Annotated in this window: 112 protein-coding genes (2 of these 112 only partly in view); 40 read left to right on the top strand and 72 right to left on the bottom strand. The window is 53.3% G+C overall.

Going from position 1 to position 113044, the window contains the following annotated elements; genetic code table 11:
• On the bottom strand, positions 1–704 hold the beginning of the coding sequence (gene secA / locus Z948_RS0108140; RefSeq protein WP_025059074.1) for a preprotein translocase subunit SecA. It extends 1987 nt beyond the left edge of the window; only the first 704 of its 2691 coding nucleotides appear in the window; the start codon lies at positions 702–704; its stop codon lies off the left edge, out of view.
• A 176-nt stretch (positions 705–880) separates the two neighbouring features.
• On the opposite strand from secA, the gene Z948_RS0108135 reads away from it, so the two are divergent.
• From Z948_RS0108135 to Z948_RS19265, 4 genes are all read left to right on the top strand, one after another.
• Positions 881–1735, top strand: coding sequence for a peptidylprolyl isomerase (locus Z948_RS0108135; protein ID WP_025059073.1), 855 nt, complete (start codon positions 881–883; stop codon positions 1733–1735).
• Positions 1736–1743: 8 nt separating this feature from the next.
• Complete coding sequence (argJ, locus tag Z948_RS0108130) at positions 1744–2970, top strand: bifunctional glutamate N-acetyltransferase/amino-acid acetyltransferase ArgJ (RefSeq protein WP_025059072.1); 1227 nt, start codon at positions 1744–1746, stop codon at positions 2968–2970.
• Positions 2967–3365: an 8-oxo-dGTP diphosphatase MutT gene (gene mutT / locus Z948_RS0108125; RefSeq protein ID WP_025059071.1), complete on the top strand. Its 399-nt coding sequence runs from the start codon at positions 2967–2969 to the stop codon at positions 3363–3365. Before argJ ends, mutT begins: the two co-directional genes overlap by 4 nt.
• 118 nt (positions 3366–3483) lie before the next feature.
• Positions 3484–3615 (top strand): hypothetical protein, encoded by a 132-nt coding sequence (locus Z948_RS19265; RefSeq protein WP_255209597.1) that lies wholly within the window; start codon positions 3484–3486, stop codon positions 3613–3615.
• A 74-nt stretch (positions 3616–3689) separates the two neighbouring features.
• Here the strand turns inward: Z948_RS19265 and infB are convergent, their stop codons facing one another.
• The 6 genes from infB to pip form a co-directional block, all read right to left on the bottom strand.
• On the bottom strand, positions 3690–6161 hold the full coding sequence (gene infB / locus Z948_RS0108120; RefSeq protein WP_025059070.1) for a translation initiation factor IF-2: 2472 nt from the start codon (positions 6159–6161) through the stop codon (positions 3690–3692).
• A 9-nt stretch (positions 6162–6170) separates the two neighbouring features.
• Positions 6171–6791: an RNA-binding protein gene (locus tag Z948_RS0108115; RefSeq protein ID WP_025059069.1), complete on the bottom strand. Its 621-nt coding sequence runs from the start codon at positions 6789–6791 to the stop codon at positions 6171–6173.
• A gap of 24 nt (positions 6792–6815) precedes the next feature.
• Positions 6816–8438, bottom strand: coding sequence for a transcription termination factor NusA (nusA, locus tag Z948_RS0108110; protein WP_025059068.1), 1623 nt, complete (start codon positions 8436–8438; stop codon positions 6816–6818).
• The gene (rimP, locus tag Z948_RS0108105; RefSeq protein WP_025059067.1) at positions 8438–9016 is read right to left on the bottom strand and encodes a ribosome maturation factor RimP; all 579 of its coding nucleotides are present in this window, start codon (positions 9014–9016) and stop codon (positions 8438–8440) included. Before rimP ends, nusA begins: the two co-directional genes overlap by 1 nt.
• Before the next feature lie 122 nt (positions 9017–9138).
• Positions 9139–9969, bottom strand: coding sequence for an ABC transporter substrate-binding protein (locus Z948_RS0108100; protein ID WP_025059066.1), 831 nt, complete (start codon positions 9967–9969; stop codon positions 9139–9141).
• Complete coding sequence (gene pip, locus Z948_RS0108095) at positions 9966–10937, bottom strand: prolyl aminopeptidase (RefSeq protein ID WP_025059065.1); 972 nt, start codon at positions 10935–10937, stop codon at positions 9966–9968. Before pip ends, Z948_RS0108100 begins: the two co-directional genes overlap by 4 nt.
• A gap of 49 nt (positions 10938–10986) precedes the next feature.
• On the opposite strand from pip, the gene ubiG reads away from it, so the two are divergent.
• Positions 10987–11736, top strand: coding sequence for a bifunctional 2-polyprenyl-6-hydroxyphenol methylase/3-demethylubiquinol 3-O-methyltransferase UbiG (ubiG, locus tag Z948_RS0108090; RefSeq protein WP_025059064.1), 750 nt, complete (start codon positions 10987–10989; stop codon positions 11734–11736).
• Here the strand turns inward: ubiG and Z948_RS0108085 are convergent.
• From Z948_RS0108085 to Z948_RS0108070, 4 genes are read right to left on the bottom strand one after another with little or no spacing between them, the layout of a single operon-like run.
• Complete coding sequence (locus tag Z948_RS0108085; RefSeq protein ID WP_025059063.1) at positions 11733–12167, bottom strand: MarR family winged helix-turn-helix transcriptional regulator; 435 nt, start codon at positions 12165–12167, stop codon at positions 11733–11735. The two genes, ubiG and Z948_RS0108085, sit on opposite strands and share 4 nt — an antisense overlap.
• Positions 12164–12997, bottom strand: a complete 834-nt coding sequence (locus tag Z948_RS0108080; RefSeq protein WP_025059062.1) for a carbon-nitrogen hydrolase family protein — start codon at positions 12995–12997, stop codon at positions 12164–12166. The genes Z948_RS0108085 and Z948_RS0108080 overlap by 4 nt, the downstream gene beginning before the upstream one ends.
• Positions 12994–13251 carry a glutaredoxin 3 gene (gene grxC, locus Z948_RS0108075; protein WP_025059061.1) on the bottom strand — a complete coding sequence of 86 codons (258 nt, stop codon included), beginning with the start codon at positions 13249–13251 and terminating at the stop codon, positions 12994–12996. Before grxC ends, Z948_RS0108080 begins: the two co-directional genes overlap by 4 nt.
• Positions 13252–13286: 35 nt before the next feature.
• Positions 13287–13985 carry a ComF family protein gene (locus Z948_RS0108070; RefSeq protein ID WP_174416573.1) on the bottom strand — a complete coding sequence of 233 codons (699 nt, stop codon included), beginning with the start codon at positions 13983–13985 and terminating at the stop codon, positions 13287–13289.
• 59 nt (positions 13986–14044) lie between these two features.
• On the opposite strand from Z948_RS0108070, the gene Z948_RS0108065 reads away from it, so the two are divergent.
• Together Z948_RS0108065 and hemH are read left to right on the top strand one after the other, a co-directional pair.
• Positions 14045–14845, top strand: a complete 801-nt coding sequence (locus tag Z948_RS0108065) for a methyltransferase domain-containing protein (RefSeq protein ID WP_245604562.1) — start codon at positions 14045–14047, stop codon at positions 14843–14845.
• Positions 14846–14896: 51 nt separating this feature from the next.
• Entirely contained in the window at positions 14897–15940 is a 1044-nt protein-coding gene (gene hemH / locus Z948_RS0108060) for a ferrochelatase (protein WP_025059058.1), read from the top strand.
• A 95-nt stretch (positions 15941–16035) separates the two neighbouring features.
• Here the strand turns inward: hemH and Z948_RS0108055 are convergent, their stop codons facing one another.
• The gene (locus Z948_RS0108055) at positions 16036–16215 is read right to left on the bottom strand and encodes a hypothetical protein (RefSeq protein ID WP_025059057.1); all 180 of its coding nucleotides are present in this window, start codon (positions 16213–16215) and stop codon (positions 16036–16038) included.
• A 146-nt stretch (positions 16216–16361) separates the two neighbouring features.
• Positions 16362–16973, bottom strand: a complete 612-nt coding sequence (locus Z948_RS0108050) for a L,D-transpeptidase (RefSeq protein WP_025059056.1) — start codon at positions 16971–16973, stop codon at positions 16362–16364.
• A gap of 163 nt (positions 16974–17136) precedes the next feature.
• On the opposite strand from Z948_RS0108050, the gene dalA reads away from it, so the two are divergent.
• Positions 17137–17646, top strand: coding sequence for a divisome-associated lipoprotein DalA (gene dalA / locus Z948_RS0108045; protein WP_025059055.1), 510 nt, complete (start codon positions 17137–17139; stop codon positions 17644–17646).
• Positions 17647–17667: 21 nt separating this feature from the next.
• Here dalA and Z948_RS0108040 read toward each other — a convergent pair whose 3' ends face one another.
• The 7 genes from Z948_RS0108040 to hslO all read right to left on the bottom strand — a co-directional run bounded on the left by Z948_RS0108040 (position 17668) and on the right by hslO (position 25999).
• Positions 17668–18165 carry a L,D-transpeptidase family protein gene (locus tag Z948_RS0108040; protein WP_025059054.1) on the bottom strand — a complete coding sequence of 166 codons (498 nt, stop codon included), beginning with the start codon at positions 18163–18165 and terminating at the stop codon, positions 17668–17670.
• Between the two features lie 111 nt (positions 18166–18276).
• Entirely contained in the window at positions 18277–19494 is a 1218-nt protein-coding gene (locus tag Z948_RS0108035) for a class I SAM-dependent RNA methyltransferase (protein ID WP_025059053.1), read from the bottom strand.
• A gap of 39 nt (positions 19495–19533) precedes the next feature.
• Positions 19534–21366, bottom strand: coding sequence for an ABC transporter ATP-binding protein (locus Z948_RS0108030; RefSeq protein ID WP_025059052.1), 1833 nt, complete (start codon positions 21364–21366; stop codon positions 19534–19536).
• Positions 21363–23204: an ABC transporter ATP-binding protein gene (locus Z948_RS0108025; RefSeq protein ID WP_025059051.1), complete on the bottom strand. Its 1842-nt coding sequence runs from the start codon at positions 23202–23204 to the stop codon at positions 21363–21365. The genes Z948_RS0108030 and Z948_RS0108025 overlap by 4 nt, the downstream gene beginning before the upstream one ends.
• A gap of 65 nt (positions 23205–23269) precedes the next feature.
• A complete protein-coding gene (locus Z948_RS0108020) occupies positions 23270–24454 on the bottom strand; it encodes a CCA tRNA nucleotidyltransferase (RefSeq protein WP_025059050.1) in 1185 nt (394 codons plus the stop codon).
• Entirely contained in the window at positions 24430–25026 is a 597-nt protein-coding gene (locus Z948_RS0108015) for a CoA pyrophosphatase (RefSeq protein WP_025059049.1), read from the bottom strand. The genes Z948_RS0108020 and Z948_RS0108015 overlap by 25 nt, the downstream gene beginning before the upstream one ends.
• Positions 25019–25999, bottom strand: coding sequence for an Hsp33 family molecular chaperone HslO (gene hslO / locus Z948_RS0108010; RefSeq protein ID WP_025059048.1), 981 nt, complete (start codon positions 25997–25999; stop codon positions 25019–25021). The genes Z948_RS0108015 and hslO overlap by 8 nt, the downstream gene beginning before the upstream one ends.
• Positions 26000–26079: 80 nt before the next feature.
• Between hslO and Z948_RS0108005 the strand changes: the two genes are divergently transcribed.
• Positions 26080–26526 (top strand): NUDIX domain-containing protein, encoded by a 447-nt coding sequence (locus Z948_RS0108005; RefSeq protein WP_025059047.1) that lies wholly within the window; start codon positions 26080–26082, stop codon positions 26524–26526.
• Here Z948_RS0108005 and Z948_RS0108000 read toward each other — a convergent pair.
• A complete protein-coding gene (locus tag Z948_RS0108000; RefSeq protein ID WP_025059046.1) occupies positions 26505–27716 on the bottom strand; it encodes a PP2C family protein-serine/threonine phosphatase in 1212 nt (403 codons plus the stop codon). The two genes, Z948_RS0108005 and Z948_RS0108000, sit on opposite strands and share 22 nt — an antisense overlap.
• A 202-nt stretch (positions 27717–27918) precedes the next feature.
• On the opposite strand from Z948_RS0108000, the gene Z948_RS0107995 reads away from it, so the two are divergent.
• The gene (locus Z948_RS0107995) at positions 27919–28251 is read left to right on the top strand and encodes an Hpt domain-containing protein (protein WP_025059045.1); all 333 of its coding nucleotides are present in this window, start codon (positions 27919–27921) and stop codon (positions 28249–28251) included.
• On the opposite strand, the gene Z948_RS0107990 is transcribed toward Z948_RS0107995, so the two are convergent.
• A complete protein-coding gene (locus Z948_RS0107990) occupies positions 28248–29054 on the bottom strand; it encodes an SDR family oxidoreductase (protein WP_025059044.1) in 807 nt (268 codons plus the stop codon). The genes Z948_RS0107995 and Z948_RS0107990 overlap by 4 nt on opposite strands.
• Positions 29055–29072: 18 nt before the next feature.
• On the bottom strand, positions 29073–30305 hold the full coding sequence (gene ilvA / locus Z948_RS0107985; RefSeq protein WP_025059043.1) for a threonine ammonia-lyase IlvA: 1233 nt from the start codon (positions 30303–30305) through the stop codon (positions 29073–29075).
• A gap of 131 nt (positions 30306–30436) precedes the next feature.
• Between ilvA and Z948_RS0107980 the strand changes: the two genes are divergently transcribed.
• A complete protein-coding gene (locus tag Z948_RS0107980; protein WP_025059042.1) occupies positions 30437–31654 on the top strand; it encodes an argininosuccinate synthase in 1218 nt (405 codons plus the stop codon).
• Between the two features lie 194 nt (positions 31655–31848).
• On the opposite strand, the gene Z948_RS0107975 is transcribed toward Z948_RS0107980, so the two are convergent.
• Complete coding sequence (locus Z948_RS0107975) at positions 31849–32544, bottom strand: sulfotransferase-like domain-containing protein (protein WP_025059041.1); 696 nt, start codon at positions 32542–32544, stop codon at positions 31849–31851.
• A 147-nt stretch (positions 32545–32691) separates the two neighbouring features.
• Between Z948_RS0107975 and msrA the strand changes: the two genes are divergently transcribed.
• A complete protein-coding gene (gene msrA, locus Z948_RS0107970) occupies positions 32692–33348 on the top strand; it encodes a peptide-methionine (S)-S-oxide reductase MsrA (protein WP_025059040.1) in 657 nt (218 codons plus the stop codon).
• Here msrA and Z948_RS0107965 read toward each other — a convergent pair.
• Genes Z948_RS0107965 through Z948_RS0107955 form a run of 3 tightly spaced genes read right to left on the bottom strand, consistent with a single transcriptional unit; the run spans position 33345 to position 38251 of the window.
• Positions 33345–34211, bottom strand: a complete 867-nt coding sequence (locus tag Z948_RS0107965) for a ribokinase (protein WP_025059039.1) — start codon at positions 34209–34211, stop codon at positions 33345–33347. The genes msrA and Z948_RS0107965 overlap by 4 nt on opposite strands.
• Positions 34208–36466, bottom strand: coding sequence for an NADP-dependent malic enzyme (locus Z948_RS0107960; RefSeq protein ID WP_025059038.1), 2259 nt, complete (start codon positions 36464–36466; stop codon positions 34208–34210). The genes Z948_RS0107965 and Z948_RS0107960 overlap by 4 nt, the downstream gene beginning before the upstream one ends.
• Before the next feature lie 57 nt (positions 36467–36523).
• Positions 36524–38251, bottom strand: coding sequence for a glycosyltransferase family 61 protein (locus Z948_RS0107955; RefSeq protein ID WP_025059037.1), 1728 nt, complete (start codon positions 38249–38251; stop codon positions 36524–36526).
• A gap of 130 nt (positions 38252–38381) precedes the next feature.
• Here Z948_RS0107955 and mutS point away from each other — a divergent pair, with 130 nt between their 5' ends.
• Positions 38382–41024 carry a DNA mismatch repair protein MutS gene (gene mutS, locus Z948_RS0107950; protein WP_245604561.1) on the top strand — a complete coding sequence of 881 codons (2643 nt, stop codon included), beginning with the start codon at positions 38382–38384 and terminating at the stop codon, positions 41022–41024.
• A gap of 43 nt (positions 41025–41067) precedes the next feature.
• Here mutS and Z948_RS0107945 read toward each other — a convergent pair whose 3' ends face one another.
• Both Z948_RS0107945 and hrcA read right to left on the bottom strand, forming a co-directional pair.
• Positions 41068–41622, bottom strand: coding sequence for a nucleotide exchange factor GrpE (locus Z948_RS0107945; protein ID WP_025059035.1), 555 nt, complete (start codon positions 41620–41622; stop codon positions 41068–41070).
• A 9-nt stretch (positions 41623–41631) separates the two neighbouring features.
• Complete coding sequence (hrcA, locus tag Z948_RS0107940; RefSeq protein ID WP_025059034.1) at positions 41632–42696, bottom strand: heat-inducible transcriptional repressor HrcA; 1065 nt, start codon at positions 42694–42696, stop codon at positions 41632–41634.
• An 84-nt stretch (positions 42697–42780) separates the two neighbouring features.
• On the opposite strand from hrcA, the gene rph reads away from it, so the two are divergent.
• The 3 genes from rph to hemW are packed head-to-tail and all read left to right on the top strand — an operon-like array spanning position 42781 to position 45268.
• Positions 42781–43494, top strand: a complete 714-nt coding sequence (gene rph, locus Z948_RS0107935; protein WP_025059033.1) for a ribonuclease PH — start codon at positions 42781–42783, stop codon at positions 43492–43494.
• Positions 43491–44102 carry an RdgB/HAM1 family non-canonical purine NTP pyrophosphatase gene (gene rdgB, locus Z948_RS0107930; protein WP_025059032.1) on the top strand — a complete coding sequence of 204 codons (612 nt, stop codon included), beginning with the start codon at positions 43491–43493 and terminating at the stop codon, positions 44100–44102. Before rph ends, rdgB begins: the two co-directional genes overlap by 4 nt.
• Before the next feature lie 8 nt (positions 44103–44110).
• Complete coding sequence (gene hemW, locus Z948_RS0107925) at positions 44111–45268, top strand: radical SAM family heme chaperone HemW (RefSeq protein ID WP_025059031.1); 1158 nt, start codon at positions 44111–44113, stop codon at positions 45266–45268.
• Here the strand turns inward: hemW and Z948_RS0107920 are convergent.
• From Z948_RS0107920 to Z948_RS0107890, 7 genes are all read right to left on the bottom strand, one after another.
• Positions 45265–46158 carry a ParB/RepB/Spo0J family partition protein gene (locus Z948_RS0107920; RefSeq protein WP_025059030.1) on the bottom strand — a complete coding sequence of 298 codons (894 nt, stop codon included), beginning with the start codon at positions 46156–46158 and terminating at the stop codon, positions 45265–45267. The two genes, hemW and Z948_RS0107920, sit on opposite strands and share 4 nt — an antisense overlap.
• On the bottom strand, positions 46148–46975 hold the full coding sequence (locus tag Z948_RS0107915; protein ID WP_025059029.1) for a ParA family protein: 828 nt from the start codon (positions 46973–46975) through the stop codon (positions 46148–46150). Before Z948_RS0107915 ends, Z948_RS0107920 begins: the two co-directional genes overlap by 11 nt.
• Complete coding sequence (gene rsmG / locus Z948_RS0107910; RefSeq protein WP_025059028.1) at positions 46968–47576, bottom strand: 16S rRNA (guanine(527)-N(7))-methyltransferase RsmG; 609 nt, start codon at positions 47574–47576, stop codon at positions 46968–46970. Before rsmG ends, Z948_RS0107915 begins: the two co-directional genes overlap by 8 nt.
• Complete coding sequence (mnmG, locus tag Z948_RS0107905) at positions 47576–49438, bottom strand: tRNA uridine-5-carboxymethylaminomethyl(34) synthesis enzyme MnmG (RefSeq protein ID WP_025059027.1); 1863 nt, start codon at positions 49436–49438, stop codon at positions 47576–47578. Before mnmG ends, rsmG begins: the two co-directional genes overlap by 1 nt.
• Before the next feature lie 12 nt (positions 49439–49450).
• Complete coding sequence (gene mnmE, locus Z948_RS0107900; protein WP_025059026.1) at positions 49451–50737, bottom strand: tRNA uridine-5-carboxymethylaminomethyl(34) synthesis GTPase MnmE; 1287 nt, start codon at positions 50735–50737, stop codon at positions 49451–49453.
• A gap of 29 nt (positions 50738–50766) precedes the next feature.
• Entirely contained in the window at positions 50767–52038 is a 1272-nt protein-coding gene (gene rho, locus Z948_RS0107895) for a transcription termination factor Rho (protein ID WP_025059025.1), read from the bottom strand.
• Positions 52039–52169: 131 nt separating this feature from the next.
• A complete protein-coding gene (locus Z948_RS0107890) occupies positions 52170–52619 on the bottom strand; it encodes a CopD family protein (RefSeq protein ID WP_025059024.1) in 450 nt (149 codons plus the stop codon).
• Positions 52620–53022: 403 nt separating this feature from the next.
• Here Z948_RS0107890 and Z948_RS0107885 point away from each other — a divergent pair, with 403 nt between their 5' ends.
• From Z948_RS0107885 to dnaQ, 4 genes are read left to right on the top strand one after another with little or no spacing between them, the layout of a single operon-like run.
• Positions 53023–53622 carry a Maf family protein gene (locus Z948_RS0107885; RefSeq protein ID WP_025059023.1) on the top strand — a complete coding sequence of 200 codons (600 nt, stop codon included), beginning with the start codon at positions 53023–53025 and terminating at the stop codon, positions 53620–53622.
• Complete coding sequence (locus tag Z948_RS0107880) at positions 53619–54455, top strand: shikimate dehydrogenase (RefSeq protein ID WP_025059022.1); 837 nt, start codon at positions 53619–53621, stop codon at positions 54453–54455. The genes Z948_RS0107885 and Z948_RS0107880 overlap by 4 nt, the downstream gene beginning before the upstream one ends.
• The gene (gene coaE, locus Z948_RS0107875) at positions 54455–55042 is read left to right on the top strand and encodes a dephospho-CoA kinase (RefSeq protein WP_025059021.1); all 588 of its coding nucleotides are present in this window, start codon (positions 54455–54457) and stop codon (positions 55040–55042) included. The genes Z948_RS0107880 and coaE overlap by 1 nt, the downstream gene beginning before the upstream one ends.
• A complete protein-coding gene (gene dnaQ, locus Z948_RS0107870) occupies positions 55035–55721 on the top strand; it encodes a DNA polymerase III subunit epsilon (protein WP_025059020.1) in 687 nt (228 codons plus the stop codon). The genes coaE and dnaQ overlap by 8 nt, the downstream gene beginning before the upstream one ends.
• Before the next feature lie 4 nt (positions 55722–55725).
• On the opposite strand, the gene secB is transcribed toward dnaQ, so the two are convergent.
• Both secB and Z948_RS0107860 read right to left on the bottom strand, forming a co-directional pair.
• Positions 55726–56205 carry a protein-export chaperone SecB gene (secB, locus tag Z948_RS0107865; RefSeq protein ID WP_025059019.1) on the bottom strand — a complete coding sequence of 160 codons (480 nt, stop codon included), beginning with the start codon at positions 56203–56205 and terminating at the stop codon, positions 55726–55728.
• A 71-nt stretch (positions 56206–56276) separates the two neighbouring features.
• On the bottom strand, positions 56277–56765 hold the full coding sequence (locus Z948_RS0107860; protein ID WP_025059018.1) for an FxsA family protein: 489 nt from the start codon (positions 56763–56765) through the stop codon (positions 56277–56279).
• Positions 56766–56869: 104 nt separating this feature from the next.
• Here Z948_RS0107860 and Z948_RS0107855 point away from each other — a divergent pair, with 104 nt between their 5' ends.
• The 3 genes from Z948_RS0107855 to Z948_RS0107845 are packed head-to-tail and all read left to right on the top strand — an operon-like array spanning position 56870 to position 59150.
• A complete protein-coding gene (locus Z948_RS0107855) occupies positions 56870–57526 on the top strand; it encodes a Tim44/TimA family putative adaptor protein (protein WP_025059017.1) in 657 nt (218 codons plus the stop codon).
• Positions 57527–57552: 26 nt separating this feature from the next.
• Complete coding sequence (gene mltA, locus Z948_RS0107850) at positions 57553–58560, top strand: murein transglycosylase A (RefSeq protein ID WP_037951503.1); 1008 nt, start codon at positions 57553–57555, stop codon at positions 58558–58560.
• Positions 58557–59150, top strand: coding sequence for a Smr/MutS family protein (locus Z948_RS0107845; RefSeq protein WP_025059015.1), 594 nt, complete (start codon positions 58557–58559; stop codon positions 59148–59150). The genes mltA and Z948_RS0107845 overlap by 4 nt, the downstream gene beginning before the upstream one ends.
• On the opposite strand, the gene Z948_RS0107840 is transcribed toward Z948_RS0107845, so the two are convergent.
• Genes Z948_RS0107840 through hslV form a run of 3 tightly spaced genes read right to left on the bottom strand, consistent with a single transcriptional unit; the run spans position 59133 to position 62256 of the window.
• Positions 59133–60356: an MFS transporter gene (locus Z948_RS0107840; protein WP_025059014.1), complete on the bottom strand. Its 1224-nt coding sequence runs from the start codon at positions 60354–60356 to the stop codon at positions 59133–59135. The genes Z948_RS0107845 and Z948_RS0107840 overlap by 18 nt on opposite strands.
• A gap of 38 nt (positions 60357–60394) precedes the next feature.
• A complete protein-coding gene (hslU, locus tag Z948_RS0107835) occupies positions 60395–61702 on the bottom strand; it encodes an ATP-dependent protease ATPase subunit HslU (protein ID WP_025059013.1) in 1308 nt (435 codons plus the stop codon).
• On the bottom strand, positions 61699–62256 hold the full coding sequence (hslV, locus tag Z948_RS0107830) for an ATP-dependent protease subunit HslV (protein ID WP_025059012.1): 558 nt from the start codon (positions 62254–62256) through the stop codon (positions 61699–61701). Before hslV ends, hslU begins: the two co-directional genes overlap by 4 nt.
• Positions 62257–62319: 63 nt before the next feature.
• On the opposite strand from hslV, the gene Z948_RS0107825 reads away from it, so the two are divergent.
• Positions 62320–63258 carry a hypothetical protein gene (locus Z948_RS0107825; RefSeq protein WP_245604560.1) on the top strand — a complete coding sequence of 313 codons (939 nt, stop codon included), beginning with the start codon at positions 62320–62322 and terminating at the stop codon, positions 63256–63258.
• 50 nt (positions 63259–63308) lie between these two features.
• Here Z948_RS0107825 and trxA read toward each other — a convergent pair whose 3' ends face one another.
• The 8 genes from trxA to regB form a co-directional block, all read right to left on the bottom strand.
• The gene (gene trxA / locus Z948_RS0107820) at positions 63309–63629 is read right to left on the bottom strand and encodes a thioredoxin (RefSeq protein WP_025059010.1); all 321 of its coding nucleotides are present in this window, start codon (positions 63627–63629) and stop codon (positions 63309–63311) included.
• 33 nt (positions 63630–63662) lie between these two features.
• Complete coding sequence (addA, locus tag Z948_RS0107815; protein ID WP_025059009.1) at positions 63663–67052, bottom strand: double-strand break repair helicase AddA; 3390 nt, start codon at positions 67050–67052, stop codon at positions 63663–63665.
• Positions 67049–69997: a double-strand break repair protein AddB gene (gene addB / locus Z948_RS0107810; protein WP_025059008.1), complete on the bottom strand. Its 2949-nt coding sequence runs from the start codon at positions 69995–69997 to the stop codon at positions 67049–67051. Before addB ends, addA begins: the two co-directional genes overlap by 4 nt.
• On the bottom strand, positions 69990–70670 hold the full coding sequence (locus tag Z948_RS0107805; RefSeq protein ID WP_025059007.1) for a nucleotidyltransferase family protein: 681 nt from the start codon (positions 70668–70670) through the stop codon (positions 69990–69992). Before Z948_RS0107805 ends, addB begins: the two co-directional genes overlap by 8 nt.
• On the bottom strand, positions 70667–71677 hold the full coding sequence (locus tag Z948_RS0107800; protein WP_025059006.1) for an aminoglycoside phosphotransferase family protein: 1011 nt from the start codon (positions 71675–71677) through the stop codon (positions 70667–70669). The genes Z948_RS0107805 and Z948_RS0107800 overlap by 4 nt, the downstream gene beginning before the upstream one ends.
• Complete coding sequence (gene tsaE, locus Z948_RS0107795; RefSeq protein WP_025059005.1) at positions 71674–72141, bottom strand: tRNA (adenosine(37)-N6)-threonylcarbamoyltransferase complex ATPase subunit type 1 TsaE; 468 nt, start codon at positions 72139–72141, stop codon at positions 71674–71676. Before tsaE ends, Z948_RS0107800 begins: the two co-directional genes overlap by 4 nt.
• A 51-nt stretch (positions 72142–72192) precedes the next feature.
• The gene (locus Z948_RS0107790) at positions 72193–73572 is read right to left on the bottom strand and encodes a PAS-domain containing protein (RefSeq protein WP_156023458.1); all 1380 of its coding nucleotides are present in this window, start codon (positions 73570–73572) and stop codon (positions 72193–72195) included.
• A gap of 196 nt (positions 73573–73768) precedes the next feature.
• Positions 73769–75160 carry a sensor histidine kinase RegB gene (gene regB / locus Z948_RS0107785; protein ID WP_025059003.1) on the bottom strand — a complete coding sequence of 464 codons (1392 nt, stop codon included), beginning with the start codon at positions 75158–75160 and terminating at the stop codon, positions 73769–73771.
• Positions 75161–75263: 103 nt separating this feature from the next.
• On the opposite strand from regB, the gene Z948_RS0107780 reads away from it, so the two are divergent.
• Positions 75264–75872, top strand: coding sequence for an SCO family protein (locus tag Z948_RS0107780; protein WP_025059002.1), 609 nt, complete (start codon positions 75264–75266; stop codon positions 75870–75872).
• A gap of 65 nt (positions 75873–75937) precedes the next feature.
• The gene (locus tag Z948_RS0107775; protein ID WP_025059001.1) at positions 75938–76492 is read left to right on the top strand and encodes an ActR/PrrA/RegA family redox response regulator transcription factor; all 555 of its coding nucleotides are present in this window, start codon (positions 75938–75940) and stop codon (positions 76490–76492) included.
• Here the strand turns inward: Z948_RS0107775 and Z948_RS0107770 are convergent.
• A complete protein-coding gene (locus Z948_RS0107770) occupies positions 76489–76974 on the bottom strand; it encodes a GNAT family N-acetyltransferase (RefSeq protein ID WP_025059000.1) in 486 nt (161 codons plus the stop codon). The two genes, Z948_RS0107775 and Z948_RS0107770, sit on opposite strands and share 4 nt — an antisense overlap.
• Positions 76971–77567: an HD domain-containing protein gene (locus Z948_RS0107765; protein ID WP_025058999.1), complete on the bottom strand. Its 597-nt coding sequence runs from the start codon at positions 77565–77567 to the stop codon at positions 76971–76973. Before Z948_RS0107765 ends, Z948_RS0107770 begins: the two co-directional genes overlap by 4 nt.
• A 171-nt stretch (positions 77568–77738) precedes the next feature.
• Between Z948_RS0107765 and ahcY the strand changes: the two genes are divergently transcribed.
• The 3 genes from ahcY to Z948_RS0107750 all read left to right on the top strand — a co-directional run bounded on the left by ahcY (position 77739) and on the right by Z948_RS0107750 (position 80340).
• Complete coding sequence (gene ahcY, locus Z948_RS0107760) at positions 77739–79130, top strand: adenosylhomocysteinase (protein WP_025058998.1); 1392 nt, start codon at positions 77739–77741, stop codon at positions 79128–79130.
• Positions 79131–79144: 14 nt separating this feature from the next.
• Positions 79145–79885, top strand: coding sequence for an extensin-like domain-containing protein (locus Z948_RS0107755; protein WP_025058997.1), 741 nt, complete (start codon positions 79145–79147; stop codon positions 79883–79885).
• A 113-nt stretch (positions 79886–79998) separates the two neighbouring features.
• Positions 79999–80340 carry a DUF2853 family protein gene (locus tag Z948_RS0107750; RefSeq protein ID WP_025058996.1) on the top strand — a complete coding sequence of 114 codons (342 nt, stop codon included), beginning with the start codon at positions 79999–80001 and terminating at the stop codon, positions 80338–80340.
• Between the two features lie 237 nt (positions 80341–80577).
• Here the strand turns inward: Z948_RS0107750 and Z948_RS0107745 are convergent, their stop codons facing one another.
• The 5 genes from Z948_RS0107745 to tsaD are packed head-to-tail and all read right to left on the bottom strand — an operon-like array spanning position 80578 to position 83745.
• A complete protein-coding gene (locus Z948_RS0107745) occupies positions 80578–80970 on the bottom strand; it encodes a DUF1761 domain-containing protein (RefSeq protein ID WP_025058995.1) in 393 nt (130 codons plus the stop codon).
• Between the two features lie 55 nt (positions 80971–81025).
• On the bottom strand, positions 81026–81445 hold the full coding sequence (locus tag Z948_RS0107740) for an EVE domain-containing protein (RefSeq protein WP_025058994.1): 420 nt from the start codon (positions 81443–81445) through the stop codon (positions 81026–81028).
• Positions 81445–81717, bottom strand: coding sequence for a YciI family protein (locus tag Z948_RS0107735; RefSeq protein ID WP_025058993.1), 273 nt, complete (start codon positions 81715–81717; stop codon positions 81445–81447). Before Z948_RS0107735 ends, Z948_RS0107740 begins: the two co-directional genes overlap by 1 nt.
• Position 81718: 1 nt before the next feature.
• A complete protein-coding gene (locus Z948_RS0107730) occupies positions 81719–82672 on the bottom strand; it encodes an NAD(P)H-dependent glycerol-3-phosphate dehydrogenase (RefSeq protein ID WP_025058992.1) in 954 nt (317 codons plus the stop codon).
• Positions 82669–83745: a tRNA (adenosine(37)-N6)-threonylcarbamoyltransferase complex transferase subunit TsaD gene (gene tsaD, locus Z948_RS0107725; RefSeq protein ID WP_081784091.1), complete on the bottom strand. Its 1077-nt coding sequence runs from the start codon at positions 83743–83745 to the stop codon at positions 82669–82671. The genes Z948_RS0107730 and tsaD overlap by 4 nt, the downstream gene beginning before the upstream one ends.
• Positions 83746–83838: 93 nt before the next feature.
• Between tsaD and Z948_RS17935 the strand changes: the two genes are divergently transcribed.
• The 4 genes from Z948_RS17935 to Z948_RS0107705 all read left to right on the top strand — a co-directional run bounded on the left by Z948_RS17935 (position 83839) and on the right by Z948_RS0107705 (position 89596).
• On the top strand, positions 83839–84540 hold the full coding sequence (locus Z948_RS17935; protein ID WP_052033041.1) for a uroporphyrinogen-III synthase: 702 nt from the start codon (positions 83839–83841) through the stop codon (positions 84538–84540).
• Positions 84541–84613: 73 nt separating this feature from the next.
• The gene (locus Z948_RS17930; RefSeq protein WP_025058989.1) at positions 84614–85816 is read left to right on the top strand and encodes a COG4223 family protein; all 1203 of its coding nucleotides are present in this window, start codon (positions 84614–84616) and stop codon (positions 85814–85816) included.
• Positions 85817–85826: 10 nt separating this feature from the next.
• Complete coding sequence (locus Z948_RS0107710; protein WP_025058988.1) at positions 85827–87323, top strand: heme biosynthesis protein HemY; 1497 nt, start codon at positions 85827–85829, stop codon at positions 87321–87323.
• Positions 87324–87364: 41 nt separating this feature from the next.
• On the top strand, positions 87365–89596 hold the full coding sequence (locus Z948_RS0107705; protein ID WP_025058987.1) for a heavy metal translocating P-type ATPase: 2232 nt from the start codon (positions 87365–87367) through the stop codon (positions 89594–89596).
• Positions 89597–89608: 12 nt separating this feature from the next.
• Here Z948_RS0107705 and Z948_RS0107700 read toward each other — a convergent pair whose 3' ends face one another.
• The 8 genes from Z948_RS0107700 to rpsT all read right to left on the bottom strand — a co-directional run bounded on the left by Z948_RS0107700 (position 89609) and on the right by rpsT (position 98725).
• Positions 89609–90202: a TetR/AcrR family transcriptional regulator gene (locus Z948_RS0107700; RefSeq protein ID WP_025058986.1), complete on the bottom strand. Its 594-nt coding sequence runs from the start codon at positions 90200–90202 to the stop codon at positions 89609–89611.
• 4 nt (positions 90203–90206) lie between these two features.
• Positions 90207–90860, bottom strand: coding sequence for a DsbA family oxidoreductase (locus Z948_RS0107695; protein ID WP_025058985.1), 654 nt, complete (start codon positions 90858–90860; stop codon positions 90207–90209).
• 56 nt (positions 90861–90916) lie between these two features.
• Positions 90917–91468, bottom strand: coding sequence for a carboxymuconolactone decarboxylase family protein (locus tag Z948_RS0107690; protein ID WP_025058984.1), 552 nt, complete (start codon positions 91466–91468; stop codon positions 90917–90919).
• 219 nt (positions 91469–91687) lie between these two features.
• The gene (gyrB, locus tag Z948_RS0107685) at positions 91688–94102 is read right to left on the bottom strand and encodes a DNA topoisomerase (ATP-hydrolyzing) subunit B (protein WP_025058983.1); all 2415 of its coding nucleotides are present in this window, start codon (positions 94100–94102) and stop codon (positions 91688–91690) included.
• 84 nt (positions 94103–94186) lie between these two features.
• Positions 94187–95296 (bottom strand): DNA replication/repair protein RecF, encoded by a 1110-nt coding sequence (gene recF / locus Z948_RS0107680; protein WP_025058982.1) that lies wholly within the window; start codon positions 95294–95296, stop codon positions 94187–94189.
• A 45-nt stretch (positions 95297–95341) separates the two neighbouring features.
• Positions 95342–96460: a DNA polymerase III subunit beta gene (gene dnaN, locus Z948_RS0107675; RefSeq protein ID WP_025058981.1), complete on the bottom strand. Its 1119-nt coding sequence runs from the start codon at positions 96458–96460 to the stop codon at positions 95342–95344.
• Positions 96461–96601: 141 nt separating this feature from the next.
• Positions 96602–97966: a chromosomal replication initiator protein DnaA gene (gene dnaA, locus Z948_RS0107670; protein WP_025058980.1), complete on the bottom strand. Its 1365-nt coding sequence runs from the start codon at positions 97964–97966 to the stop codon at positions 96602–96604.
• 495 nt (positions 97967–98461) lie between these two features.
• Positions 98462–98725: a 30S ribosomal protein S20 gene (rpsT, locus tag Z948_RS0107665; RefSeq protein WP_025058979.1), complete on the bottom strand. Its 264-nt coding sequence runs from the start codon at positions 98723–98725 to the stop codon at positions 98462–98464.
• A 291-nt stretch (positions 98726–99016) separates the two neighbouring features.
• On the opposite strand from rpsT, the gene Z948_RS0107660 reads away from it, so the two are divergent.
• Positions 99017–99199 carry a hypothetical protein gene (locus tag Z948_RS0107660; protein WP_025058978.1) on the top strand — a complete coding sequence of 61 codons (183 nt, stop codon included), beginning with the start codon at positions 99017–99019 and terminating at the stop codon, positions 99197–99199.
• A 27-nt stretch (positions 99200–99226) separates the two neighbouring features.
• On the opposite strand, the gene Z948_RS0107655 is transcribed toward Z948_RS0107660, so the two are convergent.
• A complete protein-coding gene (locus Z948_RS0107655) occupies positions 99227–100003 on the bottom strand; it encodes an enoyl-CoA hydratase (RefSeq protein WP_025058977.1) in 777 nt (258 codons plus the stop codon).
• 63 nt (positions 100004–100066) lie between these two features.
• Entirely contained in the window at positions 100067–100918 is an 852-nt protein-coding gene (gene mutM, locus Z948_RS0107650; RefSeq protein ID WP_025058976.1) for a bifunctional DNA-formamidopyrimidine glycosylase/DNA-(apurinic or apyrimidinic site) lyase, read from the bottom strand.
• Between the two features lie 139 nt (positions 100919–101057).
• On the opposite strand from mutM, the gene ubiE reads away from it, so the two are divergent.
• Positions 101058–101801 carry a bifunctional demethylmenaquinone methyltransferase/2-methoxy-6-polyprenyl-1,4-benzoquinol methylase UbiE gene (ubiE, locus tag Z948_RS0107645; RefSeq protein WP_037951490.1) on the top strand — a complete coding sequence of 248 codons (744 nt, stop codon included), beginning with the start codon at positions 101058–101060 and terminating at the stop codon, positions 101799–101801.
• A complete protein-coding gene (gene ubiB / locus Z948_RS0107640) occupies positions 101802–103334 on the top strand; it encodes a 2-polyprenylphenol 6-hydroxylase (protein WP_025058974.1) in 1533 nt (510 codons plus the stop codon).
• A gap of 45 nt (positions 103335–103379) precedes the next feature.
• Here ubiB and Z948_RS0107635 read toward each other — a convergent pair whose 3' ends face one another.
• The 4 genes from Z948_RS0107635 to Z948_RS0107620 all read right to left on the bottom strand — a co-directional run bounded on the left by Z948_RS0107635 (position 103380) and on the right by Z948_RS0107620 (position 108264).
• Positions 103380–104558: an acetyl-CoA C-acyltransferase family protein gene (locus Z948_RS0107635; RefSeq protein WP_025058973.1), complete on the bottom strand. Its 1179-nt coding sequence runs from the start codon at positions 104556–104558 to the stop codon at positions 103380–103382.
• A gap of 74 nt (positions 104559–104632) precedes the next feature.
• On the bottom strand, positions 104633–105379 hold the full coding sequence (locus Z948_RS0107630; protein WP_025058972.1) for a metallophosphoesterase family protein: 747 nt from the start codon (positions 105377–105379) through the stop codon (positions 104633–104635).
• A 66-nt stretch (positions 105380–105445) separates the two neighbouring features.
• Positions 105446–107041 carry a phosphoglycerate dehydrogenase gene (serA, locus tag Z948_RS0107625; RefSeq protein ID WP_025058971.1) on the bottom strand — a complete coding sequence of 532 codons (1596 nt, stop codon included), beginning with the start codon at positions 107039–107041 and terminating at the stop codon, positions 105446–105448.
• 83 nt (positions 107042–107124) lie between these two features.
• Entirely contained in the window at positions 107125–108264 is a 1140-nt protein-coding gene (locus Z948_RS0107620; RefSeq protein ID WP_025058970.1) for a phosphoserine transaminase, read from the bottom strand.
• Between the two features lie 157 nt (positions 108265–108421).
• Between Z948_RS0107620 and serB the strand changes: the two genes are divergently transcribed.
• A complete protein-coding gene (gene serB / locus Z948_RS0107615) occupies positions 108422–109297 on the top strand; it encodes a phosphoserine phosphatase SerB (protein ID WP_025058969.1) in 876 nt (291 codons plus the stop codon).
• Here the strand turns inward: serB and Z948_RS0107610 are convergent.
• Positions 109294–110280 carry an asparaginase gene (locus tag Z948_RS0107610; RefSeq protein WP_025058968.1) on the bottom strand — a complete coding sequence of 329 codons (987 nt, stop codon included), beginning with the start codon at positions 110278–110280 and terminating at the stop codon, positions 109294–109296. The two genes, serB and Z948_RS0107610, sit on opposite strands and share 4 nt — an antisense overlap.
• A 194-nt stretch (positions 110281–110474) precedes the next feature.
• On the opposite strand from Z948_RS0107610, the gene Z948_RS0107600 reads away from it, so the two are divergent.
• The 3 genes from Z948_RS0107600 to Z948_RS0107580 all read left to right on the top strand — a co-directional run bounded on the left by Z948_RS0107600 (position 110475) and on the right by Z948_RS0107580 (position 112953).
• On the top strand, positions 110475–111005 hold the full coding sequence (locus Z948_RS0107600; RefSeq protein ID WP_037951384.1) for an invasion associated locus B family protein: 531 nt from the start codon (positions 110475–110477) through the stop codon (positions 111003–111005).
• A 106-nt stretch (positions 111006–111111) separates the two neighbouring features.
• Complete coding sequence (rlmN, locus tag Z948_RS0107595; protein WP_025058966.1) at positions 111112–112290, top strand: dual-specificity RNA methyltransferase RlmN; 1179 nt, start codon at positions 111112–111114, stop codon at positions 112288–112290.
• Between the two features lie 447 nt (positions 112291–112737).
• Positions 112738–112953: a hypothetical protein gene (locus Z948_RS0107580; protein ID WP_025058965.1), complete on the top strand. Its 216-nt coding sequence runs from the start codon at positions 112738–112740 to the stop codon at positions 112951–112953.
• Here Z948_RS0107580 and Z948_RS0107575 read toward each other — a convergent pair whose 3' ends face one another.
• Positions 112954–113044, bottom strand: the end of a protein-coding gene (locus Z948_RS0107575; protein WP_025058964.1) for an LOG family protein. Its footprint extends 752 nt past the window's final position; the window shows 91 of its 843 coding nt (coding positions 753–843); its start codon lies off the right edge, out of view; the stop codon is at positions 112954–112956. It lies immediately after the preceding gene.

Genomic DNA, 113044 nt, shown 5'->3' with positions numbered 1-113044 from the left:
GAGCGGTCATCAGATGGACCAGAGATAACCAGAGGTGTGCGCGCCTCATCAATCAGAATGCTGTCAACTTCATCCACGATGGCAAAGTTATGCTCTTTCTGGTAAATCTCGCTTAGCTCGGCCTTCATGTTATCGCGCAGATAGTCAAAGCCCAACTCGTTGTTGGTGGCATAGGTGATATCGCATTCATATGCGTGACGTTTTAGATCGTCGGGCATGTTCGGAACGATATAGCCTGTGGTGAGACCAAGAGAGGCAAACACCTTGCCCATCCATTCCGCGTCACGTTTCACCAGATATTCGTTCACCGTAACGATGTGCACACCCTTATGGGTCAGCGCGTTCAGGTAGGCCGCAAAGGTCGCGGTCAGGGTTTTACCCTCACCTGTTTTTTGCTCGGCTACGTTACCTTGGTGCAGGAAAATCGCGCCCATCAGCTGCGTGTCAAATGCGCGCAGGCCCAACGTGCGGCGCGCACCTTCGCGGCAGTTTGCAAAGGCTTCGGGCAATAGCGCATCAAGGCTCTCGCCTTTCATGGCGCGGGTTGCCAGCTCTTCTGTTTTGTCTTTAATCGCCTCATCGCTGAGTTTTTCAAACTCTGGCTCTAATGCATTAATCTTTTCAACAATTGGACGGACCGCTTTGATCTTGCGATCATTTGGTGTGCCAAAAACCTTTTTGGCGATTTTTCCAAGTCCCAGCATGCGATCTCCAGCCGAAGTTTAAATTGTTCTACGCGTTCGGCTTGCCCCGCAATCCCCCAGTCCATAAATAGAAAGAGAGAATGGTGGCACGAAGCCGCGCCCATTTGCGATGTAAGGGCCACCATGTAGCGTGTCAATGTAACCGGACCAATCGCGCCGGAATGATAGGACGATCCATGCAAAAACCCCTCACTTTTCTCGCCTCTTTGGCATTTGCTGCAACACTTGCCCTGCCCGTAAGCGCGCAAGAGACCGCCGTTGCAGACCCATCTGTTGTGGTGGCAACCGTTGGTGACACTGAAATCACAGTTGGTCACATGATCGTTGCTTGGGCCAGCCTGCCGGACCAATACAAAGGATTGCCCGATGATGTTCTGTTTCAGGGGATCCTTGATCAGCTGATCCAGCAAACCGCTCTTCAGCAAAAATTCACCGGCGAGCTGCCAAAGCGTGTGGAACTACAGCTGGAAAACGAACGCCGTTCTTTGACCGCAGGCGAAGCCATCAACGGCATCATGGAAGCTCCGCTGGACGAAGCCGAAGTGCTTGCAGCCTATGAGGCCGATTATGGCAGCGCTGACAAAGTACCGGAATTCAACGCGTCCCACATCCTTGTCGAAACCGAAGAGGAAGCAATCGCTGTTCAAAAGGAACTCGCTGAAGGTGCAGAATTTGAAGCAGTAGCGCGTGAAAAATCAACGGGCCCTTCTGGCCCGAATGGTGGCCAGCTAGGGTGGTTTGGCAAAGGCGCGATGGTGCCTGAATTTGAAGCCGCTGTAATTGAAATGGACGTTGATGCCATTTCCGACCCTGTCAAAACCCAATTCGGCTGGCACGTCATCAAGCTGAACGAGACCCGCGTTCAAGAGGCGCCGCCTCTGGAGGAAGTTCGCGAAGAAATCGAACTGCAAATTCGTCAAATCCGCGCGCAAGCCACGATTGAAGAGGTCACCGCCATCGCCAAAGTAGACCGCAGCGGCGCAGAGGGTGTTAACCCTAGTGTTCTCAAGCAACTTGAAGTGCTGGAGTAAGCCCAACCATGGCACAGATCACCGCCGTTTCTCCTTTGGCTCCGGCCAAGTTTCCTACCCTGCCTGTGATTCAGGGCGTCCAATTCGCAACCATTGCGGCAGGGGTCAAATATCAGGGGCGTAGCGATGTTATGCTGGCTACTCTGGCAGCAGGCACTGTGATTGCAGGCGCGTTTACGCGGTCTGCGACACGTGCTGCCCCTGTATTGGACTGTCAGGAAAAACTGGGTGGGACATCGGATGGGGGGGCGGCGATCCTTGTCAATTCGGGCAATGCAAATGCGTTTACAGGCAAACACGGCACCGCCTCGGTAGAGGCGATCACATCCTCCGTTGCTTCGGTTTGCGGTATTGATCAGGCGCGGGTCTTTACCTCGTCCACGGGCGTCATCGGAGAACCGTTGCCGCACGATCGTATCACCGCGTCGCTGGAAACCTTGGCGGCGACGACATCACCCGACAACATTGCCGACGCAGCCCAAGCGATCATGACAACCGATACCTTCCCCAAAGGCGCATCAGCCACAGTGGATGTGAACGGGCAATCGGTCTCTATTGCTGGGATTGCAAAGGGTTCAGGGATGATTGCGCCTGATATGGCTACGATGTTGGTCTATATCTTTACCGATGCAAAAATTGACCAAACCGCTTTACAGGGTTTGGTTTCAGACAGCAACAACAAGACGTTTAACTGCATCACGGTAGACAGTGATACCTCGACCTCTGACAGCCTGATCGTCGCGGCAACGGGTGCCAGCGGTGTGGACGTAAACGGCAATGAGGCCTTTGCCGCTGCCCTTCGCGATGTCATGCAAGATCTGGCGCATCAGGTCGTCCGCGATGGCGAAGGCGCAACGAAGTTTGTTGAAATCACCGTAACTGGCGCCGCATCCGATGCAGATGCAAAGGTTCATGGGCTGGCGATTGCAAATTCACCCTTGGTGAAAACCGCCGTTGCTGGCGAAGACCCGAACTGGGGCCGGATCGTCATGGCCGTTGGGAAATCTGGAGCCGCGGCCGATCGTGATCGGCTCAGCATTCGCTTTGGCGATGTCGAAGTGGCCAAAGATGGCTGGCGTAGCGAGGATTATTCCGAAGAGGCCGCAGCCGCGCAGATGAAAAAGGACGAAATCGCGATTGGGGTCGATATTGGCATCGGCACAGGCCGCGCCACTGTTTGGACCTGTGATCTGACCCATGGCTACATCACCATCAATGCTGATTACCGATCATGAAGATGGTTCTTGTATCGGCCGTGGCCCTGATTGACGTTGATGGCCGCGTTTTACTGGCCCAACGCCCCGAGGGGAAATCCATGGCGGGGCTGTGGGAGTTTCCAGGCGGTAAAATCGAAACAGGCGAAACGCCTGAGGCTGCGCTGATCCGTGAATTGAAGGAAGAGCTGGGCATCGACACTTGGGCGTCATGCCTTGCGCCACTTACTTTTGCCAGCCATTCCTATGAGGATTTCCACCTCATGATGCCTCTTTTCGCCTGTCGAAAATGGGAAGGGACACCGCAGCCTCGTGAGGGGCAGGTTTTGAAATGGGTCAAACCGAATGAAATGCGGGATTATCCGATGCCCGCTGCAGATATCCCCCTGATCGCGGTTTTGCGGGACTGGTTATAAGATCAGAACCATTTGTCATGGGTTTCGCCTCTAATCTCAGCGTTTATTTCAAAATTGTAGTAGATTTGTGAACAATAATTAGTAGTCTAGGCGCAGCTTAATTCTGGGGAGGATTGATATGCTGCGTACTATAACATTGGGGAGCGCGATCTCTATCCAAGGTACTTTTGTCCGATCAATGCCTGATGGCCGCATCGCGGTACAAGTGAACGACACTGTTTATTCGGGCGTGCCGGTAAAGAAGAAATAATCGCGACAAAAAGCGAAAACAAAAAGGGGACGGTGTTTTGCACCGTCCCCTTTTTAATTTCTGTATGTGCAGGCTTAGCTCAGCGTGCGGGCGACTTCTTCGCGTGTGAAAATCTCGATGACATCGTCTGGGCGAATATCTTCGTAGTTTTCGAAGGCCATACCACATTCCTGACCAGACTGGACCTCTGGGACCTCGTCCTTGAAACGTTTGAGCGTCTTGAGCGTGCCTTCGTGGATCACCACGTTGTCGCGTAGCAGGCGAACACCTGCGGAACGACGTGCAACACCTTCGGTCACCAAACAACCTGCAACTTTGCCAACGCCAGTAACCTTGAACACTTCTTTGATGCTTGCGTAGCCAATGAAGTTTTCTTTGATCTCGTTGCTGAGCAGGCCAGATGCCGCTGCTTTTACATCGTCAACCAGATCGTAGATGACCGAGTAATAGCGGATCTCGACACCTTTTTGGTTTGCGGTGTTACGTGCGGATGCGTTTGCACGGACGTTAAAGCCCATGATCGGCGCGTTAGACGCTTCGGCCAGACCAACGTCTGTCTCGGTGATCGCACCAACACCCGAGTGTAGAACCCGAACGCGGACCTCATCGTTGCCGATTTTCTCCATCGCCTGAACAATCGCTTCGGCAGAACCTTGAACGTCTGCCTTGACCAAGATCGGCAATTCAGAAACGTCTTCGTCCGCTTTGGCATTCGCCATCAGCTGTTCCAGCGTCGTCGCAGCACCGGCTGCTGCGCGTTTGTCTTTCGCAGCATTTGCACGGTATTCGGCGATTTCACGCGCCTGTGCTTCGGTTTCGGTCACGTTCAGAACGTCACCTGCTTCTGGTGTGCCGTTCAGGCCCAGAACCTCAACCGGTACGGATGGGCCAGCTTCTTTGACGCGGTTACCTTGGTCGTCGATCAGGGCACGGACTTTACCGTACTGCTCACCCACAACAAAGATATCACCCTGACGCAATGTACCGTTCTGAACCAGAACCGTGGCAACAGGGCCGCGACCAACGTCAAGCTGCGCCTCGATCACGGCGCCAACGGCGGCACGATCTGGGTTCGCTTTCAGCTCAAGGATCTCGGCCTGAAGGGCGATCGCTTCGAGCAGTTCATCAAGGCCCTGACCGGTAATGGCAGAAACTTCAACGTCCTGAACGTCGCCAGACATTTTCTCGACAATGACTTCGTGCTGCAGCAAAGCGGCACGCACTTTGTCAGCGTCAGCCGCGGGTTTATCGATTTTGTTGATCGCAACAATCATCGGCACCTGCGCCGCCTTGGCGTGCGCAATCGCTTCGATTGTCTGAGGCATCACAGCGTCATCCGCCGCAACAACCAAAACAACAATATCCGTTACCTGAGCACCACGGGAACGCATGGAGGTAAACGCCGCGTGGCCCGGTGTATCAAGGAAGGACAGCACAGCGCCGTTATCGGTTGTCACCTGATAGGCACCGATGTGCTGCGTGATCCCGCCTGCTTCGCCAGCGACAACTTTTGCATTGCGGATCGCATCCAATAGGGATGTTTTACCGTGGTCAACGTGACCCATGATCGTGATGACCGGTGGGCGACCTTGCAGATCGGCCTCGTCGTCTTCGATGATGTTGATCACGTCTTCAACGTCAGCATCGGAAACGCGCACAACCTTGTGGCCGAACTCTTCGATGATCAGCTCTGCGGTGTCTGCATCAATCGTTTCGTTTTGCGTAACCATCATGCCGTTGGTCATCAGCGCCTTAACAACAGCGCCGGTTTTCTCGGCCATACGTGCGGCCAATTCAGACACAACGATTGCTGGTGGCAGCTGCACTTCACGTACAACCTTTTCACGCTCAACCGAGCCGCCCATTGCCTTTTGACGCGCGCGCTCTTGCTTGCGCTTCATCTGAGCCATGGAACGCTGACGGCCACCTTCGCCGCCACGCAGCGCTTGGTTTACGGTCAGTTTACCGGAACGACGGTCATCAGACTGGCGGTTCTTTTTGTTCGTCTCTTCGCGATCACGCTCGGACTTGCGAGGGGTCGCGGCGGGCGCGGGTTTGTTTGGTGTGCGGGCCTGAGCAGGCGCAGGTGCCGGAGCAGCGGCTGCCGCTTTTGCAGCAGCTTCGGCTTCACGCTTGGCGCGCGCCTCTTCTTCGGCTTTCGCTTTCAGGCTTTCCTCGCGGGCGCGATCGGCAGCTTCTTTTGCTTCGATCTCGGCGCGGCGGCGTTCACGCTCTTCTGCGCGGGCCTTTTCTTCGGCTGCGCGGGCGGCTGCCTCTTCGACTTCACGTGCTTTTGCGGCCTGAACAGCCTTCAAACGACGCTCCATCTCGGAATCAGTGATACCCGCAGGACGTTTGGAAGGGTCGCCAACAGGACCAGCACCAGGGCCAGTTTGCTTTTGACCACCAGGTTTGGGAACCACAACGCGCTTGCGCTTGGTCTCAACCACGACATTCTTGGTACGCCCGTGGCTAAAGCTTTGCTTTACGTTGCTGGGGCGAGAGCCACCAAGGCCCAATGTTTTTCTACCGTCACTATCGCTCATCTAGCTCGTCTATCCTTTCGGCTGGCCGTTGCCAGCCTCGTTTTTGCGCACGCCATTCAATCTGTGAGCCTCCTCTACAACACGTAGAGTGAGTCCACCAGAGGCAAGCGCCCCATGTATCACAGTTTGACGTCCGAATGCCAAACCCAATTCATCCGCAGTAAGGCACCCGATATAGTGCCCGTAGTGCGGCGTGCTTAGTTTTGATTTGCCGCGTCCCGATCCGTCCACAGCTTGGATCAGCACCAGCGCCTCTTCTGTTTGCAACCAGCCTTTGACCTTTTCATACCCTGCCACGGCTTTACCCGCTTTGCGTTGCATTGAAATCAGGTCCACCACACGGCGCGCCAATTGCTTTTCAACTTCTTCCACCAGATCATCCGGTGTCTTTACCGGCTGTTTCGCACCACGCGAAAACAACCCTTTCTTTGCCGCCAGCGCGATCGCGGCGCGATCGGCGGAAACCCACATGCCACGCGCAGGCAACTTGCCTAGGATATCTGGCACAACCTGACCGTCTGGCCCCACAACAAAGCGGATCAAACGATACTTTGGCTGTACCTCACCCGTGGCAAGACACTTGCGTTCTGCGCCGCTTTCGCGGTCCTTGGATGCGCCTCCGCGTCCCATGCTGGCTCTCCCCGAGACCTACGATCAGGCCTCGGCTTCCTCGTCTGTTTCAGCGTCAAATTCTTCTTCAACTGCGTCTGGCTCTAATTCGGTTGGATCAACCCAACCCAGCAAAACGCGCGCTGTCATAATCATCTGCTGTGCTTCTTCAAGGCTCATGTCGAAGGGTTCTAGAACACCATCATCCTTGATCCGCTCACCATTTACTGTCGTCCAGCCGCCAGCCAGCTCCCAATCCGCACAGGTTGCGAAATCTTCGAGCGTTTTGACGTCGTCTTTTGCCAGCGCTTCCACCATTTGGGGTGTCAGGCCGTCAAATTCAATCAGGCTATCCTCGGCACCCAATGCACGGGCCGCATCAAGAGCCGCTTTGTTTTGCGCCTCAAGAACGTCACGGGCACGCGCCTGAAGTTCGCCTGCGGTTGCTTCGTCAACACCGTCGATGACCAGCAGTTCGTCAACTTCGACATATGCAACCTCTTCGAGGTTAGTGAAGCCTTCGGACACCAGAAGCTGGGCGAAGAATTCGTCCAGATCAAGGTTATCCATGAACAGTTTGGTACGCAGTTCAAACTCGGCCTGACGGCGCGCGCTTTCCTGCTCTTCGGTCATGATGTCGATATCCAAAGCTGTCAGCTGGCTGGCCAGACGTACGTTTTGACCACGGCGACCAATCGCCAAAGACAGCTGCTCTTCGGGAACAACAACTTCGATTTTACCTGCTTCTTCGTCCAAAACAACCTTGGACACTTCCGCTGGCTGCAAGGCATTCACTAGGAACGTTGGCTGATCATCGTTCCATGGAATGATGTCGATCTTTTCGCCCTGCAGCTCGTTTACAACGGCCTGAACACGGCTACCCCTCATACCAACACAGGCACCAACAGGGTCGATAGAACCATCATAGCTGATAACGGCGATCTTTGCACGCGATCCTGGATCACGGGCAACGGCTTTGATTTCGATGATGCCGTCATAGATTTCCGGCACTTCCATTTTGAACAGCTCGGCCATGAATTCTGGCGCTGTACGGGAAAGGAAAATCTGCGGGCCGCGCTGCTCGCGGCGCACGTCCTTGATGTAGACACGAATGCGGTCATTCGGGCGATAGGATTCGCGGCCGATCTTTTCGTTGCGACGCAGGATCGCTTCGCCAGCGCCTACATCAACGATGACGTTGCCGTATTCTTCGCGCTTGACCAGACCATTGATGATGGTGCCTGCACGGTCTTTGAATTCTTCGTACTGGCGATCACGCTCGGCTTCGCGAACCTTTTGCAGGATCACCTGTTTGGCGGATTGAGCCGCGATGCGACCCATTTCTACTGGTGGAACTTCTTCGATGAATTCCTGACCGATTTCGGGATTAGCCATATATTGCTTGGCTTGTTCTACCGTAAATTCGGCCTGATAGTTTTCCAGCTCTTCATCCGCAACAACTGTCCGAACACGTGTGAATGTCGCGCGACCTGTTTTGCGGTCGATCACCACGCGGATGTCCATCTCGGCGCCATAGCGGGACTTGGCCGCGCGCGCGAGCGATTCTTCCATCGCTTCGATCACCAGCGCCGGATCGATCATCTTTTCACGTGCTACCGCTTCTGCCGTTTGCAAAAGCTCTAGCTGGTTTGCGGATGTAATGGCCATTAGGTCTCTCCCTCATCAGACTCGTCGGTCTGCAGTTCATCGAATTGGGTTTCGTCAATCACACCAGACGCTTTTCGCTGGCGTAGCATTTCTGTAATCAGCTCGTCCGTCAGGACCAGTTTGGCATCGGTTAGCCAATCAAACTTTAGGCCTACGGTGCCTACGTCGATGTTGATCAGCACCTCGTCGCCTTCAACGCCTGCCAGCTCACCCTTAAAGCGGCGGCGGCCGTCGATTAGTTCTTCGGTTTCGATTTTGGCTTCATAGCCTTCGAAATTCGCGAAATCTTTCAGCCGCGTTAGCGGGCGGTCAATGCCCGGGCTGGACACTTCTAGCGCGTATTCATCAACGATGGGGTCTTCCACATCCAATACGGCACCAACTGCGGTGCTGATTTGGGCGCAGTCATCGACTTCGATGCCGCCATCGGGTTTATCTGCCATCACCTGTAGGATGGATGTCTTGCCAGACATCAAACGTAGGCGCACCAATTCATATCCCATATCTTCGATGACAGGGGTGATGATCTCGGCGAGGCGACGATCCATGGCTGCTTTTGCGATCAAATCGTTGTTCATATTCACTTGCCTTCAGGCACAAAAAAACGGGCGCGCGGCCCGTATCAGAGGTTCGGTGGGCGCTTGGTTTGGACCCGAGCGCGCCGCTGTTATCGCTCATATACGCGCGCAAGCGCTAAACATCAAGCCCCCCACCACCGCAGGGGTGCGCGCAGATCATCAAACAGGCCGCGCCCAAGGGCCGATGGCATGGCAATGCTGCGCGATACAGCATGCCCGTCAAACAGCGCGATATCCTCAAACCCGCGCAAAGCACGCCCATCAGCGATGTCTGCGCCATCCACCAGATATTCAGCCACAGCTTGGCTGCGCACCTCGGATGAGGGAATAGAGACAAGTTCGACACTGTCGAACCAACCCGCCTGTCCGTCTTTCCAATGGTCCTCAACCCGTTCTGCCAATAGCTGCTGACCTGCTGCAAAATGGCGAACGCGGTACATACCCGTCCCCACACCGCCCTGCAGGTTGTGACGGGGGCGAATGACATATCCAACTTTGCCCAGCGCAAATGGCAGCGCCGCATCGGGTCTATCCAAAGTGATCTTCACTTGGTTCGCGGTGACGGCCTCAACCGCGCCCAGCGCATCCAAGCTAAAGACAACATCATCTGCGGTGAGGGGTGCTCCATCGTGAAACTGCACATCGGGGCGTAAATCAAAGGTCCAAACCCGCGCATCTTCCGAACTGCGCCAGTCAACAGCCAGTTCACCGCGCAAAGTGCCGTCTGCGGCCACTTCGGTGAGGGTTTCGAAAACCAGCCCGACCCGCGCGATCTGCATGAACAATCCATCACCCCGCAGCCAATCATCGCTGCGTGAGGCACCAGACAGGGCGAGGCGCAACTTGCCTCCGCGTTGCGGAAGTGGTCCTGCGCTCACCCCTGCTGCGGCGAGAAGGGCGGCAGCAGCACCGCTGGCAAATAATGCACGACGATCTAGGGGTTTACGGGTCATAGCGATGCAATCTGATCCATGGCGCGGACCAGCTCAGCGCTGATCCCCGGCTCGCTTAGGGCATGGCCCGCGTTGCGCACCATCCGCAGCTCAGATTTCGGCCACGCCTTGGCGATTGAATAGGCGCTTTCTGGTGGGCAGATCATATCGTATCGGCCCTGCACAATGACGCCAGGAATATGCGCGATGCGATCCATCTGCGCCAAAATCTGGCCGTCATACTCAAGAAAGCCGTTGTTGATGAAATAGTGGTTCTCGAGCCGCGCAAAGGCGCGCGCATACTCGCCCGGACCATCAATCATCTGACCCGTCGACTGAACAGAGGCCAGCGCATTTTCCCAACCGGACCATGCCCGTGCATATCGGGTTTGAACCATCCGGTCATCGCAGAACAATCTTCGATGATAGGCCTCTATATAATCGCCTTGTTCATCCTCGGGAATGAGGGCTGTAAATTTCTCCCAGACCTCGGGCCAGAATTTGCCAGCGCCGCCACCATAAAACCAATCCAGCTCAGACTGGGTCATCAGGAAAACGCCACGCAACACCAGATTGCGCACGGCTGCCGGATGCGTCTGCGCATAGATCAGCGAAAGAGTCGCACCCCAGCTGCCGCCAAAGACCACCCACTGCGCAATCCCCAGCGTTTCGCGAATCAGTTCGATATCTTCGACCAGATGCCACGTCGTATTGTCCGTCACCGAAGCAAAAGGCGTTGATCGGCCACAGCCGCGCTGATCAAAAAGAATCACGCGATACTTTGCCGGATCGAAATATCGCCGCATGGAGGGGCTGCACCCACCACCCGGACCACCGTGTAAAACAACGACAGGAATGCCATTGGGGTTGCCGCATTGCTCTACATAGATGTTATGGCCCTGCCCCACAGCAAGCATGCGCCGATCGAACGGGTCGATTGGCGGATACAGATATTGCACTGCGCGCTTTTGATCAGGGGTCTTATCCATTACGAGCCTATATAGTACGAAAGCAGACATTGAATACAGGAGCGCCAAAATGCAAGCGCATCAAAACACGGTAGACCCCGAAGAAGTTGCTAAATTTGAAGCAATGGCCGCCGAGTGGTGGGATACCGAGGGTAAATTCAAACCGTTGCACATGCTTAACCCGTGCCGGTTGGACTATATCACCTCGCAAATCGCGGGCGAGTTTGATCGCGACCTGTCTGCGCCTGAACCCTTTAAGGGTTTGCGTATTTTGGACATCGGCTGCGGCGGTGGATTGCTTTCCGAACCTATGGCGCGCCTAGGGGCTACTGTTGTTGGCGCGGATGCGGCGGCGGGAAATATCCCTGTTGCAAAAATCCACGCCGAACAATCCGATCTGAACATCGACTATCGCCACACCACCGCCGAAGCATTGGCCGAAGCGGGTGAACAATTTGATGTTGTGATGAACATGGAGGTGGTCGAACATGTCGCCTCGCCCATCAGCTATCTCACCGCGTGTCGTCAGCTGCTGAAACCCGGCGGGCTGCATATTTGTTCAACCATCAACCGCAATCCTAAATCCTATTTTGTTGCGATTATCGGCGCGGAACACGTGATGCGCTGGCTGCCGAAAGGCACACATGAATGGTCCAAATTCATCACGCCAGACGAATTGTACAAATTGCTGGAAGACGCTGGATTAGAACCCGTTGACCGCAAGGGTTTCGTCTTTAACCCCATTCTTTGGAGCTGGAGCCTGTCGGCAAAAGATCTAAGCGTGAACTACGTCACGGCCAGCCTGAAACCCAAAACCTAACCTAACTGCGTGCGCAGCTCTCTCAAAATGGGGAGCGCGGCGCGCGCTTTGTCTTCGCCGAGCTGCTCAACAACATTTGTAATCATCGGCGCAATTGAGCTGAGTGCGGTTTCACGCGCCTGACGGCCTGCGGGGCTGATCGTGACCATTTTACGCCGCGCATCATCCCAATCGGGGCGAATGTGAACATAGCCAGCCCACTCTAGCTTGTTCAAAGTATTGGTCATCGCGCCACGGGTGACGTGAAATGTCTCGGCCAGTTGCGCAGGAGAGCGTTCTGTTTCGCGCCACGCAAGGTGGTTCAATACAGAGAAATGAGAAATCTCCATCCCCTTGGGCAGCACCTTGCTAAGCCTGCTCCGCAAAATCTGGTCTGTCCCCAGAATCTCGCTGAACAGCATAATTGCAAGGGTATTGGAATCTTCGCTCATTCCGGCCTTTTAAAGGGGCGCTTGTGACTCATACTCGGGACCTTGGCGCGCGCCTCATTGATAAGCGCCAAATCCAACTCAAACTCATAAACGCCAGCCGCAGTTCCTGCGTCTAGAATAACCTCACCCCAAGGGGCAACAACCAGCGAATGCCCGTAGGTATCACGCGTCTTGTGCTGTTCGCTCGCGTGGGTGCCAGTTTGCGCAGGCGCGATCACAAAACAACCCGTTTCAATCGCCCTTGCCCGTAGCAGAGTATGCCAATGCGCCGCACCTGTAACCGGAGAAAACGCCGCAGGGACGGTTAGGATCTGCGCGCCTGCTTCGACCAATGCCTGAAACAGTTCGGGGAAACGCACATCATAACAGATTGCCATGCCGATATTTGCAAACGGCGTGCGCGCCATAACAGCCCGATCACCAGGGCGATAGGCGGCTGATTCTTTCCATGTTTCGGTCGGCGTTACCTGCACGTCGAACATGTGAATCTTGTCATAACGCGCGACGATCTCACCCTTAGGGTCAATCAGGAATGATCGGTTGGCAAAGCGCCCGTCATCATCCCCCGTCTTGAGCCCAAGCGACCCAATCAAAAGCCAAACGCCCAGCTGTTTTGCATCAAGGCGCAAAGCAGCAAGTGTTGGATCGTCTTCTTCAAAATAAAGAACGCTGTCTTGGTGGCTGCGGCTGGTCGAAATGCAATTGCTCACCTCTGGGGTGAGAACAAACTCGGCCCCCTGATTGGCCGCATCCTTCAGCATCGCGCGGGTCGAGATCAGATTGCCCGCCGGATCATCCGTTACGTTCAGCTGAAGGATGGCCGCCTTCATGCTGCCAACAACGCGTCAAGCTTGCCCGCACGTTCCAGCGCTTGCAGATCATCGTTACCGCCAACGTGGATTTCGCCGATAAAAATCTGCGGAACCGTACGGCCACCGTTTGCACGTTGGATCATCTCTGACTTGCGGTCAGGATTGGCCAGAACGTCCACCTCGGAAAAGCTGACACCCTTTTGGTTCAATAAACGTTTCGCGGCATGGCAAAACCCGCAAAGAGGGGAGGTATAGATTTCGACAGGCTTCATAGTCTCGTCCTTTTCAACATTGGTTGAACAAGGATTTAAGCTTCTTTTACCGCTCTTGCTAGTGTCAGGATGCGAACAGGCCCAGAACCCGCGTCAAAACAGGCATTTGTGCAGGCCTTTAGCGTTGCGCCAGATGTCATCACATCGTCGACCAAAAGGATCGGCTTACCATCCAGACGGTGCCCTCTTTTGGGGTGGGGGGTGATCGCCTTTTCCAATGCCACCATCCGCGCCTCGTGGCTCAGCCCCTCCAACGAAGGCGTTCGAACGCGGCGCAGCAAGGCATCGGGGCAAAAGGAAACGCCGAGGTTTTTCGCCACCTCTGCGCCCAAAAGCGCAGATTGGTTATAGCGGCGGCGCAATAATCGCGACCAATGCAGCGGCACAGGCACAACCAATGTGTCCTTGGATACCAAATTGCGCACCATATTGGCCATCCAGACACCAGCTGGCCGCGCCAATTCCTGCCTGTCACCATGCTTTAACGCCAGAACCAGTTTCCTACCGTTGCCGCGATAAATCACCGCAGCACGCCCCTGAACCCAAGGCGGCGGATCCTGCATACAAGTATCGCAATGAAACACCCCATCCTTGCCACCAGAGGTCAGCGGAACACCGCAGGCATCACAAATCGCCCCACCCAAAAACGCGGTTTCGCGCCAACAAGGACCGCAAAGGCCGAAATCACTTTCTACCAAATCGCCACATGTTGTGCAGCGCGGGGGATAGATCATCGATACTGCTGTTTGAAGTTGCGCCAACACCAGCTTATGTACCTTTCATGACAACGCCCATGACAGACATTAATACGCTGAACACCCGCCGCGCCCGTGCGACCACAGATGGATTGTTTTTGCACAAAGCAGCGGCTGATGAGCTACAGGATCGTCTGCTCATGGTTAACAAATCATTTACAGATCAGGCCGTTGTTACTGGGTTCCCCGAGTTTTGGGCCAATGAATACCCCGACGCCACGGTTACAACTGATGCTGAAACGCTAGATCTCGAAGCGCATTCGCAGGATTTGGTTGCCCATATGATGGGCCTTCATTGGGCGAATGACCCTGTAGGGCAGTTGATCCAATGTCGCCGCGCGTTAAGGCCCGATGGCCTGTTCATCGCCATCAGCTTTGGCGGTGATACCCTACAAGAATTACGCCGCGCGCTGGGCGAAGCAGAAATCGCCGTAACGGGTGGCCTTTCCCCGCGCATCGCACCAATGCCCGAGCTACGCGATTTGGGTGGGTTACTTCAGCGGGCCGGTTTCGCGCTGCCAGTTGCAGACACTGCCACCCTTACTGTTGAGTATCGCGATATTTGGCACCTGATGCATGATCTGCGCGCCATGGGGGAAACAAACGCCCTCAATGCGCGCCTTCGCAAACCGACCAGCCGCGCCGTTTTCAACAAGGCACAAGAGCTATATGCCCAGCATTTTTCAGCCCCTTCCGGCCGCCTAAAAGCCAGCTTTGAATTACAGGTCTTAACAGGTTGGGCGCCGGATGCCTCACAACCACAGCCCCTAAGACCAGGATCAGCACAACAGCGACTGGCCGATGCCCTCGGCACTCCAGAAAAGCCGTTGCACGATTGACCCAGCGTAGAAACCAACTATGTCAAAGAGCACATCAAGCAGGATAGCACCATGACCGCAACATGCCCCGTTCACGCCGCAGCAGATCATCCAAAGATGCCTCGCCCGAAAATCGGCATATTACTTGCCAACTTGGGGACACCTGACAACTATGACTATTGGTCAATGCGCCGCTATCTAAGCGAGTTTTTATCCGATCAGCGGGTCGTGGATTATTCGCCTTGGTTCTGGCAGCCGCTTTTGCAGCTGGTAATCCTTACCAAGCGCCCCTTTGCATCTGGCGCGGCCTACAAATCAATCTGGAACGAAGAGGAAGGCGAAAGCCCCCTTCTCACCATTACCAAAGCGCAAACAGCTAAAATCACTACCGAGATGGAAAAGACCTATGGCGAAGACGTCATGGTTGATTTCTGCATGCGCTATGGCAACCCCTCGACGCAAAGCAAAGTACAGGAAATGGTTGCCGCAGGTTGCGACAAAATCCTCTTTTTCCCGCTATACCCTCAATACGCTGGCGCCACCTCTGCCACGGCATGTGACAAATTCTTTGAGGCGTTGAGCAAGGAAAAATGGCAACCAGCCAGCCGAACGGTGCAACCCTATTTTGATCGCCCCGACTATATCGAGGCGCTTGCCCAATCTATCGAAGCGAAATACGCCGAGCTTGAAACCCGTCCGGATATTTTGGTGTGCTCCTATCACGGCCTGCCACAGCGGTATTTGACCGAAGGGGATCCGTATCACTGCCAGTGTCAGAAAACGACGCGCCTTTTGAAAGAGCGGTTGGGCTGGGAAGACACTGACATCAAAACAACCTTTCAATCCAAATTTGGACCAGAGGAATGGCTTCAGCCCTATACGGTTGAAGAGGTCGCGCGACTGGCCGAGCAGGGCAAAAAGAACATCGCCGTCTGCGCACCTGCGTTTTCCGCCGATTGCATCGAGACGCTTGAGGAAATCAACGAAGAGATTTTCGAAAGCTTTGAAGAGGCTGGCGGTGAGACATTCACCTATATCCCATGCCTGAATGATGATGACGCGCATATCGCTGCGCTATGCAATGTCATTCGTGAAAACCTGTTGGGTTGGGTTTGATCCTGCCCACGCAAGACAAGTTGCCAAACCGAGCAGACAAATAAAAAAGGCGGCGCAATGCGCCGCCTTTTTTCATTCCAGTCATAGACTGAAAATTAGTCAGCCAAAGCTGCTGCAACCAGAACCAAAAGCAGTACTGGAACCAGAACGCCGGAAGAAGAGCTGGATGCTTCTTCGATGATTACTGGTGCTTCGATGATTGGGTCCGCAAGGGAGCCCGCGGAAGCGGAAGTAGCTGCTGCTGCAAGTGCGGCTGCGAGAACGAGTTTTTTCATAGTAAATAACCTCCAGAAGATGGCACGCCACGATTCTCAGCATGAAACGCGCCTTAAGACTTACCTCGTGATGTTCCGTAAATAGCATCTATTCGAAAATTGGAACAAACTTTCACCTTTTATTCATGACAATCGAGTGACTGTCGTCAAATTAGCAACACTTGAGTGCCAACTTTCGCTTGGGCAAATAATTCCGCGATATGCTCATTGTAGAGACCGATACAACCGTTGGATGAACGGCGCCCGATTTTGCGCGTATCGTGGGTTCCGTGAATACGGTAATACGTCCAAGACAGGTACAATGCATGTGTCCCCAAGGGGTTCTCAGGGCCTGGCCCGATGAACTTTGGCCACTCGGGATTACGCTCTAGCATAGACGGTGTCGGGCGCCAGCTTGGGCCTTCGACTTTGCGGATGATTTCTGTCCGACCACGGCGCGTCAACTCTTGGGTCAGCGGAACGCTGGACGGGTATAGCTTGTAGGTCGTCTGGTCTTCGGACCAGTAGTGAACCGCACGGCTGTCGATATCGACAAGGATCGCGCCGTTCTTTGTGTTGTTAAAATACGGCTGCCAATCTAGCGTTCGGAAGCTAGAAATATTGCGACGCACCACTTCGGTGATGTCACGCTCGGTTTCAGTTGTGGCTTGACCGTTTACGCCGGTGGTGGATTGCGCAATCGCCGGTGCTGCCAGCATCGCAGCACTTCCTGCAAGAAACCCGCGGCGGGTATTCATCTTGAACTTTTGGTTAGACATTTCATGTCTCCAGCTAAAAAACGTTATGTTGTCCATATATTGCGCCAAAGACACGTTTTCAAATCAAACCCGCGTTAGATAGGCGGTTCACCGCGAAGTGTATTTGAACTGTTGCACCTCAGCATGTATTGCCAATTTATGAATTTAGGCTTGGAGTAGCGTAATGATCCGTCTTTTTACTCTTTTACTGGTTGCAGTTGTGGGTTTGTCCGCCTGCCAGCCCGCCACTGTCCCTCTTGGCGCTGACGGCAAACCTGTGCCAACTGCTTACAAGATTACCCAACGCGAGACCGCTAAGATTCCTTTCCGGATGCTTGATTCGGTTAACTCTTTGCGTGGTGCTGCGGCTTTGGGGCCGGTTGCGCTTGATTCCCAGCTAACAGCTGCGGCAGCGACCCATTCACGTGATATGCAAATCCAAAACCGTCCTTGGCACTTTGGCTCGGACGGATCGTCCCCTGTTGATCGTGTCCGCCGCGTTGGCTATCCAGGGGCGCTTGTCGGCGAAGTGATTTCCGAGACCTATGAATCCGAACTTGAGACGCTGGGCGCGTGGATGTCCCAACCCGACACACGTCGTATCCTGATGTCAGCTGATGCTACCAAAATGGGATTTGCGTGGTTTCAGGAAGAAAATGGTAAAATCTGGTGGACGCTGGTTATGGGCGGCTGACCAATCGGTCAGCCCCATTGTTTATGGGTTGATCGAGATCGGCGTGCCGTCTTTGACCATCGCATAGATACGTTCCATTTGCTTGTTGTTCACAGCAATACAGCCCCACGTCCAGTCACCTTTATCCAACCGCATCGGGTGACGTTGGCCGTGAATGAAAATCTCACCTCCGGGTGATTTCCCCAACGCCCGCGCAACGCGAATGTCTTCTGCGTTTGGATAAGAAATTCCTAAAGACAGATGGAAACGGCTATTGGGGTTGCGTCGGTCAATCCGATAGTTCCCCTCTGGTGTCTTGCCATCCCCTTCCACCTGCTTGTGGCCTTCGGGGGCAAAACCGAGAAAGATGTCATAGTCTTTCAACACGCGGTCCTTATGCAAAAGATACATCTTTCGCTCGCCCTTGTTGACGACAACACCCGTTACCTCGGGACCATTATATCGTTTGAATTTGCTGGGGCTACACGCCCCTAAGGTCGCAACCGCTGCGCCACCCAATATCAGATGTCTTCGTTTCATATGCCTGCCGCCTCATCCGTTGTCGGATCGTTATTGACTACACCATATCAAAAAATTGGCAGTTCACAAATACGTCAAAAGCCAAAAAACGGCAAAACACTGCGCAAAGGGCTAGGCCCGTGATATTTGCGCAGCAAGTTCAACATGCGAGGACCAGCGAAATTGGTCTACCGGCTGGACCCAGTCCAAGGTGAAACCAGCAGCCACCATTTGCGCAACATCACGTGCAAACGAGATCGGGTTACAGGACACATAGGCGATCCGTTTGATATCAGAGCGTATCAATTCAGCCGTCTGCGCCTCGGCGCCCGAACGGGGCGGATCAAGGACAACGGCGTCGAATTTTTTGAACTCATCCGGCAGCAGCGGACGGCGGTATAGATCACGCGCCGCATGGGTCACTGTTTTGAGACCCTTCGCCATGCGCCAGCCTTTGTCCATCGCCTCGACCATCTGCGCCTCACCCTCTACGGCGAGAACTTCGGCGTTTTGGGCAAGCGGCAAGGTAAAGGTGCCGCAACCTGCAAACAAATCAACGACACGTTTGGCCCCGTGAACCGCCTCCTGCACAGCGGCCAGCAGCTGCGCTTCGCCATGGGCGGTGGCCTGCATAAACGCACCCGGTGGGGGGCAGACATCGGCAGCGCCAAAACGCTGAACGGGGGGGGAGCGTTGGGCAATCACTTCGTCTTCCCATGTCAGACGGGCGAAACCACGGCTTTCGCACAAACCCGCAAGCGCAATCCGCAACGGACCATCCAAGGGCTTACCGCCGCTCACCTGCACATCCAACCCGCGCGGAGATGTTGTTACGGTTACGGCCAAAGTTGCTTTTCTGCTGCCGCCGATCACGGCCAAGGCTTCTGCAATTGGGCGGGCAGCCAGCAGTTCTGGTTCAACCAGCTGGCAATCGGGAATTTCCACAACGGTCCCCGACGCGCGACCGTGAAAGCCCGACATGGTTCCCTTTTTGGTGCGACGTGCCGCAAAGGTAGCGCGCCTGCGCGATTTGGCTGGTGACGTTACAATCGGCCTGATTTCTGCGCTGAGCCCCTGCGCAGCCAAAGCTTGTGCAACAAGGTCCGTCTTCCAATCGGCGACAAAACGATCCGAAGCATGCTGCAATTGGCACCCGCCGCAGGCCTTGAAATGGCGACAAGGCGCGGCAACACGATCATCGGCCGGAGAAATGATTTTGACATCCGTTAAGGTCGAGCCGTCCAAGACCCCCGAAACAACTTCCCCCGGAAGAGTCGTAGGCGCAAAAACCGGACCTTCGGCGATCCCGTCGCCATAGATACCAAGGTGAGTAATGTTGTGTTCTGTCATACCCCCGCCATAACCCTGCTGGCGCTTGTCGGCTAGTCCCTATTCAACAGGCTTTATATCCAGAAAGCCGCCAGATTGGCGTTCCCAATAACCAGCATATAGCCCCTTTTGGGCCAGTAACGCGTCGTGGGTTCCTGCCTCGGCGATGTGCCCTTGGTCCAAAACGATGATCCGATCCATTTCGCGCAGGGTTGATAGGCGGTGGGCAATTGCCATCACGGTTTTACCTTCCATCACCCGATCTAACGCCAGCTGAATCGCCGCCTCGACCTCGCTGTCCAAGGCGCTGGTTGCTTCGTCCAAAACCAATATCGGCGCGTCTTTGATAATGGCGCGCGCAAGAGCGATCCTTTGCCGTTGACCTCCAGACAGTTTTACGCCCCGTTCACCCAAATGCGCATCATAGCCTTTGCGGCCTTTGTGGTCTTCCAGCTCTAGAATGAAATCATGCGCCTCGGCCTGTTTTGCCGCAGCGATCATATCAGCCTCTGACCCTTCGGGTTTACCGTATAAGATATTCTCGCGGGCTGATCGGTTAAACATCGCGGTTTCTTGGGTCACCATTGCGATAGAACGGCGCAGGCTTTCTTGGGTCACGCCGCGGATATCTTGTCCGTCGATCAAAATCCGACCTTTCTCCGGCTCATAAAGCCGTAGCATCAGGGAAACCAATGTCGATTTGCCAGCACCCGATGCGCCAACCACACCCAGTTTTTCACCAGCCCCAATCGTCAGATCAATATTTTCGATCCCGCCAGTTTTGCGCCCATAAGCAAAGCCGAGCCTTTCGAAAATCACCTCACCCTGTGTTGCATCCAGTCGTTTGGCGTTTTCAGCATCCTCTAGTCGCGTGCGCGGCGTAAGGGTGCGCATGCCGTCTTCGATCTCACCAATGTTGGAATAGATGGCCATCAGCGTAAAACTGACCCATCCTGTCATCTGCGCGATACGGATCGAGATCGCACCAGCCGCCGCAATATCACCTGTACTCGCCGCCCCCTGTCGCCACAAAACGACCGTCGCGCCAATTAGCAAAACCGGCAAAATGCCAGCAAGGCTCATCAAAGCAAAGCGGAAGCCAGCGGCCAGATATCCGAACTCAAGCGCGCGTTTGCGAAAGCTTTCCATTGAATCCAGCGCTGCGCGGTCTTCGTGATCATCATGGGCAAACAATTTCACTGTTTTGATGTTGGTGATCGTATCAACCACCTGCCCCGATACCAGCGAACGCGCACCAGCCCGCCCCGCCGAGCGGTGCCGAATGCGCGGCATGAACCAATTGATCAGAGCAAAATACAGGCAAAGCCAAACCGCCAAACCCACCGCAACCCAGCCATTTATCGCAACCAGCAAAAACACCGCGCCAAACAGGGATGCCAATGCAAAGGCCACGACGTTAATCATCTCGGCAGCAACATCCGTCACCGCACGCGCGGTCTGCATCTGCTTTTGCGCAATACGGCCTGCAAAATCATCATCAAAAAAGCTGACATTCTGCCCCAGTGACCAACGGTGAAGGCGTGACAAAACCAGCGGGTTAACATTCGGCTGAACAATGATCGCGTTGGATGCCGCGGACAGGCCAAAGAACAAGGGCCTAGCGATCAGGAAAAACCCGATGGACAGCGCAATCATCGCCGCATTGCGACCGTCAAAAAATGCATCAGGCCCGCTGGCGACCGTTGCATCAATCACCCAGCCTAATATCAACGCGGTTCCCGCCTCGAGCGCGCCCGCGATCGCCGAAAACGCCGCCGCAAGCCAAAGCGCAGGCCACGCGCCCGACAGGCACCACCGCATGAACGCACCCAATGTCTGAGGCGGAGGGCCGTTCGCTGGTTTGAACGGTTGAATCAGATTAGCCATGTTCATGTGTTTTCATCTTCCATTTGCAAGAACCCGCCAGATTGCCGCGCCCAGAACTGAGCATAAAGCCCCCCTGAGGATAAAAGCGTTTCGTGATCGCCGTCTTCGACAATCTGCCCCTCATCCAATACCAAAATCCGATCCATCTGCGCGATGGTGGAAAGACGGTGCGCAATCGCGATAACGGTCTTGCCCTCCATCATGCCATAAAGAGTTGTTTGGATCGCGGCTTCGACTTCGCTGTCCAGCGCGCTTGTCGCTTCGTCCAACAAAAGGATTGGCGCATCTTTCAGGATCACACGCGCCAAAGTTATTCGCTGCCGCTGCCCCCCCGATAGCTTTACGCCCCGCTCACCAACCCGCGACGCATAGCCCGTCCGCCCTTCGGGATCTTGCAGCTCTTGAATAAACTCATGCGCTTCGGCTTGGCGGGCGGCCTCTATCACTTCGGCTTTGGTTGCATCGGGGCGGCCATAGCTGATGTTTTCCAAAACCGAGCGATGCAACAGCGCGCTATCTTGTTGGACCATACCGATCTGCCTGCGCAGACTGTCCTGTGTGACAGTAGAAATATCCTGACCATCAATTTTGATCACGCCAGCCTCAGCATCATAAAATCGCAAAAGAAGCTTGATTAGGGTCGATTTTCCAGCGCCTGAGCGCCCGATCAGGCCAATCTTTTGACCCGGTTCAATTGTCAGATCAATCGCGTTAAGCCCCCCTGATTTGCGCCCGTAATGATGGGAAAGCTGGGACATTTCTATGCGCCCATCGACCAGTTTCAAGGGTTGGGCATTTGGGGCATCAACCAGCTTAACGGGCTGGGCGATCGTCTCCATCCCTTCTGCCACCACGCCAAGCTGGCGAAAGAAGGAGGACAGCGCCCACATGATCCACGCCGTCATGGAATTCAGCCGAAGCGTCAAAGTAGCGGCCGCGGCAACGGTCCCCACGCTGGCCGCACCCTGCAGCCAAAGCGCCAAGGCCCAGCCAACAACACCGACGATCAAAAGACCGTTGAGCATGACCAACGAAAAATCCATCGTGGTGAAAATCCGCTGTTCCTGTTGGAATGTGCGCCGCGCCTCTTCAATCGCCTCTTTGGCGTAAAGCTCTTCTCGGTCGTGGTGCGCGAACATCTTGACCGAGTGAATATTCGTATAGGCATCCACCACACGCCCCGTCACAGCCGAACGCGCATCCGACGCCGCCTTGGACGCTGGACCAACCCGGCGGATCGTCCAGCGCGACAGCAGAAGGTAAACAGCAAACCAAATAGCCAGCGGTAATAACAATCGCGGATCAGCAGTGGTCAGCAAAATCGCCGCGCCAATCAAATAGGCCAGCGAAAAGGACAGCGCATCAAAGGCCTGAAAAACCACCTCGCCCGCAGCGGGCGGAGTTTGCATGATCCGGTTTGCGATCCGGCCAGCAAAGTCGTTTTCAAACCAGCCAACCGATTGACGCAAAACCTGCCGATGCGCACGCCATCGGATGAGCGTGCCAAAGTTAGGCAAAATCGCATTGTTGATCAGCGCAACATCAAGAACCTGAAGGATTGGTCGCAAGAAAACGATCAGCAAACCGACAATGATCAGCTCGGTTCCGTGCTTTGCCCACATTTGCTCGGGGCCTTGATCCAATACATCGACGATCCGCCCCATGTAATAGATCAGACCAACCTCAATCCCAGCCACAAGGATCGACATAAACGCCGTCAAGGCAAAGACTTTTTTGAACGGCTGGCTATACCCCAAAAAGAAAGGCCACAAAGTTTGCGGCGGGTGATCTTCTTCGGGGTATTCTGTGTAGGGATCTACGAGATTTTCAAATAGTCGGAACATTGCAATGACCTATGACCGTTTCGCGCAAGCCTATCCTGTCATTCAAGGGAAAGACCATCCACGATTCAAAGGTTTGCAGCCTTTAACAGCTCTGCTTTTTGCATTTCGAATGCAGAGGATATCCACGCCGCTTTGAGCTCCGCCAGACACGCCCCTAATGCCGCGCCTTGATATTGGGGCATGAGGTCACTCGCGGAAATCGGAAAAACCTGTTCAGCAGCCTTTATTAGAGCCTGAACATAGCTGGGATTCGGTAAGGTCTCAGCGATTGCGGATTGGATCAAATGTGCTTGTACTGCAATCTCGCTTCCGTGCTCGTATGCGACCCCTAGCAACGAAGGGCCATCATAGGCAGCGTGATAGATCGTTTCGTATTTCTTTTTCTCTGCATTGCTCAACCTGAGCCTAGAAGGAACATCTGCCCCTCCCATAGAAACCAGCCGCCCTATCCAATCCGGCGTCACATTCACATGCGTGGCGCCATGGATCATCAGCATGGTAAGTTTTGGGTCCGCGCCCGATAGAATAGTCCCTAATACACCCGTTTGGGCCATTGCGGCTAAAGCAGTAGATGGGTCATCTGCAGCAAGAAGTTTTTTGATTTCCGTTCCAACCCGCTCCGCAGAAAGTGTCTCTAACCCCGACAAATTAGACCCTATTGCAGCAAGCGCATCTGCGTCCAACCCTTCAGAGGTATCACCATACCACGCATGAAAGCGGAAATACCGCAGGGTTCTGAGGTAATCCTCGCGAATGCGTTGCTCTGCGTTTTCGATGAACCGAACACGACGCATGCGCAGATCATCCAATCCACCCAAAGGATCAATCACCGCCCCGTCACGATCTGCATATAATGCGTTCATGGTAAAATCGCGACGGCGTGCATCGTCTAGAATGTCGGTGGAAAACGCCACAACAGCGCGGCGGCCATCCGTTTCCACATCACGGCGGAATGTCGTCACCTCATAACCGACACCATCAGAAACAACCGTGATGGTGCCATGATCAATTCCGGTTGGAACGGGTTTGAGATTTGCAGCCTTGGTCAATGCGATCACCTGATCAGGCGTAGCACTTGTCGCCATGTCAACGTCGCTCATCGGTTCACCCAAAAGGGCGTTTCGAACGCAGCCACCAACGTAATACACCTGATGACCACCCGCCAAAATCGCATCGCAAACCGCGCGTGCAGAAGGGACGTTTAGCCAAGGGGCATCTGTCGAATTCAGTTTTGTATAATCTCGCTCCATGAGCGAAGCATACGCGCAGTCGCGCCCCAGATGTAGTAGGGTCCGAAAGGCACCACAAAATAGTGGCGCTTCTGCCCACGCCACCTGCGCGATTGAATCTGATAGTTATCAGGATTCAAAACATGGGTGAGCGGAACCGCAAACACTTCATCCACTTCACCAGGTTCTGGGCGAACGACAAAATCGGATTTCACAAAACCCACAACGGGCGTAACGATGAAACTGGTTATCGTCTCATGTTGGGGAAGCGTTCCCAGAATTTCGACGGTATCAGGGGGCAATCCGATTTCTTCATCGGCTTCCCGCAGAGCCGCGGCGATGACATCTTTGTCGCCTTCATCCTGCTTTCCCCCCGGAAAGGCAATTTGCCCCGGGTGATGTTTGAGAGCGGCTGAGCGTTTCGTCAGCAAAAGGCTCAGCCCGTTTTCTGTTTCAACGATGGGGGCAAGCACGCCAGCAGGGCGCAATTTGCGACCCGCTGGCAGAACTGTTTCAGGGTTCAGATCAAAATCGGAAGACTGAACACCCGTCTGGGCCAAAGACTTCCGAAAGTGTTCAAGTTGATTACGCATTGCCTTCGGCTTCAAAACCAACCGTTTTTGGATCTAGGTTGTAATGCGCGCCACAGAACTGGCAATCAGCCGTGATTCGACCATCCTCTGTTGTCATTGTCTCTAGGTCCCGCGCCGAATAGATGGACAGGCTTTGGCGGACCTTATCTTCAGAGCAGCTGCAACCAAAGTGAACGCGCTGTTTGTCAAAGACACGCGGTGCCTCTTCGTGGAACAACCGCAGCAGCACTTGGGAAGGTTCAACCGTTGGGCCAACCAGCTCCAGATCATCAACTGTATCCAGCAGAATATTCACGCGGTTCCAGTTTTCTGTTTCATCATCGTTTAGCAAATCAACAGGCTGCAAAGTCTCGCCTGTACCCTCTGCTTGCGCCGCAAAGGGTGATGCCTTTGGCATGTGCTGAAGCATCACACCACCAGCGCGCCACTCTTCAACCCCATCCGCCATGGTAGATTTGCCAAAGGTCAGTTCAAACCGTGTGGGCAACTGTTCGGATTGGGCAAAGTAACCCTCGGCTGATTTTGCCAACCCTTCACGAGAAAGCGGCGAAATACCTTGATAGGGTTTTGTGCCTTCACCCTGATCAATCATAACCGCAAAATAGCCGTCACCGACCTGATCAATCGGATAGCCATCCGTCAAACGATCAGCGTCATAGCTGGCATAGGCACGGATTCGCGCGGGACCGCCATCCTCTTGGGGGCCGTAATAATCTGTCGAGATCATACGAACAGGGCCGTTTGACTGAACCTGCAATTGCAATTTCCAACGCAGTTTCATGGTTTGACCAATCAGCGCCGTCAGCAGAGCCATCTCCGCAACCAATGCTTCGACCTGCGGGGGATAGTTATGTTGCTCAAGGATTCCGCCCAAAGCGGTATCCAAACGGGCAATCCTCCCGCGAATATCCGAGTTATCAAGCTGGAATGGCAGAACCGTATCGTCCCACCCATTGATGTTTGCATCTGTCATTTTCATCTATCCTTACCGCGAAGCGCTTGGCATACCGTGTCTATGTAGGGCGGGCAAGCCAAGACAAAAAGGGGTTGATGATGATCAGACGTGTCGGAGAGGTTCCGCAAAGGGGTCAGCGGTATATTTTGCGGCCCGGTGCCTATGTTATTTTGCCAATTGGACGGCGGTTTTTGCTGACCGCAGAGGTGAATGGGGAAATCGACATTCAATTGCCCGGAGGCGGTATCGACCCCGGTGAAAGCCCAAAACAGGCCCTTTACCGCGAAGTCCGCGAAGAGATTGGTTGGTCGATTTCAAATCCAATTCGCTTAGGCGCCTTTCGACGATTTGTTTTTATGCCTGAATATGACCTTTGGGCTGAAAAGCTGTGCACAGTCTTTGTTGCGCGCCCCACCCGTCAGCTTCATGAACCCATCGAAGCCCACCACGTAACCATGATCCTTGATGCCAAAGATGCCTTGGCTTCTTTGGGGAATGAGGGCGATCGAATGATGCTGGAAGCCTACCTAGATTCACGGCCCTGAAATTCGAACAGAATTGCAGACACGTCATCTGGAAAATCGCCACTGCCGTTAAACTCTGACAGCTTCCAAATAAGGGCCTCGAGGAATGCCGGCCCCCGCGTGGTTTTCAGTTCTTGCATGAGTGTGGCAAGGCCTTCTTCTTCTAACATGTCACCGTCTGGGCCAGGGCATTCGGTCACCCCGTCTGATAGGATCAGAATGCGATCCCCCTTATTCAGAGTAATTTCATACCGCTCAAAGGAAACACCTGAAAGCAACCCAACAGGAAACCCACCCGCGCCTGATTGCTCAATCACGCCATTTTTTCTTTGAACGGCGGGATGCGGATGCCCAGCCTGAGATATGATCAGATGCCCTGTATCAAGTTCTAAAAACGCGAGGAGCAGGGTGAAATAATGCTCTGTATCCATCTCATCGAGAACCAGATTATTCAGATCGGCAACCACCTCATCCGGAGCGCGCGGCACATATTTCCCTTGCTCGTTTTTATGCAGGGCAACGTTTTGATCAGGTGCCGCGCTGGACAAATAGCCCGCCAAACGCGCGGTCATCAACGCAGAGCTGATTCCATGGCCCGATACATCTATTGCGAATAGGCCCACATGCTCTGATCCTGCCTGAAAAAAGCCGACCAAATCCCCCCCGACATGTCCCGACGACCTAAGCATCAAGGATAAATCGCCAGTCGACAGTTTACGAAACCGTTCCTTGATCAGGGATTGTTGTAACTTTTTGGCTTCCTGCAGATCGCTTTCGATATTGTCGTAAAGCTGCTGCAACTCGTCCAATGTATCGCTAAGGGCGCGGTTTGATTTCACAACGGATCGCTGCATTTCAACCAGTCGCTCACCGGCAGCAATTCGCGCGCGCAGTTCATTATTATCAACCGGCTTTGTCAGGAAATCATCGGCGCCACTATCCAGTCCGCGCGCGACTTCTTCCTTTTCGCTCTTGGACGTCAAAAGAATAAAATAGCTGTATTCATCATCATCCATAGCCCGAAATTTTTGACACAATTCCAGCCCCGTCATGCCCGGCATCATCCAATCACTTAGCACCAGATCAGGACGACATTCTTTGGCCATCTCCAGCGCCTCTTCGCCACTGGCAGCTTCGGAAACGGTAAAACCCCAGCGTTTCAGGGCCAGTGTCAGGATTTTACGTTGCAGTTTGCTATCATCTACAACCAAGACATTCTTTATGGCTCGCCCTTGAGGCGATGCTGACAGATTTACATTTGGTAAGGGTGCGATGGACATAGCTCTTCCACGTGGCTTCTGTGCAAATTCGTATCGACATGACCTTAACAGGCCGTGAACCTCGATTTAGCCAAAGAGGACACTTCACTTTAACGAATTCGGGATAGCCTAAATCGCAAAATTGGAGGTTCCGATGATTGATTGGCTGAAAATCAACTCGCTTAGAGACGAAATAGGAAAAGATGATTTTCCTGAGGTCGTTGAAATTTTCATTGAAGAGGTTGCAGAAATGATCAGCGGACTGCCCCCCAAGGGGAGCAGAGATACCTTGGGGGCTGATCTTCATGCGCTTAAAGGGAGTGCGTTAAACTTGGGGTTTGCCGACTTTGCTAACCTTTGCCAAATCGGCGAAACCCGCGCCGCAAATGGCGACGCGGCAGGGATCGAACTGGAACCCATCCTCAAATGCTATGAAGAAAGCAAAAATGCTTTTTTATCAGGCCTAGAGAATGGCAAGCTGACCTAAATCAGCTTGTAAAAACTGCTCACGTCGATCCCGCCATGTTCCTGCATGGCTTTGGCGCGCAGCAATTGCATCCCTTTGATCCAGCGCGGCGTATCTGCCCCGCGCAGCGCATAATATTTTGCGACATCTGGATGGGGCATAATAACAAACGTGCCATCTGAAACACCTTTCCAAACGGATTTGGCAACATCACCCGCAGTGAGCAAATTACCCTCGGCATCTGCATCGCCTAGCCCCAACAGAGGCGTCGCCACGTATTGAGGGCAAACAACCGAGACGCCAATCCCGTCATCCCCATGTGAAATCAGCAGCGATTCGGCAAAACTGACGGCTGCATGTTTGGTTGCCGAATATGCAGCGTCGCCAATTTGATTCAATAAACCCGCCGCCGATGCGACATTTACAAAATGGCCTGATCCCCGTTCGATCATCGCGGGGAGCAACGCCCGTGCGGCCCAAACATGGGACATCACATGAACGTTCCAGTTCAACATCCAATCCGCATCAGACGCAGATGCCGCATGGGTTGGGTCACCTTTTCCCAGCCCCGCATTCGATACAAAAACATCCACCGGACCATAGGCCGCTTCGGCCGCATCAATGGCCGCGATGATCTGGGTTTCTTGGGTCACGTCACATGAAACAGCCATGCCGCCAATTTCAGCCGCGACTTTCTGGCCTAGCTCAAGGTTACGATCCGCGATGCAGACTTTTGCGCCTGCCTCTACTGCTTGGCGCGCAAGCGCTGCGCCAATCCCGCTGGCCCCGCCCGTGACGACAACCGTTTTACCAGAAATATCCATGCTTCCCCCCGAAAATAATTAGATCACGAATTGGGCAAGCGTCTCATCATTCGTAATATCTGTATAGGTAAACCCTGCGTCATCCAGCAAAGACAGAAACCTCGGGAAAGCGTCGGGCGTTGGGGATTCGATCCCGATCAAAACCGAACCAAAGTTGCGCGCCGATTTCTTGAGGTATTCGAAACGGCAAATATCATCATCTGGCCCCAGAATATTCAGAAACTCCTTCAACGCGCCAGGACGCTGGGGCATCCGCAGGATAAAGTATTTCTTTAGCCCAGAATACCGCTGCGCGCGCTCTTTTACCTCTGGCAAGCGTTCAAAATCAAAGTTCCCGCCCGAGGTGACGCAAACAATGGTTTTGCCTTTGATCTCTTCCGCAACTTCGCCCAGCGCTTCGATGCTTAAGGCGCCTGCGGGCTCTAGAACGATCCCTTCCACGTTGAGCATTTCTACGATACTCACGCAGATACGATCCTCGGATAGCAGGACAACATCCTCGCGGCTTGCGCCTTTTAGTTTTTCAAACGTACGCGCCCCGATTTTCGCAACGGCCGCGCCATCTACAAATGTATTGATTGGCGACACGTCTATAGGCGCGCCTTCTTCCAATGAACGCGCAAGGCTGGGCGCACCCAAAGGTTCAACATAGGTGTATTTGCATCGGTCACCCAAAAAGGCGCGAATACCCGAGGACAACCCGCCCCCACCAACAGGAAGGATAATGCGGTCTGGCACACCGCCTAATTGGTCCTCTATCTCAACCGCGACCGAGGCCTGTCCTTCGATGACGTCATCATCATCAAAAGGAGAGAGAAAATACGCCCCCTCTTCTGCGCAAAAACTTTGTGCTGCTTCCAGCGTCTTGTCAAAATAGTCGCCAACCAAACGCACCTCGATGTTTTCGCCACCGAACATCTTGGTCTTTTGGATTTTCTGCTGCGGCGTCGTGACAGGCATATAGATCACACCGCGTACTTTGAAATGGCTGCACATAAAGGCAACCCCTTGGGCGTGGTTGCCAGCTGAAGCGCAGACAAAAACCTGATGCTCGGGGATCACTTTGCGCATCGCGTTGAACGCGCCGCGCAGCTTGTATGACCGCACAGGGCTTAGGTCTTCACGCTTTAGGTAAATCTCGGCACCATAGAGTTCTGACAGGTGCTCATTCTTTAAAAGAGGCGTTGCGGGAAACACGCTTCGCATCGCGCGAGTGGCCGCAATTGCGCCCATTTGGAAATCTTCACTCATGTGATCCTGCCCTTTGATGCATCAAGGTCTTGGATAGGTGTCTATTACCGAACGGTCAATCAACCCATCAACCTTGCCCAAACCCGCAAAACCAGCTAGGCCAGCCGCGAAACTCGACAAAGGAATATAACATGTCCGCGCCAAAGAAAGTTGTGCTCGCCTATTCCGGTGGCCTTGATACTTCGATCATCCTGAAATGGCTCCAGACCGAATATGGTTGTGAGGTTGTTACCTTCACGGCTGACCTTGGTCAGGGAGAAGAGCTGGAACCGGCCCGCGCCAAGGCAGAAATGATGGGCGCGTCTGATATCTATATCGAAGATGTCCGCGAAGAATTTGTGCGCGACTTTGTATTCCCGATGTTCCGTGCAAATGCCGTTTACGAGGGTCTGTACCTTTTGGGCACCTCCATCGCACGTCCGCTGATTTCGAAACGCCTTGTGGAAATCGCACATGAAACAGGTGCTGACGCCATCGCGCACGGCGCGACAGGCAAAGGCAACGATCAGGTTCGTTTTGAACTGGCCGCTTACGCGCTGGACCCAAACATCAAAGTCATCGCGCCATGGCGTGAATGGGACCTGTCCAGCCGTACCAAGCTGCTGGAATTTGCCGAGATGAACCAGATCCCCGTTGCAAAAGACAAACGCGGCGAGGCCCCCTTCTCGGTTGATGCGAACCTGTTGCACACCTCTTCCGAGGGTAAGGTTCTGGAAGATCCAGCAATCGACGCGCCAGAATATGTTTACCAGCGCACGGTCAGCCCCGAAGAAGCGCCCGATACACCTGAATACGTCGAAATCGGGTTTGAGCGCGGCGATGCGGTTTCCATCAATGGCGAAGCCCTATCCCCTGCCGAAGTTCTGACCAAGCTGAACGAATTGGGCGGCAAACACGGTTGTGGCCGTCTTGACCTTGTTGAAGGCCGTTTCGTTGGTATGAAATCCCGCGGCATCTATGAAACACCCGGTGGTACATTGCTGCTGGAAGCGCACCGCGCAATCGAATCCATCACATTGGACCGTGGCGCGATGCACCTAAAAGACCAGCTGATGCCGCAATACGCCGAGCTGATCTATAACGGTTTCTGGTTCTCGCCAGAGCGCACCATGTTGCAAGCCGCTATCGACGCAAGCCAAACACATGTGACAGGCACCGTTCGTCTGAAACTGTACAAAGGCCATGTGCGCACAGTTGGCCGTTGGTCAGACCACAGCCTGTATTCCGAAGCACATGTGACCTTTGAAGATGATGCTGGTGCATACGATCAAAAAGACGCGGCAGGCTTTATTCAGCTGAACGCGCTGCGCCTGAAATTGTTGGCGGCACGCGACCAACGATTCAAGTGATTGATAGATCCGGTCAAATCATCCTTTGGCCGGATCTTTTCACAAATTCTACTTGTTAAAGAGAAAACGAACGACCCGAACGGATGATTGCTCGGGTCGCCAACTCGTTACTTAACCGGAAACCGGTCTATGCGATCAAGATTGCATAGATACTATTTAAGAACGCTAAACATGTAGCATTCAATTGCATCCATTCACGGGGAAAGGCAGCGGTCCTGTAACCCGTGATAATGCTCTAGCGCATCTTTCAATACAGGCTGTAAATCCTCAGGCACGTCGGGCAAAGGCCCCTCTGCCCCCGCAAATCCTGTGCTTTTGTGCACGGCGCCGTACCAATGTTTCGCCCATACCCCATCTTCGTCTCGGGGGCCTGCGGGCCATGCCAACATTGCAGGATCAAAAGGTAGCTCGATCACCTCGCATAGCTTGCGCAGCATCGCCTCGGGGTTTTCCCTGATGTCGTAACTATCAATGACAATCCCACCGAGCCGGTCAAACAGCGCTGACTGCTGGACAAACCCGATGTCCTGTAACGTCGGTGCTTCGCGCTTGGCAGCATAGCTTGCAATGACGCGCGCAGGGTGGCGGATAAGGTGGATGTTCACGCATTCCTTTGCCCAGTCCAGCGGAAAACCATCCAACATGTGATGGGGCATATGCTTCATATACAAATGCGGCGTGCCACCTTTTAGGCAGCTATCAGCAACTTTTTTCGGATCGCTTTCATGGGCTGCGATGATCTCTTGCGTCATGGGGTGTTCGATCTTTGAGGTCTTGAGGTATGGCGCATAAAACGGCTCATCCATCACAGCAAAATCATCACGTGCGCCGAATGAATACATCATTGCCGTACTTAGGTTTCGTGGCCCTGACCACATCGCGATACGCATATTAAATTCCTTTGCCAAAGGCGTGCTTGTCTAACCCTTACCACTAGGGCCGCAGCGGTAAACTGAAATCACCACCACGTGAGAACATCAATCATCTGTTGCGAAACCCTCAGCCAATCGCCAGCATCCCCGAAAAAGGAGAGCAACATGAGCACGATCAACAACTTCAAGTCTTTCGCCCTAGCAGGTTTGATCGCCATTGGCCTGTTTGCACAGGCGTCACCCTCAGCGGCGGCAGGTTCGGAAACCTTAACCGTTGCCGGAGGATGCTTTTGGTGCGTCGAAGCCGACTTTGAAAAAGTTAAAGGCGTAAAAGAAGCCGTATCCGGTTTTGCCGGTGGCAAGGCCGCGAACCCTACCTACAAGCAGGTAACGTCGGGCGGCACTGGCCATTACGAAGCGGTTCAAATCACCTTTGATCCTGATGTCGTCAGCGCAGGCCAGCTTTTGGATATGTTTTTCCGATCCGTTGATCCAACAGATGCAGGCGGGCAATTTTGCGATCGCGGTGCCAGCTATCGAACAGCAATTTTCGCAACGCCAAGCCAAAAGGCCGCTGCGATCAAATCCAAGGAAAAGGCCCAATCAGACCTTGGCCAAAAAATCGTAACGCCAGTCCTTGGGGCCGCGAAATTCTATCCGGCAGACGCCTATCACCAAGATTATTCAAAAAGCAAAAAGATCGTCGTCACCCGCTTTGGCCCGAAATCAAAGGCCAACGCCTATAAGGCCTATCGAAATGCCTGTGGCCGTGATCAGCGCGTCAAAGAGCTGTGGGGTTCAGCCGCACCATTTGCGGGTTAAATGCCAAAGTGATCCTGGATTTCCTTCAAATCCGGGATCACATCCGCTGTTCCGCGGCGCGTCACCATCAAAGAACCCGCCTTTAGGGCCAGATCAATCGCGGCGTGCATATCCATGCCACGATCCAATGCCGCAACAAGATATCCGGTAAACGTATCGCCCGCGCCAGTGGTATCAACCGCATCGGCGGGATAGGCATCAAACACCTTTTCCCCTGTGTTAGAGACCCATTTGCAGCCTTTTGCCCCTAGCGTCACAACAACATCTGAAATGCCCAGTGCCTCTACGGGTTTTCCTAACGCCTCGACAAGTTGTTCGGCTTCGACCTCGTTCAAAACCAGCAAATCAATCCGATCAAGGATACGCGCAATCGCCTCGGCCTCGAATGGCGCGGCTGCATAAGCAACCTTAAGGCCCAAGGACTGCGCAGTTGTTGCCGCGTATTCCTGACCATTGGTTTCATTTTGCATCAACAGGAAATCACCAGTTGATGCTTCGCTAAGGGCGCTGCCAATGATCGCTTCGGTTAGCTGAACATTCGCCCCTTGGAACAGGACAATGCTGTTTTCGCCAGAACCATCCACAACAATGTTTGCATGTCCTGTCGGGGTTTCAATCTGGGCGATATGTGGCGTGTCCACGCCGTATTCCAACAGCCGCTCAACCGTCCAACCTGCGTCGGGTCCGATTGCGCCGATATGTGAAACGCGTGCAGCTCCCCGCGCGGCCGCAACAGACATATTCGCGCCCTTACCCCCCAACCCAAAGCCATAGCTTTGGGCGGCGAGCGTCTCTCCCGCGATGGGCAAATGAGGAACCTCGTAAAAATTGTCGATGTTAATCGAGCCGAGGTTCCAGATCATCCGCCTACCTTACACGCTGCGAGGATCGCCATATTCAGAATGTCATTCGTCGTTGAGGTGGACGAAGCAATCTGAATGGATTGATCCAAGCCCGTCAGGATCGGGCCGATTACCGTAGCACCCGCCATTTCCTGCATCAGCTTAACCGAAATGCTGGAAGAGTGGCGCGCAGGAACAACCAGAATATTCGCAGGCCCCGTGAGGCGAGAGAATGGATAGTTCTTTTGGCTTTCGGCATTCATGGCAACATCAACGGTCATCTCGCCTTCGTATTCAAAATCAACACCGCGACTATCCAGAACCTGAGGCGCGAGGTGCATCTTTTCCGCTCTCTCCGAAACTGGATAGCCGAAGGTTGAAAAGCTAACAAAGGCAACCCGAGGCTCCAGCCCCAAATGCCGCGCAACACGTGCACCGCTTTCGGCGATGTTTGCCAGATCAACGGCATTGGGCCATTCGTGAACCAAAGTATCCCCAATCAACACAATCCGACCTTTATGAAGGACGGCTGTAATCCCAACAGCGCCGCCTTCGGCGTTTGCGTCAAACACATGGTTGATGCGGTCCAGAACATGGGCGGATTTGCGTGTAGCACCCGTAACCAATCCATCGCCATGCCCATGCGCCAACATCAGGGATGCAAAAACGTGGCGATCACGCGCAGCTAGGCGGTGGATGTCTTTGCGGTCAAAACCGCGACGCTGAAGGCGTTCGTAAAGGTAGGATTTATACAGGTCCAAATGCTGGGTCTTGGCCGCGTTCACGACCTCCAATTCACGGGTTGCATCGCCCATGCCAGCGGCGATCAATTTTTCTTTTACGTCTTCGGTGCGACCTACAACCAATGCCTTACCAAGACCCTGACGCTGATACATAACCGCAGCGCGCAACACCTTGGGATCGTCACCCTCGGCAAAGATCATACGGGCCTGATTTGCACGCGCACGCGCGTTAATGCCGCGCATGATGTTCGCAGTTGGGTCTAGGCGAGATTTCAACCCCTCTTCATAGGCTTCCATGTCGATGATCGGGCGGCGCGCGGCACCTGTGTCCATACCCGCTTTGGCGACAGCAGGTGGAATACGGTGAATAAGGCGCGGATCAAAAGGCGTGGGGATAATATAATCACGACCAAAGCTAAGGTTTTTGCCATAGGCCAGCGCAACTTCATCAGGCACATCCTCGCGGGCGAGGTTCGCCAATGCATGGGCGCAAGCGATCTTCATCTCGTCGTTAATCGCACGGGCGTTGATATCAAGCGCACCGCGGAACAGATAGGGAAAGCCCAAAACGTTGTTCACCTGATTGGGATAGTCGCTGCGCCCTGTTGCAACGATTGCATCCGCGCGAACGGCGTGTGCCTCTTCGGGGGTGATCTCTGGATCGGGGTTGGCCATAGCAAAGATCACAGGATCATCCGCCATGCTGGCAACCATCTCTGGCGTGACAGCACCTTTGACAGAAACGCCTAGGAAAACATCCGCACCAACCATCGCCTCGGCGAGGGTTCGTGTTTTGGTGTCTGCTGCGTGGGCAGATTTCCATTGGTTCATACCTTCGGTACGGCCCTGATAAATCACACCTTTCGTATCACACATAATGCAGTTGTTATGCTGCGCGCCCATCGCCTTGAGCAGCTCAAGGCAGGCAATCCCAGCCGCACCTGCGCCGTTCAGAACAATCTGAACGTCTTCGATCTTTTTCCCAGACAGTTTCAGCGCATTCAAAAGGCCAGCGGCACAGATAACAGCCGTACCGTGCTGATCATCGTGAAAGACTGGGATATCCATCTCTTCCTTGAGACGTTGTTCGATGATGAAACACTCGGGCGCTTTGATATCTTCTAGGTTGATCCCACCAAACGTCGGGCCCATCAGTTTTACCGCGCTGATGAAGGCTTCAGTGTCTTCGGTATCCAGTTCCAAATCAATGCTGTTCACATCGGCAAAGCGTTTAAACAGGACCGCCTTACCTTCCATCACCGGCTTGGACGCCAATGCGCCCAAGTTTCCCAAACCCAAAACGGCTGTCCCGTTTGAGATAACAGCAACAAGGTTCCCTTTGTTGGTATAATCATACGCCAACTGGGGGTCTTCGGCGATCGCTTCGCAAGGAACAGCAACACCAGGAGAATAAGCCAAAGACAGGTCGCGCTGCGTTGTCATCGGGACAGTGGCGGTGATTTCAAACTTGCCCGGTGTTGGGTCAAGGTGGAAGGCAAGCGCCTCTTCGGCTGTTACTTTTGTTTTGGTCACGGGTTGGCACTTTCGTTTTGTTTCACCCGTCATAACGGTCTGCGCCGCTCCGCACAATCACGCTACGAAGCGAACCCACTCGTGATTGCTAACAAAAGCCTCATATCTGTCCGGAAAATCACGTTCGAGAAGGGAAAGAGCCCAACGTACAACTTGTGGTCTTTCACAACTGCTCGCGCACCAAAAGATGCGGATCAAAGTTTGCCACCTGTCGGTATCCGCCTCGAACGCGAGGTTAAGGGCCGCCAATTCAGATTTGGTTTCGCCCAGTTCCTTGTGACAGTCGGCTTTGAGCAGACATAAATCGAGGTTCCCGATAACGATATCGCTGTTCGCTTCAAGCAACTCAATCGCGCGCTGGCCAGCGCCACTGCGCAGCACGCGCCTAGACGTTTGCAACAAGTCTTCGGGTGTCAAAAATTCTGGCTGGTACCCCAACGCCGCCCCAATGAATGTCGCGATTTGGTCAACCGCGCTTTGGGATAGGCTGACGGGTACAATACCGTCCGTTTCAAACTTTGGCTCCAACAATGGATCATCCGCGTTGAAATCCGCAAAGAAGCTAACATAGCGACAATTCGAAGTATTCGCGATCGGCCAAAAGTCTTTCCAACGATAGCGAGCCGTTTGTAGCGTCCCTAGCTCGATGACAAATGCATCCGGATTAGCAAAAAGCATATTGGTGAATCCCGCACCATGGCACGAGATCATCACCTCGGCTTGTGCCATAATGGCGACTTGCTCTAACGGGGACAGGTCTTCGAAGGCTATTTTTTCAAAGCCAAGCGGTTTCAAGGCGCCCAAAAGCTCGTCTTCACCCTGCATTGGTCTGCTTCGGCTTCCACTATCGCTGCGCCCTACAAAAAACCGTTTGGGCAAATAGCTAAAGTCGTGACCCTCAATCGCTTTTAACGCCCGCGCGCGCAACGCAATCAGAACAGAGCTAACGGCATTCATGCCCAAGACCAGCTGCCCATCAGCGCTGCCGAGATCCAATTTGCCGCTGCCACGGGTTGTCAGTTCCTGTAAGCTTTCGATCTCGGCTTTTGGGGCCTGCGCCAAGGCGAACGTCATATCAAAGGCCGTCAACACAATGTTGTATTCCTTTGGAGCCCGCTCAAAGAAAACCCTACCCGCAAATTCAGGAAATAGCGCCGATACAAACCCCTCAACAAAGGCGCGGCGTTTCTCTTCCTTGTTTGGATAATGGAAGTACACATTTCCCTGAAAACCGACCTCGTCCAGAACAGACAGCTGAGACAGGGATTCAACGATGAAGTGGTAAAAGTTAAACGTGTTCCGACACTCGATTGCGAAATGAACATCGTTTTCCAGAAAAGTCCCCTCTATCGGAAGGGACTTCCCTTTGTTGCCATCTTGGCAGGCCGTGAAAAACGCGGCCAACTTTTCCTCTGGATCAAACGCCTCTTCTTCGTGTTCCCACCTATAAGCATTCAACAACCGAGTGCCCGAAGCCCCCGAAAGGATTAGCTTTCCACTAGCATAAAGGGAATTTTTTCGAAAATCCGCATTGTCGATTACAACCGGAACCGTATTAATTTCGACCGCCGAGCGAAGGGTTCTTTGTTTTCGTGCTGTATCAACAAAGGATCGAATCCGTTGATTTATCTCTGGGTAAGAGCTGACCGCAAAGCCCGAGATGGTAGCCAAAGGGCGTTCACGCCAGATAAATTCGGGCTTTTGCAACAGCTTAAGGCCCTCATCCTGCCAAGGGTTGAGGAACAGATCCTGAGGATCAGCGTTCAGATCAATTTTGTTTCTCACAGGCTCGGCGTCTCTTAGGGGACTTTTTACACACCTTTGTATCACAATGGCGAAAACCGTCTACAACCATGGCCCCCTTTCCTACTCTCCTTTGGTTTTGTAAGGACAATACAATGCGAAGGAGACGCGGATGAGTGCAGGCAATGTTACACCGATGATGGCACAATATCTGGAGATTAAATCCGGATATCCAGATGCCCTTCTCTTTTATCGCATGGGCGATTTTTACGAGCTGTTTTTTGACGATGCCGTCGCGGCCGCCGAGGCGTTAGACATCGCGCTAACGAAACGGGGCAAGCACAACGGCGACGACATCCCGATGTGTGGTGTCCCCTTTCATGCAGCCGAAGGTTATCTGCTTACCTTGATCCGAAAAGGGTTTCGCGTCGCCGTGGGCGAGCAGCTGGAAACGCCAGCAGAAGCCAAAAACCGCGGCCACAAATCCGTTGTTAAGCGTGACGTTGTTCGCCTTGTTACGCCTGGCACGTTGACCGAAGAATCCCTTCTCGAAGCGCGCAGACATAACTATCTGGCTGCCTTTGCCGAAGTGCGTGATGAACATGCCTTGGCTTGGGTGGATATCTCAACCGGTGCTTTTCATGTGATGACCCTACCCCTTGTTCGGCTTGGTCCTGAACTCGCTAGGTTGTCACCTTCTGAGTTGTTGGTTGCGGATGGGGATAGTGAAAATTTCCGCGAGTTAGAGACTGAATTTGGGCTATCTCTAACGGATTTGGCGCGGGCCAGTTTTGACAGCACCGGTGCGGAGAAACGGATTTGTTCGCTCTTTTCGGTCTCTTCCCTAGATGCATTTGGAAACTTCACCCGTGCTGAAATCTCGGCGATGGGTGCATTGATCGAATATCTGGATTTGACGCAAAAGGGAAACCTGCCCCTGCTGCGCAAACCCATTAAAGAAACCGAAGCCCGAACCGTTCAGATCGATGCTGCCACCCGCAGGAACCTTGAATTGACCCATGCGCTAACCGGCGGGCGTGCGGGGTCTCTTTTGTCGGTAATGGATCACACTGTTACAGCTGTTGGCGCGCGCCTGTTGGAGCGTCGAATTTCCAGCCCTTCGCGCGTGTTAGAGACGATTCACGCCCGTTTGGATGCCGTTGATTTTGCCGCGTCAAACGCACGCGTCGCGCAAGATATTCGCGAGCGACTGCGCGCTGTGCCTGATCTTGAACGCGCGTTGTCGCGTCTTTCGCTGGATCGGGGTGGTCCACGTGATCTGGCGGCCATCCGAAACGGTATTTCCGAAGCCGCCTATCTGAATGAAACCCTCGCGCAACATGAGCTACCTCAACTGCTCGCCACTTCTGTGTCTAACCTTGCTGGCCACGATGATTTGGTTGCTTTGTTAGACGAAGCGTTGATTGCCGAACCGCCATTACTGGCCCGTGACGGCGGGTTTATCGCATCAGGTTATCGCGAAGATCTGGACGAAGCACGGCAGCTTCGCGATGAAGGCCGCAGTGTGATCGCCGCAATGCAGGCTGACTTCATCACGCAGACCGGAATTACCGCATTAAAGATCAAACATAACAACGTTCTTGGGTATTTCATCGAAACCACAGCGACCCATGCGGAAAAGATGCTTTCGCCGCCGCTTTCAGATACGTTTATCCACCGCCAAACCACGGCCAATCAGGTTCGCTTTACGACGGTAGAACTTTCCGAGCTTGAGACCAAAATCCTCAACGCAGGCAACCGCGCTGTTGAGATTGAAAAAACACTATATCAGAGCCTAAGACAGGCCATTCTGAAGAAATCTGGTGAAATCGGCAGCACTTCGGCCGCTCTGGCTGAACTGGATTTGGCAACGGCTTTGGCTGATCTGGCCCAAGCGCAAAATTGGGTGCGTCCGACGGTTGATGGCTCTCGTGCCTTTGACATTCAAGGTGGCCGCCACCCCGTAGTCGAAGCAGCATTGGCCCAGCAATCGGGTACACCGTTCGTGGCAAATGATTGCAACCTAAGCGCTGATAGTGACGCAGCGATTTGGCTGCTCACTGGTCCGAACATGGCGGGTAAATCCACCTATCTTCGCCAAAACGCTTTGATGGCGTTGATTGCGCAAATGGGCAGTTTTGTTCCGGCCCGCTCCGCCCATATCGGGTTGGTCAGCCAATTGTTCAGCCGCGTTGGCGCATCGGATGATCTGGCCCGTGGGCGTTCAACCTTTATGGTCGAAATGGTCGAGACCGCCGCGATCCTGAACCAAGCCGATGATCGGGCGCTGGTTATTTTGGATGAAATCGGGCGCGGCACGGCAACCTATGACGGCTTGTCTATTGCGTGGGCTACATTGGAACATCTACACGATGTGAACCGCGCGCGCGCCCTGTTCGCGACCCACTATCACGAGATGACCGCACTGGCGGGAAAACTGGACGGTGTGGATAATGCCACTGTCACGGTCAAGGAATGGGAAGGCGAAGTCATCTTCCTGCACGAAGTGAAAAAAGGGGCGGCTGATCGATCATACGGTGTTCAGGTTGCGCAGCTGGCTGGTTTACCCGAGCAAGTGATCGCGCGTGCGCGTGTCGTGTTGGAAGCATTGGAAAAAGGCGAGCGCGAAGGCGGTGCCACCCAAAAAACGCTGATCGACGATTTGCCGCTGTTTTCCACAACTCCTGTCGCGCCACCTGCCCCAGCTAAAGAATCCGCCGTTGAACGTCTGGTCCAAGACATTCTTCCAGATGATCTGTCCCCACGCGAAGCGCTGGACCTGATCTATCAACTAAAAGAGGCGGCCAAAACCTGACCGCCCCTTTCAAATTTCAATAGCCACTGAAGAACGGGGCCTATCAGCCAGGTGTCGAAGAAACGCCAACCTGCGCAGGGCGCAACAAACGGTCATGCAGCATGAACCCTTCGGCCGCGACCTGAATGATGTCGCCCGCTTTGGTATCTGGCACCGGTGCTTCGAACATTGCTTGGTGCAGTTTCGGATCAAAGCGATCACCAACTTCTGGCGCGATCGGTGAAATGCCGTGTTTTTTGAAAACCGACAGCAGCTCGCGCATGGTTAGTTCGATACCTTCCAGCAAAGGACCGGAAATCGTCCGCTGTTCTTCGGTTGCTGCTTCTAGGGCACGTTTCATGTTGTCATGAACGGACAAGATATCGCGCGCCAGTTTAGAACCGCCATAGTTTTCGGAATCACGACGATCCTTTTCGGAGCGTTTGCGCGCATTCTCTGCGTCAGCCAGCGCGCGCATAAAGCGGTCTTTATACTCGTCACGCTCTGCCATGACTTCTTCAAGAGCCAGTTCGCCCTCGTCTATCTCTTCCATCTCCGAGGCATATGCTTCTGCTTCTGCCGCTTCGGGATCATCTAAAAAATCGTTTGGGTCTGCCATCTTCCACCTCTAACTCCGATCGGAAATCAATTTCCCAACCAGTTGCGCCGTGTAGTTCACAATCGGCACGATACGTCCATAATTCAGGCGAGTCGGTCCAATTACACCAACCGCGCCAATAATCTTTCGATCAGCGTTCATATAAGGCGAAACCACCAAAGATGAACCCGAAAGTGAGAAAAGTTTGTTCTCTGAGCCAATAAAAATGCGAACCCCGTCCCCATCTTCGGCAAGTTCCAAGAAATCCGCGATATCTCGCTTGCGTTCAAGGTCGTCAAATAGCGTGCGAACCTTTTCCAAATCCTGAACTTCGCCGCTTTCAGTCAAAAGATTTGCCCGCCCTCGGACGATCAAACGTTCGGGATGTTCCTCGCCGCTTTCCCAAATCACCAGCCCGCTTTCGACCAGCTCAGCGGCCAAAGCATCAATCTCCTGACGCCGCTTGTTCATTTCCAATTTGATCGTCCGCTGAAGCTCACTCAGCGTTTTGCCTTCGACCAATGAGTTCAGAAAATTCGCGGCCTCACGCATCGAGCTGGGCGTTTGCCCAACGGGAGGCGTGAACAGCCTGTTTTCCACATGCCCATCCGAAAACACCAAAACAGCCAATGCGCGATCAGGGGCAAGCGACACAAATTCGATATGGCGGATCGGTGCCTCGTGTTTGGGGGCCAGAACCAATGACGCGCCATGGGTTACGCCAGATAGGGCCGTTCCCAAACGATCCAAAATCCCGCCAACGTCATCTTCGTTACGCCCCAAGGTGGCATCAATCTGGGCGCGATCATTGTCGTCGGGGTTTCCGACCTCTAGCAGCCCATCCACAAACATTCGCAAACCCATTTGCGTAGGAATGCGTCCCGCACTCACATGGGGGCTGTCCAACAGGCCGAGATGCTCAAGATCCTGCATAACATTGCGGATCGTTGCCGCGCTGACTTTTTCAGAAAAATCGCGGGTCAGCGTACGCGACCCCACCGGATCACCATTCGCCAGATACCCTTCGACCACGCGGCGAAAAACCTCGCGCGAGCGATCATTCATTTCCTGCAAAAGACCCGATGTATCTGTCATGCGCCCACATTAAAGCTGCAGGGGTTGCATCCGCAAGGGATCGGACGGTATCCCGAAGGCTAAATCAAACAAAAGGAATATCCCATGCGCCCATCCGGTCGGAAACTAGACGAAATGCGCGACGTATCCGTGGAAGTCGGTTTTACCAAACATGCCGAAGGCTCTGCGTTGATCAAAATGGGCGATACCCATGTTCTTTGTACCGCAACGATTGATGAACGCGTTCCGCCTTTTATCAAAGGCTCTGGTTTGGGTTGGGTCACAGCAGAATACGGCATGCTGCCGCGCGCGACCAACACGCGGATGCGCCGCGAAGCAGCCATGGGCAAACAAGGCGGCCGTACGGTCGAAATTCAGCGCCTCATCGGTCGCTCGCTGCGGGCGGGTGTTGATCGGGTTGCATTGGGCGAACGTCAAATCACCATCGACTGTGATGTTTTGCAGGCCGATGGCGGAACGCGCTGCGCATCGATCACAGGCGGCTGGATCGCCCTGCGCCTTGCCGTTAACAAATTGATGAAAGCTGGCGATGTCATCACCGACCCGATGGTTGATCCGGTGGCGGCAGTCAGCTGCGGTATCTATGCGGGACAGCCTGTTCTGGATCTGGATTACCCCGAAGATTCCGAAGCTGGCGTTGATGGTAACTTTATCATGACCGAAAGCGGCCAGATGATCGAAACCCAGATGAGCGCCGAAGGATCTACCTATTCACGCGCGCAAATGAACGAACTGCTGGACCTCGCTGAAAAAGGCATTTCCGAACTTACCGCGATCCAGAAAGCGGCCTGCGCATGAGCCGAAAATTTGAAGGGGACCGCATTCTGATTGCCACGCATAACGCTGGCAAACTCGAAGAGATGAGCGAGCTTTTCGCGCCCCTTGGCATCACCGTTGTTGGTGCCAAGGAGATGCAACTGGAAGAGCCAGAAGAAACCGAAGATACATTCATCGGCAATGCACGGATCAAAGCGCATGCCGCGGTAAAAGCAACGGGCCTCCCTGCCCTTGCCGATGATAGCGGCATTCAGGTCGCAGCGTTGGATAATGCACCAGGTGTTTATACGGCAGATTGGGCAGAAACGCCCAATGGCCGCGATTTCATTATGGCGATGAATAAAACCCATGATCTTTTGGAACAGGCCAACGCCCCTCACCCACGGGCAGCGCGTTTTTGTGCGACGCTTGTTCTCGCTTGGCCGGACGGGCATGACGAAGTTGTTGAGGGTTTTGTTGACGGAACCTTTGTCTGGCCCATGCGCGGTGAAACGGGCCACGGATACGATCCAATTTTCCAGCCCTTGGGTGAAACCCGCACCTTTGCCGAGATGAGCCATGATGAAAAGAACTCTATGAGCCACCGCTCGGACGCGTTCAAAAAACTTCTCTCCCAGTGTTTTGAGTGAGACAGGACATGGCCGAAGATTGGCAACAAGGCGGTTTTGGGATTTATATCCATTGGCCGTTTTGTGAGGCGAAATGCCCCTATTGCGATTTCAACAGCCATGTCTCCCGCAGCATTGATCAGGCGGCATGGAAAGCCGCCTATCTTTCCGAACTGAAACGCTATGCAATCGAAACGTCTGGCCGAACGGTAACATCCGTTTTCTTTGGCGGCGGTACTCCCAGCCTGATGGACCCTGAAACAGTTGCCGACGTCATCGCGGAAATCAAACGCCTTTGGCCCACGGCCAATGATCTGGAAATCACCTTAGAAGCAAATCCCGGTTCTGTTGAGGCTGGCAGGTTTGTGGCCTATCGCGACGGCGGCGTTTCACGGATCTCGATGGGGATACAGGCCCTCAACGATACTGACCTGAAAAGGTTGGGCCGAATTCATACGGTCTCCGAGGCATTGGCAGCCTTTGACATCGCCCGAAATACATTCGAGCGGGTTAGTTTTGATCTGATGTATGCCCGTCAAAACCAAACCCTGCGCGATTGGGAAGCAGAGCTAAAACAGGCTCTAACCTTATCAATAGACCATCTTTCACTCTATCAGCTCACAATCGAAGACGGCACCGCATTTGGTGATCGATACGCTTTGGGAAAGCTAAAAGGCCTGCCCGACGAAGATCTAGGCGCCGATATGTTTGATCTAACACAAGACATCTGCGGCAGCGCTGGAATGCCAGCATATGAGGTTTCCAACCATGCATCAGACAGCGCCCAATCGAGGCATAATCTGATTTATTGGCGGTATGGTGATTATCTGGGGATTGGGCCTGGTGCGCACGGACGCCTCACCATAAATGGCAGCCGTCATGCCACCATCTGCTATAGTAATCCTAAACGGTGGTTAGACGCGGTTGCCAAAGAGCAGCCAGAACAAAGCAGAGAAACGCTCCTTAAATCTGACGAAGCAACTGAATTTCTCTTGATGGGTATGCGTTTGCGAGACGGAATTGATCTAAACCGCTATGAAAACCTGTCTGGCAAGCCTGTAAACGCGCAAACCATAACCCATCTTGAAAAGATCGGGATGGTTCACGCGTCAAAAGACAGATTAATTGTTTCAGATCAAGGCTTTAAGGTACTTAATTCAGTCATTTCCGAAGTGCTGAACGGTTAGGTCGCGCTCAACAATCTGCAAAGCTCGTCCAGCTCATCCAAACTCTTGTACTGAACCGTAAGCTGGCCATTTTCTTGACCCGGCTTGTGCGAAAGGCGCACGTTCATTCCAAGGTTCGCAGAAAGATCGCCTTCTAAGGCTTTGGTATCCGCGTCTTTTTCCTCAGAATTATCAGAGCCTGTTGGTTTTGGCTTTGCGCCGCCTGACAGTTCTTTCTTGACCAGAGCTTCTGTGGCACGAACAGAAAGCCCCCCCTTGATAACCTGCTGCGCCAGTTTCAAAGGATCCTGCGCAGGGATAAGCGCCCTAGCATGGCCCGCGCTCAGTTTACCTTCTCTTAAAAGCTCGAGAACAGACATCGGAAGATTTAGAAGGCGAAGAAGATTGGCAATGTGACTACGGCTTTTACCCAGCGCTTCGGCCATTTTCTCTTGTGTATGGCCGAATTTCTCCATCAGCTGCTTGTAACCGGCTGCTTCTTCGGCAGCATTCAGGTCTGCGCGCTGAATATTTTCGATAATCGCAACCTCAAGCACTTCGATATCGCTGAATTCCCGCACAATTACGGGTAGCTCATGGAGCTGGGCCATTTGCGCAGCCCGCCAACGGCGCTCACCCGCGACAATCTCATAGTTTCCGCTGCTAAGGGCACGGACGATCAAAGGCTGTAAGACACCCTTTTCCTTAATCGACGCTGCAAGATCATCCAGATCATCCTGTACAAACTGCTTTCGGGGTTGATCTGGATTTGGGGCAATCCGTTCTATTGGAACCAATTGATCCGCAGCAGCCGGGCCTTTGGCCGCAACCGTTTCCGTTTCATTCACATCAGCCATCAACGCAGACAAGCCTCGACCTAGTCCGCGTTTGCGTTCCTGCTTATTCGACATTTTGGACCTCTTTCGTTGCAATTTGATTATTCGTCATCAGTTCTTTCGCTAAATCGCGATAGGCTTGCGCGCCTTTCGACTGGCTGTCGTAGCCCAAAACAGGCATTGCAAAGCTAGGAGCTTCACTAACTCGGACGTTTCGGGGGATCATCGTCTTAAAAACCAAATCCCCAAGGTTATCTCTGGCGTCCTGTTCTACCTGCTGGGACAAGTTATTTCTACGATCGTACATGGTCAAAACCACCCCTTCGATCCGCAGATCCTTATTTCCTGTCTGCCTAACTTCGCGAATTGTCAGCATAAGCTGGGAGAGACCTTCGAGCGCAAAAAATTCGCTCTGCAAAGGAACCAAAACGGAATCTGATCCGATCATAGCATTTACCGTCAACAGGTTGAGAGACGGTGGGCAATCAATCAGGATATAACTGAACCCGAACGTATCCATTTGGGTTTGACGCAAGGCATCATGCAACAGAAAGCTACGCTTTTCATTCGATAAAAGCTCAAGGTCAGCTGAGCTGAGATCTACTGTTGCTGGAACAATGAACAGGTTCTCCGTTTCAGTTTTCTGAATAACTTCTCCTAGATCAATGTCCTCTAACAAAAGCTCATATGTGGTGAATTCACGATTATCTAGCCCGATACCTAGACCAGTTGATGCGTTACCCTGCGGATCTAGGTCGATCACCAAAACTTTTTGACCTTGCTCGGCCAATGCTGCTGCGAGATTAATGGTTGTTGTGGTTTTCCCCACGCCCCCCTTTTGGTTCGCAACTGCAATAATCTTTGGACCTTGCGGTCTGGATAAGTCAGGCACGCGATAACTCCTTGATCTTTAAAATTGTGGCTTCGGGGTTGGTCTCACTCTGAATGACTTCCATCTGATAGGTCCAGTTTTCGCTGGCCTCATCATGCTCTTTTTCCCAATTTGCACCCTTTGGAAACAGCGCTATGCCATCAGCGGATAGGTGCAGTTCGGCAAAGGCCAATAACCCGTCCAAACTATCAAGTGCCCGAGCAGACAGTATTTTCGCATTCAGAGGTGCAATTTTTTCGACCCGTTCGGCATGAACTTTGACATTTAGGCCTAATTCGCGTGCTGCTGTTCGAAGAAACGCACATTTTCGCTGATCGCTATCAATCAAAGTAAAGGAACGATCTGCGTTTTCCCTTTTTGCGAGGATCGCCGCAACAATCCCCGGAAAGCCGCCCCCACTCCCAATATCAAGCCAATCCCCGTTATCAGGTGCAAGGCTGTATATCTGGATAGAATCCACAATATGCCGTTCCCAAATTTGGCCAGCATCTTTAGATGAAACAAGATTTATCTTCTTCGTCCATTTCTGAACGAGAGCTTCATAAGCTCGAAGCTGCTCCATTGTTTCACGTGAAACATCTTTCAGGCTATCAGTGATCATCAGGCTGATTTCTTCCCATGTCCCCTGCGTATCATCGCAAGTATCAACGTCAAAGCAGCTGGCGTCATACCATCCAAACGCGCCGCCTGAGCCAGGTTTTCCGGTTCAGCTGCTTTAAGCTTGGATTTCAGTTCGTTAGATAAACCATCTATCCCATCGTAATCAAAGGAATCTGGTATCTTTTCAGCTTCATCTTTGCGCAGCAAGGCCACATCCTTTGCCTGACGGCTAATGTAATTGGAATATAGGGCATCTTTGGACACTTGATCTGCAATTTTTTCGTCGACAGTGACAAGATCACTATTCAAAGACCGGAGATGTTCAAAATTCACATCCGGAAAGGACAGAAGTTGGAAGCCAGTTCGTCTTTGCCCATCCTGATTAATGGAAATACCAACGGATTTTGCCTCTTTCGGGGTGAACGTTTTCGCTTCCAAAATACCACGGCAGGTTTGAAGGTCTTCCATCTTTTGCAGAAACGCTACTCGCCGATCATGCGACACACAGCCAAGCTCAATACCCATTTCTGTAAGGCGCTGGTCTGCGTTATCAGCCCGTAACGAAAGACGAAATTCAGCACGAGAGGTGAACATTCGATAGGGTTCAGCAACGCCACGTGTTGTCAGATCATCAATCATAACGCCGATATAGCTATTGGTACGGCTAAAAATCACGGGTTCCTTGCCAGAAACAGCCAATGCAGCATTCAAACCAGCAACCAACCCTTGGGCGGCGGCCTCTTCGTAACCTGTTGTGCCATTTATCTGCCCAGCAAGGTACAAACCCGGGACAGATTTAAGCTCCAACGTCTGGCTTAGTACCCGTGGATCAACGTAGTCGTATTCAATCGCATAACCTGGCTGGAGAATTTCGACCTTTTCCAAGCCAACAATGGACCGAACATATTCTTCCTGCACCGAAACAGGGAGCGAAGTAGATATCCCATTCGGATATATAGTCGGATCATCCAAGCCTTCCGGCTCTAAAAAAACCTGATGGGATTCTTTATCCGCAAAACGGACAACTTTATCTTCAATCGAGGGACAATATCGCGGTCCAATGCCATCAATATGCCCACCGTACATAGCAGAACGCGAAAGATTTTCGCGAATAATATCATGTGTCTTTTGGTTCGTGTGGGTAATTCCACAGGATATTTGCTGTGCTTCTGCTTTTGTTGACATAAACGAAAACAAAGTCGGGACGTCATCAGCGGCCTGCATATCCAGCCCATCCCAATTGATGGTTCTGCCATCCAACCGTGGAGGAGTACCCGTTTTAAGCCGGCCAAGGCCTAGGTTAAAATCGTCCATTCTTTTAGCAAGCTTAGCAGAAGATGGGTCCCCCATTCTGCCGCCCTCTTTTTGGACGTCACCAATGTGAATAACACCTCTTAAAAAGGTTCCTGTCGTTAAAATCACAGCGGCCGAGGGGTGTTCGGAACCATCAGCTAGTTCCACGCCAGATACTCTTTCCCCATCCATCAGGAAATCAACTACCTCACCCTCGATTATTGTGATCAAGGGATGGGCTTCAATTTCCTCTAACATCGCCGTTTGATAGAGCTTTCGATCTGCTTGTGTCCTTGGCCCTTGCACCGCTGGGCCTTTTCTTCGGTTTAATAACCTGAATTGAATCCCAGACCGATCAGCAACCCGTCCCATAACACCATCCAAGGCGTCAATTTCTCGAACAAGGTGACCTTTCCCTAAGCCCCCAATTGCCGGATTGCATGACATGACCCCTATCGAGTCTTTTGTCATCGTCGCCAAAGCCGTTCTTTTACCCATCCGTGCAGCAGCATGGGCTGCCTCAGCACCTGCATGACCTCCACCAACAACAATGACATCAAAATGTTTCACGTGAAACAATCCCTACTTACCAATACAAAAGCTCGAGAATATCTCATCTAGCAGATTCTCCGTATCAATGCGACCAACTAAGACCTCCAAGGCATGAATTCCCAAGCGAAGTTCCGCCGCTGCCAAATCATAAAAATCAGGACCCCGATCAAGCAATCCTATGGCCGTTAAAAGACCACCTCTTGCGTCCTGCATTGCACGCGCATGCCGTTCATGCGTGGCTAAACCTGCGCCTGACGCCTGTTCTTCCAGAATACCTTGGATATTTTCCAGAGTTTCCTCTATCCCCTTACCCGTCTTTCCCGATATTGAAGGATAAGGCTCATCGGTTAAATCTCCTTTTGAATACAATATGATATCGCATTCTTTAGGCTCAAATGGTGGGTTATCCCCGCTATCCAAAAGGAAAATCCTCAAATCAGCATCATTCGCCCGCCTAAGAGCCAATTCAACGCCCAATGTCTCAATCTCATCTTCGCTTTCCCGAATACCGGCGGTATCTAGCAGCGTCACTGGTAGGCCCCCAATATCCATTCGAACTTCGATCACATCACGGGTCGTGCCCGCCACATTAGACGTGATCGCTGCCTCTCGGCCAGCTAAACGATTTAGCAATGTCGACTTACCCACGTTAGGGGCGCCAATGATAGCAACCTCAAAACCTGTGCGTATTCTTTCAGCCGACTTGGTGCCTTTGATCTCTGCTTCTAGCTCGTGATCGACCTGTTGAAGTAGAGCGCGGACCTCGTCACTGACGTCGACAGGAACCTCTTCATCAGCAAAATCAATGGTCGCTTCCATCAGCGCAGCCGCACGGATCAATGACCTGCGCCAATCATCTACTTTTGACCCTAATACGCCTGATAGAACACGGAGAGCTTGTTTTCTTTGGGCTTCTGTTTCCGCTTCGATGAGGTCAGCCAGCCCTTCGACCTGCACCAAATCCATCTGGCCATTATCCAAGGCGCGCCGCGTAAACTCTCCCGCTTCCGCTAATCGCGCTCCGTCAAAACTTCCGAGCAAATCAAGAACACGGCGCATGATTGCGATACTGCCGTGCAGGTGAAGTTCGACAACATCTTCACCTGTAAAGCTATCAGGCCCGTCAAATCGCAAAACAAGCGCCTGATCTATATACTCCCCAGCAGTATCCCGCACCATTCTAAGCGCAGATGAACGCGCCTCAGGCAACTTCCCAACCAGATCGGTACAGATTTCATGGGCCAACGGACCAGAAACCCGCACAATGGACACCCCTGCGCGGCCCAGTGCGGTAGCTTGGGCGAAAATAGTATCCATAGACCTAAGCCTTTGAATTTATGTGTTAATTACGTATTCATCGAGTCGAAGAAGTCTGAATTTGTCTTGGTCTGTTTCAGCTTCGAAATCAGGAATTCAATCGCATCCGTTGTCCCCATTGGGTTGAGGATACGACGCAAGACAAATGTCTTTTGCAGGTCAACCTTGTCGATCAGCAGGTCTTCTTTCCGCGTACCCGACTTCAGAATATCAATCGCAGGGAAGACGCGCTTGTCGGCAATCTTACGATCCAGAATGATTTCCGAGTTACCAGTACCTTTGAATTCTTCAAAGATCACTTCGTCCATCCGTGATCCTGTATCAATCAGCGCGGTTGCAATGATTGTCAGCGATCCACCTTCTTCGATGTTACGGGCAGCACCAAAGAACCGTTTAGGGCGCTGCAGAGCATTGGCATCCACACCACCTGTCAGAACTTTACCAGAAGACGGCACAACAGTGTTGAACGCGCGGCCCAGACGGGTAATCGAATCCAACAAAATGACAACATCGCGCTTGTGCTCGACCAGACGCTTGGCTTTTTCGATAACCATGTCAGATACAGCCACGTGGCGCGATGGCGGCTCATCAAAGGTAGAGGACACAACCTCACCCTTAACCGAGCGCTGCATGTCCGTAACTTCCTCTGGCCGTTCATCAATCAACAGAACGATCAAATAGCACTCAGGGTGATTTTTCTCGATCGAGTTGGCGATATTCTGCAACAGAACCGTTTTACCTGTCCGTGGCGGAGCAGTAATCAGCGAACGCTGGCCCTTACCAATTGGCGCAACCAGATCAATAATCCGCGCTGAACGGTCTTTGACCGTCGGATCATCTACTTCCATGTTCAGACGCTCATCAGGGTAAAGCGGCGTGAGGTTTTCAAACGCAACCTTATGACGGGCCTTTTCTGGTTCTTCAAAGTTGATTTGCGTAACCTGAGTAAGCGCAAAGTAGCGCTCGTTATCATCTGGGGCTTTAATCAACCCTTCGATGGTATCCCCAGTGCGCAAGGAGTGCTGGCGGATCATGTCAGGTGACACGTAAATATCATCTGGACCAGGAAGGTAGTTCGCTTCGGGAGAGCGCAAGAAACCAAACCCGTCTTGCAACACTTCAATCACACCATCGCCAGAAATTTCCCACCCCTCATCCGCGCGTTCGCGCAGAATTTGGAACATCATCTCGCCTTTACGCATGGTGGATGCGTTTTCAATCTCTAGCTCTTCGGCCATGGCCAGCAGGCTTTTCGGAGATTTCGCCTTTAGGTCGGCAAGATTGAGTTTCTCAAGTGTCATGAAAATATCCTTAGCCCCGCGATCATACGCTGGCTGGTCCGTCTGGAATGTAATTCGGGTTTTTCGATCCTCGGACGAGGTCGTGCAGTTTCTTTACGCGCCAGCAGGCAACCTGTCAATCTACGGCGCAATCAGAACTTAACCGTCACCGAGAATACGATGATAATCATAAGCAAGGTCGGAACCTCGTTCATCATCCTGTATTGGCGCCCTGTCACTGTGTTTTCGCCCCGTTGGAACCCCCGCATGCGGCGCATCAACCAGATATGGAAAACTGTCATTGCAATGACAGATGCGCCTTTCGTCCATGGCCAAATGTCACCCCAGTAAACAATACTGGGTGTTGCAACCAAAAGCAGACCAAACAGCCACGTCGACATCATTGCAGGATTCATGATGACCTTTGCCAGTTTGTATTCCATCATTGCAAAAATCTTGTGGGTCTTACCCTCTAGGCCGACCTGTTCCGTATGGTGAACCATTAAACGGGGAAGATAGAACAAGGCTGCCATCCATGAGATGACAGAGATGATATGAAAGCCCTTCACCCAAGGGTAGGCCATGATCAGAAAATCACCCATGTTGTTCACTCCGTTCCTTACCCTCTCTTTATAATAATAAAGAAAGAAAGAAAGATTGTTGTTTTAAGTAGGGAACGAGATTTCTGTGGATTAAATTCTTATCCCCAATTTCAAAGTTAAGCCCACAATGTTTCTCTGCATTGTTGATAACTCTAAAAATCGTATTTTATCTATTATAAAACAGATACTTGAAACTATGATAGTCAGAAGGGTTTGTGGAAAACTGAGTGTAGGAATTTTGTACAGGTGACCTTTTGAACATCAGAAATTGTCCTTTTCCACGGTGGAGGAAAGGCACAAAAACTCGCCGAAGGAATGTGGTTTTCCCCCACTTGAACCTGCAGGGCAAATTGCGGACAAGTTGTCATTAATAAATTCTTAGGATCATGCAGGAGTTATCCCCATGAGTGTCCACATCGTCCTCGCCTCTGGATCAACTATTCGGACCAAGATGCTTAGCCAAGCTGCGGTTTACCACAAGGTTCAGGTTGCGCGGGTTGACGAAGAGATGATCAAAGCGTCTCTCTTAGCCGAGGATCTAAAGCCCCGTGATATTGCGGATGCTTTAGCCGATTTAAAAGCAGCAAAGATCAGCGAAAAGAACCCCGGTTCTTTGGTCATCGGCTGTGATCAGGTGCTGGAACATAATGGTAATCTGCTGAGCAAGCCAGAAACCAAAGACCAAGCACTAGAACAGCTGAAATCGTTGCGGGGTGATCGCCATACGCTTTTGTCTGCGGCTGTCATTTATGAAGATGGAAAACCGCAATGGCGCCATATCGGTGTCGTTCGGTTGCGGATGCGTGACGCAAGCGATGATTACTTATCAGACTATGTCGAGCGGAACTGGCACAGCATCCAACATGCCGTAGGTGCCTATAAGCTCGAAGAAGAAGGTGTCAGGCTGTTCTCGCGCATTGAAGGAGATTACTTTAATGTTCTTGGCATGCCTTTGCTGGAAATCCTGAACTACCTTACGTTGCGAGGAGATATCGCCCAATGACCGAACTATCCCGTATTCCTTTGGCTGGGGTCATTGGCTCGCCGATTGCACATTCCAAATCTCCTCAGCTTCACCAACATTGGCTAAAGCACTATGGAATTGCTGGGCACTATATCCCTATGGATGTTTCGCCTGAAAATTTGGAAACCGTTTTGCGGACTCTCCCCAAGATGGGTTTTGTTGGTGTAAATCTGACGATCCCCCATAAGGAAAAGGTTATGGAAATCGCGGATCTGATCACAGATCGCGCGATCCTGATTGGGGCAGCTAACACGTTGATTTTTCGCAAAGACGGGAAAATTCATGCAGATAATACAGATGGTTACGGGTTTCTTGAAAACCTGAAATCTGGTGCACCTCATTGGAATCCGCGCTCTGGGCCGGCGGCTGTTTTGGGCGCTGGCGGTGCTGCCCGTGCGGTGATTTCATCGTTGTTAGAAGCAGGCGTTCCAGAGATCCTTTTGTCAAACCGCACGCGGGTTCGTGCAGAAAAACTGCAACAGGACTTTGGCAGCCGCGTGCGCGTTTATGACTGGGTCCAAGCAGGCAATATGGTTGATGATGCTTCTTTGTTGGTAAACACAACCTCTCTCGGCATGATTGGTAAAGCAGAATTGCGCGTACCGCTGGATGGGTTGCGGCCCGAAACAGTTGTGACTGATCTGGTCTATACGCCGCTAAAAACAAAGATGCTGACAACTGCCGAAGAATACGGATGCATCACGGTTGATGGTTTGGGCATGCTGCTGCACCAAGCCGTGCCAGGGTTTGAGCGTTGGTTTGGCCAGCGTCCCGAAGTTGACCGCGCCAGCCGAGCGGCGGCTTTGCGCTAATGTTTCTTTTGGGGCTTACCGGATCGATCGGTATGGGTAAATCGACGACGGCAAAGATGTTCCAAGAGCTGGGATGCGCTGTCTGGGACGCTGACGCGGCGGTCCATCGTCTTTATTCGAAAAACGGTCTGGCGGTTGAGCCGTTTTCAAAGGTTTTCCCTGAATCCTTCGTAAACGGCGAGGTTTCCCGCCCTGCCCTCAAACAAATCATCCAGAGCGATCCAAGCGCACTCAAAAGAATCGAAACCATTGTGCATCCTTTGGTCGCCAAGGATCGCGCTGATTTTCTGGCCGATGTTAAATCTGATATCGTCGTTCTGGATATCCCTCTTTTGTTTGAAACGGGGGGGGATGCAGCAATGGATGCAACCGCATGTGTATTTGTGGATGATGAAACGCAGGAAGCACGGGTATTGGAACGGGGCACGATGACCCGTGATCAGTTTCTGGCGATAAAAGCCAAACAGATGCCCGCCGCAGAGAAATGTGCAAAATCTACCTACGTTATTCAGACAGACACGCTTGAACACGCGACGTCGCAGGTTCAAAAGGTCGTTTCAACCATTCGGAGCCAGCTAAATGCGTGAGATCGTTCTTGATACGGAAACCACAGGGTTTGATCCGCAAACAGGTGACCGCATTGTAGAAATCGGCGCGGTAGAGCTGATGGGTCACGTGGCAACGGGAAAGACCTATCATCAGTATATCAACCCCGAACGCGAAATGCCTGCTGAAGCCTTTGAAGTACACGGCTTGGGGGATGAATTTTTACGGGATAAGCCCAAATTTGCAGCAGTAGGTCAGGCGTTTCTGGATTTTGTTGGCGACAGCAAGATGATCATCCATAACGCTGCCTTTGATATGAAATTCCTGAACTTTGAGCTGGCTAAAATGGGGCTGCGGCAACTCCCGTGGGAGCAGGCGATTGATACCCTCGCAATTGCGCGCAAAAAATTTCCCGGATCGCCATCGTCACTGGATGCTCTGTGCCGTCGCTTTGGCATTGATAATTCGTCCAGAACGCTGCACGGCGCCTTGCTGGATAGTGAAATTCTGGCCGAGGTCTACCTAGAGCTTATCGGGGGTAAGCAACCCGATTTCGGGCTGTCAACGCAGGCTGCCCCAAAAGCAGGTGAACCAAGCGCCGAGTGGTCGCCCCGCCCGCGGCCAACACCGCTTGCGTCACGTCTCAGTGAAAAAGAAAACGCCGCCCATGCTGAGTTTGTCAGCAAGTTGGGCGGCGATGCATTGTGGCTAAAAGACTAGGCTTTTATGCGTCAGCAGGAGCTGCTTCTGCCTGACGGCGCGCGATTTCGTTGCGGTAAAGCGAAACAAAATCAATGGTTTCCAAGTTCAGCGGTGGGAAACCACCGTCACGCGTTACATCGCTTACGATGCGGCGCAGGAATGGGAAAATCATGCGAGGGCATTCGATCAACAGAAACGGGTGCAACTGCTCTTCGGGAACGTCCTGAATGTCAAAGATACCGACGTAATCGATCTCTAGCGCGAAAAGCGTCGTGTCTGCGCCTTTTGCCTTTGAAGTTACGTTCAATTTGATCGCAGACTCATATTGGTTTTCGGCGCTGCGCTTTTTCGCATCAAGGTTCACCTGAACCTGAACATCAGGCTGCACGTCGCTAGGCGCACCTTTTTGAGCCATGATATTTTCAAATGACATGTCGCGAATGAATTGCCCCAAAACGCGCAGCTGCGGTGATGTTGGCGGTGTTGCTTCGGCCTCGGCCATAAAAGTCTCCTCTTTGGAGGTTGGAATATAATTGTGATGGCTTAACAGGTTGGGGCAAAGCGCTCAACGCCTTAGTTCTTTGTCCAGCCTGAGTTTCCGCGGGGTGCATCATCGTCTGGTATCTCGATAAATTCGCCATCAATCACATCACCCTGATGATCGTGACGATGGGGGCTAGAATGTTGGTTCATCCCAGCCGCTCCAAATGTTTGGATATTCACGCGGGCACGGATCGCCTGAAAAACTGCCGTTCTGACCCCCGGGATCAGCAGGGCAAATCCTACTGCATCAGTAAAAAAACCGGGTGTCAGCAAAAGAGCGCCTGAAAACAAAATCATCGCGCCATGAACCAAAGGTTCTGTCGGATCGCGCAGCTCTCCAAAAGAGCTTTGCAACTGCCCCAACGCTCTAAGTCCCTGACTTCGAACCAGATATGTCCCAGCGATCGCTGTCAAAATAACAATCAGCAACGTTGGCCAAAGGCCGATAAACCCGCCAACCTGAATGAACAACGCAATCTCGATCACCGGAACGGCGATAAATGCGATCAAAAGCCACATGTTATTATTTCCTTTCCTCAGGGCTACAGTGGACTTGAGCCCCCTTCACACCTACATAAGGTGCTCAGACGATTGTTTCCACGCCTAGCCTTCAAGAGGTCTCTATGAATTCGCCGCTTATCCAGCTTTTGGTGCTTGCCGCTATCGCAGTTTTTCTGATCCTGCGATTGAAAAACGTGCTAGGCACACGGGAAGGTTTTGAAAAGCCGCCTTTGCCTATGCAACCTGCACAGCGTAGTGGCCCAGCTTTTGAAGTGATCGAAGGGGGTCCGGATCTGGACATCACCGATCATTTCGACGAATCCACGCCACAGGCGAAGGCTTTGGCCCAGATGAAACGCATCGAACCTTCGTTCAATGTGACAGAATTTTTGGCAGGCGGTCGCAGCGCCTATGAAATGATCGTCATGGGCTATGAACGCGGAGAGCTGGACGACATCAAAGCGTTCTTGTCCGAAGATATCTATGAAAGCTTTGTTGACGGTGTCGCAGCGCGCGAAGATCAGGGTCTGACGATTGACGCTGAATTTATCGGTGTTCGTGAGATGGCGTTGGAAAACGTGACACTGGATTCTGACACAAACGAAGCTGAAATGACCCTTCGGTTTGTGGCAGAGTTGACACAGGCAGTCCGCGATAAAGAAGGCGAGATTGTTGAAGGCAGCATCACAGATGCTAAAAAGCAAAAAGATACGTGGGTGTTTGCCCGCATCATGGGCTCGGATGATCCGAATTGGTTCTTGGTTTCTACAGACGGGTAGTATGCGCATTCCGCATCAGTGCCATTATCGGGGCCTCGCTGTTAGCGGGGCCTTTGGCGTCTGAAGTCAAATACCAAGTCCTCTCCTTTGACGAGCTAGAAGGCTGGGCCGAAGACGACCATGCGGCGGCTTTGGAAACCTTCCTAAACACCTGCAAAGATATGAAAGACCCCGATTGGGGGGCGGTTTGTTCCTATGCTCAATCCGGCCCAGATCCACGGGAATTTTTCGAGCTGTTGTTTCGCCCTGTTGTGATGGATGACGGCAAAGAGGCTCTTTTCACAGGTTATTTCGAACCAGAGTTGGACGGTTCTTTGACCCGAACCGACAGGTACCGTTTCCCCGTCTATAAGATGCCGAAAGAGGCAAAAACGAACCGTCCTTGGCTACCGCGCCGTGAGATTTTGGAAAGCGGTGTGATGGATGGGCGCGGATTGGTCATCGCCTATGTCGATGATCCGGTTGAGCTGTTCTTTTTGCAAATCCAAGGGTCGGGACGCATTCGTCTGCCGAATGGCCAAGCAGTGCGTGTCGGGTATCGGGGGTCAAATGGGCACAACTATCGCTCAATCGGTCAGGAACTGGTGCGGCAGGGCATTTACCAACCCCATCAAGTCAGCGCGCAGGTGATCAAAAACTGGGTGCGCCGAAACCCTGTGGACGGCAAAGAGCTGCTTTATCACAATCCATCCTATGTGTTTTTTCGCGAGGTTAGCAAAGTCCCCGCACATAAGGGGCCGCTTGGCGCGATGAACAGGTCCATCACCACCATGCGCACGGTTGCGGTTGATCCATCGTTTGTGCGTCTTGGATCGCCCGTTTGGATCGAAAAGGATGGCAAGAAACCACTGCGGCGGTTGATGATCGCCCAAGACACGGGATCAGCGATCAAAGGCGCCCAGCGCGCCGATGTTTTCTTTGGCACAGGGGATGAAGCAGGCCGTGCGGCGGGTACCCTGCGCGATCCAGGTCGGTTGATCGTATTGATGCCGATCCAGCGCGCCTATGCATTGCTACCGGAAAGCGCGATATGAAACGGCGCGGGTTAACCGCCGAGGATCAGGAGCTGTGGGACCGTATTCGTGCAAATACCGAGCGGTTGGAGCGCAGCAACCTCGAGGTAAAACGCTTTGACGAAGAGATCAGCCAAACAGCACCAGAGCCGGGAAACATTCGCAAGGCAAAGTCGGTTATTCTGGGTAAACCCAGTGGTAAGGCCCGCGCGGCAGGTCATGATCTAGCACCGGCAATCCATGACCACATTCGTAAATCTCCGGTTCAGATGGACAACAAGTCCTTTGGTAAACTCAAACGTGGGAAGATGCGGCCAGAGGGTAAGATTGACCTGCACGGCATGACGTTAGAGCGCGCCCACCCTGCCCTGCTCAGCTTTGTGATGCGTTCGCATGCGCAAGGAAAACGTCTGATCCTTGTTGTGACGGGCAAAGGGAAACAGCGCGATGACGGCGGGCCAATCCCTGTCCGTTTGGGTGTTCTGCGGCATCAGGTTCCGCAGTGGTTGGCGATGCAACCGATGAAGTCAGTTGTGCTTCAGATTGCTCAGGCGCATGTCAGCCATGGTGGTGGTGGCGCATATTATGTGTATTTACGCCGCCACAGGTAGATCACGCTGATAGCGCAACACGCCAAGGCCAGCCATCACCGCGCCTATGAAATAGAAGATAGCAATCGGGATCATCTGGTCGGGGAAATTGACACCGTAATCAATGAACGCCCCCGTAATTCCTGGCCCGATTGCAGAACCAAAAACCATTAGGGCTGTGGCTGCAGCTTTGATCGCGCCTAGGTTTCGGGTGCCATAGAATACGGCCCAAAACGCAGCGGTTGCTGTGCCCTGCATCCCTTGCCCTACCCCAAAAATGACGAGCCCCACGCCAGCCATAAAAATCGTGTCCGCATAAGTAAGCACTAGAAACGAGACCCCAAAAGGGACCATCTGAAACGGCACAATCCATTTCACGCCAAACCGATCAATGGCCCATCCCGTGATGAAGGTGAACGTAATGCTGGCAATGGTATAGATCGGCATCAGCGCCACAAAGGCCCCAAGGCTCCATCCCTTTACCTCGGTCAGATGTACCTGTTGAAAGAACAATGCCGTCCCCCATGCTGCCGGACCCAAGACCAAAGGAATGAGGATGTAAAACAACGGATGGCGCAGCATTTGATTGCGGGTCCAATGCCGGCCCTGCATTCCTAGGCTTTGTGTTTCATCTGCCATGGATTGGGGGGTGCGCTCCTGTCGGAGTAACAGCTGAATAACAGGGATTAGGATGGCGATACACACGGCGGCGAATACCCAAAGGCTGCGCCAATGCCATGTGCTAAGAAGCGCAACAAAGGTTATCGGCAAAATCGCCTGCCCCGCAGCAAACCCCATCGAGGAAAGAGACAGCGCGCGACCACGCGCAGCCACAAACCAGCGCGACATTGCCACAGCCCCAAGTTGCGATAGCATACCCTGCCCCATCAAACGCAGGGCATAAACGACAAAGACCAGTAAGATTGCACTGGGGTTAACGGCCATGGCGATACAGGCAACCACCAGCAACACCATAACCCAAAGGGAAAGCTGCCGAACGCGGAACCGATCCGTCAGCGCACCGGCCCAGATCATTGTGACCGCCGACAGGGTTGTGCCGATGGTATAGATACCGCCCCACGCCCCATCACTCAGCCCAAAGGCCCCCTTAACCTCGCCTGCAAATAGCGAGATGAAATAGGTTTGCCCAAACGACGACGTAAAGGTGAGCAAAAAGCCCGCCAGCAAGAACAACCTGTTGGTGATGAGAAAACGAAAATACCCCATGCGCCTAGGTTGCAGGCGCATGGGGGAATGGAAAGGGGTTAAAGCACGTAGCGGCTTAGATCGGTTGATTTAACCAGCTCGCCCAGATTGGCGTCTACAAAACCAGCATCAATGGTGATCGCTTCGCCACTGCGATCCGGCGCGGAAAAGCTGAGCTCTTCGAACACCCGTTCCATCACAGTGTACAAACGCCGCGCGCCGATGTTTTCAACGGATTGGTTCACGTCAGCCGCGATCTTGGCCAGCGCGGCGATCCCTTCAGGGGTAAAGGTGACGTTTACCTCTTCGGTACCCATCAGCGCGGTGTATTGCAGCGTTAGCGCATTGTCTGTCTCGGTCAGGATACGCACAAAGTCTTCCTCGGTGAGGGCGCGCAGTTCAACCCGGATCGGAAGACGGCCTTGCAGTTCTGGCAACAAGTCAGACGGTTTGGCGATGTGGAAAGCGCCAGAGGCGATGAACAGCACATGGTCGGTTTTCACAGGGCCATGTTTGGTGCTGACAGTGGTGCCTTCGATCAGGGGTAACAGATCGCGCTGCACGCCTTCTCGGCTGACATCCCCGCCACGGGCATCAGCGCGGGTGCAGACTTTGTCGATCTCATCCAGAAACACGATGCCGTTTTGCTCAACCGCTTCGATTGCGGCGCGGGTGACTGTTTCGTCATCCAGTAGTTTGTCGGCTTCTTCGCCGATCAAAACATCATAGCTTTCCGCAACGGTCAGGCGCTTTTTCGTGGTGCGGCCGCCCATGGCTTTGCCGAACATATCGCCTAGGTTCATCATCCCTATGCCAGCACCAGGTTGTCCTGGAATTTCCATGGTCGAGAATGGGTTCGAGGTATCGGCGACTTCCAACTCGATGATGGTTTCATCCAATTGGCCGTCATGCAGTTTCTTGCGGAACATATCGCGGGTACCGCTGCGGGCATCAGGGCCAGCGATGGCGTCAATCACCCGATCTTCTGCGGCTTTTTGCGCGTTGGCCTTTACGTCTTCGCGCATGTGTTCGCGGGTCATGGCAATGGCGGCGTCCAGCAGATCACGAATGATCTGTTCAACGTCACGGCCAACATAACCAACTTCGGTAAATTTGGTGGCCTCGACCTTCAGGAACGGGGCACGGGCCAGCTTAGCCAAACGGCGCGAGATTTCTGTTTTACCAACGCCAGTGGGCCCGATCATCAGGATGTTTTTCGGGTAAACCTCATCCCGCAGATCGTCTGCCAGTTGTTTGCGCCGCCACCGATTGCGCAGCGCAACCGCAACAGCGCGTTTTGCGTCGTTCTGGCCAATGATAAAACGGTCCAGTTCGGATACGATTTCACGAGGAGTAAGGTCAGTCATGCTTTGATCTTTTCTACGGTCAGGTTGCCGTTGGTATAAACACAAATGTCTGATGCAATCTTCATGGCATCACGCGCGACGGTTTCTGCATCTCGGTCGCTGTCAATCAGGCCACGCGCAGCCGCAAGGGCAAAGTTCCCGCCTGATCCAATAGCGGCGATGCTGTGCTCGGGCTCCAGAACATCACCCGCGCCTGTAATAATCAGCAACTCGCTACCGTCAGTCACAATCAGCATGGCTTCGAGCTTCTGAAGATACTTGTCGGTCCGCCAATCTTTAGCCAGCTCAACGCTTGCCCGTGCTAGCTGCCCTGGCGTTGCTTCTAGCTTGGCTTCTAACCGCTCTAGCAGGGTGAATGCATCGGCTGTAGAGCCCGCAAAACCAACCACAACATCATAGCCACCTGGGCTGAGTTTGCGGACCTTGCGCGCAGTGCCTTTGATCACGGTCTGACCAAGGCTCACTTGCCCGTCGCCCGCAATCACGACCTCACCACCCTTTTTCACGCCGATGATGGTTGTACCGTGCCAACCGGGAAATTCGTCTTGTGTCATGATGCCTCCGTTTGTTGCATTCTATATGGCGTGGCAGGGCACGTGGGACAAGGGCAGCCCTTGTTGAACCTTGCGCTGGGCGTTAGCGTCCCGCGTATGAAAAAGGCTGAAACCATCACGTTTTATATGGAGCCAGAGCTGTGCAAAAGCGCGCAGTTGGGCAAACATAATTTCATTGGAAAGCTCTCCAATGTTCTGATGCGCGCTGGTCATCACATTGCTTTTGAGCCGTTTGATGCAGGCGGTGTACCTGCGGGGCGCGGGTGGTCCCTAAGCCATATTAAAACGCCACCAGATGCGCAGGGTTTGTGTTTTCGTCGCGCCTATCACTACCCATTCTGGCAAATCGAAAAAAGCGCCGAGCGGTGGTCGTGGGACGTGGCGCAAGCTCCGTTTACTCCAGACCCGAAACAGGCAACAGAAGCCGAGCGGTTTTACGGGTTTTGGCAAAACCGCCTGTTTTCGGATGCGCCAATATCCGCAGTGCGCAATGGGTTCGTCTATGTCGCATTGCAGGGAAAGCTGCTGGATCATCGCCCGTTTCAAATCTGTAGCCCGATTGACATGATCACCCATTGCCTTGCCCAGACGGACAAGCCGATCATCGCCGCCCTACATCCAAATGAGCGATATTCCAGTGCTGAAATTGAGGCCTTGGAAAGGCTAGAGGAAACCCATGATCGGCTGTCTGTTCAGATGGGCGGCATGGAGGAATTGTTGGCCGGATGCGATTATGTGGTAACCCAAAACTCTAGCGTGGCGTTCAACGGGTATTTTTTCGGCAAATCGGCGCTGTTGTTTCGCAAGGCAGATTTCCACCACATCGCGGTTCAGGCTGATCTGAAAGACCTAGCGACGGGTTTTGCCGAAGTGGAAAAGGCGACGCCTGACTATGCAGCTTATGTTCATTGGTTCTTACAAGAAAAGAGCATCAACGCAGGGCGCCCCGATGCAGAAGAACGCATTGCAGCCCGCCTAAAACATTTTGGTTGGCCAATATAAAAAGGGCGCCCCGTTCAGAGCGCCCTTTTCTATCTCACCGTTGAAACGGTTTAGATGGATTCTTCGATCCAGCTTTGCAGGGCTGCCTTTGGACGCGCGCCTGCCATGTTGGATACAACCTCACCACCCTTAAAGATGAACAAGGCAGGAATGCCACGAACACCCATCTGCGCGGGGGAGTTCGGGTTTTCATCAACGTTTACTTTGACGATCTTTACCTTGCCGTCCATTTCAGCGGAAAGCTCTTCCAAAGCTGGTCCGATTTGTTTGCACGGGCCACACCATTCAGCCCAAAAATCCACAACAACAGGGATGTCGGAATTTTTCACTTCGGTGTCGAATGTATCGTCTGTAACTGCAACGGTTGGCATAGAGCTCTCCATGGGTTCGGGTTTGATTGATACCTAAGAAGACGTATCGTCTGCGTCAAGGTAGCCGGTTCTTTCAAGTGCAGATGTCACAGTTTCGTGCGGCAATGACATCAATGATCCCGTTTGCGTCCACAAGATCGCTGTCTCAATTCGGTGATTAGGGTAAACCGCCTGCAACGCGTGGGCATAGGCACCCATTTGGCGCAATAACCCTTCAGGGCAATCGTTGGCAGTTTTTGGGACCGTTCGGTTTGTTTTAAAATCAACGGCAAGAATATAGTCATCCGCGACGATGAGGCGGTCAATGACACCATAAAGACGTTGTTCGCCCAATTCTGCTGTTATGGCAACTTCGGCCAAGGTATCGCTATGGAATACATGGGCCAAATCCGGATTTTCCAACACTGTTTTTGCTTCCTCCACCGCCGTCGCAGCCAAAGCAGGGTCGATGTGATTTAACAGTTGTTCCGATGCGGCATCCCATAGGGCTGGATCAACGGAAGCTAGGTTCTCCAACAGCATGTGAACCAAAGACCCGTATGCTTTGGCAGCCTCTTCATCCATTCCCGCCTCTCCTGCCAGCGCCTTTGCACCGCCCAGGTCGATTGAGGGAGAAAGCACGACCTGTTTAACAGGCGCAGGAGGAGGGTTTGTTGAAAAAACAGTCTCTAATACTGCCTCTTTTGTCTCGGATCGCTCTATTTCGACGACAGGCAGATCATCCCATCCGGCCTCTTCATGGCGCATCCCGTCAGCTGGGCCATCGTTAAACGGAACGGCGTTCAAATGCCCCAAGGCTTCTTCAGTCATCTGATACCAGCTGTTGCCATCTTTTGGCAAAGCATCAGCCGCCGCGACAATCAGCCATTTTTCCGCACGCGTCATCGCAACATACAGCAGGCGCAGCCCTTCTTGTGTTTGGGCATCTTTCAGAGCATCAATTTCCGCGGTGATACCATCGGTCATCTCGGCTGCATTGGGTTTCCAAATGGGAACGCCATCCATTTTGATGATGTCGTCGCGGATATCGTTCTTTTTGGTGCCTGTATCGGGCAAGATCACAATCGGCGCCTCCAGACCCTTTGCGCCATGCACAGTCATCACGCGAATTTGGTCTGAAGCACTATCAATCTGGCGTTTGATCTCTAGATCATCGGCCTGCATCCACTCAAGGAAACCCGTCAGGCTCGGCACTTCGGTGCGTTCATAGGCCAGTGCCTGACCTAACAAGGCGTCAACCCCGTCTTCGGCCTCGGTGCCCAAACGGGACAGTAGGTTTTTTCGCCCGTCATGTCGGGTCAGGATACGTTCGATCAAATCATACGGACGTAAGAAATCGACCTGACTGCGCAGATCATGCAAAGTATCAAGGGTCTCGGGGTAACGATCCTCTTGGGTTCTTAGGTATTGCCACAAATCTTGTTTGAGCGGGCGATGATGCGACAGCGTAAACAACGCCTGCTCATCCCAGCCAAACAAAGGTGATCGCAGCGCAGTCGCCAGTGAAAGCGCGTCATCAGGCGTTGCAAGGAACGACAGCAGCGCACCAATATCGCGCACAGCCAATTCAGCGCCAACTTTTAGGCGGTCAGCGCCAGCAATCGGCAAACCTGCGGCTTTGCAGGCGCGGATGATTTCCGAGAACAGCCCCGTCATACGACCCCGAACCAAGATCAGGAAATCGCCAGCGGTGATGCGGCGGCGAACCATGCTGCGGTCTTTTGCTTCGTCGGGGATATAGTGCTCCCCTTCGATAAGATGTTTGATTTGCTCGGCGATTTGTTCTGCCAGCACCACTGTATTGGGTTGCTTGTTTTTGCTATCAATCGGATCGGTCCAATCCGGTTTGGTGCTTTCGTCTTTTGGCAAATCGACTACGGGCCATAGATCAACACGGCCAGGCAGGGCATCTTTGAATGCTAAATGCGTCATGGGTTCATCCATGCGCGGATCGGGCAGGGTGTTAAAGGTACGGTCCACCACACGCAAAACCGCAGGGGATGAGCGGAAGGAATAATCAAGGCTCTGGTTCTGGAACCTCATATTCGCGGCTTCAAGGCTTTCTTGAAACGCTTCGCGTTTAAGGTCGAACTCACGCGGGTCAGCGCCCTGAAACGAATAGATGGATTGCTTTTTATCGCCCACAACAAACAGGGTGCGTGCCATTTCATCTTCGCGCGCGCCTTCGCCCGAGGCAAATTCATCAGCCAGCTTTTCAATAACATCCCATTGGCGCGGCGAGGTGTCCTGCGCCTCGTCAACAAGGATGTGATCAATGCCACCATCAATGCGGTACAAAACCCAAGCAGCCACTTTGGGATCGTTCAGCAAAGCGCGTGCACGCAGGATCAGATCGTCAAAGTCCAGCCAGCCGCGGCGCTGTTTTTCGGCTTCATAACGCCCGATGAAAACACTCGCGAACCGATGAAGCGCACCCGTGCGGGCTACATTACGCGCGCGCATCTGTAGGTCATGGGATTCAAATGTGCGCTGGGCGAGATCTTCGAACGGGGTGAGTAGTTTTCCCAGATCAGTTTGCGCGCCCTTGGTCGGAAAGTTCTTGCGAGGCTGCATCTCTTTAGTAAGCATTGCCGACTTCAATTTGTTCAAATCCGCAATCGAGGGTTCGTCAAAATTAATACCGCGCAGCTTATCAGCCAAAGCGATCATGGTTTTTGTGCTTTGTGCGGAAAGCACAGTAATCGCATCAGGCATCCACCGCGCAACGGCTTCATCCATTATGTCGCGGGGTAGGTTGCTGATGTCAAAGTTTTCAGGGAGGTCGAACAGCTTGTTTAAGTCTTGGGGCAGGTCGACAAACAGCTCTCGATTGCTGGTGATAGACTGCGTGAGCGAGGCAAAGCTTTCGCCAGTATAGTGATCGGCGAGGTCGGCAACCAACGCGGCATCTTGCCCTTCGGCCATGGTGTCTAGGATTTCGGCGCGCAACAATTCGGCCGCGCGATCTTCGATTTCTTTGAACTGGGGGCTTACACCAGCTTCCAAGGGGAACCGCCGCAGTAAGGATGCGCAGAACGAGTGGATGGTTTGAATTTTCAAACCACCTGGTGTTTCGATTGCTTGGGCAAAAAGGGTACGTGCTTCGCGCAGTTGCTCTGACGAAACTTCTTTTAAAATTCCCAGATCGCGCAGCCCTTCGCGTAGGGAGTCGTCCTCCATCATGGCCCATTCGCCTAGGCGTTTGAACAATCTGTTCTGCATCTCGGATGCGGCGGCTTTGGTATATGTCAGGCACAGGATGTGCTGTGGTTTTACGCTTTCTAGCAACAAACGCGCTACGCGGTCTGTTAACACCCGTGTTTTACCAGACCCCGCATTCGCGCTGAGCCATGTTGACATGTCAGGGCGTGCCGCAGTGATCTGGGCGCGGGTTGCATCGTTCCACTCGGGTAGGCCGCTCATGTCAGATCCTCTGGCGTTGTCGGGTCTGAATCATCCCATTCACCGTAACGGGCAAGATGATCGTAATCGCCGTCAAATTTAATCTTCTCCACTATGCGCCGCGATGTGAAACCTTGATCTGGTTCTAGGTAGGCTGTCAGCAACTTGCGCAGGTTGGCGAGGATGACATGTGGAGGCTCTTCGGATAGGGGCGCGTCAATTTCCTTGGGCGGATTCCCAAGTCCGATGAAGGTGGCCTTGGAAACGGGTGCGGTCCCTACGTTTTTGAACGCACCTTGCTCGATCATCGCAGCCTCGATCAGCAGTTGCTTGTCAAACAGCTGCTGTTGTTTCTCCGTAGGAGGGTTGCCCGTTTTATAGTCGTAAATCTGGACCTCACCGTTTTCATTCCGATCGACCCTGTCAGCGACACCGGTGATAGAGAACCCGATATCGGCTAAATCCAAAGTGCCCCGCGCTTCGTTTTCAAAAGCGATCGGGTTGGCCACGGCTAGGCGCTCTGCCTCGGCGAGGATGAACCAATCGGCCACGCGGGCCAATTTGGCCAGCCAGATAGTGCGCGCAGCGGGCCATGGGACCAATTCCTGTAGTACCTCTTGGGCTACGTTCAACAAATGCGCGCGGCTTAGGTTGTCGGGATTGGCAATCACCGACTTCACGAATTGCTCCATCACGGCATGTGTAACCGTCCCGCGCAGCGGGGCATCGGGCGATTGAACCAGCGGGTTTAGCGGGCGCAAACGCAGGCTATGTCTGGCATAGATTGCGTAGGGGTCACGGATTAGCGTTTTGATCTGGGTAACGGACAGGCTGCGTGGCCGCGCGGCTAAGGGCGGGCGCGGAGATGGGCGCGGAGCGTTAGGCGTACGCTCAACGGCTTCCAAAGCGCGGGCTTGGTCCAGCCAGTAATCACCGTTTTTGATCATCGCTTTCCATGCCGTGACACCCCCCTGATTTGGCAAGCCGCCCATTAGATTGCCCAGTCGGTTCACCCAACGCGATGGCACGGTTTCGGCATCCTCGGATCGGATCGACCGCGTGATCCAGACCTCTTTCGCGCAGACGGCCTGTTGGTAATCATGCGCGGCAAGCCCCACACGCCGCTCAGGCAGCAATAGCCCCGCATCATTGCGCATCTTGCGGTTCAGCCATGGATCGGGCGGGGGCGCTTCGGGCCATGTCCCGTCGTTCAACCCGCCAAGGATCACCAGATCGGCGCCTTGAACGCGGGCCTCTAGTGTTCCCCAAATCATGATGTCAGGATGAGGGGCGTCGCGGTCGCGGACTTCACCAGCAGCCAGAAGCGCACCAACAAGATCAACGTAATCAGCCGCGGTTAGGTCGGTGCCATATCCCGCTTCTGCTTCTAGCTCTTGCATGACGCGGCGGGCTTCCATACCCGCCTTTTGCTGCCAAAGCTCGTGCTCCGTATTGCCGCTGGTTCCTGCAGCAACGTCATTGGCGATCTTCAGATGAAGATCGACCCAATGGGAAAGCGGATAGGTTTGGTGGTCTTGATGCCCCATCAACGCCTCAGCTGCCCAGTCCGCCCAGTGCTGCATGCCTTCATCATCAGGTGCAGCTTTTTCGCAAATTGCTTTGAACGCCTCGGGTTCCGGATAGGGCAGGCCGTGCCGCCTGATCGCCAGCTCACATCGCTGCGTGTAAAGCTGGTGCAGGTTTCTGTCATCACCGCTGTGGGTCAGCGGGTGTTTAAGCAGGGTCAGCAGCCCTTCAGCGTCCAAACGCCGTGAAAGCAACGCCGCGATGTGGCGCAAAAACCGCCCCGGAGGAGAGAGCTGTAGCGGCGTTCCCGCACTATCATCGGGTAGAATATCCCAACGGCTTAGCGCCGAGGTCACGCGCCGCCCCAGCATCCTGTCGGGAGTGATCAAGGCTGCGGTCTGCCCGTCTTCTGCCGCTTTGCGCAGGCGGAGTGCAATGGCCAAGGCTTCGGCACGCGGCGTTTCCGCCAGAACCAGCGTCATGTCCTTGGTGGCTTCTTCCAGATTGGTCAGCTTTGGCCCCTCGATCCGCCATGCATCCGTTACGGGGGCAGGGCGCAGGGAAAGGGAAACCAACTGATTGCGAAGCGCAGAAGGCGGCGGTGTATCGTGCCACGGTTTTACCGTGTTCGGGCTTTCCCCCAGCCCTTTCATCAGATGGTAAAACCGATATTGCGGATGATCCTCGGAGATGAGCGGATCGTCCAAAGCTGCCCAGACAGGGCGAGGTAGATCAAAATCAAAACCAGGTAACACCAACGCCCCTTGGGGGAGCTTGGCAACGGCCTGCATCAACAGCATGGTTGTGCCGCGTGAACCAGTTGAACCCGCGATGATGATGGGATGGGCAGGCGGGTTTTCAGCCCAAAGCGCCGCAATCCCCATTACCCTTGCACGCTGTCTGGCCTCATTGTCTGGTTTTGCTTCGGTAAGGTCCAGATAGCTTTGAACAATTCCTAGGAAAACTTTGGCACGTTCCCAGTGACCGGATTGATCGGTGACATCCAGCTCGGAAATCGCGTCAGGCGTTACGCCTTCGCCCTGCATTTCATCGATTAAACCAGCAAGGCTATCTGCCAAATCATACAACGAAGCCCGAGAGGCCAGATCGGGTGATTTTTCCAGTAACGCAGAGATGAGGCCAATCAGTTCCAGCCGACGGCGCAAGCCTGGTACGCCCTGCGGGATGACAACACTTGGCGCGAGGGTTTGCAGATCGGTTAGCAAACGAATGCGGGGCAAAAGCCTTGCAGGGCCTGCTTCGAACATTGCGCGCAACCGTCTGGCCATACGCTGTGTGTTAACCAATAGCTCGACCCGTGCGAGGGCTTCGGGGGGCTGACCTTTAAAACGTTCAAGCAGCCCGTCGACGAGAGCCTGTGGAAAATCAACGCCGCTAGGCAGGCCGAAAACGCGCGGTGTCTCTTGCGGTTCAAACATTGTTGGCCAGCAGGGCTTCGGCGGTTTTCACACCGTCAGGATGGCCCACATCACACCAGCGGCCCGAATATTCGATCCCGTGTAGTTTTCCATTCGCCAGCATTTGATCCCATATCAGGTTGAGAGAGAAAGACCGCTCGGACACAGCAGAAAGCAGATCGGTCTTTATGATTTGCACGCCGCCATAAACCACACCCGGACCGCGGCTTAACCGTCCGTCATCATCAATGGTGAAATCACCTGCGCCACTATGTTCCAACGCATTTTCTGGCGGGATACCCATCAGCAAAGCATCCATGCGGTCAGGGTCCCACGCGTTCAACAGCATGTTTAGTGGGTTTGGTCCGTTCCAAATCGCGTCAGTATTCATCGTGAAAACCGGACCCGCGCCAAGAACAGGTAAAGCATTTCGCAGCCCCCCACCTGTTTCTAAAATATCGGGGGTTTCGACGATTGTTTGGATACCCTTCGGATGTAGATGTTGCTGAAGAATATCTGGAAGGTAATGCAGGTTCGCGACAATCGATGGGGGGGAAATACCATCAGCCAATGAAATCGCATGATCAATCAGAGGGCGGCCCGCGACCTCAACCATTGGTTTTGGACGATCTGCGGTTAGGTGTTTCATCCGCGTCCCGAAACCGGCAGCAAAGAGCATGACAGGCATACTCATGATGCACACTTTGCTTTTAGCGTGGCCAGGTTTTCGGCTGTTGGTTGGGGTATTGTGCTGAGTACATGATCGGCAATTGGCGCCAGCGCAGGGTGTTTCAGGTTACGCTCCACAAACTCCCAGACACGTGGGATCAGATCGATGTAACGGGGCTTTCCAATATCGATACATAGCTTTGCAAAAGCCCCGACAATGCGCAGGTTTCGTTGGACACCCAAAATGGCATAGGCCGCACGAAAGGCTTCTTCGTCTTGCGGGTTCTGAGACAGGTAGCGCGCAATCATGTCGCTTTCGATGTCTACGGGAACGTCGCGGCGCGCATCCTGCAGGATCGAAACCAGATCATAGGCGGGGTGCCCCGACATCGCATCCTGAAAATCTAGCAACCCAACACGTGCAGCGCCTGAGCGATCAGGCAACCACAATAGGTTTTCGGCGTGGTAATCCCGCTGGATCAAAACCTGTGTTTCACGTTCGAGTGGCTCTAACAGCTGAGACATCAGTTGTTCGAACTGCGCCTGCTCAGGCGTATCCTTCATTCCGGTTAGGCCGAACAAATACCACTCATAAGCCCGCGCAGCAAAATTGGTCATGGTTGCCGTGTCATAGGGCTCTAGTTGTGGAAAGGGTTTTGCATGAAGCGCCGTGAGAACATCAACAGATGCCTCATACAGAGGAACCTCCAATGCGGGGTCGCGGGAAATGACGCGCTTGAACAGATCATCGCCCAAATCCTCGATCAGCAAAAAACCATTGGGGATATCGCGGAAAACGATTTCTGGCGCGCTTAACCCGATGCTGCGGAGGTGTTCGGCAATTGCGATAAAGGGCCGAACATCTTCGCCTTTGTCAGAAGGGGCATCCATGAGGATGATTGAAGCGCCATCAGCCATGGTGAGGCGTTCGTAACGGCGGTTGGAGGCGTCACCAGCAACCGTTTCCCGCGCGGCATCTTGCCAGCCAGAAGTACGAATGAATTCGGTCAGTTTATGTGCTCGGTTTGTCATGAAATCCAGTCAGCCATTTTGGTGTCCCAGCGGGATGCCGACCAATCGGCGGTCAGCTGTCGTTGATCTTCAACATCGGTTGCGCTGAGGGTGATGTCCAGCGCATCCTGCGGTCGCAAGTCTGCTAATCGGTCGGGCCATTCAATCAGACAGATCGCCGTCTCCATTGCCTCGGTAAGGCCCAGTTCTTCTGTCTCGGAAGGATCGCTAAGCCGATAAAGATCAGCGTGCCAAATTTCCGCACCCGAAGCAGCATCATAAACCTGCACCAAGGTGAAAGTTGGCGAAGGAACGTCCTCATGTGTTTCCAGAAGGGATTGGATTAAGGCACGGGCAAAGTGGGTTTTCCCTGCGCCAACATCACCCGTCAATAAAATCACATCTCCCGCTGCCAACCGTTGACCAAGCTTTTGGGCCAGATCAGCCGTGTTTTCGGGAGAAGAGAGAGTTGTTGAGATTTGCATGGTCGCAAACTAACTGTCCTGCGGACGACAGGAAAGCGGATTTATGTAACCTTAACCTTGGTTTGCCAAAGACGTTTTTTCTGGTTCTGCATTTTGATGGCGCGAAAACCGAATGACCGTCGCGCCTGACGCGATTGGGACGATTCTGCATTTCATCGGATGCTGGCCAGTTATGCGAACAGGCATTTCCCATTCCATTCGATCCTCAAGCGACATGACTGAATCCTGCAGCTCTTGCCACAACGGATTGGGCGAAGATTTTTCTTTCCACATCGCGATTGCGTCTGCAATTGTGACTTCTGCAAAGCTGCTATCAAACTGGAACCCCCACAAGACATCATAAGCTTTGTTGGAAAAGGTAAGAGATCCGGTTTGCGAAAACACGGCCAAGGCATCTTCGATGGTATCAACCAAACTTTGGCCAAGCTCGAGTTCCGCCCGAAAATTACGGGTCACTGAAACTTCGGCGCTGATGTCTTCAAACAGAAATGCGATGGCGCCATCAGGGTGAGGGCGGCCCTTTACGCTATAGGTTTGGCCCGTTTCCAGCGTCCATGTCTCTTCAAATTTCCCCAACTCAGCAGCGCTAATCACTTCGGCCATACGCTGGCGCCATGTGTTATAGCTTTTGGGTTCTGGCATGCGTCGATTTTCACGCATCGCGTCAAAGAACGACCCGATCGTTGGGCGGGGACTGAGGAAAGATGCGGATAGCCCTGTTAGGTCGATCAAAGCGGGGTTGAATAATGCCAGCCGTCGATCCTTGTTGAAAACAGCCAGCCCAATCGACAGATGGGCAAAGGTCTTGGCCAAGGTCTGGACAAAATCCTGTTGGGCGTTTTCGGCATTGATCAGAGCGGTTTGCGAGGTAGCATACCAAAGCGTTCCTGTTTTATAGGTCTCGCCCACAACATCAAACCATTCAGGTTGGGCTTGATAAGGCACGAGAACTTTTTGGCGTAGCCCTTCACCTTCCGCGCTTTGCCCGAGGGTGGAAAATACTGGCGTCTCGATATCTTTTGACAGACGTTCAGCTAGGTTCTTATAGGCGTCATTGTACCAATTAATCCTACCATCGCGATCTGTTTTCCAAACAGGGTAAGGGAGAATGCTATTGACCTGACGAAGCATTTCTAGCTCTTCATGGACGACGTGATCTTCTGCGGTGTATTTGTTGTTCACAAAGGTAAGGACGGCACCGTTATCCAGCCAGGTTATGCGCAAGGCACCCAATTGCCGGCAAAGTTCGTTTGGTGAGGCCAGCTTCATCTCATCGCTGCCTGCGGGAAGCGGGTGTAAGGGGAAATCGGGAAAATTAGGCAAGAGTATTTCGTACAAATCTTCCCAATTATGCGCCCCAAGCGCGATAGGAAGGTATTCCATAACCGAAGCAGAAGCATCTTCGATGGTTCCGTTCGTGAACAGGATCATCGGCCGTTCGCGCACCACATCAAGAGAATTGGGATTAGATTTTTGACATGCCCACCATACACTTAGGGTGATTGTGGGGATTGCTACAACGAGGGCAATGATCAATTCGGTTAACACTTGGGGTCTCTTTGGTTGGCCAGAGTAGTATTAAATATTGCTAAATTTTCCTTAAAATACCTTTAACAAACCCCAAGGATTAAAATGTGTCAAACCGCGCGTTCTGTCCAACAGGAATTGAATTTTCGCCAAGATGCGCATCGATTAACCCTCGTGGCCATTGGACCTCAACAACCGCCCCGACATGTTTCCCCAGATGGCCAGTTTCATCGACACCATTCGCAAAGCGCAAGGTAGCACCCGAGCGCTCAAGCAGTGTTTTGGCGATGAAAAGGCCTAGGCCCATGCCCTCATATTCGGGGCGGCTTTTGTTCTTTTTCCGCCGTTTGCGATTCCCCATAAACGGATCCCCTAATCGACCAAGAAGCTGATGCGGAAAACCTCTTCCGTCATCCAGAATGCGAACGGTAATCACCTTTTCGGTCCAGCGTATTTCAACCCATACGGTTGTTTTTGCAAAATCAACGGCGTTCTGGATAAGGTTGCGCAGACCATGAATGATTTCCGGCATGCGTAAGATTGAGGGTTGGGAAGAGGTCGGGCCGTCGGTTCCGGTTAGATTCACCAGCACTTCTTTCCCGCGGTCAATGTGCGGCTCTGCGGCGCTTTCTACAATGGTAACCAACGGTGCTTGCCGCATATGAAGGTCGTCTTTTCCTGCGCGTCCCATGTCGCGCAGGATGTCTCGGCAGCGGTCAGTTTGTTGGGCGATCAATTCGGCATCCTCGCGCAGATCGGGTTGACTGGCCAGCTCTTGCACCAATTCGCCACTTGCCAGTTTAATGGTTGCCAGAGGCGTGCCTAATTCATGCGCCGCAGCGGCGATCACCCCGCCAAGGTCTGTCAGTTTTTGTTCCCGCGCCAAGGCCATCTGCGTAGCAGAAAGCGCGTCTGACATGGAGTGGATTTCGGTCGTTACCCGCCGCGAATAAGCTGTTGTAAAGATTACAGCGATAATCAAAGCAATCCATTGCCCAAAGATAAACAGTTGGGGCAATTCCAAAATCTCGCCTGACATAGTTTGCAGAGGGATGTTGTAAAAGGCTAACCCCGTCACGGTCACAATCGCAACGGCACATAGCAACAGAGTGGAACGTAGGCTGAGGGCTGTGGCCGATATCGTCACAGGTCCGAGAAGGAGCAGTGAAAACGGATTGCTCAAGCCGCCAGTGAGGAACAATAGAAAGCTGAGCTGAAGGAAGTCGAACAGGATCATTGCCAGGTTTTGACGTTCTGAAAGGCGTTTGTTTTCCGGAAACAGGAACGTGGCAACGAGGTTTCCAATGACGGACACGCCAATCGCAAAATAGCACCACCCAAGCTCTAGCTTTAGTCCGAACAGGTTCGGGGCAACATAAACCGCAACGAGCTGCCCAATGATCGCAACCCAGCGCAACAAAATCATCGTACGCAAGCGAACCCAGTTGGCTCTTTTTCGCTCACCCAAGGGGCGGATTGTTGACTGCGGCATCTAAGCGCTCCACTGAAATGTGACTTGCATTGTATGCGCCCTAGCGTAGGTCTGTCGCAAGTTACCAGCAAGGTGCGCGTTTTGGCGCACAAAAGGAGAATGAATGAACCGCATCGCCGCAATTGTAGCAGTAATTGTCGCCGCCGTTAGCCTGTTAGCGATGGTGTTTTTCTCGCGCGGTGATGGTGATGACCAGTTTGCGGCATGTGGTGCCAGCGCCGTAGCGGGTGATCTGGGCGGGCCTTTTACGTTGGTGAACAAAAATGGTGATACAGTTACCAGTGAAGAAGTGATTACCGAACCGACATTGATTTATTTCGGTTATACTTTTTGCCCTGATGTTTGCCCGCTGGACGTGGACCGCAACGCATCTGCGATAGAAATTCTCGAAGAGCGTGGCCAGATGGTGACGCCAGTGTTCATCACAATCGACCCTGCGCGCGATGACCCCGAAAGCGTGGGGGATTTTGCAGAGGCGATGCATCCTCGTATGATTGGCCTGACAGGCAGTGACGAACAAGTTGCCGCCGCGAGCAAAGCCTACCGCACCTATTACAAAGCGCACCCGCCTGAAGACGGTGAATACATCGTTGATCACTCGACTTTCAGCTATCTGGTAACACCCGAACACGGGTTTGTTGAGTTCTTCCGCCGCGAGCTGACGCCAGAGCAACTGGCGGATAAGATCGGCTGTTTTGTCGATCGCATTTGACGACACCCACCGTGACGCCATATCCTGTGTCAAAATGTAGCGCATGATTAGAATAAGGCCCCTCCATGTCACAAGAACAACTGATCGACCTCGGACCGGATAAAACCTTATTGCTAATGGACGATGATGAGCCGTTTCTACGGCGTTTGGCCAAGGCAATGGAAAAGCGCGGCTTTGAAGTTGAAACAGCTGAATCCGTTGCGGCAGGCAAGGCAATCGCGACCGCGCGGCCACCTGCTTATGCCGTTTGTGACCTGCGTCTTGAAGATGGTAATGGTTTGGATGTTGTCGAAGTTTTGCGTGAAAAACGCCCCGACACCAAAGTGGTCGTTCTCACGGGGTATGGTGCCATTGCGACAGCCGTTGCAGCCGTGAAAATCGGGGCAATCGATTACCTATCCAAGCCAGCGGATGCGACTGACATCACAAACGCCCTGCTTGCAAAGGGCGAAGAACTGCCGCCGCCGCCAGAAAACCCGATGAGCGCGGATCGCGTGCGTTGGGAGCATATTCAGCGCGTTTATGAATTGTGTGATCGCAACGTCTCTGAAACGGCGCGCCGATTGAACATGCACCGCCGGACGTTGCAGCGTATTTTGGCCAAACGCAGCCCCCGCTAAATATCATAGCGTTTTAGCCGTTTCGTGACCAACGTGCCGTCGGCCAGTTCATAGTTTTCGATGATGCCGTAATCGCGGAACCCGCGGCTTTGGTAATAGGTCAGGCCACCTTCGTTATCTGCGCGGATATTGGCGCGGATCCAGACGTATCCGATTTCCTCTGCGGCCTTTGCCGTTGCTGTAAACAGGGCCGATCCGATCCCCAGCCCTGTCTGACCCACCTGAACAAATGTCGCGATCTCGGCTGCTTCGGGGGGCAATTGTTCGCTGGGTACAAACCACTGAAAGCCGACAACCTTTTCGTTGTCATCTAGGGCGACATGCCACGCGGATAGTTCGGGCGAAAATGTCATCCATTCGGCAATGTCGTCGCCTGTCACAGGGCGAACAATGGCAGTCGTGCCACCAATTTTGATAATCTCATTCAACAGATCTGCCATCGAATTAGTATCAAGGCGCATGGCCTTTCGAACGGTAATCATGGCATTTGTTCCAATAGTTCAGCGTGGCGTTTGGTGAAATCGGCGCGAACCTCAACAGGAGGGCGCAAGGCGATCTTTAACCCTTCTTTCAGGGTAGGATCGGGTTTGCCGAAAATCCGATCTGCTTCGGATACTTCAAATCCGGCAATTTGCACGGCTTCCATCCATGCGCTGACGCGGTCGGCCTTTTTGATTTGCTTTTTGATCGACGGAGGTACCTTTGCAGGCAGGCCAAACCGAATATGCACTGCCGCCTCGAGCCGTTCGTCCAAAACGCCATACCCCGGACCAACCGCGGCTTTCACCGGCGAAATCATATCCCCAATGACATATTCAGGCGCATCATGCAGCAACGCGGCCAGCCGCCATTTGGTTGGTGCGTTAGGCGCAATGCGGCCAAAAATCGTTTCAACCAGCAGCGAATGTTCGGCAACCGAATAGGCAAAGTCACCTTTCGTTTGGCCATTCCAGCGCGCAACAAAAGCCAGCCCATGGGCGATGTCTTCGATTTCAATGTCCACGGGTGTGGGATCCAGCAGGTCCAGCCGTCTACCCGATAACATGCGCTGCCATGCGCGGGGTTGTTGGGCCATATGAAGCATCCTTGGTTTTGGGTGGTTGATAGGATTTGGATAAACACCGCGCGGCTGCATGTCACGGTTGAATTCAACGCGACTGTGATGCCCGCCGTATGGCGGCGTAGATTGCGGAACAGCTTGCGCGATGTTATGCGCATCGCAACTGGATATGAAGGAGCGCCACGCATGGCCAATGACTATATCGTAAAAGACATCGCCCTTGCGGAATTTGGCCGCAAAGAGCTGGATATTGCCGAAACCGAAATGCCGGGTCTGATGTCCCTGCGCGCCGAATACGGCGAAAGCAAACCCTTGAGCGGTGCGCGCATCGTGGGGTCCTTGCACATGACCATCCAAACGGCGGTTCTGATTGAAACGCTGGTGGCGTTGGGCGCGGATGTGCGCTGGGCCTCGTGCAATATCTTTTCCACACAAGACCACGCTGCGGCGGCGATTGCGGCGGGCGGCACGCCTGTTTTTGCAATCAAAGGCCAGTCTTTGGAAGAACATTGGGACTATTTGGATAAATCCTTCATGTTCCCCGAAGGCCCAAACCTGATCTTGGACGATGGCGGCGATGCGACCCTCTATATCCTGATGGGTGCCCGTGTTGAAAATGGCGAAACAGACCTGATCGAGGTCCCTACCTCGGAAGAAGAAGTCGCCGTATTCGCGCAGATCAAGAAACGTCTGGCCGCATCTCCTGGTTGGTTCACCAAAATGCGTGAACAAATCGTTGGTGTCTCTGAGGAGACAACCACAGGCGTGCACCGTCTCTATGATCTGTTCAAAAACGATCAGCTGCCTTTCCCAGCAATCAACGTGAACGACAGTGTGACGAAGTCGAAGTTCGACAATAAATACGGCTGCAAGGAATCCCTTGTGGATGGCATCCGCCGCGCCACTGACACGATGATGGCCGGTAAAGTTGCGGTTGTTTTGGGCTACGGCGATGTTGGCAAAGGCTGTGCCGCCTCCCTTCAGGGGGCGGGTGCACGTGTGAAAGTCACCGAAGTAGATCCGATCTGCGCCTTGCAGGCCGCGATGGACGGGTTCGAAGTTGTGCTGATGGAAGACGTGGTCAGCTCGGCCGATATTTTCATCACCACCACTGGCAACAAAGACGTCATTCGTATCGAACACATGCGTGAAATGAAAGATATGGCGATTGTTGGTAACATCGGCCACTTTGACAACGAAATTCAGGTTGCCGCGCTGAAAAACCACAAATGGACGAACATCAAAGAACAGGTCGATATGATCGAGATGCCTTCGGGTAGCCGTCTGATCCTTCTGTCTGAAGGGCGCCTGCTGAACCTTGGTAACGCAACGGGCCACCCGTCCTTTGTGATGTCTGCCTCCTTCACGAACCAAGTTCTGGCCCAGATTGAACTTTGGACCCGTGGTGAGCATTACAAAAACGAAGTCTACATTCTGCCGAAACATCTGGACGAAAAAGTCGCGCGCCTGCATCTGGACCGGATCGGCGTGAAGCTTTCGACGTTGAACGCTGAACAGGCCGCCTATATCGGCGTCACGCCAGAAGGCCCGTTCAAACCTGAGCACTACCGCTACTAAATGCGGCGCCTCAGGTGAGCGATCCACATCCATATAAGCGCCGTCCAGCCATCCACTGGGCGGCGCTTTTTTGTTTTATCTTTGGCGGCATGGCGCTGGGCGTTTGGCAAGCAATGGTGCACCCTGATACGCCGCTTTCTTCGGCTTGGAACCCGATGCGGCCCTTGGATGTAAAGGATCCGATGACCAGCATTACCAACTGGAAATTACAACGGGCCTTGGCGGATGATACCATGTGCCTTGCCGCATTGCAGACGGGTGCAGTGGCGAAAATAAAACCTGATTATGTTGAAAATGATCGCTGTGGAATTTCGCCTCAGGTGTCATTGTCAGAGGCTGGCGAAGCGCGGCTAAAGCCAGTGAACACGCGCTGCCAAACCGCCTTGCGATTGGCCATGTGGAGCCACCATAGCCTAGAACCTTTAGCGGCAGAAATATTCGGGCAAGGCTTGTCAGAGATCACCCATTTTTCCAGCTATTCCTGCCGCGAGATGCGGACCTCATCCGGCAGTACCGGACGGATGAGCAGCCATGCCACCGCAGACTCGATCGATATTAGTGGTTTTGTTCTAGAGGATGGCACAAGGCTAAGTCTGCTCAAGGATTGGAACGGCGAGTTGAAAAAGGCGGCGTTTCTAAGGGAGGCAAACGCCACTGCCTGTACGTGGTTTCGACTAACGTTAGGGCCAAATTATAACAGGCTTCATGCGGATCATTTTCACCTTCAACACACGGGTTTTGGCCTCTGCCGATAGCCATGGGGAAAAGCGCCTGCAAAATTTCCTTTCATGGAGTGGTATTTTCGGACTAGGGTTTCACCGAAGGTTAGCAAAAAGTGCTATTACCGTCCAAAATGGGAGACTACCGAATGGGCAAGCGGGATGAGTGGATCGCGAAATACGCGGACGATTTGAAAAACAAATGCGGCATGGAGCCAGATATGGACCTGCTGACCAAAGTGACCATCGGTTGTGGTCCGTCGATCTATAACGCTGATGCGTCCACAGTAGCTGGTAGCCAAGAATCCGAACTGGAAACAGTTAAGAACAACTTCCTTATCAAAAAGCTGGGCCTGCCCGATGGTCCAAACCTGATGGAAGCGATCAACAAGGTTATCGAAGTATACGGCAAATCCGAGCGCAACAAATATCGCGCCGTTGTCTATTACATGCTGACAAAGCACTTTGGAAAAGAATCCATTTACGGCTAAGTTTCCAAGTGAACTGGTTTGATGAAACGCCTGCTAGCAATAGCAGGCGTTTCGCATTTGAAACGAATCCAACATATTGATTTCTTGCGATAATTGAGATGCTGAGATAGTAATGATTTATCGGCCAGTACGGCCAGAACAGATTTCGAATACGTGTGTGGGAATTGGGAGCACACGGGGTGAGAAAGGGTTCTGGCAACGTGCCAGAGCCCTTTTTTTCTTGGGTAGGCAGGTCTTTCAAAATAGTGAAAGCACCAGGCCCATAACGCTACAGCCGATCACTGCGTATCCACCGTCAATCAGTGTCAGCTGAAAGGGTCGTCCGCCATAGGCGTTGTTGATCATGATCCATGGGCTAATGAAAAACAGGCCAACCCCCAGACCTGTCACCAGACCTTTTCCAACGGTATCAATTCCAGACAGGGCAAACATGTGCCGCATCATGCCCGCAACCAAAAGCATGGCAAAACCCGCCATGATATAGGGGGCTGGGGAATCTCCCTCGGGGCGTCCATCGGCACCCTTTTTAATATTGGCGGCTGCCATCCATTGTTCGGCAAGCGCCATGTACCATGCGGCACCCACAGCAAATCCTGCGACAGCGGCAATAATGACTGCTAAAAAACCCATGTGTCCTACTCCCAAAAATTTGAGAGAGCAGTTTGCGGGAAAGTGCCGTAAAAATCTACGGTTTGGTTTTTCCCATGTCGCACACGAGGTTCCATTCATCCTGCGTGACGGGCTGGACCGACAGGCGAGAGCTGCGCACCAGCGCCATGTCGGCAAGGCGCTCTTCTGCTTTGATCATTTCGAGTGTGACGGGCTGCGTAAAAGGGCGTACCGCTTTGATATCCACACATTCCCAACGTTCATCGTCGGTTGTGCTGTCGGGGTGGGCGGCGGCGCACACCTCTACAATGCCCACAACCGATTTTTCCTTTTGGGAGTGATAAAAGAAACCCAAATCACCCACCGCCATGTCACGCATAAAGTTGCGTGCCTGATAGTTTCGCACGCCGTCCCATTCCTCGCCAACGTCCCCTTTGGCGACTTGGTCGTCCCAGCTCCAGGTTGAGGGTTCGGATTTGAACAGCCAGAATGCCATCAGCCGATCACCTTTTTCCACTCGGTTAGCTCGACGCTTTGGAAAAGGCCTGCTTTTGCGTAGGGGTCGTTTTCGGCCCAGTTTTCTGCGGCCGCCATGTCTGGCACATCCAGAACGATCATCGAACCGCACATGCCACCCTCGGCATCCACCAACGGACCGGCAAGATGTACGTGATCGGTGCTTTTGAGGTACTCTACATGGGCAGGGCGGTTTTCCATCCGCACGTTTAGCGCACCGGCTTTGTCTTTGGCCATCAAACAAACAAGCATATCATTCTTCCTTTAGGGGTCTGTTCAGCAGGCTATTAACTGCTGCTTTTACATCTAACGATTTATCCAACAGGCCAGCAACGGCCATTGTGATGGGCATTTCCAGCCCAGCGTCTTTTGCCACCTTGGCAACGGCATGCGCTGTTGCGGCGCCCTCGGTTGTGGTGCTGGGGTCAAATGCCTCTCCTCGGCCCAAGCTAAGGCCAAGGCAGTAATTCCGTGATCCTTCAGAGGTACAGGTGAGGGTAAGGTCTCCGAACCCAGACAGGCCAGCCAGCGTTTCGGGATCAGCTCCACGATAGGCCGCCATGCGCTGCATTTCTGCGTAACCGCGCGTCATCAAAGCGGCGCGTGCGCTTTCGCCCATACCAGCACCCATTGCCGTGCCGCAGGCGATCGCGACGACATTCTTTAACGCGCCGCCCAGTTCGGCACCGATTGTATCTGTGGTGCGGTAAAGACGAAGTGACGGAGTCGTCAACGCCTCTTGCAACATTTTGGCCACGTTATCTTTCGCGGCTGCGATGGTTAATGCGGTGGGCAGGCCACGGGCGATGTCCGCCGCAAAACTGGGGCCAGTTAGGATCGCAGCTTGGGCGTTTGGCACTTCTTGGGTGATGATCTGGATGGGGCCAACACCAGTGCTCAGCTCGACACCTTTGCAGCAGGCGACGAGGGCTTTGCCAGACAACAGGTTTGCGTTGTCAGCTAGAAATCCACGGAGTTGTTGCATCGGAACAGCCAGCAGGATGATGTCTGCTTTTGCTGCTTCATCCAGGTCTGGGGTTACTGTTAGCTGATCGGGAAATCGGCAATCAGGAAGCCGTCTGGTATTTTCCCTTTTGCTTTGCATATCACCCGCATCGCGCGCCCAAAGGGTAATGGCCCCTTGGCCAGCCAAGGCGATGGCAAGGGCTGTCCCAAATGCACCCGCACCTAAAACACTGACGCTCATGCTTTTGCCCCTTTTTTGCCGCTGCCCAACATAGAAGGCGACGTCTGATCCAATGGCCATCTTGGTCGCGCAGAAAGCGCCATACCGTCTGGTTCACGTGATGCCATCTGCTCTAACGCGGCATAGGCGATCATCGCTGCGTTATCCGTACACAGCGCAAGCGGGGGCGCAACAAAGGCCGCATCAATTTCTTGTGCGACAGTTTCCAAAGCGCCGCGAATGGCCATATTCGCAGCCACACCGCCAGCCACGCAAATGCTTCGCACGTCAGCAAGCGGCGCATATTCCGCCAAGGCACGGCGTGTTTTTTCAGCAAGAACATCAACAACCGCAGCCTGAAAACCTGCAGCCAAATCTGCCTGATCTTGGGCTGCCATTGCGCCATCAACAAGCAGGCTGTCACGTTGGCGCAAGACAGCTGTCTTTAAGCCGGAAAATGACATGTCGCATCCCGCGCGGTCCAATAGTGGGCGGGGCAATTTGAAACGTTTGGGATCACCCGCTTTTGCGCGCTGTTCTATCGACGGACCACCGGGTTGGGGTAATGCGATCAGGCGGGCGACTTTGTCGAACGCCTCGCCGGGGGCATCATCAATTGTACCGCCTAGTCGCTTAAACGCATCAGGGCCGGATACGATCAAGAACTGGCAGTGGCCGCCAGAAACCAACAGCATGAGATAGGGAAAGGTGACATGGTCAGTCAGGCGCGGCGTAAGCGCATGACCTGCTAAATGGTTCACACCATACAGAGGGAGGCCACGGGCCAGCGCAATGCCCTTGGCGCACATCACGCCCGAGACCACTCCGCCGATCAATCCTGGACCAGCCGTGACTGCAACAGCATCGATATCACCCAACCCCAGATCAGCTTCGTCCAAGGCCTGCTTTACGCAGTGATCCAGCTTTTCGGCATGGGCACGTGCTGCAATTTCGGGGACGACACCGCCGAAATTAGCGTGCAACGCAGTTTGGCCCATCACAACAGACGACAGGACTTTTGCGTCGCCAGCCTGTCCACGCAAAACCGCAGCTGCGGTGTCATCGCAACTGCTTTCAATACCAAGGATCGTCATTGCGGTCATAAGAGAGTAGTTTCCGTTGCGAATGAGATACTGGGCAGGTAACACTCTAGCGCTCGGCAAACAATCCTGAGAGCATAACGGCCTATGGTACTGCCTAAACTGATCCTGACCAGACCGCGCGCTGACGCCGAAGCTTTTGCTGCCGCGTTGGACCCCGCAGCGATAGGGGCCGTTGAACTGGTTATTGCGCCCTTGTTGGAGATCGGAGCAACCAATGAACCATGTTCCATTTCACCGGATGAGGCAGCAATCTTTACTTCGGCAAACGGTGTTCGATTTGCGCCAAAAGGGCAGGGTAGGACCGCGTATTGTGTTGGCGAAAGAACAACACGATGTGCCATGGATCATGGTTGGAAGGCAAAACAGGTCGGGGTAACCGCGAAAGATTTGATTCAAAATTTATGCAATCAGCCCCCAGAGCAAAATTTGGTGCATTTAGCTGGCGTTCATACACGCGGGGAAGTCGCCCAGAGCCTTACAGCCGCAGGTATCCGCACGCGCTATGTGGCGATCTATGACCAAATTGCTTTGGATTTGCCTCAGGATGCGCTGGTTGCGCTATCATCCCCCTGCATCTTGCCAGTCTTCTCGCCGAGGACGGCAAAGATATTGGTGGGCCAAGCAAAAGGGCGGTTTGAAAATGCGCATATTGTCGCGCTAAGCGAGGCCGTAGCAGCGCCATTTAGCGGGGAAAACCCATTAGAGATGCTCATAATGTCAACGCCCCAAGCAGTATATATCCGTAAAGAGGTCGAAAACCTTTGCAAGGCACTTTCCCGACCTTGAGGGGCTTGAAGATGCCAGATAAGGTTGCAAAGCTGGCGTAGTTTTGCCAGCAAGAATCGAAAAGGTATATGTCGTGGCGTCATCCAAGAAATCCAGCCCTTCAAAGAGAAAATCGACGAAGAGCAAGGCAGAGGAAACCAAGATCGAAGACGCTGTAATCGTCGAAGAAGAAACACCCATTGATACATCTTCAACAGAAGAGAGCGATCAGGTGGAAGCGGCACCGGAAGACGTAATCGCGGATGCTGCTGCAAGTGATGATACGGTCAAAGATGTGGTCGAGGATGCCGAGGCCACAGTTGAACAGATTTCCGAAGCTGTTGAAGCTCCCGTTCAAGAACCAGCGCCAGTAGTTGCCCCTGTAGAGCAAAAACAAGGCGGCCGGTTTTTCCCTCTGGTTCTGGGCGGTGTAATTGCTGGCGGGCTGGGGTTCATGGCCGCCGAGATGGATATCTTTGGCAACGGCGATGCTGACATTACCACCAAGTTGCGCAGTGATCTGAACGCGCAGCAAGAACGCCTTGCCGCTTTGGAAGAGGTGGAAATCCCTGAAATCGATTTTTCACCAATTGAAGCGCAGCTGAGCGACGTTGAAAAGCGGATCGCAGCCTTGGAAGAACGTCCGGCAATTGTTGTGCCTGATGGCGTGGATGCTGACGCGGCTGCTGCATATGCAGCTGAACTAGAGACGCTTAAATCATCTGTTGAAACTCAGCGCGGTGAAATCGAAGCACTGCTCAACAATGCCAAAACAGTTGAGCAAGCCACAGCTGATGCTGCGCGGGAAGCGAATGCGCAGGCCGCGATTACAAAAATCGTTTCTGCCATCGACTCAGGCCAACCATTTGCCGAAGAGCTGGCGGCATTGCAGGAATTGGATCTGGGTGAGATTGATCCGGCATTGGACGCTGCTGCATCCGAGGGTGTTGCGACGCTCAGCGCTCTTCAATCTGAATTCCCCGATCAGGCGCGCGCAGCGCTTGCTGTTGCGCGGGCATCCAATGTCGGGGATGGCCAGCAAGGATTGGGTGGTTTCCTAAAACGCTCGCTTGGGGCGCGTTCCATCGCGCCGCGTGAGGGGGATGATCCTGATGCGGTTCTTTCGCGTGCAGAGGCCGCAATAAAGAACGGTGATCTTGTCGCCACATTGACTGAACTTGATACCCTGCCCGAAGAAGCGCTGGCTGCTATTGCAGATTGGCGCGGACAGGCTGATGCGCGTGTTGCCGCGCGTTCGGCTGCAGATGCTTTGGCACAACGCCTGACGGCAGACTAAGGAATACATTATGCTCTGGTCCCTATTCAAAATCATCCTTTTCGTTGGCGTTGTTGGCGCCCTTGCATGGGGTGCTGGTTTTCTTCTTGAGGCAGAAGGTGGTTTGCAAATTCGCGCCTTTGGACAAGAGTTAAACCCTGGCCCATTGGAATCTGTATTGCTGTTGGTGTTGCTGGTTTTTGCGGTTTGGGTTCTGCTCAAACTTCTGGCGCTGCTGTTCGCATTTGTGAAATTCCTCAACGGTGATGAGACGGCGATTTCGCGCTATTTTGACCGCAACCGCGAACGCAAAGGGTTTAACGCCCTGTCCGAAGGTTTGATGGCACTTGCCAGCGGCGAAGGTAGTGTGGCGCTAGCCAAAGCAGCCAAAGCCGACAAATATCTGAACAAACCAGAGCTAACGAACCTGCTGACCGCACAAGCCGCCGAAATGGCAGGCGATACACGCAAAGCCGAAGAAACCTATCGCAAGCTGGTGGAAAACGAACAAACGCGTTTTGTTGGTGTCCGTGGTATCATGAAACAAAAGCTGGCAGCGGGTGATGATGAAACCGCTTTGCAACTGGCTGAAAAAGCATTTGCGATTAAGCCAAAGCACCAAGACACCGGAGACGTTCTGCTGCGCCTTCAGGCTGAAAAAGAAGATTGGGTTGGCGCGCGCAAAACGCTCAGCACAAAACTTCGCAATGGCCAGATCCCGCGCGATCTTCATAAACGCCGCGATGCTGTTTTGGCTTTGTCTGCTGCTCAGGATATTTTGGCGGATGATAGTTCGATCGAAAAGCGTGAGACCGCGATTGAAGCGAACCGCCTGTCGCCTGATCTGATTCCAGCGGCTGTTTTGGCTGCGCAGGGTTATATCACACAAGGCAAGCCGCGTTATGCTACACGTGTTTTGAAAAAGGCATGGGAGGCTTGCCCCCATCCTGATTTGGCGGCTGCTTTTGCCGCGATTGCGCCAGATGAAACGCCGACTGCGCGGATCAAACGTTTTGCTGCGTTGACAAAGGTACAGTCGGATCACCCCGAAACCAAAATGCTGCTGGCCGAACTGAATATCGCAAACGAAGATTTCCCCGCTGCACGTCGTGCCTTGGGTGATTTGGTTGAAACCGATCCGGATGCCCGTTCCGTCACATTGATGGCAGCGATCGAGCGCGGAGAAGGGGCATCAGATTCCGTCGTAAAAGGCTGGCTGGCGCGGGCCATCGTTGTGCCGCGTGGGCCACAATGGGTTTGCAGCAACTGCCAGCAGATCCATAACGAATGGAAGCCGATTTGCGATAACTGTTCCAGCTTTGATACGTTGGAATGGAAGCGCCCACCTCATTCCGAAGTGGCTTCTCCCACGGGGACACAGATGTTGCCACTGATCGTTGGCGCGCTCGAAGATAACTCGGATGTAGAAAATGTCGCAGTGTCCGAAGAAGACGTGACGATCCAAGACGCTGAGATTATAGAAGCAGAAGCGACATCTGAAGATAGTGAAGAAAAGGACGCAAAGTAACCGATAGCTTTCGGTTACGCCGTCCTGAATAGGGGCGCATAATGTCTGATACATTCCAAATCCGTGTTGAAAACATGACGTGCGGCGGTTGCGCCGCGCGCGCCCAAAAGGCGCTGGATAGCGTTGAAGGTATCGAAGATGCCGCCGTAAATTTTGCAGATGAATCGGCACAGTTTACCGCCACCACCGCCAAATCCCTAAAAGCAGCTTTTACCGCCCTAGAAAAAGCTGGCTATCCTGGTGCCTTGAAGGAAGACGAGGACGCAGCAGCGCGCCGCGAAGCCAAGGAAAACGATGTTGTTGCACTGCGCTGGGCAACTCTGCTTGCGGCTGCTTTGGCTTTGCCTGTGTTCATTCTGGAAATGGGCAGCCACCTGTTTCCTGCTATGCACCACGCGATTCATAACAGCATCGGCACCGAAACCTCGTGGCAGCTTCAATCCGTTTTGACTGCTGTTTTACTGCTTGGCCCTGGGTTCAGGTTTTTCCGCCGTGGCATTCCCGCGCTGTTCCGTGGCGCGCCGGATATGAACAGCCTTGTTGCGTTGGGAACGGGTGCGGCGTTCCTATACTCGGCTTTTGTTTTGGCCGCGCCCGAGCTGCTGCCCGAACAATCACGGGCAGTCTATTTTGAATCCGCCTGTGTGATCGTTGTGTTGATCCTGTTGGGCCGCTGGCTGGAGGCCCGTGCAAAGACACGCACAGGGGCAGCCATTGAACGGCTAATCGGCCTGCGCCCTGATCTGGTGCGCGTTGAGGTGGATGGCAATTGGGAGGAGCGCCCTTTGGCTGATCTGGCGGCTGGCCAACGGTTTATGGTGCGCGCAGGTGAACGGATCGCCGCTGACGGAGAGGTGGTCGAAGGCACCAGCGATGTGGATCAAAGCATGCTCACGGGTGAACCGATGCCCGTCACCAAAGGCGTTGGGGACATCGTTACCGGCGGCACAGTTAACGCCGAAGGCACATTGATCTGCCGTGCGACAGCCACGGGTAGCGATACTAAATTGGCGCAAATCATCCAGTTGGTTGAAACGGCGCAGGCGACCCGCCTCCCGATCCAAGCGTTGGTGGACCGTATTACCTTGTGGTTTGTTCCGGCAGTGTTGGTCGCTGCGGTTCTGACCATGGTGATCTGGGGGCTACTGGGCCCAGAACCTAAACTGCCCTTTATGTTGGTTGTGGGGGTGTCCGTTCTGATCATTGCATGTCCTTGCGCAATGGGATTGGCCACGCCGACGTCCATTATGATCGGCACAGGCCGCGCAGCCGAGCTGGGCGTGCTGTTTCGGACAGGGAATGCGTTGCAGCATTTGCAAAACGCGACGTTGGTTGCCTTTGACAAAACGGGTACTTTGACCGAAGGCCATCCAACATTGGTGCAAATTTTGCCCGCTAAAGAGGCCGACAAAAACACGGCCCTTTCCCGGATTGCAGCGGTTGAAATGTCCTCTCAGCATCCAGCAGCAAAAGCTATGATCGAGGCGGCTGAGGGATTGGATATTCCAACGACAAAAGATGCGATTGCCGTTCCCGGCCATGGGGTGAAAGGCAAAATCGAAGATGTTGAAATTTGCGTAGGGAAATACAGCTGGCTTGTTGAAATGGGGGTAGACCTGTCAGAATTCGCGCAACCTCGTGCAGAGGCGCTGGCAAAAGGTCAGACTGTTTTCTTTGCATCTCAGGGTGGTGATCCGTTGGCCATGCTTGCGGTCGCCGACACGGTCAAGCCTAGCGCGAAGGCTGCAATCTCAACGCTCAAACAACGTGGGCTGAGGGTCGCGCTGATTAGTGGGGATGGCAAAGAAGCGGTAGAGCATCTTGCTGATGAGTTAGGGATTGAAACGACAATCTCTGACGTTTTACCCGAAGGAAAAATTCAGGCGCTGGATAGTTTGCGCAAGGATGGGGATGTAGTGGCATTCGTTGGCGATGGGATCAACGATGCTCCCGCCTTGGCGCATGCTGATATCGGCGTTGCCGTTGGTACTGGTACAGATATCGCGATGGATGCTGCCGATGTTGTCTTGATGGCTGGTGACCCGACGGCCGTTGCTGTTGCGGTGAATGCTTCGCAGAAAACCATGCTAAATATCAGGCAAAATCTGGCATGGGCGTTTGGGTATAATGTTGCGCTTATTCCGGTGGCGGCTGGTCTGCTATACCCGCTGTTTGGTCTCTTGCTGTCACCAGGGTTGGCGGCCGCGGCTATGGGGCTTTCGTCTCTCTTTGTGCTTAGCAATGCGTTGCGGCTGCGCAAGATGGCGTTCTAGTAGCCTGACCCTTTAAGGCCTCAGCATTTCTACTTCGCGGGCCATATCATCGGCAAGCTGAACCAGCTCGTCCTGTTTTGTGCCTTGATGGATCTCTAGGCGCAGCGCGGTCAGGTTGGCCTGATAACGCCGTGCTAGCCGCATGGTATCGGCGTTGTCTGGCAGCTCTCCTTTACCAAGAGCAGCGTGAAAGACTTTGCCGAACTCTTCCCTCATTTCCCGCATGTATTGGCGGGTCTGATCGGCCAGCACATTGTCCGTTGACCTCGTGTCGACGAGGGTCTTGGTTAGCATGCAGGCTTGTTTTGCTGCATCATCATCGTCAAGCGCAGGAAAGGCCCGCAGGTGGTCTGCAAGGATTTGCAGGGGTGAGAGCGCGTTTTCCGCCTGTTTGCGAAACCCGTTGCGGGATTTCATAAAATACCGCTCCAAAGCCAAAAGGTAGAGGTTTTCCTTGCTTTTGAACGCGGCATAAATGCTACCTGGTTTCATCGCCAAAGCGGTCTCAAGATCCTTGAGAGATGTCGCATGGTACCCTTTGGTCCAGAAAACCGACAATGCAGCATCAAGCGACTTTTCGCGGTCATAAGGGGCAGCGCGTGACATTTTCCTAAGCGTCCGTTTTTGCCAGCTGGTTCAGGATGCTTGTATAGTTTTCGACCCCTTGCGCGCCCGTTACCAAATGCTGTCGGTCAAATACCACAGCAGGCACACCCTGAATCCCCTGTTGAACCCAAAAGTTCTCAATGTCGCGCACGTTTTTGGCAAATCGCTGATCGCTCAGCACGGCAAGGGCTTCGTCGCGGTCCAGACCAATCTCGCCAGCGATATCAGCTAGAACAGCATTGTCAGAAAGGTCACGCCGATTGGTGAAATGGGCGGTAAATAGCGCCATTTTTAAATCGTGTTTGCGGTCCTGATCTTCGGCCCAATGTAGCAGCTGGTGCGTGTTGAAAGTGTTGTGCATCCGAAATCCGTCTTGGAACCCGAATTCGAATCCCAGTTGGTCGCCCAAATCGGTCATCTGTTTACGGTTGGCTTTAGATTGCTCTGGGGTAGCGCCATATTTCTCGGCGATATGTTCAACCCCGTCTTGCCCTTCGGGGGGCATGTTTGGGTTTAACTCAAACGGATGCCAATGAACCTCATGCTCTACGCTGGTTGCGTCTAATGCTTTGGCCAATTGGCGATAACCAATAATACACCAAGGGCACATGACATCAGAGATGATGTCGATCCGTAGCGGAGAGTCAGACGTATTCATATCGTTTTCCTTTAGGCGTTGGCCCCACAGAATCTGCGGGGCCAGTTTGGTCTAGATCAGGCCTTTTCCCAAGCGAACTTTTGGAACACTTGGTCAACCGGAGTTTTGGCAAAATGGTTTACATAGTTTGACATGATCTTTTGGCTATATCCCAAGATGATCTCAAGGATGTTTTTATTGGTAAATCCCGCGTCTAGGAACGCCTGAACGTCGGCTTCTGGAACGTTGCCGCGCTCACGTACCATCAGAAGGGTGAATGTGCGCAGCGCCTCGAGGCGGGGTGTTGGCAGAGGGGTTTCGTTGCGCAGTGCTTCGGTGATTGCGTCATCAACCTTCATCATCTTGGCGATGCCAGTATGGGCCGGAACACAGTAGTGGCATTCGTTTTCAACATTGATGGTCTGCCAAACGACTGTCAGCTCGTCTTTGTCCAATGTGCTTGCCATAAACAGGCGGTGGGCCTCTTGATAGGCTTCCAGCAAGTTTGGCGCTTCGGCCATAACGCCGTGCAGGCCGGGTACGCGCCCGTTGGCTGCGAATGATTTTTCGACAAGCGGTTTCGAGGCTTCTGGTGCGGATTCTCGAGTGTGGATTGTGAAGGTGGTCATGGGCATTTCCTTTAAGTGTATGACAAGTGCCTCGTTTGGCACGAGGTTGCATGCAGATTGTATCGCTCTATTTGAGTGATTGCTCAATAGTATAATTTGAGTGATCACTCAACTGTGAGGAAACCATGGAAAAAACCGTATCCCCAAAAACGGAAAAACCGCGCAGGGGGTGATGAAACCCTCTGCGCGGCCAAATTTAGAACGAGCTGTTGTTAACCGTCAGAAATCGAGGTTTTCAACATTCAGCGCGTTTTGCTGTATAAATTCACGGCGCGGTTCAACAACGTCACCCATTAGCTTGGTGAACAGGTCATCGGCTTCGGCCATGTCCTCTACTTTTACCTGCAGCAAAGTGCGCGCGTCTGGATCAAGCGTGGTTTCCCACAGCTGATCTGGGTTCATTTCGCCCAAACCTTTGTAGCGTTGAAGGGATAGACCCTTTTCACCTTCGGTCAGGATCGCGGTCAGCAGGTCCATCGGGCCGTGGATGACCTGATTGCGGTCCTTACGGACCAGCGTAGCAGGCAGTTTATAGACATCTTGCAAATGCTCGGTGAAGGTGCCGGATTTGCGCGCTTCGCCACCGCGAAGCATTTTGCCATCCAGCGTGCGAACTTCTTCGACGCCGCGTAGAATACGGGCCAAGCGGATGCCGTGATCTTGGGTGATGCGACCCTGCCAACCTTGCTCATACTCAAGCGCGATCAGGTTAAGGCGCGCGGCGACCTTGTCGGCAACGCCTTGCAGGTCGCTATCAACGGCACCTGGTACAAAGGCGCCAGCGATGGCAGCTTGTTCCAGAATGTGTCGTGGATAATGGGTTGGGAAAGCTTCCAATACACGGCGCATCTGACGCGCCAATTCGACAACGCGGGCCAGATCCTGACCGCTGATTTCTTCGCCGTTCCCCTGACGCAGCATTGCACCATCGATCCCTTGTTGGATCAGGTAGTCATCCATCGCAGCCTGATCCTTCAGGTACACTTCGGATTTCCCGCGCGACACCTTATAGAGAGGCGGCTGGGCGATATAGAGGTGACCGTTCTCAATCAGCTCGGGCATCTGACGATAGAAGAAGGTCAGCAGTAGCGTCCGAATGTGCGCACCATCCACGTCAGCATCGGTCATGATGACGATCTTGTGGTAGCGCAGCTTGTCGATGTTGAATTCGTCACGGCCGATGCCCGTGCCGAGCGCCATAACAAGGTTGCCGATTTCCTGAGAGCCCAGCATCCGGTCAAACCGCGCGCGCTCAACGTTCAGAATTTTACCTTTTAGCGGCAGGATCGCCTGTGTCTGGCGGTCACGACCCGTTTGCGCAGAACCACCAGCCGAGTCACCCTCCACGAGGAAGACTTCGGTTTTTGATGGGTCTTTTTCAGAGCAGTCTTTCAACTTACCCGCGAGGAAGTTCACATCCATCGCTGTTTTGCGCCGCGTCAGGTCACGCGCCTTGCGGGCGGCCTCGCGGGCGTGGGCGGCTTCGATGATCTTGCTGACAACGATCTTGGCTTCATTGGGGTTTTCTTCAAACCACTCCGCCAGCTTTTCACCAACCAAGCTTTCAACAGCGGGGCGCACTTCGGAGCTCACCAATTTGTCTTTGGTTTGAGAGCTGAATTTAGGATCAGGCACTTTTACCGACAGAACACAGGTCAAACCTTCGCGGGCATCATCACCTGTAAAGGAAACCTTTTCCTTTTTCGCGATGCCAGAGCTTTGCGCGTAGTTGTTGATGGTCCGCGTCAGCGCGCCACGGAAACCCGCCATGTGAGTACCGCCATCGCGCTGTGGGATATTGTTGGTAAAGGGCAGGACGTTTTCATGATAGCTATCGTTCCACCACATCGCGACTTCGACGCCGATGTCGTCCTTTTCACCGGTGACAAAGATCGGTTCAGGCATGACTGATGCTTTGTTGCGGTCCAGATATTTTACAAATTCTTTGACGCCGCCATCATAGAACAGCGTGGTTTCCAACGCCTCAGATGGGCGTTCGTCACGCAGAATGATTTTTACACCCGAGTTCAGGAACGCCAATTCGCGCAGCCGCTTTTCCAAGGTCTCGAATGAATAATCGAGGTTTGAGAACGTATCCGTTGCGGCAAGGAAACGAACCTCGGTACCGGTGCGATCAGTTTCACCCAGCACTTTCAGGTGTTCGGTCGTGTAACCGCCTTCAAACCGTGCGATGTGTTCTTTGCCCTCACGCCATACGCGCAGCTCCAGCCAGTCGCTCAGCGCGTTCACAACGGAAACGCCAACACCGTGCAGACCACCAGAAACCTTGTAAGAGTTGCTATCGAACTTACCGCCAGCGTGCAGCTGGGTCATGATAACTTCGGCGGCGGAAACGCCTTCTTCTTCGTGGATGCCAACGGGAATACCACGGCCGTTATCCGATACCGAAACCGAGTTATCATCGTGGATTGTGACGGCGACGTGGTCCGCATGACCTGCCAAAGCTTCATCAATGCCGTTATCAACAACTTCATACACCATGTGGTGCAGACCAGAACCATCATCGGTATCACCGATATACATTCCTGGGCGCTTGCGAACAGCTTCCAAGCCCTTGAGAACTTTGATGGAATTGGCGCCGTATTCTTCTGGTGTTTGCTCTGTCTCGGACATTCGTGTCATCCTGTTATTCAATCCCCAAAATATACCTTTTCCTTGGGGGGTTGTCACGCGAATGACACAAGATTTTGTGGCTGTTTAAGAGTTCGGCCCAGAGGCTGGCGAAACACTGGAAACCCCATCAGTTTCGCCCACCAAAAGAGATTGCGCACGATCACCCATCGCCTCAAATAACCCGTCTTCTGTGCCCGTCATCCACGCCTGCGCTCCAAGCGCGACGATCTCGTCATATAGGGCGGCGCGGCGGCTTGCGTCTAGATGGGCGGCGACCTCGTCCAATAGCAACAAGGGCGGAGCACCAAAGTCTTTCGCCAAGGCGCGCGCGTTAGCGAGGATCAAAGAAACCAACAGCGCCTTTTGCTCACCGGTGGAGCAATCCCGTGCAGGAATGCCCTTGGCCGTATACTCGGCAAAGAGGTCAGCACGGTGTGGTCCGATCAAGGTCCGCCCAGCAGCCAAATCGCGCATTCGGTTATCGGCAAGAGCGCTTCGCATTTCTTCCACATCGGTTGGCATCTCACATTCCAACGCGAGGGTGGCAGAGGGAAATGCGGTTTCTGCGGCTTGCTGAGCCTGTGAAAGAGCCTGCAACGCATGAAGGCGGTTCTGATGTATCGCCACAGCCGTTTCCGCCATACGCGCCTCTAGCGCCGAATACCAAGAGGGTTCGCGCACCATATCTTTTAACAAACGGTTCCGCTCTCGCATGGCCTTTTCATAAGCCAGTGAGATTTCCGCGTGGTCTGGCAGAAAGCTGAGCGTCATTCGATCTAAAAACCGCCGCCTACCCTCGGCGCCTTCGATCCACAAACGGTCCATTGAGGGGATCAGCCATAATACGCGGGCGATTTTACCAAGGGCAGTTTGAGGCGTAGGCTTGCCATCTATCTTGACTTGCCGCGCCGCTCCTTTTTCCGAGATGATCTCGATCTCGTTGATACCAATTGGCCCATGGAGAAGCGCCGAAATCTTCCACCCTAAAACTTCTGGGCGACGGGTCATGTCCTCGGCGCTGGCGCGGCGCAGCCCCCTGCCAGGAGACAGGAGGGAAATAGCTTCGAGAATATTGGTTTTGCCTGCGCCGTTATTGCCGTGGATCGCAACGGGCCGCGCATCAGTTTCAATCACCGCCCGCTTGTGCGAACGGAAATGAGATAGGGTAAGGTTTGAAAGATAAAGTCCCGCCATCAGCTGGGGCTTTCTAGGTCGGAATTCCTAAAAATTCCGGCCCCCTTAAACGCGCATTGGCATTACAACGTAAACAGCAGAGGTGTCATTGCCTTCGCGCATCAACGTTGGATCACCAGAAGAGTTGAACAGGAAGACAGCGTTTTCACGATCAACTTGGCTGGCGATTTCCAGCAGGTACTTTGCGTTGAAACCGATTTCTAGGCGTTCATCGTTATAGGCCACTGCCAGCTCTTCTTCGGCGGCGCCACTGTCTGGTGCGTTGACCGAAAGAACCAGACGGTCTTCGTCGAGTTGAAGTTTCACCGCGCGGGAACGCTCGGAGCTAACGGTTGCAACACGATCAACTGCTTGGGCAAAATCGGCCGCGTCTACTTCCAATTTGCGCGTGTTCCCTTGTGGGATAACGCGGGTGTAATCGGGGAAAGTCCCGTCGATGACCTTGGAAGTCAGGGTGATTTGCGGCGTGGCAAAGCGGATCTTTGTCTCGGAAACAGACACGGCGATTTCCATATCGTCGTCGTCCAGCAGTTTGCGCAGCTCGCCAACGGTTTTACGTGGCACAATCACACCCGGCATTTCGCTAGCGCCTTCGGGCATGTCGGAATCAATACGGGCAAGGCGGTGGCCATCGGTCGCAACGCAGCGCAGCATCTTGCCGCCCTCGCTATCCGCGATATGCATGTAAACACCGTTCAGATAATAGCGCGTCTCTTCTGTCGAGATCGCAAATTTGGATTTGTCGAAGAGACGGCGTAGAACGGCAGCCCCAGCCGAGAAATTTGACGCATATTCAGAAGACGCCATTACTGGGAAGTCTTCTTTTGGCAGTGTCGCCAGCGAGAAATTTGAACGCCCCGCCTCGACGGTCAAGCGACCAGCGGCAGTATCAGCCGTAAGCGACACCAGCGCACCGTCTGGAAGTTTACGTACAATTTCATGCAGCGTTGTTGCGGCAACAGTGGTGGCACCTGCGCGCTCTACCTGAGCGGGGGCCTTATCAACCACTTCGATATCCAGATCGGTCGCGCGGAATGAAACATCGCTGCCTTCCGCCTCAATCAGGACGTTGGCCAGAATTGGAATAGTGTTGCGCCGCTCAACCACGGACTGTGCCTGAGAGACGGCCTTGAGCAACGCGGCGCGTTCGATGCTGAATTTCATATGCCTAACTCCACTGCACAGGACTGAGAGACGTCAAATTACCCGCTTCGCGGCCAATCACAAGACTTAACAACCGTCTAATGAAAAAGGCGACCCTGTGAAAGGTCGCCCTGTTGCTTCGCTGCATCTTTTGTTGATGCTTTAGGCTTCTAATGAGCGGCGCAAAAGCTCGAGATCTTCGGCGATTTGGCCGTCGGATACTTTCAATTCTTCGATACGCTTTACACCGTGCATGACTGTGGTGTGATCGCGCCCCCCAAAGCGGCGGCCGATTTCGGGTAAAGAGCGGCTGGTCATGTGTTTGCACAGATACATTGCAACCTGACGAGGACGGGCAAAGCTGCGCAGACGTTTCGGGCCGATCATATCCGATAGGCGGATGTTATAGTGATCCGATACTTTGCGCTGAATTTCCTCGACGGTGATTTTGCGTTCCGAGGCACGCAAGACATCGGCAAGGCAGTCTTGGGTCAGATCCATATCGATCCGGCGCCCAACCAAAGAGGCAAAGGCGAACAGACGGGTCAAAGCACCCTCTAGCACGCGAACATTTGTTGAAATTCGATGCGCGAGAAATTCGAGAATGCCGTCATCCATTTCAAGGTCGGGATAGGAGACGCGGTGGCTGTCGACTTTGGTCTGCAAAATGCCAAGGCGCAATTCGTAGTCCGTAGGATGCAGGTCTACGACCAAACCACATTGCAGGCGGGATTTAACGCGCTCTTCAAGGTCTTTGATATCCTGCGGCGCGCGATCGGCCGAGATGATAATCTGTTTGTTTTGATCAACCAGTGCGTTGAAAGTGTGAAAGAACTCTTCCTGCGTGCTGTCTTTGCCGGCGATGAATTGCACGTCATCTACCATCAACACATCAACGGTGCGGAAAATCTCTTTGAAGTCCATCATTTTGCGATCCCGCAGCGCCTGAACAAAACGGTACATGAATTGCTCGGCTGACAGGTACAGAACGTTCAGCTCTGGCTTGCGGGCTTGTAGCTCTTGGGCGATGGCGTGCATGAGGTGGGTTTTGCCCAAACCAACGCCGCCATAAAGGAACAAAGGGTTAAACGTGACGGGGCCGCCTTCAGCAACGCGGCGAGCGGCGGCATGGGCCAGCTCATTCGGTTTACCGACAACAAATGTATCGAACGAGAATCGTTTTTCCAGTGGAGCGTTATAAGACGTCGCAGCGGATGGTGCTGCTGGCGTTGTAGAACGAGGAGGCTGAATAGCGTCTGTCTGGCGGGTAACAGGGGCGGGCGATTTGCTGGCGACTTCAAATTTGAGGCGCGAGAGAGAGGTATCAAAGGACCTCATCTCATGCAGAATCAAATCAGAAAAATTCTGACTAACGTAGTTGCCAAAAAATGTCGTTGGTACGTGAACTGTGGCGATTCCACCTTCCATTTGACCAAGCGCAAGCGGATCGATCCATGTTGTATAGTTGTTTTGCCCCACCGTCTTTAGAAGACGTTGTTTGACGTTGCCCCAATCGTCACGTGTCATTCTTTAACTTCCACCATCAAATTACGTCGCCGATGCGACAAACAAATAGACAATCCATCAAACAAAAGATGACCGTTCCGGTCCCCACGGAAACCGGCCCTGTCCTCTGGACTGTTAGTATGATGCGTACAAATTAAAATCCTGCGCTCGCGCGCCGATTGTAACTTGAACGACATCGTTCCGAAATGTGACAGGCAAATGTGCTGGCAGCAGCATCTGCAACTCTTCTCAATCGCTCTAAACAAGCAATGAGAGAGACCCTTCTAACACGAACACCAGCTCTAGCAAAATTGGTGTCGGTTTTTCGGGTCTGCCCCCCAGCAAAATGAATCGCTCACTGTTGGTAGCAAGTCGACAGGGGGCGGTTCAACATAACTTCATTGTTGACTCAGGGTTTGCACAAAAAGAATCTCATGACCCCGCTAATGGGGGTCTGAAAACAACACAGGCGCCACCAATGGTGACGCCTGTGCAAAAAAGTCTTTGGCCTGAAATTTAGGCGATTGCTTTTACCCGTGCCGCCAGACGCGACATTTTACGCGAAGCAGTGTTCTTGTGGTAAACGCCTTTTGTAACACCGCGCATCAGTTCTGGCTGGGCAGCTTTCAGTGCTGCAACTGCGTCTTCTTTAACGCCAGATTCGATCGCTTCTTCAACTTTACGGATGAATGTGCGGATGCGTGAACGGCGTGCTTTGTTGATTGCGAAACGCTTTTCGTTCTGACGTGCGCGTTTTTTTGCCTGAGCTGTGTTAGCCATGAGAATCGTCCTATCTATATGTGTCAATGCGTACAGTCGTTCCCGAAAAGGGAGGACACCGATAGGTGATTCTAGCCTGAGCGGGCTGCACGCGCATTTCTGATGCCGCCTATAGCGGGGAATGGGTGTGGTTGTAAAGGATGGGTTGGGCAGCGCATGCGAATGGTATGGCCGTGTTGAGAGAATCGCGGTTTTTTCGTTCCGCTAGGAACTGCTTTGTGAAAGGCTAAGCTATCTCCAGCAAGCCTAGCCTTTCTCTCGCTGGTACCAAATTATCAGAAAGCCAATAAAATGATCAAATACACTTATCCAGATGGTACTCATTGCTACAGGGCGCTTCATACCGTGCAGGCAGTTTATACCAATGAAGAAGGCAAGCTTGTCTCGCGGGCACTCAAAGCTGACCAGTCGGGTTTTTATACCTTTGAAATCAAAAGCTTTGAGGTCTTGGAAGCTGGTGTCACCTACAATTAGTAGACGCTTAACAGAGCCTTGGCCCTTCTACCGATCGCGGAACTGTGCTTCGCGTTTCTCCAAAAACGCACCCATGCCTTCGGATTGGTCTTCGGTTGCGAAGAGGGAGTGGAACATGCGGCGTTCAAACAACAGGCCTTCGCGAAGGGGTACTTCGTAGGCGCGGTTTACGGCCTCTTTCACGACCATCACGGAAACCATGGATTTCTCGGCAATCTTTTGCGCCGCGCCCAATGCTTCTTCGATCAGCTTTTTCACAGGTACAACGCGTGAGGCAAGGCCCGAGCGTTCTGCCTCATCCGCGTCCATGAAGCGGCCCGTCAGGTTCATGTCCATGGCTTTGGATTTGCCAACGATTCGTGTCAGGCGCTGGGTGCCACCGATACCAGCAACAACGCCGAGGTTGATCTCGGGTTGGCCAAACTTGGCGGATTCGGAGCAGATGATGAAATCGCACATCATGGCCAGTTCACAGCCACCGCCCAGCGCATAGCCGGAAACGGCGGCGATGATCGGTTTGCGGACGCGCATGATTTGGTCTGTTTCGGCTGTAAACAGGTCACCAGAAAATGCGTCTACAAAGGATTTATCTTTCATCATGGCAATGTCGGCACCTGCGGCAAATGCCTTTTCCGAACCGGTGATGACGATGGCGCGCACTTTGTCGTTTTCCTGACAGGCTGTCAGGCAGGCTGCCAGCTCGCTCAGCAATTGATCATTCAGCGCGTTCAGCGCGTCAGGACGGTTCAGCGTGACCAAAGCTACGTGATTGTCGACGTCCAGAATGATCGTTTCATAAGCCATGTGCGCGGCCCTTTTATTGTTACTCAGTCGTTCGTGCATATCATGGCGGTGAAACGGTTCAAGCTATCTTTGGCATGTCGGGCAATAGAAAGAGGACCGTCCAGATTGGACAACACGGGCAATTATTCCTTCACAACTGTCACGGCGGCAGGGTTCACTTTCCCTCCCGTAAACGTCAAAAGAATGTTGAAAATATCCAAGTTCTCCATCAGCTTGCCGGAAATCCTTTAGCGATGATCCACCAGCTTTAATCGCATCTTCCAAGACCGTTCGGATGATCGGAACCATGGCAGCGACGCGCGCTGTGGCAATACGTCCCGCTTTTCGTTTGGGGCTGATTCCTGCCCGAAAAAGTACCTCACAAACGTAAATATTACCCAGTCCGGCAACAATGCTTTGATCCAATAGGGCGGATTTCACGGGTGTGTTCCGATTTTTGAAAGCTTCGACAAGAATCGAGTCGTAAAAGTCGTTTCCTAAAGGTTCTGGCCCAAGAACAGATAGTAGTTTGTGGTTGTCAGCGGTTGCCGTGTCCAACAGGTCCATCGCGCCAAAGCGGCGTGGATCGTTAAAGGTAATCCGCGCTCCGTTTTCCATGTGGAATACAACATGATCGTGTTTTTCAGCGGGAGGGTGATCGTGGATAAATTGGCCCATCGGATCACCCGAAATCAACATCCGACCGGACATTCCCAGATGGATCAACAAGGTCTCACCAGAACTCAGGTCCGCAAGAATGTATTTTGAGCGCCGCCTCAGCCGTTCAACACGTTTTCCTGTCAGCCGCTCTGCCATTCCTTCAGGAAAGGGCCAGCGCAGATCGGGGCGGTTAACATCGGCCTGTTCAATCACAACGCCCTCCATCACGGGGGCCAGCCCAGCACGAACAGTTTCGACTTCGGGTAATTCGGGCATCAAGACACCTATTGTTTAGATTCTGGCGGCCAGTTTGGCAGCTATAGGCGGGAACACAATGCAGTGCTGCGTCAAATGGCAGTTTGCACCTGCCAACCCGAGGCTATATCTGCAAAGCAACAAGATCAGGATCAAACGTATGACCGACAATACAACCCACTTTGGTGCTCAGACCATCCGCGAAGATGAAAAGGCTGGTAAGGTTCGCAGCCTGTTTACAGATGTGGCGAATAAATATGACGTCATGAATGACGTGATGAGCGTGGGCATCCACCGCATCTGGAAAGAGGCGATGATGGATTGGCTTGCGCCACGTGCGGGTCAAAAGCTGTTGGATGTTGCGGGCGGCACGGGTGATGTGTCGTTCAAGTTCCTTAAACGCGCGGGATCGGGCCATGCGACGGTTTGTGATCTGACCGAAGGGATGCTGATCGAGGGTCGCAAACGCGCCGAAGCCGAGGCCATGCAAGACAGCCTTGATTGGGTTGTTGGTGATGCGATGGACCTGCCGTTTGAGGATAACACGTTTGACGTCTACACGATCTCGTTCGGCATTCGGAACGTAACACGCCCACAGGAGGCGTTGAACGAAGCCTACCGCGTTCTCAGACCTGGTGGTCGTTTGATGGTGCTTGAGTTCTCGCAGCTGCCAAACCCGATGATGCAAAAAGCGTATGATCTATACAGCTTTAACGTCATTCCCCAGATGGGCCATATGATCGCAAATGATCGCGATAGCTATCAGTACCTTGTGGAATCGATCCGCAATTTCCCTGATCAGGATACTTTCTTGGACATGGTACGTCAGGCTGGTTTCGAAAACGCCAAATACCGCAATATGACGATGGGCATTGCGGCGTTACACTCTGGCTGGAAAATCTAAATGCGCGGCATTCACAATATCTGGCGTTTGATCCGCACAGGCGCGACGCTGGAGCGAACCGGCGCGATGAACTTTGTCCTTGATGCTTTCGAGGCCCCCAAAGCCGTTCGCATGGTCGCAAAGGCGATGGCGATTCCGTTCAAGCCGCTTGGCTATAAGGGTGATCCAAACCTACAGCCTGCGACCCGTGCCCTAACGGCGCTGGGCCCTGCCTATATCAAGTTTGGTCAAATCCTGTCGACGCGTCCCGACGTTGTTGGTGATGAAATGGCGCAGCAGCTGCGTGTCCTTCAGGATCAATTGCCGCCGTTTGATGTGCAAACGGCCAAAGACGAAGTCGAACGCGAGCTGGGCAAATCCGTATGCGATATCTTTTCCGAATTTAGCGAGCCTGTCGCGGCGGCCTCAATCGCGCAGGTACACAAGGCGCGCTTGCACAGCACGGGTGAAGAAGTCGCTGTAAAGGTCTTGCGCCCGGGTATCGAACGCGCGTTTCAAAAAGATGTGGATGCCTTCTATCTCGCCGCCCGCATGGTCGAGCTGTTCTCACCCGGATCGCGGCGCTTGCGCCCGATGGATGTGATCGAACATTTCGACGGCGTTGTTCAGGGTGAATTGGACTTGCGGTTGGAATCTTCTGCCGCGTCAGAATTTGCAGCGAACACCAAAGACGATGCAGGGTTTGAACTGCCCGAGATCAAATGGGACTATTCAGCGCGCCGCGTTATGACGCTTGGCTGGGCTGATGGTGTTTCGATGGGGGATAACGATGCGATTGATGCGCTGGGCGTTGATCGTGTTGAACTGTCAGAACGTATTCTCGCGCTGTTTCTACAGCACGCTCTGCGCGATGGGTATTTCCACGGTGACATGCATCAGGGCAACCTGAAGGTCGCCTCGAACGGGAACATCATCGCGTTGGATTTCGGGATCATGGGGCATATCGATGAATATACCCGCCGCGTTTACGCCGAGATCCTCTATGGTTTTATCCGCAAGGATTACAAACGCGTGGCCGAAGTCCATTTCGAGGCAGGTTATGTGCCTGCTGACAAAGACGTGGATGAATTCGCGCGCGCCATTCGTGCGGTTGGTGAACCAATTTTTGGTATGGATGCGGATCACATCTCAATTGCACGACTGCTGGCGTATCTTTTTGAAGTGACCGAGCGTTTCGGCATGGAGACCCGTACCGAGCTTATCCTGTTGCAGCGCACGATGGTTGTTGTTGAAGGTGTGGCGCGGTCGTTGAACCCGCAGATTAACATTTGGCAGGTCGCAGCGCCAATCGTGACGGATTACATCACCAAATCTATTGGTCCAAAGGCGATGATGAGCGACCTCACCAAAACGGCGCGGGTTTTGTCGCGGTTTGGGCCACGCCTTCCTGCGCTGGTTGAGGCTGCTTTGATCCGTCAAAGCGATGTTTTGCCGCCTTCTCCAAAACCGTTCAAACGCTATATCGCTTTGGCAGCGGTGTTGGGAGCGGGTGCGGCAACTGGTGTGATCGCGTTGCTGGGCGCGCTGGGCTGAGAAAAAGGGCCCGCGTGATCGCGCCGGCCCTTAGAGCTTTCTAAATCAGATACGTTCGATTGCCAGTGCAATACCCTGACCGCCGCCAATACACATGGTGATCAATGCGCGTTTGCCGCCTGTGCGTAGCAATTCGTACAATGCCTTTACGGTGATGATCGCGCCCGTTGCGCCAACAGGGTGGCCCAACGCAATTGCGCCGCCGTTCGGGTTTACCTTTGCCGGATCAAAGCCCAGCGCCTTGCTAACCGCCAGCGCCTGAGAGGCAAAAGCCTCGTTGCTTTCGATTACGTCGAAATCATCTGCGCCCAGACCCGTTTTTTCAAACAGTTTGGTAACCGCAGGGATTGGGCCGATACCCATGACTTCGGGGCGCACACCAGCGTGGGCATATCCGATGATCTTTGCCAGCGGCTTTAGCCCCTTGGCCTCGGCAGCGGATGCGCGTGCCAGTACCAATGCCGCAGCACCATCGTTGATACCTGACGCGTTGCCAGCGGTGACCGAGCCGTCCTTTTGGAACACAGGGCGCAAGCCGGCAAGCTTGTCCAAAGTCGTTGCTTTAGGGTGTTCATCTACTTCAAAGGCAACCGTCTCACGGCCTTTTCGTACTTCAACAGGTACGATCTGATCGGCGAAATGGCCTGCTTCGATCGCGGCTGCTGCACGGTCCTGCGACAGCATCGCAAATGCGTCTTGCTCTTCGCGGGTGACCTCATGCTCACCAGCTACGTTTTCCGCTGTGACGCCCATGTGGCCCGTACCAAACGGGCAGTTCAACGTACCCAACAACATGTCGAGCGAGGCAACATCACCCATTTTCTGCCCCCAACGTGCGGCAGGTTGAATATAGGGCGCGCGGCTCATGCTTTCTGCACCACCAGCAAGGGCAAATTCTGCATCGCCCAGCATCAGGGACTGCACGGCCGAGATGATCGCCTGAACACCAGAACCACACAGGCGGTTCACGTTCATCGCGGGCACGGCATCTGGAACATCGGCCTCCATCGCGGCAACGCGGCTTAGGTACATGTCGCGGGGTTCTGTGTTGATGACATTGCCAAAAACAACGTGTTCGATTTGCTTTCCCTCGATACCTGCACGCGACAATGCCTCGCGGGCAACGGTTGCACCCAAAGTTGTGGTTGGTGTTCCAGCCAATGAGCCACCAAAGGTACCAATGGCTGTACGGACGCCACTAAGGATTACGATATCGTCTGACATGTGATTTCTCCCGAAAATTTGCAGCACATTAGAAAACGGCTGCAATTATGTCAGTAGGGACGTTCCGTCAAAGGTTAGACCGCGTTTGCTTCCACCGGCATCAAGGGTTGGCGCCCCTCGGCACTGAGGGTCCAGCAGCTGCGCCCTTCAAAAACAACAGCAGTCAAAGGGCGTCCATATCCGGCACCAGCGTCAATGTTGATGCGGTTGCCATAGTGCGTTGCTGTCTCAACCGGTGTGTGGCCGTGAACGATCAATTTGCCGTGGTCGCGCGTATCAACGTGAAACTCTTTTCGGATCCACAGCAAATCCTCTTCGTCTTGCTGATCCAATGGAACGCCGGGTTTGATGCCAGCATGGGCAAAGAACAGATCGTCGGTTTCATAGCTGAGCGAGAGGTTATTCAAAAAATCCACATGGGCCTGAGGCACAGCAGCTTTGGCCAGCGCGTGCACGGCGGTTTGGCGATCGGTTTCTTTCATCTTTACGCCATAGGACGCCATGGTTGTGTCACCCCCCAAACGCTCGTGGAGCCAATAAAGGTAGACAGGCAGATAGGCGTCATGCTGGGGATAGTCGCGCATGAACCAGCTGAACATGCGGTCATGATTACCCATTAAACACCTCCAAGGTTTTCCGACGGCAAGCCCTTGGATCAAAGTGTCGATCACCTCAGCAGAATTGGCACCACGATCCGTGTAGTCACCAATAAAGACTACTTCGGCATCTGGCCCGCCGTCCTTTTCGATCAGGGCGAGGACGCGGTTAAGCTCTTCAATTTGCCCGTGGACGTCGCCGATGGCGTAAATAGGTTTGGTCATGATCTCTCCAATAAAAAAGGCGCGGCACCATATGGGCCGCGCCTTTCAGGTAGTAATTGAATAACCTTAGGCTACGTCAAATTCCAATAGTTTGATCTGCGTAAACCGGCCAGTTTCGTGCAGCTGCTTTACAACCTCTGTTGGCACTGGCGCATCAACGTAAAGCAAGGCAATTGCTTCGCCTTTGACGTCAGCGCGGCCAAGGGTAAAGTTCGCGATGTTCACGCCGTTTTCGCCCAATGTTTGACCCAATGTACCGATGATGCCTGGAACGTCCTCATTGGTGGTGTAAACCATGTGGCGGCCAACTTCGGCGTCGATGTTAATGCCTTTGATCTGGATGAAACGTGGTTTGCCATCAGAGAAGACAGTCCCCGCGATGGAACGTTCGCGTTTGTCCGTTACAACGGTCACTTTGATATAGCCGTCGAATGCGCCAGATTTATCTTGGTTGGTTGTAGAAATCTGGATGCCTTTTTCTTTGGCAACAACAGGGGCGGAAACCATGTTCACGTCTGGGTTTGCGCGTTTCATGATACCCGCAACCACACCACAGTTCAGCGCGTCGAGGTTCATTTCGGAAACAACACCATCATAGAGGATGTTGATGGCTTTGATCGGCTCGTCGGTCATCTGACCGGTGAAGGCGCCAAGGTAACCTGCCAGTTTCAACCATGGACCCATGATTTGCGCCTCTTCGGCGGTAACCGACGGCATGTTCAGGGCGTTGGTGACAGCACCAGTCAACAAATAGTCTGACATCTGCTCTGCAACCTGAAGGGCCACGTTTTCCTGTGCTTCGGTTGTTGCAGCGCCAAGGTGCGGTGTGCAGACAACGTTTGGCAGGTTGAACAGTGGGTTCTCGGTAGCTGGTTCCTGTTTGAACACGTCGAACGCAGCGCCAGCAACATGGCCGGATTTCAGCAAATCGGCCAGTGCCTCTTCGTCAACCAGACCACCACGGGCACAGTTGATGATGCGCACGCCTTTTTTGGTTTTCTCAAGGTTTTCACGGCTCAGGATGTTTGCGGTCTGCTCGGTGAACGGAACGTGCAGCGTGATAAAGTCGGCGCGCGCCAGCAGCTCTTCCAGCTCGACCTTTTCAACGCCCATTTTCGCGGCTTTCTCTTCGCCCAAGAAGGGGTCATAGGCCACAACCTTCATTTTCAGGCCACGGGCGCGGTCGCAGACGATGCCACCGATGTTGCCTGCGCCGATAACGCCCAGTGTTTTGCCAGTCAGCTCAACACCCATGAATTTGGATTTTTCCCATTTGCCAGCATGCGTGGATTCTGACGCTTCTGGAATCTGACGTGCCACAGCGAACATCATTGCGATGGCGTGCTCGGCTGTGGTGATCATGTTGCCGAAAGGCGTGTTCATGACGATCACACCTTTTTTGGAGGCGGCGTCTTTGTCGATGTTGTCTGTACCGATACCCGCGCGGCCAATGACCTTTAAGTTATCTGCTGCTGCGATGATTTTCTCGGTTGCTTTGGTGGCGGAACGGATGGCGAGGCCATCGTATTGGCCAATCACTTCGGCCAGCTTGTCCTTGTCTTTGCCCAGTGTTGGCTGGAAATCCACGTCGATGCCGCGGTCTTTGAAGATTTGAACAGCTGCTTCGCTGAGGCTGTCGGAGATGAGTACTTTAGGCGCCATGATAGAGGTCCTTTGAATAATATGGGGTAAGAGCGTGGTGTCGCGCCAATCGGTTAGCCCGCAGGCGCGACGGTGTTTCGCTATTATGCGTTGAGTTCGGCGTTGAACGCGTAGTCGAGCCACGGAAGCATGGCTTCGATGTCGGATGTCTCAACGGTTGCGCCGCACCAGATGCGCAGGCCAGCAGGCGCGTCACGGTATGCACCGATATCCAATGCGATGTTTTCGTCTGCCAGACGTTTTGCAACGGCTTTGGCAAAGGCTGCCCCATCGGTGATACGCTCGTCGGTGAACTTGAGGCAAACAGATGTGTTGGAGCGTGTCGCAGGATCAACCGCAAGGAAATCGATCCAGTCGTGTGCCTCAACAAATGCAGTTACTGCAGCGGTGTTGGCATCTGCACGGGCGATCATGCCCTTCAGGCCACCAACAGATTTCGCCCAATCCAGCGCGAACAAATAGTCCTCAACGCACAACATGGAGGGTGTGTTGATCGTGGCGCCCGTAAAGATACCGTCGATCAGCTTGCCGCCTTTGGTCAAGCGGAAGATTTTTGGCAGGGGCCATGCAGGTGTGTAGCTTTCCAGACGTTCAACAGCGCGCGGGCTGAGGATCAGCATGCCGTGGGCCGCTTCGCCGCCCAGTACTTTTTGCCAGCTGAATGTGGTGACGTCCAAACGATCCCATGGCAGGTCCATCGCAAAGGCTGCGGATGTGGCATCGCACAGGGTCAGGCCTGCGCGGTCTGCGGGAATGTCGAAATTGGCAGGAACGCGCACACCAGAAGTCGTGCCGTTGTAGGTAAAGCAAACATCATTGTCGAAGTTCACACCGTCCAGATCAACGATCTCGCCGTAGGGGGCGGTTTTCTCTGTCGCGTCGACTTTTAACTGCTTCAGCGCGTCAGTGACCCAGCCAGAGCCAAAGCTTTCCCACGCGAGCATCTCAACGTGGCGTTCGCCCAAAAGGTTCCACATCGCCATTTCATAGGCGCCTGTGTCAGAGGCCGGTACGATACCGATTTTATAGTCGGCAGGAATGCCGAGGACTTCGCGTGTTGTCTCGATCGCTGCTAGCAACTTGGCTTTACCAGGTGCGGCACGGTGGCTGCGGCCCAAAGGCGCGCCAGACAATTTTGCCAAATCAAATGTGGGGGGTTTTGCGCATGGTCCAGAGGAAAAACGCGGATTCGTCGGACGTGCGTCCGGTGGTGTTATAGCCATTGATGCTATCCTTACAGATAAATGCCCTTCGTTGGGGAAGGGTGTCCCACCGACGGACATAAGGGCCATTGCCCTCTGGTGCAACCAAAGAAACGGGGCTAAACCGCCCCCTAATCGTCTTTTTGCGACGTCTTTGACGTGGATCGGAAACTTGAACATGTATACAGCTGTCCTTCTTGCTGCTCCTAGCGCCCGCAATCTTGAGCCTGCGCTGGTCGAATCCTTACGAAATGCGTGGGGCGGCGGAGACGCGATTTGGCTTGCGCCCGATGTTGCGGCTGAATTCGGTTTGGCCGAGGTTCCTCAAAACCTGTGGGAAGTCTGGGACAGCTGCCAAAGCATGAATATTGATCTGGTTCTGGTGCCTACGGCTGGTCGGCGCAAAAAGATGCTACTGGCCGATATGGACAGCACCATGATCCAGCAAGAATGCATTGATGAACTGGCAGACGAGGCTGGTGTGGGTGAACGTGTAAAAGACATCACTGCCCGTGCAATGAATGGCGAGTTGGATTTTGACGGTGCGCTGAACGAACGTGTCGGGCTTTTGAAGAACCTCCCCGAAGGCGTGATCACCAAGGTTCTGGCCGAGCGGATTACCTTGATGCCAGGTGGTAAGACACTGCTGGCAACGATGAAGGCAAATGGCGCTTATGCGGCGCTGGTGTCTGGTGGGTTTACTGCCTTTACCCAGCAGGTTGCGGGGCAGTTGGGGTTTGATGAAAACCGTGCAAACACGTTGCTGACAGAGGGTGGCAAACTGACAGGAAAGGTAGGCATGCCAATCCTTGGTAAACAGGCCAAAGTTGATGCGCTGGAAGAAATCACCGCGCGCCTAAAGATCACTGATACTGATGTTGTCGCCGTTGGTGACGGTGCAAATGATCTGGGCATGCTGACACGCGCAGGCATGGGCGTGGCATTGCATGCGAAACCGTCTGTTGCGGCGCAGTGTAATGTGCGGGTCAACTTCTCGGACCTGACTGCGCTTTTGTATGTTCAAGGCTACAGTCAGGACGAATTTGTAAGCTAGGCCTGCAAAAGACCTGCGGCTGGTTTCAAAACGCCAGTGACTAGCCCGTCCCAGTTTTTGATCGGGGCGTTGATCCGTTTTAGGGTCGCGGGGTGGTTTGCGTCCAGCACACCTAAACGAACCAATAGCGCGGCAATCGCGGCTTCGGCGGCGCGTGTGGTGCCGCAGGCCGCTTTGACCGCGATGCCCAGCCCCTGTTCTGGCAGAATCGCGATAAAGAATCCTTCGGCACCCGTTTTCAATGCTACCTTACCATTGCAGGCATTCATGAGTTCGGTGCAGGCGCGGCCTTCACCGGCGACCAATTCAGGGTGTAGGCGCATGGCTTGATGCAATCGTACCTCGGCGCTGCCTTCAGGCGCATTTGCAAAATGCGCCATAGCGCGGGCAATGCCATGCATCGTTGAGGCAAAGTTCGGGGCCGAGCATCCATCAATCCCAAACCCAGGGCTGGTTTGCTGCGTCACGCCTTCAAACGCCTCTAGGCAGGCGCGCTGCACGGGATGGTTGGGATCGGTGTAATCAGGCCCAGCGCCCAAATGTTTCGTGAGGGTGAGGAAGCCAGCGTGCTTGCCTGAACAGTTGTTGTGAATGCGGCAGGGTTTTTCATGGGCGCGGATTTGCGCCTCCATTACGCTGCGATCACGGGACTCTTCAGTACCACAACGGAAATCATCATCCCTCAGCCCAAGGTCACCCATCCATGCGCCTACGTTATCAACGTGAATTTGCGCCCCCTGATGCGATGCACAAGACAGGGCGAGCTGTTTGGTTGTCAGTCCGAAAGCATCCGCTGCCCCTGAACGGATCAGCGGCAATGCCTGAATCATTTTCGAAGAGCTGCGGGCCAGAACTACGGCATCAGGATCACCCCAAGCGTCAACAATTTGGCCGGTCCCGTCGCAAATCACGGCATGACCAGAATGAACGCTTTCCAAAAACGGGCCACGCCAGATTTCGGCAAAAGGTGCGGGAGCGGTCATAGTTGGTTCCTTTAGGTGTTTTTTATGGGCGAAAACCTGCCATGCGGGGTTTCGTCATGCACGTCTTTCGCGTTATGGTGTTTGGTGTTGAGAAGAACGTAACCTATCGCAAAAGAATGGCCCATCAAAAAGCGGCCACAGCATGGGATTACATTTTCTATTGAGGCAAGCAAGACGGCTGGAGATTTGGACTGATGGCATTTTTGAAAACTGGTGTATGTGCTGCACTATTGGCAGGCTTGATAGCTGGCGGTGCATTGGCGCAAAGCCAGAGCACGAACCGCGTAGCGGCAAAGACTGACTGGAGCGTGTTCGTAGAGGATAATCCAACCGAATGTTGGGGGGTCTCGACGCCTAAGGAAACTGTGAACTCGCGCGATGGGCGTGTTGTTGCGGTGAACCGTGGGCAGATTTTGCTGATGGTATTTTACCGCCCCAGCGCAGGTGCCAAAGGGCAGGTTGCCTTTACTGGCGGTTACCCCTTCGCAAGCGGCTCGACCGTGTCTTTGGATATTTCCGGCAATTCATTTGAATTGTTCACCGAGGGTGAATGGGCATGGCCAGCGACAACCGCAGATGATTCCAAGATCATCACCGCGATGAAACGTGGCGCGAATGCCAAGCTGACAGGTCGTTCCGGCCGCGGCACAAAAACCGAAGATACCTTTTCCCTGCTGGGCTTTACCGCAGCGGTTGAGGACGCGGCAAAACGCTGCGGCGGCTAATCTAGCCACATGAATTCAAGCAGCTCTGCCCATCCGTGGGCGGGGCTGTTTTCATTTTGCGCCTAGAACACCTATATAGCACTCTACCCCTCATAGGATTCGAACCATGTCTGCACCAATTACCCAAGACGTTCACACCATCCCGCGCAAATTGCCAGAGGGGCCGCAGAACCTTGTTGGCATGACACGCGAAGCGATGCGTGATGCGCTGATCGCAATTGGTACGCCGGAAAAGCAGGCGAAAATGCGGGTAGGCCAGATTTGGCAATGGATTTACAACTGGGGCGTCCGCGACTTTGACGCGATGACAAACCTTAGCAAAGCGTTCCGCGCTGAACTGGCCGAGCATTTTGTCGTTGAGGTGCCTGAGGTGGTGACCAAACAGGTCAGCACGGATGGAACGCGCAAATACCTTGTTCGGATCGCTGGCGGGCATGAAGTCGAGGTGGTCTATATCCCAGAAGCGGATCGCGGCACGCTTTGCGTCAGCTCTCAGGTTGGCTGCACGCTGACATGTTCGTTCTGTCATACGGGTACACAAAAGCTGGTGCGTAACCTGACTGCAGGTGAAATCATTGGTCAGGTCATGGTTGCCCGTGATGATCTGGACGAATGGCCCAAAAGCGGCACGCGCACCTATGAAGCGCGCTTGCTGTCCAACATCGTTTTGATGGGCATGGGCGAGCCGCTGTATAACTTTGAAAATGTCCGTGACGCGATGAAGATCGCGATGGACCCCGAAGGCATCCAGCTATCGCGCCGCCGCATCACGCTCAGCACTTCTGGCGTCGTGCCAGAAATCGAACGGACCGCTGCCGAGATCGGTTGCCAACTGGCGGTGTCGTTCCACGCCACCACAGATGAGGTCCGCGACAAGCTGGTGCCGATCAACAAACGCTGGAACATCGAGGCGCTGCTGGATGCCCTGCGTGAATACCCCAAAGTTTCCAACTCTGAACGGATCACGTTTGAATATGTCATGCTGAATGGCGTTAACGATAGCGACGAAGATGCCCACCGCCTGATGAAGCTGATCGAAGGCATCCCCGCCAAGATTAACTTGATCCCGTTTAACGAATGGCCCGGCGCGCCTTATCAACGTTCTTCAAACAACCGCATCAGAGCGTTTTCCGATATCGTCCATAAGGCTGGTTATGCCTCGCCTGTGCGCAAACCACGTGGCGAAGATATCATGGCTGCTTGTGGGCAGTTGAAATCGGAAACAGAGCGCGCACGCAAGTCCCGCCGTCAAATCGAAGCAGAGGCAGGCGTTAGCCGCGATTAAAGAGAGCGCTGATTGATTGAGGGCCTATTGTTTCGCGACTTGAAACAACAAGCTTTTGAGATTGTTGTTTGGCGCTTCGCTGTCTGGTTCAACATTACCTGATATACACCTTAATTCGGCGCCTTAGTTGTGCGCTGGGCGCAAATATGTGGGCCAAAGTTAAAGGTGACTTGATCATTCTTTATGAGGAAGCTCTGATCGAAATAGACATGTTTTCGATCGGGTAATGCAGAGAGCTCTCATTTTGTTGGATAAATTTTCTACCAAGGTTGGCCGAAATTCGAAATTCGACCTCTTTACACGTTATAGGATAGTGTTTCAGGCTGATCTGGGGCTTTTTCTACCAATAGGAGAGTAAAAACCCTCTTTCAGTCACAATCGGTTCCGAATCCTGACACCCTGAAACCAGAGGCTGTTTCCTGAGACGACTTAATCAGGAGAGTGAAAATGTCGATCGTTATTAAACAAGACGCCTTTGTTACCGATGAGGTAATGCAGATTGTCGCACGCGAACGTGCCGTAGCTTTGTCTGCACGTGAATGGAAACACCGCCTAGCAGGGTATGGTTATTCGATACGTGACACAGATGATGGCAAACATCTTCTGGAAACTCTGCCACATCACGTAACACTGTGTGAGCTTCCAGAAGAGCTGTTTAACTGATCATCTGCCTGGAACGCTGTCGCGCGCTGATGGCTCGCCCCAGTTTTCGATGAGGTCCATCGCCTCTTGCGCTGTTTCGACAAAGCGGAAG

The organism is Sulfitobacter donghicola DSW-25 = KCTC 12864 = JCM 14565, assembly GCF_000622405.1.
GTDB classification, from domain to species: domain Bacteria; phylum Pseudomonadota; class Alphaproteobacteria; order Rhodobacterales; family Rhodobacteraceae; genus Sulfitobacter; species Sulfitobacter donghicola.
This window is presented reverse-complemented; position numbering and strand designations above follow the sequence as displayed.

What these genes read in the sequence shown, in the direction of transcription:
- serB (WP_025058969.1), top strand. Translation starts at nt 108,422, where the DNA reads ATGTATACAGCTGTCCTTCTTGCTGCTCCTAGCGCCCGCAATCTTGAG.
- Z948_RS0107780 (WP_025059002.1), top strand. Translation starts at nt 75,264, where the DNA reads ATGAACCGCATCGCCGCAATTGTAGCAGTAATTGTCGCCGCCGTTAGC.
- Z948_RS0108030 (WP_025059052.1), bottom strand. Translation starts at nt 21,366, where the DNA reads ATGAACATGGCTAATCTGATTCAACCGTTCAAACCAGCGAACGGCCCT.
- ubiE (WP_037951490.1), top strand. Translation starts at nt 101,058, where the DNA reads ATGACCGACAATACAACCCACTTTGGTGCTCAGACCATCCGCGAAGAT.
- Z948_RS0107695 (WP_025058985.1), bottom strand. Translation starts at nt 90,860, where the DNA reads ATGAATACGTCTGACTCTCCGCTACGGATCGACATCATCTCTGATGTC.
- Z948_RS0107655 (WP_025058977.1), bottom strand. Translation starts at nt 100,003, where the DNA reads ATGGCTTATGAAACGATCATTCTGGACGTCGACAATCACGTAGCTTTG.
- tsaD (WP_081784091.1), bottom strand. Translation starts at nt 83,745, where the DNA reads ATGACGATCCTTGGTATTGAAAGCAGTTGCGATGACACCGCAGCTGCG.
- Z948_RS0108040 (WP_025059054.1), bottom strand. Translation starts at nt 18,165, where the DNA reads ATGAAACGAAGACATCTGATATTGGGTGGCGCAGCGGTTGCGACCTTA.
- Z948_RS0107740 (WP_025058994.1), bottom strand. Translation starts at nt 81,445, where the DNA reads ATGGCATTCTGGCTGTTCAAATCCGAACCCTCAACCTGGAGCTGGGAC.
- addB (WP_025059008.1), bottom strand. Translation starts at nt 69,997, where the DNA reads ATGTTTGAACCGCAAGAGACACCGCGCGTTTTCGGCCTGCCTAGCGGC.
- Z948_RS0107660 (WP_025058978.1), top strand. Translation starts at nt 99,017, where the DNA reads ATGATCAAATACACTTATCCAGATGGTACTCATTGCTACAGGGCGCTT.
- Z948_RS0107790 (WP_156023458.1), bottom strand. Translation starts at nt 73,572, where the DNA reads ATGATCCTGTTCACGAACGGAACCATCGAAGATGCTTCTGCTTCGGTT.
- Z948_RS0107845 (WP_025059015.1), top strand. Translation starts at nt 58,557, where the DNA reads ATGAAACGGCGCGGGTTAACCGCCGAGGATCAGGAGCTGTGGGACCGT.
- mutT (WP_025059071.1), top strand. Translation starts at nt 2,967, where the DNA reads ATGAAGATGGTTCTTGTATCGGCCGTGGCCCTGATTGACGTTGATGGC.
- Z948_RS0108035 (WP_025059053.1), bottom strand. Translation starts at nt 19,494, where the DNA reads ATGACAGAACACAACATTACTCACCTTGGTATCTATGGCGACGGGATC.
- Z948_RS0107735 (WP_025058993.1), bottom strand. Translation starts at nt 81,717, where the DNA reads ATGCTTGTTTGTTTGATGGCCAAAGACAAAGCCGGTGCGCTAAACGTG.
- recF (WP_025058982.1), bottom strand. Translation starts at nt 95,296, where the DNA reads ATGGCGGGACTTTATCTTTCAAACCTTACCCTATCTCATTTCCGTTCG.
- Z948_RS0107700 (WP_025058986.1), bottom strand. Translation starts at nt 90,202, where the DNA reads ATGTCACGCGCTGCCCCTTATGACCGCGAAAAGTCGCTTGATGCTGCA.
- argJ (WP_025059072.1), top strand. Translation starts at nt 1,744, where the DNA reads ATGGCACAGATCACCGCCGTTTCTCCTTTGGCTCCGGCCAAGTTTCCT.
- Z948_RS0107710 (WP_025058988.1), top strand. Translation starts at nt 85,827, where the DNA reads ATGCTCTGGTCCCTATTCAAAATCATCCTTTTCGTTGGCGTTGTTGGC.
- Z948_RS0107705 (WP_025058987.1), top strand. Translation starts at nt 87,365, where the DNA reads ATGTCTGATACATTCCAAATCCGTGTTGAAAACATGACGTGCGGCGGT.
- Z948_RS0107920 (WP_025059030.1), bottom strand. Translation starts at nt 46,158, where the DNA reads ATGTCGAATAAGCAGGAACGCAAACGCGGACTAGGTCGAGGCTTGTCT.
- regB (WP_025059003.1), bottom strand. Translation starts at nt 75,160, where the DNA reads ATGCCGCAGTCAACAATCCGCCCCTTGGGTGAGCGAAAAAGAGCCAAC.
- nusA (WP_025059068.1), bottom strand. Translation starts at nt 8,438, where the DNA reads ATGGCCATTACATCCGCAAACCAGCTAGAGCTTTTGCAAACGGCAGAA.
- Z948_RS0108005 (WP_025059047.1), top strand. Translation starts at nt 26,080, where the DNA reads ATGATCAGACGTGTCGGAGAGGTTCCGCAAAGGGGTCAGCGGTATATT.
- Z948_RS0107610 (WP_025058968.1), bottom strand. Translation starts at nt 110,280, where the DNA reads ATGACCGCTCCCGCACCTTTTGCCGAAATCTGGCGTGGCCCGTTTTTG.
- Z948_RS0107885 (WP_025059023.1), top strand. Translation starts at nt 53,023, where the DNA reads ATGAGTGTCCACATCGTCCTCGCCTCTGGATCAACTATTCGGACCAAG.
- Z948_RS0107745 (WP_025058995.1), bottom strand. Translation starts at nt 80,970, where the DNA reads ATGGGTTTTTTAGCAGTCATTATTGCCGCTGTCGCAGGATTTGCTGTG.
- Z948_RS0107890 (WP_025059024.1), bottom strand. Translation starts at nt 52,619, where the DNA reads ATGGGTGATTTTCTGATCATGGCCTACCCTTGGGTGAAGGGCTTTCAT.
- Z948_RS0107965 (WP_025059039.1), bottom strand. Translation starts at nt 34,211, where the DNA reads ATGATCTGGAACCTCGGCTCGATTAACATCGACAATTTTTACGAGGTT.
- grxC (WP_025059061.1), bottom strand. Translation starts at nt 13,251, where the DNA reads ATGAAGCCTGTCGAAATCTATACCTCCCCTCTTTGCGGGTTTTGCCAT.
- ubiG (WP_025059064.1), top strand. Translation starts at nt 10,987, where the DNA reads ATGCAAGCGCATCAAAACACGGTAGACCCCGAAGAAGTTGCTAAATTT.
- Z948_RS0108015 (WP_025059049.1), bottom strand. Translation starts at nt 25,026, where the DNA reads ATGCGTAATCAACTTGAACACTTTCGGAAGTCTTTGGCCCAGACGGGT.
- mnmE (WP_025059026.1), bottom strand. Translation starts at nt 50,737, where the DNA reads ATGGATACTATTTTCGCCCAAGCTACCGCACTGGGCCGCGCAGGGGTG.
- mutS (WP_245604561.1), top strand. Translation starts at nt 38,382, where the DNA reads ATGAGTGCAGGCAATGTTACACCGATGATGGCACAATATCTGGAGATT.
- hrcA (WP_025059034.1), bottom strand. Translation starts at nt 42,696, where the DNA reads ATGACAGATACATCGGGTCTTTTGCAGGAAATGAATGATCGCTCGCGC.
- hslV (WP_025059012.1), bottom strand. Translation starts at nt 62,256, where the DNA reads ATGACACAAGACGAATTTCCCGGTTGGCACGGTACAACCATCATCGGC.
- rpsT (WP_025058979.1), bottom strand. Translation starts at nt 98,725, where the DNA reads ATGGCTAACACAGCTCAGGCAAAAAAACGCGCACGTCAGAACGAAAAG.
- Z948_RS0107580 (WP_025058965.1), top strand. Translation starts at nt 112,738, where the DNA reads ATGTCGATCGTTATTAAACAAGACGCCTTTGTTACCGATGAGGTAATG.
- rsmG (WP_025059028.1), bottom strand. Translation starts at nt 47,576, where the DNA reads ATGATCACTGATAGCCTGAAAGATGTTTCACGTGAAACAATGGAGCAG.
- Z948_RS0107990 (WP_025059044.1), bottom strand. Translation starts at nt 29,054, where the DNA reads ATGGATATTTCTGGTAAAACGGTTGTCGTCACGGGCGGGGCCAGCGGG.
- hslO (WP_025059048.1), bottom strand. Translation starts at nt 25,999, where the DNA reads ATGACAGATGCAAACATCAATGGGTGGGACGATACGGTTCTGCCATTC.
- dnaA (WP_025058980.1), bottom strand. Translation starts at nt 97,966, where the DNA reads ATGACACGTGACGATTGGGGCAACGTCAAACAACGTCTTCTAAAGACG.
- Z948_RS0108020 (WP_025059050.1), bottom strand. Translation starts at nt 24,454, where the DNA reads ATGGAGCGAGATTATACAAAACTGAATTCGACAGATGCCCCTTGGCTA.
- Z948_RS0107975 (WP_025059041.1), bottom strand. Translation starts at nt 32,544, where the DNA reads ATGCGTATCGCGATGTGGTCAGGGCCACGAAACCTAAGTACGGCAATG.
- Z948_RS0107690 (WP_025058984.1), bottom strand. Translation starts at nt 91,468, where the DNA reads ATGACCACCTTCACAATCCACACTCGAGAATCCGCACCAGAAGCCTCG.
- Z948_RS0108025 (WP_025059051.1), bottom strand. Translation starts at nt 23,204, where the DNA reads ATGTTCCGACTATTTGAAAATCTCGTAGATCCCTACACAGAATACCCC.
- rdgB (WP_025059032.1), top strand. Translation starts at nt 43,491, where the DNA reads ATGAGCCGAAAATTTGAAGGGGACCGCATTCTGATTGCCACGCATAAC.
- hemH (WP_025059058.1), top strand. Translation starts at nt 14,897, where the DNA reads ATGACCGCAACATGCCCCGTTCACGCCGCAGCAGATCATCCAAAGATG.
- Z948_RS0107770 (WP_025059000.1), bottom strand. Translation starts at nt 76,974, where the DNA reads ATGATTACCGTTCGAAAGGCCATGCGCCTTGATACTAATTCGATGGCA.
- Z948_RS0107945 (WP_025059035.1), bottom strand. Translation starts at nt 41,622, where the DNA reads ATGGCAGACCCAAACGATTTTTTAGATGATCCCGAAGCGGCAGAAGCA.
- Z948_RS0107600 (WP_037951384.1), top strand. Translation starts at nt 110,475, where the DNA reads ATGGCATTTTTGAAAACTGGTGTATGTGCTGCACTATTGGCAGGCTTG.
- Z948_RS0107855 (WP_025059017.1), top strand. Translation starts at nt 56,870, where the DNA reads ATGAATTCGCCGCTTATCCAGCTTTTGGTGCTTGCCGCTATCGCAGTT.
- Z948_RS0108080 (WP_025059062.1), bottom strand. Translation starts at nt 12,997, where the DNA reads ATGAAGGCGGCCATCCTTCAGCTGAACGTAACGGATGATCCGGCGGGC.
- gyrB (WP_025058983.1), bottom strand. Translation starts at nt 94,102, where the DNA reads ATGTCCGAGACAGAGCAAACACCAGAAGAATACGGCGCCAATTCCATC.
- Z948_RS0107620 (WP_025058970.1), bottom strand. Translation starts at nt 108,264, where the DNA reads ATGGCTATAACACCACCGGACGCACGTCCGACGAATCCGCGTTTTTCC.
- Z948_RS0107750 (WP_025058996.1), top strand. Translation starts at nt 79,999, where the DNA reads ATGGGCAAGCGGGATGAGTGGATCGCGAAATACGCGGACGATTTGAAA.
- Z948_RS0108100 (WP_025059066.1), bottom strand. Translation starts at nt 9,969, where the DNA reads ATGACCCGTAAACCCCTAGATCGTCGTGCATTATTTGCCAGCGGTGCT.
- mutM (WP_025058976.1), bottom strand. Translation starts at nt 100,918, where the DNA reads ATGCCCGAATTACCCGAAGTCGAAACTGTTCGTGCTGGGCTGGCCCCC.
- dalA (WP_025059055.1), top strand. Translation starts at nt 17,137, where the DNA reads ATGATCCGTCTTTTTACTCTTTTACTGGTTGCAGTTGTGGGTTTGTCC.
- Z948_RS0107730 (WP_025058992.1), bottom strand. Translation starts at nt 82,672, where the DNA reads ATGAGCGTCAGTGTTTTAGGTGCGGGTGCATTTGGGACAGCCCTTGCC.
- Z948_RS0107775 (WP_025059001.1), top strand. Translation starts at nt 75,938, where the DNA reads ATGTCACAAGAACAACTGATCGACCTCGGACCGGATAAAACCTTATTG.
- secB (WP_025059019.1), bottom strand. Translation starts at nt 56,205, where the DNA reads ATGGCCGAGGCCGAAGCAACACCGCCAACATCACCGCAGCTGCGCGTT.
- Z948_RS0108135 (WP_025059073.1), top strand. Translation starts at nt 881, where the DNA reads ATGCAAAAACCCCTCACTTTTCTCGCCTCTTTGGCATTTGCTGCAACA.
- Z948_RS19265 (WP_255209597.1), top strand. Translation starts at nt 3,484, where the DNA reads ATGCTGCGTACTATAACATTGGGGAGCGCGATCTCTATCCAAGGTACT.
- tsaE (WP_025059005.1), bottom strand. Translation starts at nt 72,141, where the DNA reads ATGCAAATCTCAACAACTCTCTCTTCTCCCGAAAACACGGCTGATCTG.
- rimP (WP_025059067.1), bottom strand. Translation starts at nt 9,016, where the DNA reads ATGAACAACGATTTGATCGCAAAAGCAGCCATGGATCGTCGCCTCGCC.
- Z948_RS0108085 (WP_025059063.1), bottom strand. Translation starts at nt 12,167, where the DNA reads ATGAGCGAAGATTCCAATACCCTTGCAATTATGCTGTTCAGCGAGATT.
- Z948_RS0107840 (WP_025059014.1), bottom strand. Translation starts at nt 60,356, where the DNA reads ATGGGGTATTTTCGTTTTCTCATCACCAACAGGTTGTTCTTGCTGGCG.
- infB (WP_025059070.1), bottom strand. Translation starts at nt 6,161, where the DNA reads ATGAGCGATAGTGACGGTAGAAAAACATTGGGCCTTGGTGGCTCTCGC.
- Z948_RS0107805 (WP_025059007.1), bottom strand. Translation starts at nt 70,670, where the DNA reads ATGAGTATGCCTGTCATGCTCTTTGCTGCCGGTTTCGGGACGCGGATG.
- Z948_RS0108065 (WP_245604562.1), top strand. Translation starts at nt 14,045, where the DNA reads ATGACAGACATTAATACGCTGAACACCCGCCGCGCCCGTGCGACCACA.
- coaE (WP_025059021.1), top strand. Translation starts at nt 54,455, where the DNA reads ATGTTTCTTTTGGGGCTTACCGGATCGATCGGTATGGGTAAATCGACG.
- addA (WP_025059009.1), bottom strand. Translation starts at nt 67,052, where the DNA reads ATGAGCGGCCTACCCGAGTGGAACGATGCAACCCGCGCCCAGATCACT.
- ubiB (WP_025058974.1), top strand. Translation starts at nt 101,802, where the DNA reads ATGCGCGGCATTCACAATATCTGGCGTTTGATCCGCACAGGCGCGACG.
- rph (WP_025059033.1), top strand. Translation starts at nt 42,781, where the DNA reads ATGCGCCCATCCGGTCGGAAACTAGACGAAATGCGCGACGTATCCGTG.
- serA (WP_025058971.1), bottom strand. Translation starts at nt 107,041, where the DNA reads ATGGCGCCTAAAGTACTCATCTCCGACAGCCTCAGCGAAGCAGCTGTT.
- Z948_RS0108115 (WP_025059069.1), bottom strand. Translation starts at nt 6,791, where the DNA reads ATGGGACGCGGAGGCGCATCCAAGGACCGCGAAAGCGGCGCAGAACGC.
- hemW (WP_025059031.1), top strand. Translation starts at nt 44,111, where the DNA reads ATGGCCGAAGATTGGCAACAAGGCGGTTTTGGGATTTATATCCATTGG.
- Z948_RS0107765 (WP_025058999.1), bottom strand. Translation starts at nt 77,567, where the DNA reads ATGGCCCAACAACCCCGCGCATGGCAGCGCATGTTATCGGGTAGACGG.
- Z948_RS0107635 (WP_025058973.1), bottom strand. Translation starts at nt 104,558, where the DNA reads ATGTCAGACGATATCGTAATCCTTAGTGGCGTCCGTACAGCCATTGGT.
- Z948_RS0107995 (WP_025059045.1), top strand. Translation starts at nt 27,919, where the DNA reads ATGATTGATTGGCTGAAAATCAACTCGCTTAGAGACGAAATAGGAAAA.
- Z948_RS0107800 (WP_025059006.1), bottom strand. Translation starts at nt 71,677, where the DNA reads ATGACAAACCGAGCACATAAACTGACCGAATTCATTCGTACTTCTGGC.
- Z948_RS0107980 (WP_025059042.1), top strand. Translation starts at nt 30,437, where the DNA reads ATGTCCGCGCCAAAGAAAGTTGTGCTCGCCTATTCCGGTGGCCTTGAT.
- Z948_RS0107880 (WP_025059022.1), top strand. Translation starts at nt 53,619, where the DNA reads ATGACCGAACTATCCCGTATTCCTTTGGCTGGGGTCATTGGCTCGCCG.
- hslU (WP_025059013.1), bottom strand. Translation starts at nt 61,702, where the DNA reads ATGACTGACCTTACTCCTCGTGAAATCGTATCCGAACTGGACCGTTTT.
- Z948_RS0108070 (WP_174416573.1), bottom strand. Translation starts at nt 13,985, where the DNA reads ATGATCTATCCCCCGCGCTGCACAACATGTGGCGATTTGGTAGAAAGT.
- ahcY (WP_025058998.1), top strand. Translation starts at nt 77,739, where the DNA reads ATGGCCAATGACTATATCGTAAAAGACATCGCCCTTGCGGAATTTGGC.
- ilvA (WP_025059043.1), bottom strand. Translation starts at nt 30,305, where the DNA reads ATGAGTGAAGATTTCCAAATGGGCGCAATTGCGGCCACTCGCGCGATG.
- rho (WP_025059025.1), bottom strand. Translation starts at nt 52,038, where the DNA reads ATGACACTTGAGAAACTCAATCTTGCCGACCTAAAGGCGAAATCTCCG.
- dnaQ (WP_025059020.1), top strand. Translation starts at nt 55,035, where the DNA reads ATGCGTGAGATCGTTCTTGATACGGAAACCACAGGGTTTGATCCGCAA.
- Z948_RS0107630 (WP_025058972.1), bottom strand. Translation starts at nt 105,379, where the DNA reads ATGACCAAACCTATTTACGCCATCGGCGACGTCCACGGGCAAATTGAA.
- Z948_RS0107860 (WP_025059018.1), bottom strand. Translation starts at nt 56,765, where the DNA reads ATGTGGCTTTTGATCGCATTTATCGCCGTTCCGGTGATCGAGATTGCG.
- rlmN (WP_025058966.1), top strand. Translation starts at nt 111,112, where the DNA reads ATGTCTGCACCAATTACCCAAGACGTTCACACCATCCCGCGCAAATTG.
- msrA (WP_025059040.1), top strand. Translation starts at nt 32,692, where the DNA reads ATGAGCACGATCAACAACTTCAAGTCTTTCGCCCTAGCAGGTTTGATC.
- trxA (WP_025059010.1), bottom strand. Translation starts at nt 63,629, where the DNA reads ATGCCAACCGTTGCAGTTACAGACGATACATTCGACACCGAAGTGAAA.
- Z948_RS17935 (WP_052033041.1), top strand. Translation starts at nt 83,839, where the DNA reads ATGGTACTGCCTAAACTGATCCTGACCAGACCGCGCGCTGACGCCGAA.
- pip (WP_025059065.1), bottom strand. Translation starts at nt 10,937, where the DNA reads ATGGATAAGACCCCTGATCAAAAGCGCGCAGTGCAATATCTGTATCCG.
- Z948_RS0108050 (WP_025059056.1), bottom strand. Translation starts at nt 16,973, where the DNA reads ATGTCTAACCAAAAGTTCAAGATGAATACCCGCCGCGGGTTTCTTGCA.
- Z948_RS0108055 (WP_025059057.1), bottom strand. Translation starts at nt 16,215, where the DNA reads ATGAAAAAACTCGTTCTCGCAGCCGCACTTGCAGCAGCAGCTACTTCC.
- dnaN (WP_025058981.1), bottom strand. Translation starts at nt 96,460, where the DNA reads ATGAAATTCAGCATCGAACGCGCCGCGTTGCTCAAGGCCGTCTCTCAG.